Source organism: Vulcanisaeta sp. JCM 14467 (assembly GCF_001316245.1).
Lineage (GTDB): Archaea > Thermoproteota > Thermoprotei > Thermoproteales > Thermocladiaceae > Vulcanisaeta.
Window position 1 is genome coordinate 56553 of record NZ_BBDM01000004.1, and the last position, 112749, is coordinate 169301.

Consider the following 112749-nt stretch of genomic DNA (forward strand, 5'->3'; position numbering starts at 1 on the left):
TATTATGAAATTAAGTGAATCAGTTATTTACCCATTCATCACTTGCTCAAGAGACCGTCGTCTCATCACAAAGGCTTAATAATCATCAAGGCTTAAAAGAGTTTAGGTTCTATGCTTTTATGGCAATATGTAGTAATGATCTTTAACTAATTCCCTTACGACCCTCTCATTGGCATATATTGGTATTACTATTGGTAAGGCGTATGGCGTTGGTACAACCATTAAATGAGACGTGTTCTTAGCATCGTATTGGTCAATAGTGGTATTTGTCTCCGTATTATTCATTGAGTAATCATTACCAACTGCCAATCTCCTTATCCACTTTGGTAATATCCTCATGTTCCTAATTATTGTTTTCATTCCCATCATACATTTTTCAGCATCTATGGAGGGTTTAAATACTTATATGGTGTGAAGGGTATACTTGCTATATAGCAAGTGTAGTGAAAAAAATTACTATATATGCTATATAATTTACGTAAAACTATATGCACGATATTTAAACATTTTTCATGAAACCTTAATCTCAACTATTGCACCTCGCAAACATACTAATTGGCAAATCCCGCAACCAACACATGCATTGGCATTAATAACTGGCTTCTTATCTAATTGAATGGCAGGGCAGTTAATCCTTAGGCAGTCACCGCAATTATCGCAGTACTCATCAACCACCTTAAACACGTACTTACCTAGGGAATCCATTAAAATACGTAATATGATAATACCACGTGAATTAGCAATGCCTAAGAGGTCCCGTAATGAGTTTAGGGGATTACCTGGGTCGTAATTTATAACCTGGTAATGAACACCAAACCGAGATAGGGTATTGATGACCTCATCGCACTCGCTCCCAATTAATGGGATTATGACGAGGTAATTACCATCGGTAATATCACGAAGCAAATCCCCCTGGCTCACTAATGAACATGGGTTAACCACGGCTATTAACCTGCCATAACCATAACCAGCCCTTAGAAATGCCAATAACGCCATTAATGGGTTAGTCACGAAGTCAATTAACTGGTCAAAACTTCTCGGTTCGAAGAATGTCGGTAGCATGTCGTAACTTGGCGTTAATCCTTCAGTACTGATTAAGTGTATATACGATGGGTCAACCACCACTATCGGCGCTTCCCCTAGCTCCTTATGCTTCGAAAGGAGCCACTCAATAATCATCAATGGGTCTCCTGCCCCTCGAAAAAAAGAGTTGCTGAATGGCACTATTGATTAAGTCACCATACCACTTATTAAGATCCTCCATCATAAGCCCATCAGCATTAACCTCCCTAGTCAGGTAATCCCCTGGGTCAACAACGTACTTTACGTTTATGGAATCCCTGGGCAATGGATTTATGTACAACGATAACACTATTGAATAGCCACTAAATTTATCAATATGGCTCTTAATAAATGGCCAGGCGGAACCTGATACTAACACGCCATCACCCTTCCCAATAATGGTTATGTTATCGCGGGACCTAACCCTAACCTCCCCAGGAACCTCCCTACGTATATTACCTAGCAGGCGATTGAGCCCCAACGCATTGGTTCGCCCCAATTCTTATTAAACGTGGGTTCTCTACGCCTAACCTTAATGTCCTGAACATCCTCAATCACATTTAACCAAGGACCTAACCTCACTACGTATGGTAGCTCAAAGGACTCACTATAATCACGGCTTTCCCCAACAGCCCTAATTAGGCTCTCCTGATCCCAAGGCTCTAGGCATGGTAAACCCACCAAGTTACAGAAGGGCCTTACGTCGTGGATGTCGTAGACGAACACTGCGAGTGAGCCCCTAATTCTAGTGGTGCTTAGGGATCCTAGGGAGTTTAGGAAGCCGACGTCATCGATTAATACTGCGACATCCCTAAACATGCTTGAGAGGACTTCGGCTTCGTTAATCGTACCCTCAGGATTCACCTTTACATTGAATACCCTATTCATTAGGTAGGAGCCCGTTATGAGTACCTCATTAAACGAGTTCCTCAGTATATCTGCAATTCTCATAATACTGCCCTTTACGTTAAACACCAACTTCGTTAGCGCTTCGCGATTTAAAAAAGTGTTATTTTTGTTATTGAATTGAAAGTTTTAATAAACCCTAAAAATACTAACTTTTTATCAATAAATATGGGTAGTATAGTGGGTGTGAGTTTCTGGAGTAAATTCACACGCTCACTATTAAGGAGGTATATAATCATAGCCTTAATAATTATGATTATCATACCACTAGCCGTTAAGGCTCAGGCTCCTGCCGTAAATAGTACACACTTTGTGATTTATGACCTGGCAAATGCCGGTCAAGCCTACGACCAAGAACTAGACAACTACCTAGAGCAGGGATACTCCACATATACGGGTCTTGGCATGAAGATGGCACCGCCATGCAGTGGAAATCAGTACACAGTATATGTGGTTTCTCAGGCTGAGCAGGCCAGTGAGGCTGGCGTGACTGAGTGGTATTATGAGTATAACCCAAGCACGGGCCAAATAATTAACGCCTGCATTGTTGAGATAAACATAAGCGCTGGCCTAAATCAAGAATGGCTAGAGCACACGGCATACCATGAGTTAGTTCATGTATCGCAATTAGCGTATTTGCAATACACAACGATGCCGCAGAATTATCCCTGGTACATCGAGGCTGATGCTGAGGGCACGGCAAGCTATTACACGAATCAATGCCCAATAGCCCAGGACTACTTTCAATACAACCAGTATGAGTATGACCCATACGACTACTCAGGAAAACCTATAATAAACATGTACTACTACTCAGCCTTTATTTACTGGCTGGTCGCTAACGGGATTGAACCAGCCACAATAGAGCAGAACGTATTCGCGGGAAGCGCCATCGTTAATTCATGGCTCGATAATTACTACATCCAATACTTACTCTCCATAGTCCATGGCCAGGACCTATGCGGTACAACATACTACCCAAGTTTCCAAACAATAAGCGTGAGCGGTAACACCTACTCATTTAGCATTAGTCTACAGGGACTAAGCGCGGAGTACTACGAAGTTCAGCTACCCGCCACGGGCACCATAGAGATTACCGCGAGTGGTGGTTCGGTCATTAGTAATATAGAGCTTAATTCAGCATTCTCGGTAACAAACACCACCCTATACATGGCTGTGGTCAACCCAACGACCAATAGCGAAACCGTTACATTGACAATAAGCTATACCCCAGGTATGATGGTTAAAATAGTTAGTGGAACCTACAACGTCATGAGGGGGTCACTGACCCTAGAACTCTACGTTACATATGGGACAGCCCCAGTTACGGGTACAATATACGTCAATGGCACAGCGATCAGCGCAAGTAATGGTTATGCGAGTATCACGTTGACGGGAATTACCTGGGGTACCTACACGGTCAATGTGACGTACGATAACTCAGCCGCACTTGCTCAGGTAACCCTTACGCAACCAACAATATCACTAATAACATCATCCACACTATACCTAACGAGTGATAGCTTCGGTTATTTAGTGTTTTCAATAAATAATCCCAACAATGTGATTCTCATAACCGATGTAATTGTCTCATCACCACCAAGTCCAACGAACCCCTTCAAACCAATGATCTATTTCCAACCAGGTAATGAAACCGTGACATTAAACCCAGGCACAAACACGGTCAAGGTTTATTTCTTCACCAATAGCACTGTGACGAGCGGGCAGGGCGATATTTACCTATACAATAGCCCAAGCACGGCAATAACACTCGGCTATAACGTGGTGCCAGCCCAAGTGGATATCTCTGATGCTACGTATTACATAAATGGTAATTACACGGTAATCAATGCATACGTTAGTGGGATAAGCTCAATTCAGTCTGTGGTAGCTGGCCTAAGCGGTGCGGTTTACGTTAATTACAGCACGTACACTATAACAGTACTCATAATAAACATAACACCGCCAACCATAGACTTGATTCCGAGCATCATAACCATCGCACCACACTGGGTCTTAGTCAACGCAACGATAGGGATCTACAGCCCAACAACCTGCCCAGGATATCCCGTAACCTATAGCGGTGAGTTCTACGTGAATAACAATTACGTGGGCAGCGCCACGGTGCAATGCGGTAAGGCCAAATTCATCTGGGGCGTGTTGAACTTAACGTACACGGGCAATAAACTAACGCTTACAATAAGCAATTCATCAATCACCACGAGCCTAGGTATTGTACCACCGAGAATTACCGTAATTGATTATCTATGGAATGTGACGGGCACCACTGAGTATGTGACGGTAGATCTAAGCGTAACTGGTCCTTATCAATACGTGGTTTTCAACCACGTACTGAGCAATTCAACGATAGAGGTCAATTATACCCTACCCATAAGTGAGGGCGTTCTGGTTATAAACACTGGGTTCAATAATATAACGATTTCAAGACCAACACCATCAATAAGCCTTGAATCACCTGCAATAACGGCGTACCCACACGTAATAAGCGTCACCATTAATATCACGATGCCACCAACACTCGCTTACGAAGGCCCATTAAACGTGTACATAAACGGGTCATTATACTCATCAATGATCATCAACTTACCACCAGGCAGGTCAAGCCTAGTTAACGTACTCGTTAAACCAATGATGCCAAGCATTTATGTAATCGATGTAGAACTTGGCACATGGTCATCTAGCAACATCACGGCAGCCAGCGTGGAGTTGCTCGGATTAAGCATACAGGCTGAGCCGCTGGTGCTTATTGGTCGTTATGAGACAATAAACATAACACTCAATGATTACCCACCAATAAGCCTCCCCATAAATGTCACACTCAATGGTTGCATTAATGAGACGATGGTGGTTACGGCAAATGCATCATTAAGCATGGCATTCAATGAGGAATGTAAGTTAAGCATTAATGCATCATCATATATACTGACAAGTGAGGCGGTTAGTTATTGGGATGACCTAAACCTATGGATAAACAACACAATTGGTTACTACGATGGCTACCCGTTACTGCTTAACGAGACAATAACCGCATACGCAACATTCAATAACGGCTCAAGGGTTCCAGCAACGGTTCTCATTAATGGTTCAAACACATTCACACCGCAGGCCTTAGGGCCGATTACAATCATGCTGAGCATCGAGTACCTAGGCATTACTAATGAGTCTGAAATTAATGCGTATGTTATACCGCCAACATACTTCGAAGCCGAGGAGATACTTAATGAATTGGGAAACCCACCATTCCTAAACACCACAATAGCCAACGCCATAAAAAGTGGTAATTGGGGATTGGTAAACGAAGTAGTCAGTGATTACCAATCATCATCAAGGTCCTACGACCCACTTGCCCAATTATCAAGGTACTTATTAACGCAGGCCATAGTGAATGGCGACATCAATAGGATAGGCTTGGTAAGCACCATACTAAGGTATGAAATCCTCATCTACGTAGTATTTACCGCGGTAATTACACTAATGATAATTGCGATATACAGAATAGTCAGGGCCAAGCGGTATAAATCATCCATGTAATAATTAATTATACCATCCATCATTTATTATGAAATGCCAAATTAATTCATCCTTTTGATTTTTTTATGGCGTCATGGTTTCAATTAAGGATTGTTTCATCAGTCCTTTTTAGGTATACGTTTTATTTCCATTATGTTGATTTATCGCTGGCGAATAATTTAACATTCTTAGTCCAAATACTGGTTAAGTCTAGAACAGGAATGCTATTGAATAGGAGTACTATGTTGTGCCGCTCAGCCTTTTAGGGATTTCGTACGGCCTCGTACCCTTCCAGAATTCCTCCTCGACTTCGCTTGGTAGGTCGTACTCCACGGGGTCCCTGACACCGTTTATCCTAAATGCCCACCTCCTCATATAGCAGGGCCCACACCTACCGCAGTGCTTCTCACCATTGTCGTAGCAACTCCAGGTTAGGTGAAGTGGTGCTCCAACTTCGAGACCGAGCTTCACAATCTCATGCTTAACCAGGTGCCCCACAGGCATTATCAACTCCACATGCTTATTAGGACCAACGGCGTAGGGCATAACCCTGTTAAGGAGCCTAATGAACTCCATCTCATTATCGGGGTAAGCGCCAGCCTCCTCCAGGTTAATCCCGGTGGCTATGTAATCAAAGCCGTAAGCCTCAGCGATGGCCGTGGCAAGGGCTATGAATACGAAGTTCCTAGCTGGAACCCACTCATGGGCAAACTCGGCACCCTCCCTACCCTCATCAACACGGTTAATCTCCCCATCACCCAGAAGTGGCGAGTGCCTAACGATCTTGAAGAAGTCCATGTTGACCTCAAGTAGTGGGACGCCGAGGAACTCGGCAATCCTCTTAATAGCCCTATCCTCCTGGGTCTCGGCCCTATGTCCGTAGTTAAAGTGAAGGAGCGTTACCTCATAGCCCTGCCTAAGCAGGTACGTGGCTGCCGTGGTTGAGTCAAGACCGCCGCTGGCTATTACGAGGACCCTCTTCCTCCTACCCTGCTCCTCATTCCTCAACGATACTGTGGACCAGGTACCGTCAATCCCAATTTCCACTACGGTGTAGGGCTCGACGCGCCTAATCACTGGCGTGTCCCAAATGGGTTTGTTAGAGTCGTCAATTAAGTAGTCATCTAGGCTTGCGAAGAATAGGGCCTTTAAGTCGCTATACCAGGCCATGTACAGTGGCTTAAAGTTCGTGGCGAGCCAAACCCTGCCAGGCCTGTGCGTATCCATTATTGCCAATGCATAGCTACCGACAACGTGGTTAACCAACACGTCCCTAAGCCCATTCAGTGATCCGTCCCATAGTCTTTCGAGTAGTGGCGGTAGTATTGCGGTGTCAATCCTGGACTTACGGGTCAGATTGAACTTAGTCTCTAACTCCTTGTCATTGGCTATTGTGCCGTTATGCGCCACAACCACGTGCTCACCAATCATTGGCTGTATATCGTCCTCAATCTTAACCCTCACATACTCCGTGGTCGGCTCAGCCTATTGTTGAATATCACAGCCACGGTATCCTCACCAATGATACTGGGTATCCTATTCACGGCGATGCTCGGCCTCTCCCTGCTCTTGAATACATTCAATTCACCATCTCTACTCAGGGCAACAATGCCAAAGCTGTCACGACCCCTCTCCTCACCCTTAACAATGACCATCCTCAAAACCTCCTCAATCCTCCTGGCCCTATCTACGTCCAACCTATCACCAAATATTAATACTCCACCAATCGTGCACATCCTGACCCAGGCGTTACCTGAATATTTAAGTCTTTATTTAAACCCCATAAGGATATGAAGCCTCGGTGTGTAATTAACACCGAGTTTTACAGCCATCGGCTTCGTAATGGTCTCATCCTTAGCAACGCACTCTTCACGTGTTGTGCACTGGCTCATTAAGTATACCCTATCGTGTGGTATATTGAATTTGTTCATGAACCAAAGAACCTCATTAGCATCCTCAGGTTTATCAATTACGAACTTAAATACGGCCTTACCACTAGTCACGAAGTCCCTAATAACCAATTCATTAATCCTAAGCCTAGCAGGAATCCTTGAATTAGATAGTTTAGGGGATACGTTGAACTCATCGACATATTTAATGAGCTCACCGGGCCTCAATGTGCCATTTGTTTCCACCTCAATGAAGAAGCCCTGAGAATGCAAGAGACTCAATAATGGGATTAACTCACGAAGCCACAGGAGTGGCTCACCACCAGTCACAACCAGGTGCCTCACGTCACCGCCAACCCTCATTATCGCGCTATAAACCTCATTAATGCTCATATTTATCCCACCAAACCATGAGTACTTCGTGTCGCACCACGAGCACCTTAAATTGCAATAAGCAGTCCTTAGGAAGACGGCTTCCTTACCCGCGTTTGGTCCCTCACCCTGCTTGGACCTAAATATTTCAATAATCCTCACGATTGACCGTAATGTCTAATTCCCATTTAAAAGGGTTTATTATTACTTTAAAACGGTAAAATAAATCGAATCCAATGATCATAAATTTACAATCCTTCGCTATCAGGGTTCCTGTGTAATTACTATTAAACGTTTAACTAAACATATTAACTGGTCCAGGGTAAGGCTTGTCAATGTTTGTGACGGATACGTTAATAGCTACGCCGGGGCCTACGGAAATACCCCACAGGATATTACTAGCATGGTGAGGCGAACTACAAACCCGGACCTGGACCCAGAGTTCTTTAGGCGTTATGATGAGGTTAGGTCAATGATTGCGGAGATGCTCGGTGCCAGGAAGGGTAATGTTATTGTGTGGGTTGGCGAGGCAATGAGTGGTCTCGAGGCTGCAGTGGCCAATCTGGTCAGGAATGGCGATAAGGTTGCAGTTTTAAGTAATGGCGTCTTTGGTGACGCTTCGCAGACTTAGTGAGGGCTTACGGTGGTGTCCCCATTATTCATAGGGTTGAGTATACGAAGATACTCGATCCTGACAAGGTGGTTCAATTCCTTAAGAGTGAGGCTAGGGATGCTAGGGTCGTTACCATGGTTCATTGCGAGACGCCTAGTGGAACGCTGAATAACCTCAGGGAGTTGGCCAGGGTGGTTAAGTCTGAGGGTAAGCTCCTCATTGTTGATGCCGTATCATCAATAGGCGGTGTGGAGATTGACGTTAAATGGGGCGTGGACATACTCATTGGCGGTAGTCAGAAAGTACTCAACCTACCATCTGGCTTGACAATACTCGCCGTGAGTGACGAGGCCTGGGAGGCCATGGAGAGGGTCGATTACAGGGGCTTCTACCTAAACATTAGGTTGTGGAGGGACGTGGTTGAGAAGATGGAGTTCCCATACACCCACAGCGAGCCATTAATCAATGGCTTGCTTGAATCTCTGAGGATGATTCATGAGGAGGGACTCGACAACGTCTATAGGAGACATAAGGCAGTGGCCAGGGGGTGTCATTAGGGCTGTGGAGGCCATGAACTTGAGGTTAGTCCCTGAGTCAGAGAGCTTCTCAAGCCCGACAGTCACTGCGTTCTACGTACAATGGGTTAAGTGACGTTAAGGTTATTGAGACGGCAAGGGGTTACGGCGCTTCATAGCGGGTTCATGGGGTCCATTGAGGGGTAAGGTGCTTAGGATTGGGCACATGGGCTATACCGCATCCATAAACGCAATGACTAACGCCATAGTTGCCCTGGCCAAGGCCCTAAATGACCTTGGATACCACGTCAAAATTGGTGACGCCATAGAGGCCTTCCTAGGCGGTGTTGGGGCATGAGGATCTTCGTTAGGGAGAGCACAGGCCTTGTGAGGGAGGTTGGCCCATTCAGGCTATTACTAATGAGCATGGGATATAACGGTTTTCTCATAATACCATTTGTTTACCTAGCTGGGCTTTACCTATATGGTGCAGGATCCATAGTATACGCGGCTTTGTTCATTTCATGGTTAGTATTCATACCAGGGGCGCTAATATGGTACTACATAACTAGGCAGTACCCAAGGACTGCTGGTGACTACGTATACTTTTCACGACTTAACCCACCCATTGGCTTCGCGGCTTGGTTCAATTTTACTATAGGTGAGATGCTCTATGACGCCGTTCTCGTGTACTTCGCAATAGCCCAACTGGGCACGGTAATGCAGGCGTTGAATAACCCCTTGGCGAGTGTCGTGCTTAACCCAAGGAATGAGTTCATATTAGCCGTAGTACTAATAACCGTGTTAATCCTGATTAACATAGTCTCCGCCAGGGCCGGGCTTACCATGTTCGCCGTAGTGTCTCTAGCGGCCTTAGCCACCTTCATCGCCTCGGCCATCTATGTACTAGCGCTACCGCACGGCATCATTGAGACTTCGCTCGGTACTGAGTACTTGAGGGCTGTGAATGAGGCTGGCAGGGTCTCGGTGACTGGTGGGCTGTATGGGTTGTTTGGCATGGTTGCCTTCACCACGGCGGTTTGGGCGTATGTGAATTACCCGGTGACTATAGGTGGTGAGATTAGGAGGGATAGGTTAACGGCAATACTCGGTGTCCTCGGTATGTTTGTCCTCGGTGGCTTATTCTTCGCAATATTCGTTATCGCATTTCTCAGGGGTTTTGGGTTAAGGTTCTTCATAGGGGCTAGTTACATGAATGCTAATGGGATTGATAATGGTTACATGCTTGTTAACCCCGGCGCTGACCTTGCCCTAATACACACGCCGATAGCCATCGCCTTAGCATACTCATCAGTCCTCTGGTACATAGCGCCCGTGACCGGAGTCATTATTCAAGTATCTAGATACTTACTCGCCTTCTCCATGGATAGGGCACTTCCGAGGGCCATATCTACGTGAGCCTGAGGACCCACTCTCCGGTAGCGGCTCACCTGGTTGATTTAGTCATCACCATAGTCCTAGTATACGTATTAATCCTAACGCCGCTAAGCTCCACACTACTCTATGCAATAGACCTAGACGCGCTGGTACTCCTAGTCTTCACGTTCATCGCATCGATGTTGTTGGCGTTGGTAATGCATGTTAGGGGCGTTACAAAGCTCGAAGTAAGTAGGAAAATCCTAGTCACGCTGGACCTTATATACTTAGTAGTCCTATTAATCTTCGCCTATTACTGGTTAACCCAACCGCAGTATTACTTATCGATTACAGGCAACCCACTACAGTTGTTAGCTGAGTCATCAATAATATTCGTAGTGGGCCTGGTCGTATTCGCAATCGCATCATATATTAGGAGTAAGGAGGGGATACCGTTAGCCTTGACGTATACTGAAATACCGCCTGAGTAATAGGTTTCATGGAATTGAAAATAACGAATATCAAGAATTAAACCTTAATTTCTTCCTCCCCTAGTTACGATATCTCTTACATGCATTGATTATTGAATTAATACTCAGTGCGGTGCAATAGAAAGTTATTGTGCCCATTGCAAATTCTAGTATTGATGCAACGAGGTAAGCCGTTGTTGAGATTCTTAATTATCCTATTAATCCCTGACGATGTGGTTATGTTTTGGTAAATAATTATTTAGGTAAGGCCCAGCTTTCCCTCCCTTCTTAGTCGTTTGTCGAATATCCTTACTAGTATTGCCGTGGCAATGAGTAAGGACACAACGGTGATTACTGAGTAAAGTACCTGGTAAGTAATTGGTATGGGGAGTTCTGGGTAACCCAGGGCTGCCTCACGCATTATTATGAATGGGTAGGCTATTGGTGAGTGCTCGTTAATTATCATTACGTACCTACTCGCCTCACTGGGTATTAACCCACCCAGGCTGGCATTAGGAATTGCATTATGTCTGTGATAACCCAGTTAGACCTGAGTCTAATCACGAGCATTGCGTATATAGTCGATATAAGCAATAACTGCAGCGAAGCAAGTATTATGGATAGTATGAGGAGTAGGGGATCCCTAACCTCAATGGTTATGCCGAAAACCACGTAGAAACTTAGCGCAAGTGCTGCAAGGTCGAGTAAGGTGTATATTGAGTATGCAATGCCCCACCCAATTATGTGAATGAATACGTTGTTTACCGCGGACATTACATTCTCGAGAATGTCCTCATAACCCTCCTCAATAATTCCACCACCAAAACCCCACAACCAACTTGAGTATAGTGCGAAGGCATATGCCGCCCAGAGGAATAGCTGAAGTATAAGTTTCCCCAGGGTGAGCACGCCGAAGCCCCTAAGTGTTAGTATGAAGAATGCGAGCCATAGTGGTGCGGTTATTATATTTATCATTATCGCCGATGGTTTAGAGAATAGTACGCGTAAACCCCTCCATACCTCAGTACTCAATTCCCTAAATACCTCGGCTCCTAAACCCTCTCTCGAGCCTGGCATATGAGGTCATGCCAAGTAGTAAGTAGATGACTGCCGAGGTTATTAAGTAAATAATGATGGTTGGTTCCTCATGACCTGTACTCTCCAAGTACATGGAGTAGAAGGTTATGTACATGGGCAGTGCATAGATTAATTCCTTAATCCACCAGGGCAGTACGTACACCGGGTATGTGGTGCCGGATAGTATTGTCAGTATTGGCGTTAATACATTGGTCACGGAATCGGCATCATTAAGTCTCATAACAAGACCAGCTATCAGTAATCCGATGCCGTAGAGGGGGAGAAGCCCTATGAATAGTAATAGGAGTGCCAACGCCAGTCTGAGGGCTCCGATTAATCCATACTCCACGTAGAATAGTGGTAGGGAGGCTATCGTGAAGGCGCCCACGTTGACCAGTATCATAACCAGTGACGTGCCAAGCAATATTACGTACATGCTTATCGGTGAAGCGAGTAAAAACTCGAGCCTACCACCCCTCTTCTCCTCCCATAGAAACCTAGCCCCAGTCTGCATCATGATCATGGATAGCATGAGGACCTCAAATCCAATGAACTGCCTAATGAATACCCCACTCGTCACCTTAACGAAGAATGATGCTATGAAGGCCATACCACCGGCGATGAAGTATGGAAGAATAATTAGCAATGCCAAACCACCCGGCTCCCTACTTATTATCTTCAACTCATTAACCATAACGGCAAATAATGCGTCTAAACTGCTTGACCTATTTACCTTCATTACCGACCACCCTGATGAACGCTTCCTCCAGGGAAGGCTCATTAATCCTAATCCTACTTATCCTAAAACCCCTTGTCTCAAAATCACTTATCACCCTACGAAGAGTCTCCACGGGGTTCGTGGTCTCCTCGCGTATGGTCTCCGCCAGACCATTAAGTTGAACCTCAACCTCAATAACGTACTTCAGTCCAAGCATGTCCTTAATATCCCTGGGCGACCCCTCGATAATCATCCTACCATTACTTATTATACCAACCCTATCACAAACCTCCTCAACCTCCCAAAGGTTATGACTCGTGAACAGGATCGCCTTACCCTCCCTCCTTAGTCTCCTTACCAAGTCCCTTACCTCCCTAGCCGATATTGGGTCGAGGCCTATTGTTGGCTCGTCAAGGAATATTACTGGTGGGTCGTGAATCAACGCCCTGGCTATTGCAAGCCTAGCCCTCATACCAAGTGAGTACTCCTCATACGGCCTATTCATGGCGTCCTCAAGACCAACGAGTCTCATTAACTCCCTAGCCTTACCTCAGCCACTGACTTGCTCAATCCGTAAAGCCTGCCGAAGTAGACGAGGTTTTCATACCCACTAAGCCTTGAGTAAAACCCCTTATCTGTATAGGACTAAGCCTATGATCCTCCTAACCATGCTCGCCTCCTTAACGACATCATGCCCATCAATCGCGGCATAACCATCATCAGGTATTAATAGGGTTGCGAGTATCTTAACCGTTGTTGTCTTACCAGCACCATTCGGGCCCAGTAATCCATACACCTCACTCCACCTAACCCTGAAGGATACTCCTCTTAGCGCTTCGACTATGATCTTCCTCCTCCTTATGAAGCCAATACGTTCATAACTAATGAACCTCTTCCTAAGGTTCGAAGCCACTATTGCGTCGTTCACACAGCCCCCAATACAGTAGCCTAGGTAATAAGGTTTTGCCGAGTATTGCCTTGATGAGGACTTAACAATTTCCGTTATTCAAAGGCATAAGGTTTATTAAGCCTAGTACTTTTATGGCCGTCGAATGAAGATTCCATTTTGCACGTTCTGCGTTAAGACAAGGGTGTTCTGCAATAAGTGCCAGTCGCTGCTTGATAGTGGGGAGTATTCAATGCTTGATGTTGATGTTAGTGATGCCCTGCTCAACATAGCCACTGGCAAGATGGAGGAGGTACTAAAGAATGTGGAGTATGTTAAGTCTTACGAGGTTGGTGACTTGGTCATAGTGGTGCTTAGGGGTATAAAGGCCATTCCACGGGTGATAGTTCAGCAGATTGAGCATGACCTGGAGAGGGCGTTGGGTAAGAGGGTTAGGGTTGTTGAGAAGGGCGTTAATGTTAATGAACTTGCCACTCAATTAGCGTCACCCGCCAGGATACTCACTGTATCCACGTCATGGTTGCCGGATGGCACGACGGAGACTGTTGTCAGGATAACAAGGAGTGAGCTTAAGAGGTTGCCATTTAGGCCGAGTGAGTTGGCTAAGGTTCTTAGTCAAATTAGTGGTACAAACATTAGGGTTGAGGTTACTAAGTAATTACTATTTTTAAATCCCCAAAATACCAAGTGGTCGTGAGTTTTCCAAGGAAGACCCACTGGACGAGGAACGTAACACCTGACTTGGATGGTAAGGAGGTTGTCCTGACAGGTTGGGTTTGGGATGTCAGGGACCTGGGCAATATAAAGTTCGTACTGCTTAGGGATAGGGAGGGCATTATACAATTAACGATAAAGAAAGACGTAGCCCCAGAGAGTGTTTGGTCATTAACCCAGTCGTTGGGTAAGGAGGATGCGATTGTGGTCAAGGGAATTGTTAAGGCGAGTAAAATAGCCAGGGCCGGCGTTGAGGTTTTTCCGAGCGAGATTCACGTCGTGGCCAAGTCAAAAGCATTGCCAATAGACATATGGGGCTCGGTGGAGACTGACCTAGATACTAGATTGAAGTATAGGTCCATCGACCTTAAGAGACCCATCAACTCACTGATCTTTAGGGTAGAGAGTGAGACTGTCCGTGCAATCCGCGAGGTGCTTTATAGCCGAGGATTCATTGAGGTATTTACGCCGAAGATCATTGTTACGAGTACGGAGGGTGGTGCCGAATTATTCGCAGTTCAGTACTTCGAGAGGGTTGCCTACCTGGCGCAGAGCCACAGTTGTATAAGGAGGAGTTAACGGCTAGTCTCGAGAGGATCTTTGAGATAGCACCCGCCTATAGGGCCGAGAAGCATAACACGAACTACCACTTGAATGAGTTCATATCCGTGGATATTGAGGAGGCCTTCGCTAACTATATAGATGTCATGGACGTGCTTGAGGACGTGATAATCAACGTCTATGACAAAATTAACAGGGCATTTAGTAGTGAATTGGCTAAGTACGGTATAGAGGTTAAGGTTCCGAAGAAGCCGTTTAGGAGAATTACGTATGATGAGGCATTGGATATACTGGGTAAGAGGGGTTTGAAGATTAATTGGGGTGATGACGTACCGAAGAATGGCTTAGAGGTACTAAGCGAGGAGTTTGGTGAGCCATTCTTCATAATACACTTCCCAACGGACCTAAGGGCATTCTACACAAAGCCGCTTGACTCAGATCCAAGGATCAGTGAGTCCTTCGACCTAGTGATTGGTGGTTTAGAAATAGCATCTGGCAGCAGTAGAATTCACGTTAAGGAGCAGTTAATAGAGGCTTTGAGGAAGAGGGGACTTAACCCTGAGAACTTCGAGAGCCACCTAATGGTTTATGACTATGGAATGCCGCCACACGCGGGTTGGGGCATGGGCCTGTACAGACTGCTTATGGTGATCATGAGGAGGGATAATATTCGTGAGGTCGTTCTATACCCAAGGGATAGGTTTAGGCTTGAACCATAGCCATATCACATTTCCTCACTAATAATAAGTACTTTATTAATTATAATTAATTATAATACGCGGGTCAATAAATTCCACCTGAGGTTCTGCATTTAACGATGAATCTACGGTAGTTACTACAATACGTTTTTATTTTCCTTACCACGTTTGTCGCGGGTGTAAAGTAGTATACCGTATTTTTACCCCTTAATGCATCAGTGAGTTTTTAGCTATATCCTCAGTTGTCAAGAATTAGAATTAATTAGAATATTAAGTAGAAGATTTCTCATGAACAAAGCTTAAATATGCCAAATATTACGTAATTGCGATATGAGACTTGCCCTATCAGTAATCGTGTTCATTATTGTTATTGCGACGATTGCGATTACGGTCATTGCGTTAAAATCGTTAATGGGCGTCACACCGATGATTTATGTCGATAAGCTGAGAGGTTTGTTGATTAATGGGTCATTCACGGCGGTCTATAATGAGAGCTCTACGGGCTTTTCCAGCGAGAACGGGTCTAGCCATGGATTTGTATGTAGCGAGACGTATTGGTACAGTGTTGGTTTTGTTAATGGCACTAGGGCTATAATTACCATGAATAATGGCTCATGCGTACCAACTACATGACTCCGCCATCGCAGGAGATGATTAGGTGGGTGAATGGCACGAGTTTCTGCTTCGCTATTCACGTAATGCTTAATAAACGCAGTGCTAAGACCGCCGAGTGCCTACCGCCCGGTACAGGTAAGTTAATTAACTTGGCTGTGCCGTTTAGTGAGTTGCTGGGTAACGTCACGATCAACTTAACGGCCGAGGATTACAGCATTAATTACTCCATGATAACCCACATACACTACGTAAACACCACTAAGTGGCGTGGGCAAACCACATACTGCTTCCAGGTAACTAGCGAGTTAAACAGCAACACTTTCTACGGTATGGAGCCTAATGCAGCCCTACGTAGGGTGATTGATGAGTATAACGTGACGGAGTTCCTATGCCTATTACCCAATGGGTTACCAGCTATCATAATCTTTAACGAGACGATAACCACGAAGATACCACTGGCGCACATAACATCACACACGAGCGAGCATGGCGTACAGGAGCTCGTGAGTTATGAATTGAATTACTTCAACGTAACGGCATTCAACGAAGCTGTATCATAAACGGAAAACCAGCATGGTGGCTAAAGTCCCTGAGACTGTGAGTTAAGTACGCCGTCTAGTTCAATCATAAAATAGTCGTAATTACCAATCATGAAGTTAGGAAAAGTAAGCTGCACTGAACATTATTCTCCTAACGTGAATTTGAGCTCTTAGCCCATAACGTAGTTAACGGTTATGCAATAAGCACTATGGCGACTTGAAGGTACCACTTGATTAGTGTTGAACCGTAGCTATATTACCTTCCTCCTACCGAAGAACCTAACCGTGAATACCGCAACAAATGGATTAATGAATCCCAGGTCCTGGAATTCCGCATTTAATGATTGGGCCATTCCGCGGATAAGCACGCCCTCACGATGATCCATCACCCATGGCGCATCCCTCGCTGGGATGTTCCTACTGATTTGGGCGTTAAGTGATAATATTGATACCGCCAGCAGGGCCCAGGCCACCGGGTTCGTTGGCAGGGGCTGTATTGGTATTGAAGCTATCAATGAGCTTATTGTCTCTATGGAGGACGTTAATGAAGTCTCCACGGGGCCTATCCGCTTAATAGCCTCTGCATATAGTAAGTAGGGCACCACATTACCAATTATTGCCAATGCCAATGGATAATAGTAGGCATTAAGGATTAGGATTGGCACTGTGAGATTCCGCATCACTATGTATGAAATTAGGAGTGTACCAAGTGATTGGCCAAATATGAAATTGATAATATCAGCATCAGTAACCCTCACAAGGGCCATCGTGTACACTAGGTTCATTACCATAAGTATTAACGCAATGTACATGGAATCACCATAACCCTGGAACAACAGGTATAGAGCTCCAAGTAAGGTTACTGCCGATATTACATACCTCGCGTTAACACACTTATTATTGACATACTCAATGATTATTAACGGCACTATATAGCTCGAGCTTAATAACGCTGTTAATCCACCAACACCGCCGGATAACTTGGTGTATAAGTAAACAAGTACGTAATTAACCGGTGATATTAAGAGACCCTTAATTATTGACTTCTCATCATAACCACGTAGTAGCAACACTATGAGGAGTAATGATACTGAGAATAGGTAGCTTGAGGCAATGAGTTCATTGATACTAAATAGCCTAAGGGCTAGGTAGGTGAGTGGGTACGAGACTCCCCACAGGGCCGAGGCGAGCATCGCCAGTACTAGGTACCGCTTGGCCATAGGACTCACCGGAGGTTTACGAAACTAAGAAGATAGGCAAAACTTTTGCTGTTCTTGATTATTAAAAATCTTTCTAAATCAATTTTTTTAGAAATTAGGTAAGAGTAACGATAAATCACTCACGGGTATCATCAGTAATATTTAACATTGAGTAATGAGAAATAAGTTTGAGTTTTTAGACAATCACTTACTCGCTGCTTGGTCAAGCGCATGTACAGGCAACCCCCTGGTTTCAACACCAAATATGAACCACGCGAGTGCCGCAGAGAAGCCGATTACATAGAGTACCAGGTTAGCAAGTAAGTACGTTAGGGTGCTGGCTGAGGCGAGTAGGTAATAAATGAGCACTACGTACATCACCCATGCGGCGAGTCTGACAATGCCAACCCAGGTGGCCCTAACCCTCGTTGGGTATAATTCGGGCTCTAGGAGCACTCTAACGGCCCACCCGAACTCACTGAATACCATGTTTAGGAATAGTAGTACATAGAATATTACTAGTGATGAGGCCAAGGCACTATGACTCATTAGGCCGTATATTACGAATATAGGTATCATTGTGAGTAAACCGCCTAGGAAGGAAATTAGGGTGAAGGTCTTCCTACTCAACCTATCAATTACTAATCCAATTAATCCAGCCACTGAGGCACCAACATTAGCCCACAGCAGTACCTGCGTGGCCAGTACCTCATTGTTTGAGAAGGGTAGTGAGGTAGGTAGATGATGTAGTATGCCATTAATCCATACGTGGCTAATTGGGATATGCCGAGTAAGGTCAGAACCAAGGTCCTGAACCACAGTGGTGGGAACCTAATACCCTGGATATCTTGTGGCTGACTTCCCGTTAAGGCGTAGGATAGTCCATACTCATTGGCGACCCTTTCAGCTTCACCAATCCTACCTCTAACGAGGAGCCACCTGACGGACTCAGGCGTTATTAACCTAATGATTATCGCCACTATTAGGACTATTATGGCCGAACTAATCATGGTCCAAGTAGCAGATAACTGAGTACTATTCATTAACGCTATCAGTAATATTGCAGCTGCTATGGCTGCGCCAATATTATCGAAGTTCGTTATTAAGACGAGCATAGCACCCCTATAATTATACGGCATTAACTCCGTGGTAGCCGCAAGCGCCGGTGGCTCCTCACCGCCAACACCAATCTCAGCCAATATGTAGGATACCATGAATGGTATAAACGCCTCCGATGCTGGGATGATTTTTGATAAAAGTATTGATATGCCCATGCCTACTAAGCCGATGGTGTAGAGGGTCATTGTGTAGGCGTATATGCCTCTCCTACCGACAATGTCAGCTAGCCTACCCATAACCACATTACCAATCATTAAGGAGATAGGTCCAAGAGCCGCGGCAATGGGCACTAGGAACTTAGGTATATACTTAGAAAAGTACTGAATTGACATTACACCACTCGTAGTTATGAATCCCCATATTAAAAACGTAAGTGAATAACTCGTAAACATGGCATAATGAATCCCTGACAACTTTATGTCTCTGGCTGTCTCCATATCAATCACTCTGTTATTATTAATCAATAACATAGTTATTTTTAAAGATTACTCGAAAATACTAACTATTTACCTAAACGTAGAACGATTATTAATCAGCGGTACATCGTTAAGGAAGAGAATGCTTATTAAATGGGAATGAATGATTAAGTGATTACCTTACTCTTCCTCAGCCTCCTGAGGTATTTCTATGTTCATTTTCTTGAACCAACCCATGTAGTAACTCTTGATCTTGTCCCTAACCTCATCAAAGTGCTTCGGCAACTCAACAGGGTCCAGACCCTTGGCTAAATACTGCGAGAAGCGGGCCTTATACAATGTCTCATTCTCACCCTTAAGCTTCTCCGCATACTCCGCTATGTGCTTACCGCCTATCCTATCCTCATCAGGGAGTATCTCCTCACCATGCGGAACCTCCAAGCCTGCATCAAGGGCTCCCTTAAGGACTGCAAATATGCGGGCACCCTTGATTGGCCTGTGCAGGCCAATATCGAGTATCGCCTTCTTAACGCCCTTAAGCAATGCCTTATAACCAATTATTAAACCCACGAGATACGCACTTGAGGTATTCTTCAAACCACCCTTCCAGCCAAAGTCGACTAACTCCTTAGACGTGGCACTTACGACAACCTCATCACCCATGACCTTGGGCACAACGACCTGGGCAATTATGTACCTATTAGTCCTCCTAACCACCAGTCTAGGCAAGCCACTCTTAATCATCTCCCTACGCCTGTAATAATTCGTCTTACCCTCCCTCCTTCGTCTGAACTTGACTTTATATCTCATTAAAATCCACGTAGGCAATATGATGTTTTTAAATTTTGTGCAGTGCTTGCCGTGGCCACCCTCTCTGTGAGTGTTAATCGCTTGAGGTGCTTGTTTATGATTTGTCTCTTCTTTTCATCTTTCGTTCTCTCGTATTTTCGGCAGAGTACTTCCACAACCTGCGCCCTAATGTCTTCGTATTTTCAAACACGTACATGGGTATTGTGACAGCTAGGTATTTACCACTCTTATTAACGTAGCTATAAAACTCATTGCTGTATTTAGCATTTAAAGCATCAATAACTTTGTCGGCCTCAACCTCATCTCTTCGCCACCTAATCTCCATATTAGCAATCCTCTTTAGCCCTGCCCATTTCTCGAAGCCCAACGCATCAAGTACATCCCTTAGTATGGGCGGTAAGATGGTAATCATCGCCCTGGCAAGGTCAATGGCATAGCCGCTTAAAAAAATTGTCATGTAAATAACATTAGCATTAGGATCATTGGGGGTATTTATGCCACCTAAACCTGTCCTGCAGCTTTTCAAGAATGGGCTCCCACTTATCGAGTTCCTCACCCGACATCACTATACTAATTATAGCTTCATTATAGGCATGGCCATTAACCGTGGTCTTCGTAACACCCGCATCCTCATTGCCAAGAACCGCGGTGAACACGAATGTCAAAAGCCCCTCCTCACTAAGTTTGCCAATATCACTGAGGATTTTTACCCTTAATTGATTTATGACTGGACTTTAGGTGCCACTTGATCGTTACATCATTCTCATTAACATTAACGACGTTTACATGTATGTAATTTACACCTGGATAAAGAAGTGCCCAAACAATGACCTGCCAAGCCTGCGTTGTGCCATAGCGGCCTTACCCTTCTCAGCAAACCCATCAGCTTCCTAATCTCGTTGCCGGCCTCGTACCAGTAGTTTATGAACTTCTCAACAATCCTTAGCAGGTCATTTATGACCTCATCGCTGTACCTGCCCCTCAGCCGTTGCTCCAGCCTGTCACGCTTCACCAGTCTCTCATCCATTGTCTCATCAACCCACCACGTTTCCAAACCATCCTAATGGCTTCGCTCAACAACTTAATGGCCTTATTTACGGCGTTTTTAAGAGGGCTGTTGAGATTGTTAGGGAGGTTAGAAGGATTGGTGTTGATGTATTGACGATATCACAGCCATACCCACAACCATTCGATGAGAGAGGTGTTCTGGACTACGTATGCGCATTGTCAAGGGAGTTTGGCGGTGATGTCATGCTTTATAATGAGTCTGCCGTTGGTAATCCCCTGAGCCCATCAATGGTCATTAAGATCCTGGACAAATGCCCAAACATTAAGTACCTTAAGGATAGCCCCCACGATATGATCGGCCTACATAATATTGTCGGTATACCCAGAGTTGAGGGTTATGGCCGGTAGCGATGGCTTGATATACGGCATAATGCTTGCCGGCAGCGTGGACATTGTGCCCCTGCGATAACCCCATTCCCCGAGTTGATCATTAAGATCGTTAATGAGTTAAGGAGTGGTAATTATGTGGAGACGAGGAGACTCCAGGATTTCATAATTAGGGTCAGGAGTGTGTTAAAGGCGGGCAGCCTGAGTGGTGATTATGGGTATGCCATGTCCCTTGTTGGGGTTGACATTGATAAGCCAAGACCACCCTATGAGGATCCTGATGAAAGACGAAGGAATTCATAAGGAATTCGTTAATTTCACTTGGTCTCATTAAGCAATGATTAGTGAGTTAGCCCAAGACCTGAGTTAATGGTCTCCTTAAACCTCCTCCACCAATTAATATAGTCCTCGTAATCCTCGAACCTCCACTCCTTAGAGCCTACCTCCCTTGCTATCGTCGAGACCACGTCCCTAGTCCTCTCGCCCTCCCAAGGTCTTGGCTCCGCACCAGCCTTTATCGAGTACTTAGCAACCTCCTTATAGACATCCTTATTAGGCGCCATCCCGGTTATCTCAAGGTATAACTTATCGAGAACGGGTTCAGCCAGCCCCTATGGAACCTACAAAGCCCTGCGTCATCGATTAAGGCCTCAGTAATGGCCCTACTGAGTGATGACTTTGCGAAGTCCTCGGGGCCCATGAACGTTGGTGTGTAATTAGTCCAGTACCTGCCAGTACGTACATTGGCGCAACCATTCCGGGCGCCAGTAGAGGTTTGGCGTCATGTAACCATCATTCCCATAGGCCACATAAACTACCAAGTCCCTGAAGGACTTACCAACTCAGGCTCTATCATGGAATATCTCATCAAGCTTTCTCGCAGCAACCCTAATCCCATTCTCGGCAATTAACCTAAGTACCTCGCTGGACTTCTCAATGAAGCCACTAATTACCTCCTTAGCCAACCTGGCGTTCTTGTGGGAATCAACCTCCGGGTTGAATTTCATTGGGTCGAAAATGGGCTTATCACTTATCCCAACCTCCTCAGGCCTCAACAAGCCGTGCTCAATAGTGTCAAAGACCCAGGCAACCACATGCCCCATCTCAATTGCATCCAGCCCATACTGATCAATTAAGTCCACGAGTGGTACCGCCTCCTCGAATATGTAGTTACCAATGAATGGACCCATAGCATGGAATGGCTCGTAATCCACCTTCTTACCGCGCCAAACCTTCTTACAAACAACCGAACAACCAAAATCTCCACAATTATACCAGCTCTTGCTCTTTACGAAGACCTCGTCATTAAAGGGCTTCCAGAAGAGCCTGAGTATGGCTTCAACATGCTGTATCCTAACCTCCCTGGGCAGGTATATGGATTTATAGCCAAAAAGCGGTAATAACTCGCGGTAATGAGGATAGTTAACGCCGAAGGTTCCTCCAGTGCCCATGCTTGGGTCAAACCTATACTTAACGGTTTTCTCATCCATAACCTGCCTAAAGGGCTTCTTGAAGGACTCAATCATGACCTTATTGATGAAGTCCATGTCAGTGACTTTGGCATACCTAGCCCTGTACGTGCCGCCGGCCACAATACCAACCACGTTATGGCCCATGGCAAGGGCAGTGCCAGGACCACCCCTCGCCGCGAAATCCTCAGCCCCAGGCCTAAACTCACCCTTAGCTGGGTTAACGTCTATGGACACCAACGCACCGTTGTACGTGCTGAGCGCCTGGGCCCACAACCACGGCCCTTGCATTATACTTAACGAAGAAGTCCCTGTACGTGTCGAGGAGGTACTTCGTGAAGGCATAGGCGCGTGGTAACCACCATACTCAAAGACAGGGTCTGTGTCCTTCAGCTCGATCCCGTCGCTTGACATGAAGACTACCACGGGCTTCCTAGCCCTACCCGTTATCACCACCGCATCAATGCCAGCCCCCATGAATTTATATGCGGCACCGCCCAGGGCAGCCACATGGAGCGTCCTCGTCATTGGGCTCTTGAAAACAGCTATTAACCTGTGGAAGCCTGGCATTTTGCCGCCGATGAAGGGCCCCATGCCGAGTATAAACGGTGCGCTTGGGTCGAGTGGGTCTAGGTTCCAGGTCTTTGCCTCATTATGTATCCTGACACCCAACGTCACTGGTCCCTGGGCTGCCGTATCCTCAATTTTCCAGGAATTGGAGTTAAGGTCAAGTCTCAGTACCCTCACAAGCGTTGCCTAGCCAAACCCAATAATAGGCTTTCTTGAGTAATCTGTGAATAGGTAATACCTACTTAGTATGGGTGTTTAGAGAAATACTTATTAACCCATTACACCCAGTTATACTCAGTAGACCCAGCATGAGGATCAAGGAATTAATTAGGGATGGTGTCATATCCTGTAAATCCGCCGACCCAATAACCTGTGCCGTTGCTAAAATGTACATGAATAATGTCGGTAGTGTTCTCATTATTGATGAGGATGAGAAACCCGTTGGAATATTCACCGAGAGGGACCTGGTCAGGGTTGTGGCTGAGGGTATTAGCCTTGACACGCCACTGATGAAGGTTATGAGTAGGAAATTAATAACCGCGAACACCGCAGAGTCCGTGATCTCAGCCGCGATGAAGATGATTGAGAATAACATAAGGCACTTACCAGTTGTTGAGGAGGGTAAGGCAGTCGGCATGGTCAGCATTAGGGACTTGGTAAGGGCGTTAATGGCACAGGAACTTGCTTATCCATAGGGCAATTGTAAAATAATCGCCCAGGTCAATAATAATCACTTTTTAATTGGAGGGTCATTAAGGGAAAGGCAATTTTAAGTTTTAATAATGGAGGTAAAAATTTAACAAATGCACTGTATCACGCAGCCTTATACTTACCATCAGTCTTTACTACCTTCCCATCCTTTATCAATCTCGTAAGCTGCGCCTTAACAACATTAACCCTCTCCTCACCAACAGCCTTCGCAATCTCCTCAGCCGTGAATTCCTTACCCTTATTGCTCGTTAGATAGTCAAGTATCTTCTTCTTGATCCCCTCAACCATACAAAGTAAAAAAATTATTCCTTTAGGTTATAAAGGTATTGCCTTTATATTTGTGAAGTATCAACCGTAATTTGCCGGGTTAATCAATGATATAAATAAATACACGGACATACCCAATACTTGTCCCATCCCCTGAGAAAATTTCTTAGCTTATCATAATTAAGGCAATTAATTTATTGATAATTTTAAGGTGAATATACCATTATTCACGCGTAGAAAGAGATTTCAAAGTCATACTACCGTAGGCAACAACCTATTATACTGGTTTTTTATGGCTCATTAATTAGTAATGAGTAGATTTAGGGCGTATTACGATTACGGAATTGTTATTGAGTATGGGAATAAACGTTTCATAATTGACCCATTGAGGAAACCCGGTGTCTCCTTTAACGCCGTATTAATAACCCATGGGCACAGGGATCACGTTAATCCGAGAGCCCTTCACAGGGCTTCGCCAATAATAATGAGTAAGGAGACCGCAGCCATAATTAGGGCGCGTGACGGTGATTACCTCAGGCATATTGCGGTTGGCCCAGGGTCTAGGCTCTTCATTAATGATGTATTGATTGAATCCTTCAATGCCGGTCACGTCATTGGTAGTTTATCCTACGTACTAGACTTTGGGGATTTAAGGGTGGGTGTTACCGGCGATTTTAATGTGGAGCCATCAATAATACTTGATGGCGCCAAGGGCCTTGATGTTGACGTGCTAATAATGGAGGCCACTTATGGTGACCCAGACTACGTATTTCCGAGGAGGCATGAACTATATAATGAGTTGAGGGCTGTTGTCGAGGATGGGGTTAAAGACGGCATTGCCGTATTCATGGGTCAACCACTTGGTCGCGGTCAGGAACTCACCGTGTTGCTTAGGGATTACCCAATTTACGTTGAGCCTAGCATTAAGGCGATTAATAATATCCTGGGCTTGAGATACGGCATGGTGGCTGACAAGCCACCGCCAGCGGGCTCCGTACTGATTACCGGCATTCCCAAGGACATTACGTGGTTCGTTAAAGTCCTGAGGAGTAGGTATGGTAAGGTTAGGATTACCGCATTGAGCGGCATGTATGCAAAGCAGTCTAGGGTTACCCGATTAAGGCAATTCGGCGTGGATGCAATACCCCTCAGTAGTCATTCCGACTTCCCAGGGCTTGTGGACTTCGTCCTGAGTAGTGGGGCTAAGCTCGTGTACACTGTTTATGCAACGCCACAAAATTCGCGAGGTACTTAAGGAATGAGCTTAATATCATGCTAGGCCATTACCTGGCGTGGCCAATTAACCATGGACTACTTCCTGTGATGGATAGAATGCTTAAATTAGGGGATGGCATAAACGCACCGATGAGACCAATAATAACATTACTTACGGATTTTGGCTATGACTCATACTTCGTACCATCAATGAAGGGCGTGATACTAAGCCTAAACCCAGACGCGGTTATAATTGACATAACGCATGCCATACCCCCATTCAACATCTACAAGGCAGCATTCACACTATGGGCATCGTACAAGTACTTCCCCAGGGGCACAGTGCACGTGGTTGTTATCGATCCAGGCGTTGGGACATCGAGAAGGGCCATAGCTATTAAGACGAGGAATTACTACTTCGTTGGCCCCGACAATGGCGTGTTAATGATGGCTGCCGAGGATGACGGCATAATTGAGGTTAGGGCTATTGAGAGTAGGGAATTCATGAGGCCGGTTATTTCGAGTACATTCCATGGCCGTGACATATTCGCTCCAGTTGCGGCGTACCTAAGCCTTGGGCTGGACATATCAATGCTTGGGCCTAGGGTTACGGACCCTGTTAAGTTACCTGGTATTTCAAGTAAGGTCTCAAGGGGTGTTGCTGATTCGAGGATAATATACATTGATCACTTCGGTAATGCCTACACGGGTGTTAGGGAGGGTGACCTTGGGACTAGGCCTTGAGTATGGTGATGAGTTGAGGGTTGTTATACCGAGGAGGGGTGCGGACATTAGGGTCAGGTTCCTGAGGAGTTATGGCTATGCCAATGAGGGTGAGACTTTGGCGTTGATTAATAGTGAGGGTTTCCTGGAGCTTTCCGTGAATAGGGGTAGTTTTGCCCAGAGGTTTGGTGTTGAGGAGGGTGATGAGGTTACTATTTCAATCCTTAAATAATCATGTTGTGGGTTGCGTAGCCTAGGAGTTCTCTGAAGTTTCTCGTTAGTGTCACATCATCAACCAGGTAGTGCTTGGGTACCTTACCATTAACAATCCTCACGCCCTCCATCTCCAGTAATCTCATTTTAACCTCAACATCACCCGAGGAGTAGCCGCCTAGGGAGCCGTCACTCTTAATGACTCTGTGGCACGGTACAACAACCGGCAGCCTATTGGCGCTTGCCAGCTTACCGACTGCTCTGGGGCTCGTGTTCAACAGTCTAGCCAATTGCGCATAGGTCGCCACCCTGCCCCTTGGTATTGCAAGCATGGCCAACTGGGCAAGCCCAAGCAAACCCGGGCTGAGTTCGAGGTGGTCAATTATCTCTTGAGGCCCTATTAAGCCCATTATGTACTTCATTAATGCGTCGCCAATTGGGTTTATGGCATTATCTCTAACACCATCAACACCAACTCTAATCCTGATCTCCCGAATCCTATTGCCGTGAATACACGTCTCCAGGGCGCCAATGCCCTTAAGTATCAATGTTATGCAATGCATTTAATTCAATCACTTAGGAGGACTTAAAAACCTGTTCCGAGCGCACACTGTGGTTGTTAGGGTTAGGCTTGTGGGCGTGTTGAAGGCGCTTACCCTGGGTAGGGATTACGTGGAGCTTAACGAGGTCTCAACCGTGAGAGATGTTATCAACGGCCTTAAGTCAATAAATGAGAAGTTGTTCAAGAGAGTCTTCGACCATGCGAGGGGTGAATTAGCCCCTGACATATACGTCGCGGTTAATGACATCGACATTAGGCTTCTCAAGGGTCTTGACACGCCCATTAGGGATGGTGATGAAGTTTTAATACTTGCCTACATCCACGGTGGTTAACAGCAATGAGCTACCTGATAAGGTTGGGCAGCGACATTGGTGAATTGAAAATTTGGTTTGCGACAGTGGTATTAACGAAGCCCATCAATGATGAAGTAATAATTAGGGTTAAGTCCATAGTGGGTGAGTGCCCAAACTCACTAATAACCATTGTACCTGCCAGGAAGGTTCTGAACCCATGGCACATGATATATCCCGCGTACCTAAGCCTTAGGGACTACCTAAGGGGTTTATCGAGGTTTAAGGATCCGGGGCTTGGCGCACTGACCTATATGGCAGGCACGTCGCAGTTAAAGAAGGGATTAAGTATTATGAGCCCCATTGGTGATTATCAACTATCAATCATCATAATGAGCATAAGTGACTGTGTACGTGATGTAGTGGGTAGGGTTATTGACGTATTTAGGAGTATGATGGAGGATTTAGTGATTGGTGTTGGTTGTCATAGGGCTTATGATGGCTTGTTTAAATCCATTGATGATTTTATGAACGCATTAATCAGTAGTTATATTAGTGAGTTCACGTGAGCTGCGGCAATTCTTGCAGTTAATAATTTATAATTCCAGTGTGGTTTCGGGAAGCCAATGGATAGGCTATTTTACACGGCTAGAGATGAGGAGATAATTAATGGTGAGGCAACGGACATATACTTCCTAAGAACGGTCGACGTGCTTAAGGCCGCCGGTCTCGATAAGGTTAGGGTTAGGGCTGAGTTCCACGTGGTTAATTTACCGAGGAATTACAAGTGGGCGGTATTTGCTGGGTTGAAGGAGGTAATAAACCTCACGGTAGCCAAGGAGTTGCCAATAACGATATATGCAATGCCCGAGGGCACGTTATTTAAGGCTAATGAGCCATAATGGTCATTGAGGGTAATTACACCGACTTCGCCGTTTACGAAACAACATTCCTGGGCATACTTAGACACTACAGTTCAGTGGCTAGTAAGGCTGCAAGGATTAAGAAGCTAACCGGTGATAAGTCTTGCATATTCTTTGGGGCCAGGGTTGTTCACCCAGCCATACAGCCCATGGTTGATAGGGCAGCCTACATAGGTGGTTGTGAGGGCGTTGCCGGCGTGATTGGGGCTAGATTACTGGGCATTAAGCCAAGCGGTACGATGCCTCATGCATTAATGATAGTGTTTAGGCACGCCACTGGCAATCACACGCTTGCCTGGGCCTGGTTTGACAAGGTGATGCCCAGCGACGTGCCGAGGATCGTACTCGTCGATACGTTCTTTGACGAGCGTGAGGAGGCAATGATGGCGGCTAAATTACTTAATGAGAAGCTCTACGGCGTTAGGCTTGACACACCAAGCAGTAGGCGCGGTAACATGGAGGCCATTGCACGTGAAGTTAGGTGGACCCTTGACCTTGCTGGCTATAAGAATGTGAAGATACTGATCAGTGGTGGTGTTGATGAGGATGACGTGGTTAAGCTCAAAGACGTGGCTGACATGTTCGGTGTCGGCACATCAATAGCCTTCCCACCGAGTGTTGATATTAGTATGGACATTGTGGAGGCTTATGACGAGAAGAGTGGGCGTTGGGTACCAATAACGAAGCGCGGCAAGTTACCTGGCTTCAAGCAGGTATATAGGTGCGCAGGGACCCTTAATGACCAAGTGATTCCGTGGGGTACAGAGCCGGCGCCGTGCCCTGACGGTTCTAAGCCAGTGCCACTGCTTAGGAAGTTTGTTGATAATGGTAGGGCTGTTGAGCCGATACCTAGTGATCAGGAGATTAGGGGTTATGTGCTTGAGCAGTTGAAGTATGCCGAAATGTGATTGTTCATAGGTGTTTGGTGATTGAAAAATAGGTCAATATCAAGTTTTTCTCCAGGTGGGTTTTGGGTTAAAGAAGATGTTATTTTCTATTTTTAAGGAAAATAACTATTAAGCTCACAGCTCCTCTTCCCACTCCTCCTCGAACTCTTCCCACTCCTCTTCCTCCTCACCTTCCCATTCCTCCTCTTCCATAACTAGGTTGTTCATGCTCGATCAATGGTGACTTAAAAGAATTATTAAAAAGCATTACCTACCTGACTTGATTATATACACTATGGTCCTAACCACATCCTAATTAACCGGGCTTAACGAGCACTGGCGCGGTCATGAGGTAGGTGTGGTTTATAAAAGGTTGAGGTAGAATATAGTGGGGGTTGATGTGGATTTCAACCTAGTCGTGTCCACAGGGAGGAGATTAGAGGGTAGGTGTGCGGATGAGCTTAGGTACATCGGTGATTTAATCGGCATGAGGATTGCCCAGACATCCTTCACGGGCTTTGACGGGTTGATAACGGGCTACGTTGATGGGGATCCTGTGGAGTTCACCAGGAGGTTGAGGGAACTGGTTAGTAGTGGTCGTTATGTGCCGCGTTTTGTGCTTAAGGTTGTGCCGGTAATGAGGACTGTTAAGACGGATATTGAGGAGATTAGTAAGGCTGCCGTTGAGTTGGCGGGTAGGTACTTGGGCCCTAATGAGACTTATAAGGTTGAGGTTAGGAAGAGGGGTGTTGATTTGGGTAGGATGGATATTATTAATTCCATTGCCTCGAAGATAGGTAATAAGGTTAGGCTTGAGAATCCGGATAAGGTTATTCAGGTTGAGATTTTCCCGTCAAGGACTGGGGTAAGCGTCATTAGGGAGGACGACATCTTCTCCCTGATGAAGGTAAGCGTTAATACTCAACAGGACAGTGGGTAATTCATTAATCAATTAACCATAATCTTTTAATTACTTCATTAAACCCTACCTCAATGGAGGTCACAGTCATTGGAACGGGTAGGATGGGTAGCGCATTAGTTAGGAGGTTAGCTAAGCAGGGCTTTGACGTGTATGCATGGAATAGGACTAAGGAGAGACTAAGGGATTTACCCGCCAAGGCTATTGATGACATCTCACAGGCCAGGGGAGTTACCATCATATTCGTCTCTGACGATGAGGCATTAAATGCGGTTAAGGGTGTTGGTGGTGACATAATCGTGTTATCCGGAACCTACAGTGTGAGCGCCGTTACGGCATTTAATGCTAGGTTTACGAGCATGGGTAGGGGATTACTCGCGGCACCCGTGGTTGGCGGGCCTGCTGATGTGGAGAATGGGACGGCCATATACCTGGTCGGTGGTCCCGAAGCCACCTATCAAAGGGTTAGGGAGGTGTTTGATAGGTTAGGTTTCGTGATTAGGCTTCCAACGGCTGAGTCCGCAATGGCGCTTAAGCTTGCCTATAACGCATTTTTGATAGGGTCTATGGCATTGCTTGGTGAGTACGTAGTGCTCGGTAGGACCTACGGGGTTGATGATGATACGCTAAAGTCATTATTGAGTAGGACCGTGTTTAAGGACGTGGCTGAGAAGTACCTTGATAGGATGCTCAAGCCCAAGTCACCACCATCATTCACGCTAGCCCTGGCAGCCAAGGACGTGCACTACGCGGTTAAGTCGGCCGGTGATGCTAAGACGCCTCTCGTAGTTTCATCGGCGGTTAAGTCCCTGTACGAGTTGCTAGCTGTTTTGGGCTTTGGTAATGAGGATTATGTTAGGGCAGGCCTACTCGAGCTTATTGGCGGTTTGAGGGAAAAATAATGCTTATTAAGTCCGCAGTTTAACCGTGCATGATGAGCGAGGGCGCCAAGGTTGAGGTTGAGAGGGTTTACGTGATTAACCTAAGGAGGACCAGGGAGGTTTCAAGGACTAAGAGGTCTCCATACGCTGTTAGGTTGATTAGGAGGTTCGTGGCAAGGCACATGAGGGTTGAGCCTGAGAAGGTTAGGATTGACAATAGTGTCAATGAGTATGTTTGGTCCAGGGGCATTGAGAAGCCTCCGAGGAGGATTGAGGTAAAGGTTACTAAGTACGGTGATGGAACCGTTAAGGTCACTTTGAACGTGCCAGAGAAGACCGAGGAGAGGGCTGAGACTAAGGCGGAGTCAAAGTGATCATCTGGTTTATGATTTTGAATTATCCAATCTTTTTATAAGGGCTCTTTATCTTTCAATAACGTGGTTAGTAATAGGACGTTGCAATTAATGTCTAGGTTGTTCACGGCAGTTCTTTACTTTGCAATTTCCCTAATAGCATTCATGCTCGATTTCCCATTCTACCCAGCCCCAGTTGCACTACTCATTGTTGTAGTGACTACGGCGCTGGCATACTCAGGGCATGTTAAGCTTGGCTTTGCAATAATGACGATACTCCTAATACCAGCGCTACTCTATGTCTATAAATACGCAGCACTTGGCGCCTTACTACTCATACTAATCCTCTTAATCCTGATCAGGGTCTTTGACTGGCTGGGTGTTGGTGTTGGAATGCTTGCCTGGGAGTTCTCAATAATGCCGAACCAGCTCTACGTCCTTTCAGTGCCCCTAATACTGACCTCGCCAAGCCTCACGATAGGGGTTACCAGGAGGGTGACGCCGCTTAAGTCCCTAATAACATTCCTAATACTTTACATACCAACACTATTACTGCTCAATGCCAATAACGCCATTATTCCCTGGTTTGGCTATGTGAGTATGAATCTAGCGCCGTTGCAATCACTTACCGTTAATTCAATAACGAGTGCGTTAGGAGGCATGGACGTGGGGTTATACGGCCTTTCCCAGGCGATTGGTAGGGTCTTTACCTGGACCAGCACCTATGTGCTACCGCCAATAATGGCATTGACGGCGTACATTGCGTACGCCGTATCAAGTAGGTTGAGGTCACATGATAATAGGGTGGTTAGATTCCTCGCACCTGCCATTGGCACGATGACCGCCTACGCATTAATGACATACCTATTATTTTACATGAATCCATACTTCGGGCTTTACCAGGGTATTGACGTTAACACGTTGATGCGTGGGTTATTACCTGCCTCATCATTAGCCTCGCCATACTACCACTAATAATGCACTTCAGGCTTGTCGAGATTAGGTTTGAACAGGAGGAGAAGCAATCAATGGTTGCGCTTGAGCGTGGATACCAACTAATCCTGAATAAGGATGAGCTAAAGTCCCTCGCAAATGAGTGGGATAATGTGGTTGGACTTGACGATATTAAAAATGAGATAGAGACCTCGGTCATAACGCCGCTTAGGGACGTTAAGTTATCCCAGAAATACGGCTTAATGCCAATACATGGAGTTCTCCTATTCGGTCCCCCCGGCGTGGGTAAGACAATGCTCGCGAGGGCAATTGCAGGTAGGTTGGGTTGGACCACAATAATCATGAACCTAGGCGAACTGCTCAGTAAGTACTACGGCGAGAGCGAGAATAGGTTAACCGAGCTCTTCAAGGTTGCTAGGAACTATGCGCCGTCAGTAATAATAATTGATGAGTTCGACGCCATTGGTAAGGCAAGGACCAGGTATGTAAGCGATGATGTAACACCAAGGCTACTAAACATACTGCTCAGTGAGATGGATGGAATAACCAAGAGTAATGAGAATATCCTAGTAATCGGGACAACAAACCAGCCAGACCTCCTAGACCCGGCCCTGCTCAGGCCTGGCAGGTTCGACAAGGTAATCTACGTACCACCACCCAATGAGGAGACCAGGGCCAGAATGTTTGAGACAATGCTGAGGGGTAAACCTGTCCAGGGGCCAATTGATTACGTGAAACTTGCCAAGATGACTGATAGGTTCACCGGCGCTGACATAATGAATGTGATTAGGACGGCAGTTCTCGAGTCATTGAGGGATGGCGAGCCAATAACCCAGGGCAAGCTTGAGGAGATAATCAATAGGTATAAACCCAGCCTAACCTATGACCTCCTTGAGAGGTACGAGGCCTTCAGGCTTCAGTATAGTAGGTTGAGGACCTACGGCAAGGCGCAGGTGGGTATTCCGGAGGTTACCTGGAATGATGTTGGTGATCTTGAGGAGGTTAAGGAGGTCATTAATAAGTACGTAATAGCCACAATGCAGAGGAGGGATATACTCGAGAAGTTGGGTATTGAGCCAATACACGGCATACTACTCTTCGGTCCACCGGGTGTTGGTAAGACACTTGTTGCCAAGGCAACGGCAAATATGCTCAAGGCAAACTTCATAGAACTCAATGGAGCAGAGCTCGCCAGGGTTGGTCCTGAGAGGGCGGCCGCCGTTGTTAAGGACGTGTTCAACATGGCTCGTGATAATGCTCCAGCCATAATATTCATTGACGAAATAGACTCAGTAGCGCCGCCTAGGGATTCACCGATAGGTGGTGTTTGGTCCAACGTAATTGCCCAGCTATTGACTGAGATGGATGGGTTAAGGGGGCTCAATAACGTAATAGTTATAGCGGCTACGAATAGGCCCTGGTTCATTGATCCAGCCCTGCTTAGGCCTGGTAGATTTGACAAGGTTATCTACATACCACCACCGAATAAGGATGCTAGGCGTGAAATCATTAAGATACACATGAGGAATGCGGAGGTTGAGGAGGGCGTAATTGACTGGGTTGCTGAGGTCACCGAGGCTATAGCGGCGCTGACCTGGCTGCCTGGTTAGGGAAGCTAAGATGAGGGCCCTTGACAGGGTTTTGAGTGGTGATAATAAGGTTAGGATTACCAGGGAGGACTTCGAGTACGCACTTAATAAGGTTCGCCCATCATTGAATAGGGAGTTGCTTAGTCAGTATGAGGACTTCGTAAGGAGGATTAATTTGATTGTTTGATCATGGTGCTTTTATCCAGTGGTATGGTATAGCTTCAGGAGTTATCGTAGGCTTAGTAATTTAAAGGGTTCCTTTCACAGTTTCGTCATGAGTCAAAAACCTGAAGCATTGAAGAATGTAATTGAGGAAGTGACGAAATTGGTAAAGGAGGGGTATTCCCTAACGAGTATTGTTAAGGAGGTTACCGAGGCGATTAATAGGGATATTGGTTTGAGCAAGGTGATATTTAATGAGATAAAGGAGTCTATGGTTAAGATAAGCCCGGGCAATGTACCTGTCGGCCTATTCACACAATGCGCATTAATACCCAGTTACTACCTGACGGGTAAGACACCAAGCATTGATTGGGGTGACGTAACAATGCACCTACTGGGTAAGATGATACATAGTCTGGCGATCGTGGAGATCAAGAATAGGCTTGGGAATAGGTGTGTTGAGGGTGTTGAGGTCATGTACACGTATAACGCCTGGACTATGAGGGGTAAGCCAGACCTTGACTGCGGTAATTACTACCTGGAGTTTAAGACCATAATGGGTAGGGTCACTAAGGCGAGGTTGTTCCATGACATGATACAGGCAGGCTTCTACTCAGCTGCTGGTAATAAGAATACGTACATACTCTACCTAATACTCAGCGACGGCGTATTGCGCAATATAGTGCCTGTCGAGATCATACCCGAGGTTGGCTATCCAGTCATATACGCCTTCAAGCTATGGGTCAAGGCTGTGGAGGGCGGCGACATTGGGGCCCTAGTCGCTAAGACGACTTCATGCAAGGTTTGTAGGTTTAGGAATATATGCATAATGAGGACTAAGAACCCGCACGAGGTCTTCCTACCAGGTAAGGAGTTGCTCGATAATTACCTCGACTATATAAAGAGTGAAGTCTCTAAGGCTGGGGTTAAGGTGGTCGGCTGATGAGTCTCGAGGAAATAACAGACCTGGCAAATTACCTACTAAATAGGTTGCAGGTTAGGGATACCCACTTCATAACATCAATTGCCAAGTGCTCATTACTGTCCCAGAGGAGGGATGTGAGTATAATGGATGAGGCATACGGTGAGTACTTACCGAGGGTTTTAACGGTGTGCGCCACAGAGAAGCACGTGGTTAGGGTTGAGGATTTAGTGATTGAATTACCAAGGCTTCTCAGGTGCGGTGACTCATTAATACTGCCAAAGCTCATGCTACTCAAGGATAATGCTAAGTCCCACATTGTCGAGGCACTACTCGTAGCCGCACTACTCAATACCGAGGTTCAACTTCATTACCTATCTAAAAATATAAGTGGTGATATTGAGGAGGGCTTATCAATAACGATAAAGCCCGAGTGGGGTAGGGAATTACTCAATGAGGTAATTAAGTCCTTAAAGAGTAGGGAGGTTGGCGTTAAGACAATAAGTTGTGCCATATGCCCATTGAAGGATGTATGCCCATTTAGTAAGCTAGGCGATAAGACGGTATTACCTAGCGAGACCGAGAAAATAATTGATGAGCTTTATAGTAAGTTGATTACCGAGCTCACGAGTACGAGGGAGGAGCGTGGCACGGAGGTTTTAACACCACCTAGTACGCTGGATAAGGAGGGCGTTAGGAATTACCTGAGACAAGTGGCTGATTGGGCGCGTTCCCACGGTAGGACGTGGGTCAGTGTTGCGGTTGGTAGGTGTCCGGTATGTGGTAGGGAGGGTACGTTGGTTATTAGGATCACCAGCGGCGGTGAGAGGGTCCTCTATAGGCATGGTTCCTCAACATGCACGATAGGCACCATAGACGAGTCCATTGATAAAATAAGCATTGATAGGTTCCTAGAGATCGAGAGTACCGAGACGGGGACTAAGTGATTAATTACCGTATACATTAATTGTTATAAGGCTGCTATTTAGGTCTAAATTAATGACGTTGAGGATCGGCATCATCGATACCACCTTCGCCAGGGTTGACATGGCTAAATATGCGATTGAGGAACTTAGGAATAATGAGCCGTCTGTAGTAATAGAAAGAATGACAGTGCCTGGCTTTAAGAACACTCCCTGGGCAGCCAAGCAATTAATCAATAGGGGTGTTGATGCGGTCATGGTGTTTGGCTGGATTGGGCCAAGCCTGACGGATAAAATAACCTACGCCGTGGCCTCCATGGGCCTCATAATGCTTCAGATCGAGTATGATAAGCCGATAATAGATGTGACGGTTCATGAAGACGAGGCGCGCGATGAGAAGGAATTATTCGACATAGCCGTTGATAGGTCTAGGAAGCATGCACGTAACCTCATATTAATGCTCAGGGGTGAATTAACCAAGTGGGCCGGCATGGGGCTTAGGCAGGGTCGACCAGACGTGGGCCCAATTATCAAGTAAAAACCTTTATTAGTATCATGTAGTTTGTCCTCGCTGTGAGTACATCTGTTGAGCATACGAGGAAGATCCTTAATGAGTTAATAATGAACAATTTACTAATTAGTGTTAAGGAGAGACAGAACCCACTGGTTTCTGAGTACGTCATTAGGTATGGAGATAAATGCCCTAGTATTATTAGTATTGATGAGGATGTGGGTATGGATAGGGAATTGACTTGGTACCAAGTATTGACCATGGGCATTGGTTTAAAACTTAGCATAAATAGGATTGGACTAAGTCTTGGTCTTGAGGATAATTCCATAAGGGTTCTACTCAGGTTGATGAATGGTGATAGGTTAAAATCATCTGAGGAATTCATAATGGCTTGTGGCGAGGTTAAGGACTCAATCTATGGTAAGTCAGTGATTGACCTTCTCATTAACCTTGACGTTATCTCCAGGGTTTTCAATACCGTGAAGGAGAGGAGGAAGTTGGGTGATGGCTACATTGATGAGATTATGAAGTTCCTAAGTAATGCCAAGTCGAGGGTTGAGCAGGACGTGAGGAGGTTAGTCAGTGCCTATCAATGGTTTGAGGAGTGATGGCTCATGGTTAGGAAGTTAATACTATTTCTCGAGATGCATCAACCAAGGAGGTTGAGGTATGGCGTTCTTGATAAGCTATGTGATTTAAGGGGTAATGAGATTAATGAGTCGGTAATAAACTCGATAATATTTAATGATGAGGTGAATAGGGAAATACTAAATAGGGTTGCTGATAAGTCATACATACCGACTCTCGAGTTAATGAGGGACCTGGGCAATGAGGGTTTCAAGGCATCGATCTCGATATCCGGCTCATTAATTGATCAATTACTAATGTGGAGGCCTGAGGTCATTGACTTGTTAAAGGAATTGGTGAGGAAGGGAGTCATTGAGCTAGTGACTGAGCCATATCATCACTCCCTGGCTTCACTCATTAGTGGGGATTTATTTCTTGAGGAGTTGAGGGATCATGTTGAGGCGTATAAGTCATTATTTGGGCAGGTACCCATTGTCTTTGAGAATACGGAATTCCTCTATAGGAATGATTGGGGCATTTTGATGGAGAGGCTGGTGCGTCGTTGGTTCTCACTGAGGGTGTTGATTGGGTGCTTGGTTGGAGAAGCCCGACATACCTATACGGAGCGCCTAATTCGAGAGTTAAGCTATTATTGAGGCATTACAGGTTATCCGATGACATAGGCTTCAGGTTTAGTAATAAGTCCTGGGATCAATGGCCGTTAACGGCTGATAAGTACATGGCCTGGGTCAGGGCGACACCTGGTGATTTCGTGCTGATTGGCTTAGACTTCGAGACATTTGGCGAGCATCATTGGCGTGAGAGTGGGATCTTTGACTTCCTCGCGTGGCTTCCTAAGGAAGCTAGGAGGGCTGATGTTGGGTTCATACATCCATCATCACTGGCAAGTGAGGAGCCCATTGACTACCTAGACATACCATCAGTAATTTCCTGGGCTGATGTTGAGAAGGATGACAGTGCATGGCAGGGCAATGACCTTCAAAGGATTGCGCTCAATCACGTAGCTTCCATAGGCGATTTAATGAGGTTCCACGGCCTTGAGAAGACCTGGAGGTACCTATTAACGAGTGATCATTATTATTACATGTCCATGAAGCATGGATCGAGTGGTGAGGTTCATAGTTATTTCAACCCCTATAACTCAGCATTTACGGCATTTAAAACTGTCGAGGACGTCGTTTTAGGTATTACATGCGCCCTCGCTAGCACAGGATTAAATAGGATTAGGTCTCGTATTGCTAGGTAAGTTATTGTATGATTAGTATGGTTCATAAGGTATTAATTACCGTTAAGTCATCCTTCGAGCACAGCGTAAGGCGGGATATTAAGGACTACCTATTCTTTTTTTGATAGAGATGTGGATGTTAAAGCCACGGAATTTAGGGGAGTCCTCATCGTGGAAACCAATAGAGATCCCAAGTACATGGCCCAACAACTCATTAACGCACCAATACCCGAAGGCGTACTTACCTCCATAGTACCAATCATTTACGAGGGAAGTTATAACTCAATTAATGATTTCATAGGCATTATTCGTAAGCATGTTGGTAGTGATTGTAGGGACTACATTGTTAGGTGTAGGTTACGTGGATCATCAATCGGCGATAATGATTGTGAGAATGCGATAATCAATTTATTAAGGAGTCTTGGATTCCGTGCATTACATAGGGGAGACACTGGCTGTGCCGTTATCATTGAGGGCTTGGGTAATTGGTTCGGGATTTATGTTGGGCCCCGGTCATTTACGAGGGTTTAGTGAAAGTTTCAATTAACCCTAGGTTAAGGCTTATATAGTAACCAAAAACTATTTTTTTACCTCTCCACTAAAGAAATAGTAAATGCCTAGGATTTTTAAAAACGAGGCTGCATTAACGCCGGAGTACGTACCGGGTAAGTTACCGCATAGGGAGGAGCAATTGAAGCAGCTTGAGACGTACTTCAGAGGTTTCCTGGAGAATCCGGGCTCCATGTATCCAAAGGTAATTCTTATTGGCAGACCTGGCAGTGGTAAGACAGTCACAAGTAGGAAGTTTGGGAACTATGTAGTCAGGTCAAGCGAGAGGGTTAAGTATGTCCATGTGTCTTGCTTTCTCAATAGAACACTTAGTTCGGTGCTAAAGGACATTGGCGTTCAACTAAACATTGCAATACCCAAGAGGGGATTCTCAACGGAGGAGTTGCTTAAGATGCTCCTGGACATGGTTAGGGAGAAGGACATATACGCAATAGTGGTTCTGGACGACGTATTCCACCTCGTTAATAATAGTGGTCCACATGCCCTGGGCACGCTGATTAGGCTTGGTGAGGAGTACGTTAGTAGGGGTGATAAGTATAGGTTTGGTTTAATCCTAATTAGTCAAGACCTCACCTTTAAGGACCAGCTCGATAGGAGTTCTCAGAGCGCCCTTGGTAATGCCGTGATTAAGTTTGAGCCTTACACGAAGGACCAGATATTCGAGATACTCCTGGCAAGGGCTCAGGAGGCGCTGGTTGATGGTGTGTATGATGAGGAAATACTCGAGATGATAGCCGATGTTGCCGGCGTTGACGAGAGGTCGATGGATGAGCATAGGGGTGATGCTAGGTACGCCATTGACATACTATGGAGGGCGTCGAAACTGGCTGAGATGAGGAGTTCTGATAGAATATTGCCTGAACATGTTAGGGAGGCGATTAAGAATACACTCAGGGGTATTAGGAGTGATGAATTGAGGATGCTCCCACTGCACGAGAAGATATTCCTTCTAGCCATCGTTAGGAGTTTGATGAAGAATCCAAACTCGCCATACATACCCTTTGGGACTGCCGAGGATGAATATCAAATGCTATGTGAGCAGTATGGTGAGGAGCCGAGGAAGCACACGCAGTTGTGGGAGTACCTTAAGGACTTGAACATGAAGGGCTTTGTTGAGACTAGGACGTCCAGCAAGGGTATGAGGGGTAGGACAACACTAATCTCAATACCATCGGAGCCCCTAGCCACGTTGGAGGAGGAGTTGGAAAAAAATAGTTAAGGGTGAGTTGGGTACGTGAGCACCGACTTCATAGAGAATCTATTCTCATCGAGGATTAGGGTTAGAGTGCTTAGGGCCCTGATTAAGTATAGGGAGGTTAACATAACGAAGCTCTCCAGGGACTTGGGCGTTAATTACAAGGTCATAGAGTACCACATAGAGGCACTTAAGAGGCTTGGTATTGCTGAGGAGAAGAGGTTTGGTAGGATAAGGATTATCAGGCTTAGTGAGAATGATCCCCGTGTTTTAGCAATTGAACGCTTCTTCACAGAACTCGAACAGGCAATCACTGACCAGTCTGATTCGCAAAATCGAGAATCCTCTTAGCCAGCTTATAATGCACGTAATCCACTAATTGACCCTCAAGGCTTATGGCACCCCGACCCTCCCTAACAGCCTTCTCATAGGCATCAACGACCTTCCTAGCCCAATTAATCTCCTCCTCACTTGGTGAAAAGATCTCATTAGCCACGGGTATCTGGCTTGGGTGAATGACCTGCTTACCGATGAATCCCATGGACTTAGCCTCAAGGCACTCCCTCCTAAAGCCCTCGACATCCTTAATATCAAAGAACACCTTATCAATTGGGTCAACGCCATAAGCCCTGGCAGCAGAGACTACGATGGTCTTAAGGACTTGGTTCTGTTCGTAAGTCCTCACCACACCACCGACCGATAGCGCAAAATCCGCTGCACCATAGGACATCGCTGTAACGCCCTCACTCCTCACCACATCTTCAATCCTAAGTAACCCCCTGGCCGTCTCAATTAATGGCTCAATTTCCCTACCGTGGCCTTATAAACGAAGCTAAGGTCCATCTCTGCCTTTGGAATAACTATACACTTAACAACATCGATCCTACTCACGGTGTCGATGTCGGCATAGAAGAAGGGTGTCTTTGGGTCATTAACTCTAACACAAACCTCCTTACCTCTCCAATCAAGTTGTGGGAGTAATTCCCTTATCAATTTACGTGCGGATTCCTTGTCGTCTATGGGCACGGCATCCTCAAGGTCAATAATCACGGAGTCAGGCCTTAATTCAAGGGCGGCCTTCCTAATCATGTGCTCATTATTACCTGGAACAAATAACTGAGACCTCCTCAGAACCACGAATATGCACTAAGTCGAATTAATTAATTAGTTTTACTCATTTAGAACACAAGTACTGCCCTACCCAAAACCCTCTGATTTATCAGATCATTATACGCTTGATTAACATCCTTAAAATGATACGTCCTATGGACCGGCTTAATAACGCCCCTATGGAGGAGATTCACTGCTTCAAGAACCTCCTTCCTAGTATATGCGGCAGACCCAATTATCCTGTGCTCCCTCATTACCGTTAATGCAGGCCTCATCAACCTAATTTCCTCACCCTCAGTATTCCCTATAAGGACCAGAATTCCCTCACGCTTCAACGCCCTAAGGCTCTCGTTAATCGATGCAGCACCCACAATCTCCAGGACAACATCCACATCCCTAACCTTCCTTGAAAACTCCCTATCGGTAATAACCTCGTCTGAATACCTCGCCACGAAGTCTGCCTTACCAGGTGACGTTATTGATATTACATAGGCATCAAGGCTCTTCAGGTACTGTATCGTATGCACGCCAACACCACCACCAGCCCCAGTGACGAGAACCCTAGTGCCTGGACCAACATTGCCTAATTTACTCGCGTGTATTGCTGTCGCTAATGGGCACACTGCCGCGGCATACTTAACATAGTCACTATCTGGTAATTCAAATACGTTATTGCTCGGTGCAATAACGGCCTCGGCATAACCACCAGGCCTATTTTCGCCAAAGAATTGAAGGTTTAAGCATAGATTATCCTTACCAGCCCTACAGTACGGGCATGTACCATCGGTAATAGCCCCAAATACGCCGACAGCTTCCCATTAACCTCCCCAAATATTTCATGACCAAGGATTAATGGCGGCTTTAGATTCTTAAACCCACCCCTCCAAATGACCAGGTCACGACCGCATATACCTGCTGCCTTAACCCTCACAACAACGTCATTAGGCCCAGGATCGCCTATGTCGTACTCCTCAATACTGAAGGGTTTATTGAACTCCCTTAATACTGCCGCCAATACCCGCATTGACGCTTAGGAGGTAGATTCAATTATTAAATTAACCTATACATATTTTATTTAGGACAATACTAACACAAAACAACTCCCACCAAGGTAATACTTATTTTCCTTAAGATTTATTGAATTACGTGGATACATGCATTGTATTGCCTACCATAAACGAGGCCGATAACCTAAGGATATTGCTACCCATGTTGAGGGACTACCTGGCTGGTTATGATTGGTTCATTGTGGTTGTTGATGATGGTAGTACGGATGGGACTCCCGACGTTGTTTTGGGATTCGCCAAGGCGACCGGGAGGGCTGAACTGATCGAGAGAGGCGCCAGGCTTGGCCTGGGTAGCGCGATTAAGACTGGCATGAGGGCTTGCCTTGAGAGGGGTGCTAAGTCCATAGTTGTTATGGATGCAGACCTCCAGCATCCACCTGATGTTGTTCCTAATCTTGTTAATGCCGTACTTAAGGGCGGCGTGGATTTAGTAATAGCCAGTAGGTATGTTAGGGGTGGTGGTGTTACCGGTTGGTCACTTAGGAGGTACTTAGTTAGTAAAGGGGCTACGTATATGGCAAGGTTATTAATGCCCTGGACACGCAGCATCAAGGACCCAATAAGCGGTTTCTTCGCAGCGAATGCGGATAGGTTGAGGGGTATAATTGACATGCTCAGTGATTCATCAGGCTATAAATTAATCCTTGAATTACTAACATTAATGCATGCCAAATATGGTGGCTCATTTAGGGTTGTCGAGGTGCCGTATGTATTTAGGAATAGGATGTATGGCATAAGTAAGTTGAGTACTCGTGAATTGATCAACTACGTACAACTCGTGTTAAGGCTGAGCAATTACTCAGTGCCTAAGTACCTGGTATCCCTAGTCATTGGTTCCATCATTAGTTACCTGTTTTTCAATGCATTATCAGGTATGAACCCAATAGCCAGTAACCTAGTATCCATAGAATTCTCGCTAATCACCGTAATTACCATGTACCAAGTCTTGATGGGAATGAAGCCGCAACTGCAGTACTACGTTAAGTACCACTTGATTAAGTATGTGGCAGTTGCAATAAAACTGGTCCTGTATATGGTATCGGTACCCACGGTAATCGCGCTTATGATTTCGGGCATGATCCAGCTATTAATGACCCTCCGAATAATAACGATTAACCCGGCGATAATGCACGTACTTTAATCACGAAAGATCTTTAACTCCATCATGCAGTCAGCATTGATGAATGAGGATCTTACTAACAACAGTGCCGGGTATTGAGGACATCGTAATTGATGAAGTTAGGGAATTATTTGGGAATAGGGTAATTACGGCTGAAGTATTTGGCTCATCGAATGTCACGGGTAAGGTGCTAGTGAATATCGATGGTGTGGATATTAAGAAATTCAGGGCGTTAAGTACTGTTGAGCACGTAATCGATGTCCTCGACATAAAGGGTGTTGGTAAGAGTATGGAAAGTCTGAGGAGCTGCATTTGGCAGTTAAACCTAGAAGGACTTCTCAATTACTACACTCCAAATACCACAATTGGCGTATTAGCTGATAGGTCAGGAGATCATGAGTTCCGAAGCCTGATGCAGCAGCCCTACTTGGCGAGAGGATCATTGAGTACCTATCGTCCAGGGGCATTAAACCACTCTTTAACTTAGATAACCCTGATCTCACGCTGAGGCTCATTATTGATCAGGACAAGTGCGTGTTGGGTTTATCGATAACGCGTAAGCCGCTTAGGAATAGGCCGTATAGGAGGTTTAATCACCCAGCGGCGATAAATCCCATACTGGCTAATGCCATGTTCAGGATATTGGGACCAAAACCATTATCGAGGGTTTGCGACATTACCTGCGGTAGTGGCACAATAGTCATTGAGGGTGCATTGATGAGGAGGGATCTTACCTTCCTATGTGCGGATATTGATTATGGATACGTTAAGGGGGCATTAATGAATGCTAGGGAGGCCCGTGTGGATTATTTAGTGGATTTCGTTGTTATGGACTCAACAAGACCCGCAATTAGGAGTGGCGCATGTTGGCATTGCATATTCAATCCACCATTTGGAATACGCATAGAACCACTTAGTGGGATATCCACGTTCTACGACTCATTATTTAGAGCGCTTGGGGAAATTCTTAGGAGTGGTTCAAGTGCGGTATTTATAACGGTTAGGAAGTCCCTGGCAAGGAAAATGCTTGCTAAGTATGGCTTTAGGGTGGTGGGTGAGAGGGTTGTTGAGCAGGGTGGTATTTGGAGTACGATTTTTAAGGTTGTTAAGGAATAGTTTGTTCTATTTTAAATGCTTACTGAGCCTTTGGTATAAATGACCTCTGGTCTTCGTTTGGGAACAACCTATCAAGTACCTTTCTAGGCACCTTATACACCCTGAGGGCTATCTCCCTAATCAACTTATCGTGGGGTGCGCACTTGGTCAGGTTAAGCCTTAGGCAGTGCGTGTACTTCATTATCTTCTTCTCCTCAACCTTCTTTATATTGCCCAGCGCTATGTCCTCAGCAACCCTGAACGCCACGTAAAACCTCACATACCTCATGAACCTACCAGCCAAGTCTGGATATGCCGCGCTCAACGCCCTATAGGTGCCTATGAAGTCCTCCTCAGGGAAGAACCTCATTATCGTGCCAGTGAACACATACCTCAACAGCCTAAACCCTCTCTCCTCGGTCCTTGGTCCTAACACCTCGTTATCAACCATCTTCCTGAGCTGCTCGGTATCGTTATTATCATTTAATTGGAAGTTCCTCGCCTTTAGGAAGTTGTATATCTCATCGCATGTTATCTCCACGTTGAATATGTTCTTGAACGCGTTCGTTAACTCCCCATCGAGTAGTCCAAGTCCGTACTTACCAACTATGAATATGGTGGCTATCTCCTTATCATAAATCCTAACCTTACTCAAGCCCCTGAAGTTCAATACCCTTTTGTTTATAGACAATGTAGACTAACTCCTCAAGCTGGTTCCTAGTGCTTACTTCATTCCTCATTATCTTGCTCCATATCTCCGTCGCAGCCTCAATACGGCCTTTATACAACTGCCTAGCGTCTAAGCCACTACTCATACTAGCGATTCACCACTCCACTCAACCGAAAAACTAGCGCCTTATAATCCTTGTGCTCCAGGGCCTATGACTAGGCAGTCTTAACCTGCTGCGCCTGCCTTGGGTAAATGACGATCCTCATTGGCAATGGTAACTTAGACGCAGCCCTCCTAAGAGCCTCCTTCGCATGGGCCAGGTTCTTACCCTCGATCTCCAGGTGCATGATTACAGTGCCAGGTCTTAGAATCCTCGCAGCCCTGCCCGAAGGAACTCCAAAGGCTAGCCTCATACCCTGCTGTAGACGGTCAGCACCAGCCATGGCGAGCATCTTATTCTCCCTAATCACGTGGAATGGGTAGACATTAATCTTTAGGTAGAAGTTAGGGTCACCAACGTACTTGGACAGGTACTTATACGCCATCTGCCTAGCGGCCTCAAGGGCGTTAGCCCTAATCTGCCCAGTCTCCTCAGCCACAAGCTCAGCCACGTAATCAAACCTAGCCCTTTCCCTGGGCTTGGTATTACCAAGCTCAAACCTTGGTATCTGCACATATGGAGCACCCGCAATATACTCAGTCCTAGTATACGGCCTCTTCAACCTCCTATAGCAACGACCAGGCCTGAGTGGCATAGTAACGTCGAGTTATGGGGTAGGCATGGGTATTTAAACACTACGCCCATTAAATCCTGTTAATCCTCAACGAACCAACATACCTCTTAATCCATGAAACTAACTCCTCATAAGTCCTCTCACCATCCCTAGTCAACCTGACAAGGCCATCACCATCAACCACAACCAAGCTCCTACTAACCATCCAGTCAAGGTACCTCTCAAACTTATCATAGGACAAGCCGCAGGCGGTTGCCAACCTAGTCCTCCTCATGGGTCCATTATTGACAAGGGCCTCTATGATTCGAGCTAACACGTAAAGGTCAGGCCTGAATTCCCTGGAGCTCATGGTAAAGCCACCTAAGCTCTATGACTAGCCCATTTAATGTCCATAATTTTCTAACATCACCGGTGATGCTATCCCACTCAAGCGCAAGCGTGATCGTCATGTCCAGGATTACGGCCATGACTATCACGTACCAATTCAACTGGGTATAGCCTAGGAAACTGAGTAATAGTAGGGTTAGTCCGTAGATTAGTATGGCAAGGAGTATTGATAGAGCCAGCAACTTGACAATGATCAACAAGGCATAACCAACCCTAGCCCTATTGATCTTATACTCAATACTATCAAAATCCAGCGTTGACAGTATCTCGAGAATTCCAGAAATACCTGACTGAAGTTTCTCGGTCCAGTAATTATACGTACTTACTTCCTTCATCAACTTATCAATACGCGTATATACATAGTATGGTACTACAATTAATAATGCGATTGCGATGATTACACCCCAGCCCTGTAGTTGTGTTACCAATGAGTATGGGGTCACCACGTATATAATAATGTATACGATACACCCACCCAACACCGCAGCTATTATACCCAACACGGTAATGAGCAACCTCGGCAATTCATCTAGGGCCTATTAATGCCTTCAATGCGGTTTAATACATCCTTAAGAGCCATGAGTTTAGTCCTGGCCTCCTCAATACTCATATCACTATCACCAACTTACTCACTATAACCATGACTGTTACATCTCCAGCGTTACTGCTGGCGGTCGTTATCAGTAAGTAGGTACCTGATGCAGCACAGTTTTGCTTAATCTGCATGAGTAACGCAGGTGTTATCTGGCGTAATAGTTCAAGGCTAGTTACGTTTTCATAAATCACGATAGGATTAACCATACTATTCAATAAGAAAGATACCAATATCGTTGAGGCATTCGGTGCGCCAAGCCCAAACCCCTCGGCACATACTGGGTATGCATAGTAACTGCTTGGTGTGAATAAGTATATCAACTTAATGGTACTGCTCGGCCCCAGTGTAATGATCGTTCCATTGCTTAGATGAATTAGTAGTACCTCGTTAGATGGGTTTTCTATGGTGATTACCACCTTAGCATACGCATTATGGGTAACCAGCGTTAACAGCAGGAAGCCTGTAGTTGAGTTTATCGTGAAGGACCCAACTGTGTATACATTGATCATGTTATGCCAATTGATCAGCAGGAAGGCTACCTCAGCAAGTACAACGATCAGTAGTAATATAATGAGTACCCTCCTTATTGCCTTAGGAACCTTCATCAATAGTCGTGGATTCTATTAACTAATAAACTGAACTCCCTCAGGGAGAGTAGTCATTGCTTAGCGCCCCTTTTGGCTCTGTATCCTGACTATCGCCTCTGCGATATCCCCATTTGTCTCCCTCAACGCCTTAATCGCCTCCTCCCTCGTGCACCCAGTCTCCTCCATGACGAGTTTAATATCATCCTCACTAGGCTCATACCGCTTAGCTGTTTCTATAACGGGTGTTGACGTGGCTTGTTGCTGTGGTTGCTGTATTATTAGTGATGGCCTTGGTTGTGGCAGTGTTGGTTGCGGCTTCACAACCCTAATGTCAGAATCACTGGCCTGTACCTGGTATATCGACAGCCCCTGAATCCTCATCCTAGCAACCACGGGCTTATTAATCTCTATGGTTGACCCATCGCCTAGGTAAATAATAACCTTTGTTACGTTGCTCACTTCCTCAAGGTTTAAGTCCTGAATACCAAGTCGCTTAAGCAGTTTCCTGACCTCCCTTGGGTTTATACCCACGAAACCTTAGTACAATGGGTGTATTTAAGCAATTTTTGCAGCGCTCCTCATCAGCCTTGGCATATTGGTCCTAGCATTGGTGCTATTGTTGGTGATGAACATCCGTAGCCAAGTACGTGGGTTGGGAAGTACTGAATCACGTAATAAACATAACCACTGCCTATCATTGCCTCAAGCGACTTGCCATACATTACCTGGAATACGGCGCAGTACGGGCATTCAGGGTCGAGGAACTCAATAACCGTTATATTGGCGCTCGGATTACCAATTCCTAAACCGGAGGTAATGAGTTCATGTATGAAGGATACCTGAGTTGAGTTCGCCCTGAACCCATAACCAAGTTCCTGACCCTGGTAGGTAAGCATCGTTATATTACCCCTCAATGTGTAATTAATGGCGTTAAAAACGTACGGCGATGCACCGGCTAGTACATAGGTCACGTTATTCACCTTATCATAGACTATGAATAATGGCGTACCAAGTAGGTTACCTGGTATATTGAGTGTATAGGCCATGGTGTTTACGCCATTTAATGCGCCCATGACGGTATTGACCAAGTCCTGGTCACTCTTACTTACCGTGCAACCTGGGTAATGACTCGTCAAGTACTGGTACTGGGCTATCGGATACATTATTAGGTATGTTGTGTTGTCTGTCTCCTCATAGTTATATAAATAATCATACGCTATTGTGTATATGCTATTCACGGCACTTAATGCGGCATTTCCACCATACTTATTATAAATGCATTCAATACCAAGCCAATTCTCAACGCCTCTCTCAAACGCTAGTGTGATTGGGGATACCTTAGCCGAATTCGCCGGTGGTTTGAGCACGAGGAAGTAAACTAACACGCCAGCAAGTGCTGCCGCAAGTACTATGACGGCTATTAAGAGTATCCTATTTATGTTTGTATTGCTCGACATAATCCTCAATTCATGATTGAATTAGGTTAAAAACCTTACTAACATTCCATAGACTCCGTAAGAAAGGCATTAATAATAATTAAAAGTACTATACTGCAATGGCTATTCGATTACGGGTTAAGTTATCATCAATAATGGGTAGGACAACGGTGACAAAGGCTTTGGTGACAACGGGTTATGAAACCCAGGAGCCCGAGATCCTCATCCCAAGGAGTATTGCCGAGGACCTAAACCTACTACCTAACTACCCAGTGGTTCTGAAGTTAAGAATTACATATTGGCTGACGGGACTGTCACAAGGCTGATACTAATCCCCAATGCGGTTCAGGTGTGGGTTCTCGAGAATGATAGGGAGGTTGGTGGAGTCACGGCTCACGTTGCTGTGAGTGAGCGTGCGGATGAGACATTACTTAGTGATAAATTGGTTAGTAGGTTGGGGATTGTCCTGCTAGATATTGGTGAGGGTATTTGGTGCTTCAGGGATGAGATTGGGAAAACAGTCAGGAGGAGCCTATAGATCCTAAAAATGCTTTGATGATGTTTATAAACGTGTCAATCGGCGGTCTTCCTTGGGTAAATCCCTGCCCATAGGTTGTTGATCCGCCACCCTTACCATTAACGCTAGTATTGAGCTTAGTCATTAAGTCCCTAATACTAATGCGCTTAGCCATTTCGGGACTTATGTAGACCATGTACTCAGTCCCATTGCCAACCCTATTAACTATCAGTAATACCGTATTGGGTCTAGTGCTTAAATACTCCTTGGCGAATTCCTGCATGTAGCCCCTATCCTCACCCTCGTACTCCATGTACGTGAAGCCCACGCCATTTATAGTAACCTCCCTACATGGCCTCGGCAATGTCACCCTTAACAGCCTTTTTCGTTAATGCCTTAATCCTACCCTCCATCTTACTCACATCATTGAGCAGTTCCTTAACGCCCTTAACCATGTCCTCCCTACCCTTACCAATTAGTTCCGAAACCTCACCAATAGAGTCCTCAAGCGACTCGGCATAGTTAAGTGCGTGCCTACCCGTGGTGAATATGAACCTAACAACACCCTCCTGAATCTTCTCAACCCTAACAATCTTAATCATACCAATCTCACCGGTACTACTCACATGCATGCCTCCGCATGCCTCTACATCGTATGGATTTTCGTCCGGGCCCACCTGGACAATCCTCAACTTAGCCCCTGGTACTGCGCCTCCCTGGTATATGTATACACCGAATTTCGACTCCGCCTCAGTCCTGCCCAGCCACCTAATGATCACTGGGTAATTGGCCAGGACCATTTGATTTGCGAGCTCCTCAATCTTCCTAATCTCGTCTCTACTCGGTAATTTATAATGCGTCACATCGAGTCTACTGAAGGGCACGTTCTTCTCAGCGCCTGCCTGCCAAACGTGCCTACCGAGGACGCGCCTAATACTCTGGAGTAGTATGTGCGTTGCGGTGTGCATTCTCATTAGGTCAAGTCTACGGATTGCATCCACGATACCCTCCACGGTCTCACCCTCCATTGGTGGTTCACCCTCAATAACATGTACGATAACCGGCCCAACCCTCTGGACATCCACAACCCTCGCCTCACCCCTACTGTGCTTGATCACGCCATGGTCAGCCACCTGCCCACCACCCTCTGGGTAAAACGCTGTTTGGTCAAGGACCACGTACTTATTCTTAATGACCCTAAGCACCTTGGCATTGAATTGGAACAGCCTCATGTTTTCATAGAATAGTTCTCTCGTCTGCGGTAGGTCCTGAACCTCCACAGGATTTATATCGACCTTGGGCTTCTCCTCACCAACCTGTCTCTGGTACCTAGCCGCTAGCCTTGAATAGAAGTCATCAGGCACCGTAATACTTAATCCAAGCCTTGTTGACGCAACCTCACGCACTACCTCAGGCGGTAATCCCTGTGAGTCGTAGAGCATCATCAAGTCATCAACGGTGAGCTCCCTCTTACCGGTCCTCCTCTCCCTATCCCTAACGACCCTATCAATAATGCTTGGCGCTTGCCTGAGCAATTCCTTAAACTTCTTCTCTTCTAGATCAACCAGCTCAAGTATTGTCTGTCTCTCTTCATAAACCTCTGGGTAGTCATCCCTTAGGAACTCAAGCTCTATGTTCATTATCTCCGTAAGCGGCATCTCAATACCGGCTACATACATACTCCTGAGCATCCTCCTAAGCAGAAGTCTACCCAGGTAACCAACGCCTGAGTTGCTCGGTATGACACCATCAGCCATCATCCAGGATAGCGTCCTACCGTGGTCGCTAAGTATGTACAGGGTCTCCTGAGCCTTTAGTATATTCCTAACCTCATTAACGTCCATGCCAACCTTGCCCGCTATGTACTCATAGGCCTTCTCAATACTCGTAACTTCAGGGTCAAGCTGCCCGAAGTAAGTCGCCATATGCATTAGCATTTCGTTGCTTGGCTTAGGAAGACCTAACCTGCTCCTTAACTTCTCGATGAATGGCCCAAAGACAGCATCATAAACGGTGGGCTTACCCGTGAGTAGCCAATAAATCCTTTCAAGGCCGTAACCCGTGTCCACGATCTTCATGGGCATCTCGACATACTTACCATTAACCGTCCTATAATGCATGAAGACAAGTGTTGCTATTTCCAAGCCGCCCACGAGAACCTCAAGGCACTCACCAGCATTACCACCACCCTCCCAGATATTCTCCTTATACGTAATCTCATCATCCCTGAGGCCCAACTCCTTCGTGAAGATTCGTGGGCGTACTCCACAGTCTCATCAATCCAATAAACATGCTTATCAGGGTAATTGAATGCATGGTGGGCCATCATCTCAAAGCCCGTTAAGTGCCTACCGCTGCGACCAACCTTATCAATATCAGTAAACCTAATGCTTGGTTGTGAGAGGGTTAACGGATTTGCAGGTGGTGGTACAATGCCCTCCGTAACCCATGGCTGGAAGTCATATATCGATGCGCCGACCAGGTAAACATCACTCCTCCAACGCGCAACCACTGGGTATCTCTTAATCCTAACGTGCCCATGCCTCTCAAAGAAGCTCAGGAACCTCTCCCTAACATCCCTAATCGACTCGGGCCTGAACTTACCAGGTGGATTGCCTATGAACAGGTATGGCGTGCACGGTTGGTCACCGCAAGTTTCTTGATCCTTATTCAAGGTCCAGAAGTAATGCTTACAATATGGACATTGCCTCCTGTAGAATTTCATCCCCTCAAATAACCTCGTCCTTAATTCCTCCATAACTTAACGATAAATAAAAACGGGATTCTTTTTATATTTTGTTCCTGTTTAGAACAAAAATTCACTATTTACGCTTTGTCTCAAGATCACGGAAATACTTATACAAGCCATCGACAGCCATTCCAAATAAGTGGTAATGCGCCTCATGTTCCTAAGCCTGCCATAAACCCTCCTAAGGTCCTGATCCCTCTCCACAAGTATCCTCTCAAGGTCACTAACGTTCAATCCCTCCCTAACAGCCTCCTCGGCAGTCCTGCCCCAAATATCCAACTGCCTAAGGTGTCTATTCAGCAAATCGGTGGCGTTGGGAACGAGTAAGTGATGTGTATAGGCTATGTACTTTGGATTCTTGGCAATTAACTTCTTGACACTATCAACATACATATCAAATCTAAGGGGTTCCATCGTCGTCGGTATTATGTAGTCGAGATCCTTAACGTAGATACCAGCCGCATCGCCAACAATAAGTATATTCCAGGGCTCAACGATGAAGGACTGATGATGACTTGCGTGACCCGGCGTGTGTATTACCTCCACGGTGACGTCGCCGATAGTCACTCTATCACCATCCCCAGTCTCCCTCGCATTTTTACTAGGCACCTCCAGTGGTCTACCGTATAATTCACCAAGCCAACCCATGGCATCCCTAGCCGGTACCCAAATAATGTCTGGGTTGGGTAGAACCTTTGAACCCCTTGGATGAACATAAACCTCAATGTTGGGATTAAGCTCAGTTAATGCGCCAGTGCCTCCATAATGATCAATGTGTACATGCGTAATAAATGCATGGGTAACATTACCCGCTAAACTCCTTAATGAGTTCTTTAAGTCATTACTTGATACTGCAGGTCCACCCTCAAACACTATTATGCCCTTACCCGTATTTATTGCGTATACCGAGACTAGATTACTAAACCCACCTGGTTCTAAGTCTATTTGGTACACGTTTTTCATTACCTCAATTAACCGCACCATAATTAAACATGGGTATTCCACTTAATAAGTTATATCATGATAATTATACTATATAGTTTTTACGACCCAAATAAACTAGAAAGTCCGGCTGCGATCTCCTCCTCGCTCGGGCCCTCCTTCTTCTCCTCACCGGTCTCTTCCTTCTTTTCCTCAGCCTTCTTCTCCTCCGCCTTAGTCTCCTCGGTCTTTACCTGCTGTGGCTGCTGGGTAACCTGTAGCCCGAGTTCAGGGGCCTTTGGCGCTATCACCGCGGCTAATGCATTAGCCTCGGCAACCGCCTTAGCCAATATGTATTGAGCAGTCTCTGGAGTCATGTACCTGGCATTGACGGCTAGGTTGATGGCCTCCATGTGCGCCTTGGCAAGAGATACCCTGAGGACCTCAGGTGTTGGGTATGCCGTGTTAACCGCTAGGTTAAATGCATACTTCACGGCGTCTTCAATCATCGACCTATACGCACCTATGTCAAGTCTCAGATTATCAACTGGTATTACATACTTACCCCTCAGTATCGCCGCCTTTATTTTCAAGGTCTCGAATATAGGCTTTATATTTAGTTTCTTCAGGATTTCAGCCGCATCCTCATTAATCTTATCGCCCTTCTTAACAACTACGGTATCCTTAACGATCCAGATCTTACCATCCTGAACCTTAATTGGTATCTTCAACTTACCGAACTTGCTCATTATTGGACCTGGCTCATGTTAGTATTACCGGCAGGCGCCACTAAGTCAAATGGCGCTATATCGCCGGGCATTGCCTCCCTCCTAACGCCAGTACCCCAAATCCACTTAGCCAGTTCGAATGGGTTCTCGTTAGAGAATATGAGTAGGTTTTCTCCTGCGAATAACTTCTCGATGTCCTCACCGACACTACCCATTAATTGCCTAAGCGCTATTAATGTGAGGGTGTTCTTAGCCTTAATCATCCTGGCACCCCTCCTCCTAAGCCAGAACCTATACTCCTGAAGGACCCTATTTGATGTTCCATGAATGTCTATGACGAATACGGTGTCGTACTTACTGAATAACTCCTTCAACTCATTAACGATCCTAACCTTCTTCTCTGGATAGGGCTTCGTCCTAACGTATGTACGCTTAAACACTGGTTGTGAAGCCATATCAGCAAGAACCGCTCAAGTAATGACTTAATTAATTTTTCTTCCGACGAAATAATGCATTATGCAGAATTAAGAACAAAATGATTCCCTAGTGTTCCTGCTTAGTTATTTAGATGTTAATGGTGAAAACGTGACGGGAGGACCCATGGTGAGCTTTACACTAACATCGCCCAGTTGCTCGGGCCTAACTTTCTTCAGTATTTCTTCAAGTACGGTCATTATGTTCTCTGCGACCTGCTTTGGATCCATATCCTCAGTGCCTACCCTGCACATGACCTGTGGCTGGTCCTTAACCCTGATCCTAACACTCCTCTTAAGCCTATCAATCACGGCCTTAATATCGGCATTGGGCTGGACAACCTCAGGTATTTTATTCCTAGGACCTAGTATTTGGCCCATGACCCTACCAATGAGTACCATCAGGTCTGGCGTCGCCACGAAGTAGTCATACGAATTAGCTAGCTTCCTAATTTCCTTCTTATTACCGGCAAGCTTCTCAATATCCTCCCTAGTGAGTATGGCATCTGCCCTCGCCTCCTTAGCCGCAAGTACCATGGCTCCCGTGGCCATTACACAGACCTTCGGCTCCTTACCCTGCAGTGGGTGCGGTAGCGCAACGGTTATATTAAACCTATTGTTCTGGTTCTTAACGTCGAAGTCTCTAAACCTAACTATTAACTCATACGTTTGCTTAAACCTCCTCTTCTTAGCCCTTGCCTTGGCCTCCGTGACTGCCTTAATTATTGCGTCGAGGTTTAGGCTCATAATCGTGTATTGTGGGAGAAACCCCTTATTAAAGCATTTTTCCTACTAAAGTGCGTATTTTAAGCCAATCGAACCTACAACCTACCCTCCTGCTTTAATAACTCCTCATACTTAGATATTACGTTATCGTAAGAGCCAGCATCAATCTCCTTAAGCACTTGCTTCGGGTCCTTACCGCCGATGGTTACGCCAATACTCCTGCAAGCGCTCACTACCTGCTTTAGGGCGTTCCTGAAGTTCCTACTCCTTAATTCCTCCCACTTTATGTAGGCTATCTCGGCAAGTCTCTCAATGCTTATATCCCCAATCAACTCCTTAACCGCCTGGTGACTACCCGTGTCCTTACCAATGGCCTTCATTATTAAGTCAGCAATTGGTGGCAGCTCGGGCTTCACGTCGAAGCTCTTTGTATCCTCGTCAATCTCTATCTCAACAAACACGTTATTAATGCCGTAATTAGCCAGTATCTTAGTCTTTTTATTAATCTCCTCAGTGACCTTACCCACGTCAATGCCGTACTGACTTAATTGCTGGACTGCCGGTCCACCTGCCTTACCCGGCGCAACCGCTATCTTTACTACCCTCTTTGCCATATCGTGGGTTTCGCCTAATGTAGGTATTTAACGTTTTTGCTATTATTGCTTGCCCTCTATTTTCCTAACACCCCTAATATTCACGATTATAGGCATCGTACTCGATGAATCAAGCAATTCCAGGTAAACCTGCCCCCTCTGCTTGTCAATATCCACAACCCTACCCTTATAGCCCTTAAACGGTTCAACTATTATCTCAACCACATCACCCACATTAATCTCCACAGGCTTCGCCAGGCTATTAACAATCTCATCAACACTCATTACACCCCTAACCATGCCCCTGTAATGCTTAATGTTTGTGGCTAAATCCTGGATCTCGTAGGGCATCGAACCTTCGACAAACACAAACCCCTTGAGTGCCGGTAATACTACGATGGCCGTAATTTTAACTTTGTCAAGGCCCTTATGCTCAGCCTGGCCTTGAGCATGAACGCAACGTTGTATTCCTGATTACCCACAGCCCTAAGTGCATAGACCTACAACTCAATGCCTGGTCAGTACCACTCATCGCCTCTCCACTAACTTAATGAGTTAATAAAACTTGCCCAACTGGGATTAGGTCCTTACCTACGTCCGAGACTCCTAGTGCTGAGTAAAACTAGTATGAGTATAATGGCCAGTATTATCACTACTGTAAGCACGACAATGAGGTTTAGTGGGTATGGTAGGCTGAAGTTGGCACTACTCGTGAGGTATTGTTGGGCTACGCTGAATAGGAATGAGTAAACACCGAGTATAGCCACTATTAATGCGCCGAGCTTAAGTATTATCATGTAATTACTCCTGGTGGGCTTTTTGGCAACCTTAAATATCCAGGCGAGTGTGCTGAACCAATTCGCTATCTTCTTACCCAAACCCTCACTACTCATTGCATGTGATGGGTTGATTTAGTGATTATAAAATTTTCTAACCATCTCGTTACTCACTAAAGGATCAACTGCCTAAAAAATTCAAGCTTATTAAATGGTCTCAAGTCATCATAGCCCTGCCCAACACCGAGGAAGTAAATGGGCTTCTTCAACTCATATAGGAAGGTCAGTATGGCACCACCCTTCGGGTATGCATCGACCTTCGTAACTACTAAGCCATCAATCCTCACGTACTTACTGTAATACTTGGCGATGTCCAGCGCCTCATTACCGAGTAATGCATCGGCTATGAATATGGAGAGGTCAGGCTTACTAACCCTCTGTATCTTACTCAGTTCATTCATTAGGTTGGCATCTGTGTGCATCCTACCCGCCGTATCAATCATTACATAATCAATGCTCCTAACCCTGGCGTGGTTCACCGCGTCGTAGGCGACGGCGGCTGGGTCGGAGCCATAGCTATGCTTAATAACTCTAACGCCAAGCTTCGCCGCATGACCCTCCAACTGCTCAATAGCCCCAGCCCTGTACGTGTCCGCAGCCGCCCAAACCGTGGTGTAGCCCCTCTTCATTAGCTGGTGAGTTATCTTTGCTATTGTCGTTGTCTTACCATAACCATTGGGGCCCAGGAATAGGAGAACCACCGGCTTCTTTGTCTGGAGGATCCTAGTGACCTCGCCCATGAAGTCGACATCAGGTACGTCGCTGAACAACTTATTCATCACATCGATAATCCCATTCTTAATCACGGACTCCTTATCACCAAACCTGGGCACCTTAATACCCCTCAGGTAATTAACCATGGCGTTGCATATTGCGTCAGCCACGTCGACGGCCACGTCGGACTCCACCAACTGCATGAACAATTCGTCGCGGATCTCATTGAGCTTATCCTCGCTTAGCTCAGTCGTTGTTATTGAGTTGACTATCGTATTCGTGAATGACTTAAAGGCGTTCTTTAACCTATCAAACATTAAGTAACACCTTACTGCCCAGCCTGCTGTTGCTGCCTAATGGCGGCGCTTATGTATAGAAGGAAATTATCAATATCTGTTATCCTCTTCGCTATGTCCGCGGATTGGGCATCGAGTTTTGACCTTAAATCCTCAAACTCCTTAATTCTCTCATCAATGTAGTTTATGGCGTATGAAACATCCATCTCGACCACGAAATTGGCGCCAACACTCACCAGAACCTTCTCGCCCTGGGCTGGCGAAGCTTAATGAATACGCCACCACCAACCCCTGCGTACGTGTCCTGGGCCGCGCCCTTGCTCAATAGCGTTAGCATGTCCTTGGCGTTCCTAAGTTCATTTATTGATTGCGTCACCAATGCGAGGTTCTGCCTGACGACATCGAGTAGTGCGGCTAGGGAGTTCCTCTCCTCAATTAATCTCTCGATGTCCTCTCTCGTTATTACTATTCTCTGTGGTTGCTGGGACATCCTCACCACTTAACCAGTGATTCCATGGATAGTAATTGCAGCACCTCTGTGCGTTTAACCTCATCCCTGCTTATCTCCCTAACCTCCTCAATCCTGATCATACTCCTCTTCAACTTATGCCTGCTGCCTAACCTACTATATGCCATTTCAACAGCCTCGCTAGGCTTCGTAGCCAATAGCTCCAGGGAGAACCTCTGCCACTGCATCCCAATCCTCATGCGCCCTGTGACTCTGTAAATCTTAACCGACACGTGAGGCACTTAGGCATGGATTATTTAATCTTTTCCCAATATGTTTTTAAAGGAGCATTGACAGTACTAGTCAGGTGATTGGCATGGTCCTCACATGCGACGTTTGCGGCGCACCAATCGAGGGTGAGCCAGTCATTGTAGAAATTGACGGTGCAGTACTGACACTATGCCAGAGGTGCGCCCGTAAGTACACTAGCGTCAAGGGTGTTAGGGTGATTAAGGGTCCATCGCAGGTTCAGGCTGTGCAGCAGCCAATGACTGTAATTAGGCATGAATCTAGGAGGGGGGTTACGTATAGGGTTAGTAGGCCGAGGGTCAATGTTGATAGGTACGAGGTTGTTGAGAACTATGCCGAGTTGATTAAGGAGGCTAGGGAGAGCCTTGGCATGAGTAGGGACGTGCTGGCTAAGGTTATTGGTGTTAAGGAAAGCGTTCTGAGGAGGATTGAGGATGGTCAATTAATACCCGACGTCGAGCTTGCCAGGAAGCTCGAGAAAGCACTTGGTATTAGCCTGCTGAGGGAGTCTGAGGAGGTTGGTACTGAGGTTCAGAGACCCGTCAGCAAGTCATTGACGTTGGGCGACGTGGTGACCCTCCGTGAGAAGAATAAGAGTAAGTGATGTATTGCTTAATACATTACGGCATTAGCTTTAAATAACGAGTGGATTGCAGTATGTGTTAGTGAGTAATAGCAAGGCTAAGGCCCTATTACTTATTGCGGATGATGTTGGTGAGAATAGGATTAAGGAATTTCAATTACTAAGTGAGGCTGGTGGTTATGAGGTCCTGGACACGATAATACAGAGGAGGAGACCCGACACCAGGTATTACCTGGGCATTGGTAAACTTGGTGAGGTTGAGTCCCTCGTTAAATCCCTTAGGCCTGATGCCGTGATTACCTATCATCAACTAAACCCAATACAGTACGTGAACCTCGAGCGTAGGTTGAGGGTTAGGGTCATGGATAGGATACTCCTTATCCTGGAGATATTCGAGAAGAGGGCAGGTAGTAAGGAGGCTAAGCTCCAGATCGAGTTGACCAGGCTTAGGCTTGAGATACCAAGGGTTAGGGAGTTCATCAGACTCGCCAAGATGGGCGAGCAAATAGGCTTCTACGGTGGTGGTGAGTACGCAATAGAGGCCTACTATAGGTACATGATGAGGAGGATTGCCCACATCAGGAGGGAGTTAAACGCAATCAGGAGGAGAAGGGAGATGCTCGTGGTTAGGAGGAGGGATTATGGACTACCACAGGTGGCATTGACAGGCTACACATCGGCTGGTAAAACAACCCTCTTCAATAGGTTGGCTAAGGAGAGTAAGTACGTTGATGGCAAGCCATTCGCGACACTGGACACCTACTCAAGGCTCGTTAATTTTAATGGGTTGAACGCCATATTGACGGATACGATAGGGTTCATCGACGACTTACCACCACTTCTCATTGAGTCGTTCTACGCAACCATAGCGGAGGTTCTTAATGCGGACCTCATACTCTTTATGGTAGACGTGAGTGATGATTATCAGGAATTCTCTAGGAAGTTCATGAGTTCCATAAAAATATTCGATGATCTGGGAATACCCAGGACGAGGGTTTTACCGGTCTTAAATAAGGTTGATTTAATGGATAGCGTTAGTATTAATGATAAGATTAGCCTCGTGAAGAGTGAATTTGGTGATTACGTGCTGATATCGGCAAAGACTGGGGTTGGCATTGATGACTTAAGGGATACTGTGAGGAGTAGATTGGAACCATTAATGGTTGGTAGGAGGTACGGTAATAGTAAGAATTTTTTTAACCCAGTAGGCTGGTCATTCATTGATGGTCGAGGACCTGGAGACATCCTTATTCCTTGAGTATGCAAGGAGGAGGATAGCCTTTGAGTATGATAATGAGGAGATGGGTGAATTAGCCGTTAAGATCCTGAGGACGTTGAGTGAGAGGAATGAGGCCGTATCCGATGAGACCCTAGCCCTAGTCCTCGGCATAAGCGCGACTGAGATTAGGAGGATATTGCATGTAATGCATAAGGCAGGCCTTGTTGGACTTGCCCGTGAGTCTACGGACCAGTATAGGTATGAGTATAAGTGGTTCGTTAATAAGGACTTTATCAGGAGGTTTCTAGTACAGCATGTCAATAAAGTAACATCCAAGCTCATGCATAGGATAAATGCATTAAGCACAACTACACTTTACATATGCCCAACATGCTTCAGGAGCTACACGCTCGATGAGACTTATGAGTACGACTTTAGGTGCCCAAGGGATGATACTGAGTTGGTTCAGGCCGATGTATCCTCAGAAATAACCTTCCTAACTAACGTGATTAAGAATCTACGTAGGGAGGAGAAGGAATAATGTTTTTTTAGCACTCATGCATTATTCAACGAGGTCCAACTAATACTTGCCCTTAGACAATACCCTAGCCGCCGTGATTAATGGGTGCCAGACGGGCGATGTTGGTGGTGAGTATGATAGGTCAGCGAAGAAGAAGTCGTCAATAGTCGCACCCTTACCTATCAATGCCGCCGCAACGTCTATGTAACCCGCGACAATCCTGTCAGGCCCAATTATCTGAACGCCAAGAATCCTACCGCTTGGTTCATCCATCATCATCTTGATATTAATCTGAACACCACCTGGGTAGTAGTGGGCCGTAGTCCTGGTCTTAACCACCGCAGACACTGGCTTGAATCCCTCCTCCCTGGCCTGCTTTTCTGTGAGCCCGGTCCTAGCTACGTACAGGTTGAATACCTTGGTCACTGCCGTACCCAACACGCCCGGGAATTTCAGGAACCTACCCCTAACGGCGTTGGCGCCGGCGACCTGCCCCATCTTATTGGCTGGTGGTGCTAGGGCTACGTACATCCTCTTCCCAGTGATTAGGCTCCAGGTCTCAGCCACATCACCTGCTGCGTATACGTTGGGCACGGTGGTCTCCATGTACTCATTAACCCACACGGCGCCCGTCTCACCAAGCTTCGCACCAGCCTTAACGGCAAGATCCACATCTGGCTTAACGCCGACGCCCATGATCACCTTATCAACGTTGTACTCGCCCTTCTCAGTAATCACCTTATTCACATGCCCATTAACGCCCCTGAAGCCTATAACCTTCTCGCCAAGGTGAAGCTCAATGCCGTTCCTAATGAGTTCATCGTGTATCAACTTAGCCATGTCCTCATCAAACGTTGTCGGTAGCACGTGTGGCATCATTTCGAAGAGTAAAACCTTCTTACCAAGGTTCCTAAGTGCCTCGGCAACCTCAAGGCCTATGTAGCCACCGCCAACCACGGCAACCGTACTCGCCCTCTCAACCTCCTCCCTTAGTCTTGGCGCCTCGTGAGGAAGCCTGAGCGTTAATATGCCGTTTAGGTCATGACCCTCCACGGGGAGCGTTATTGGTTTTGCCCCAGTGGCTATTATGAGTGTGTCCCACTGATACTTAACAACGTCATTACCCTCCCTGGCATACACAACCTGGTTCTTGGTATCCACGTCGAAGACCTCAGCGTTGATCTTGACCGTGATCCTCCTCTCCTTGGCAAACTCCTCAGGTGTGTATATTGCGAGTTCCTGCGCCTCCTTAACAACACCACCCAGGTAATACGGTATTCCACAGGTGCGTGGCTTATGAATAAGCCCTTATCAAGCATTACAATCTCAGCCTCCGGATCAAGTCTCCTAGCCCTGGCGGCAGCCGAAGCGCCAGCAGCTCCGCCACCAACTATTACAATACGCTTGCCCATATAACTCCCAGAGCTATTACGACTTAATTAGTTTTTCCATGCATAATTATCAGCAATAACCGTTAAGTCCCGCTAATAACTCGTTGATTATTTTCCTGGCGGTTAATGCATGCCTTCTTCTGACTGGGTATTGAATCATTAATTCCGCATTATCAATCCTGCCTGCGCTGCCGTATTTAATGCACTCAGCCACGTACCTACTCACGTGGTGGGTTAATGTCCATGCTATTAACTCGTGAATAACCCCATCATCGACAACGCTGGGTATCCTCTTCGTCATTTGCATAAACGTTGATGCAACCAGGTACTTCCTATCCAGTGTGTAGTGGAGGAATTCGTGAACTACCGTATCAATGACATTGCTTATATCGCTTATTGTGAGGTCCTCCTTAGAGATTACATCCACTAATCTGAGTATGTCCCAGATTGATAATGCGATTACCTCATTCCCGTTAATGGGTAGGATTTTACCATAGACAGTTGGGTTATGAGTAAGTAGTATCTTCGGTAAGTCAATACTGAATATCCTACCATTATGGTTAGTGCACTCATTACTAATTGAAAGTAAGTACTCGCACCACTCCTGGCACTACTCACCCGATTATCAATGTAGTATTCACAATAATCATCACATATTATCATCAACCCAATAGTTAATGATGGGCTCGCACCTATGGTTATTACGTATGAGCGACCATGCCGTCTCCTAATACTTTCTATGGTTACGTACCTGTCAAGGTAATAATCCCTCAGGAGCGATTCCATGGTATCCTTAGTAATTGCATCGTACTCCTCACCACTGGGCATGAAGCTGGGATTAATAGAACCTAGTAGGTTTAGTATTAAGTCAAGGGTTGATAACGCAATCCTTAACTTAACTCGTTGCCTATTAAATAATAGTGTTAATGAATTTACATACTTTAAATTGCTTAGGAAATCATTGTGAAGCTTTCCAGCATAACTCCATGAGAAATTAGTCAGCATATCAAATTACCACTGATGCAGCATTAATTTTAGTTACCCATAATTTAAATGATTCCTTTCAGTGCACTAGCTTATCCCCCGCGCAATGTTATTAAAAATCCCTAACAATGACTAATGAATGCCCCTACCAATAACAGGCGGTGTTAAGCCTCCCTGGATCACGGAGTTGGGTGGCGTCGCCTCGGAACACCCCGTGGCGAGTAGGTTGGGCGTTGATGTACTTAACCTCGGTGGTAACGCCATTGATGCGGCAGTAACAATATCACTTGCACTAGCCTTACACAGCCACACCTTGGTGGTCTCGGTGGTGACTTCTTTGCTATGGTTTACATAGCCAGGGAGGGCAGGGTTTACTTCCTAAATGCAAGTGGGTGGGCACCACGAAGACTGAGTAAGGAGTTGCTCCTACAGAGGGGGTTGAACGCAGTACCAATTAGGGGTTCATTATCGCCTGTGGTTCCAGGACTATTGGCGGGACTCCACGCACTTTGGAGGCGGTTTGGGACTAATGAGTGGAAATCCCTTGTGAAACCGGTTGTCGAGGTTGCAAGGAAGGGCTTCCCAGCCAGTCCGAGTTTCGTCAAGGCCATAGAATTACTTAAGAACGAGGTCGCTAATAACAATGATTTCAAGTCAGTATACCCAATAAATGCCAGGCCCTGGGATATGATAAGGATAGAGCCGTTAACAAGGACATTCGAGTTAATAATGGAGCACGGGCCCGACATCCTCTATCGAGGGGAGGTTGGTGAGGCCCTTGTGAATTATCTTCAGTCCATTGGTGGCGTTATGGAGATGAGTGATCTAATGGAGTATGAGCCTGAGTGGCGTGATCCATTGAGCGTTGATTATAAGGGGTTGACTATTTACGAATCACCGCCCAACACCCAGGGAATAACCACGTTAATGATATTGAGACTTCTTGAGGAGTTGAAGGTTAAGGTCGACGCATGGTCACGAAGTAGGATTGAGACATACCTAAGCATTTATAGGATTGCCTACGAGCTTAGGGACTCGTACGTTGGCGATCCAAGGTTCGTTGAGGTACCGATCAATAAGCTCCTCGACCCAGAATTCCTATTGTCAGCATATAAATCAGGGATTAGTAAGCAATTAAATGGCTCCGGCGATACCACGTACTTCGTGGTCGTTGATAGGGAGGGGAATATCGTAAGCGCCATCCAAAGTCTATACCAACACTTTGGCTCATTAGTCACCGAGCCCAGGTATGGAATCACGCTCAATGATAGGGCCTCAGACTTCTCAATGGATGGGCCAAACATGCTAATGCCCAGGAAGAGACCGCTCCACACGTTGAGTACCGTAATAATAACTAAGGATGGAGAACCAAAATACGCCCTCGGGACCTCTGGAGCCCACTTCAGACCGCAGCAACATACTCTATTCATAACCAACATTGTCGATTACGGCCTAAGCCCCGTGGAGTCCATTGATGCACCCAGGTTCCTTTGGGACAGGAAATCACTAATCATTGAGGAGGGTTACGAAGTAAACGGCCTAACAGAGCCCCACCAGGTAATTAGGTACCCAGGCCGAACAGGTGTGGCAAGTATAGCAGCATTCCTTGACAACGGCAGGAAGCTACTCTACGCCGACATACGCGGGGATGGGTTAGCCCTCGGTCAATAATCCAGCGTTATGAGTATGCCTGGTTGTGTGTAGGGAAGTGTTTATAAATAGGATATGCATCCTATCTCCGTATGTCGAGGGGCATTTCGAAGGCGTTAATCGTGGGAGTAGCCGTGGTAATCGCCGTAGTAATAATCGCAACCTACTACGCCACACAAGCCCTTGTGCCTAAGCATGCCGTTAAGTACCCAATCACCGTGGTTGATTACCTAGCCGTAATGTCACGATTACCTCCCACCAACCACCATAGGCACCATAAGCCCAGACTGCACGCAAATAATCTACGCCCTAGGCTTCGGCAATAGGGTTGTCCTGATAGACGTATACTCCGAGCAACTACTCAATTACCTAAACATCACCGTACCTAACAACGTCACCACGATAAGCCAAATATTCGAATCACCACCAATAGAGCCAATAATAACCGCCCACCCATCACTACTCTGCGTAGACGCGGGCTTCCAATCGCAGTTAGCTCAAAGCCAGAGCCTTAGTACATTGAGTGCGGCTAATATTACGGTGGTGTTCATAGGTGGTACGAATAACACAAACGTGATGGGCATTGAGAGTGATGTAATGCTAATGGCTAAGGCGCTTGGGGTTCCAGGTAGGGGTGAGGAGGTGATAAGCCATATGAACAATATCATTAATTACATAGAGAGCAGGGTCTCGGGTGAGCCTAGGGTAGTTGTAGCCTACATATCGTGGTACAACCCAATCTATGTTGCGGGTAATTCATCATTCGTTGGCTACTACATTAACATAGCCGGTGGTTATGACCCATTCAGTGGCATGTACTACGGTTAGCCCAAGCCAATTACTCACCGTTAACCCCGACTATATAATTGCCGATGACTTCATGGGCAACTACACAGCGACACTGCAGGCAATTCTCTCAATACCCGGGATAAACAGCACAAATGCCGCTAAGGAGAATCACATATACATACTTGGCAATTTCGCGGAGAGTCTTGTCGAGGAGCCAGGACCATTATCCGTTTATGGAGCTTTACTACTCGCCATGATACTACACCCAGACGCCTTCGGCCTTAACTCAACGGCAATACCACACTACATAAGCGCTCAGTGGGTTGGTCAGTACGTAAAGCCTAATCTAAACCTCACGTTGGGTAATGGGTGATGGTAACGGCCACGAATACCGTCATTAAATTCGCTTGGGTCTTCATCCCATTATTACTGATTGGTATAGTCCTAAACCTAGTCATTGGTGAAGTTCCAATACCAATAAGGGCCCTATTTGACCCAACCAATACGTATAAGATCATAATAATGGACATAAGACTACCCGAGGTAATCGCCTGCATAGTAGTTGGGGCGAACCTAGCCGTCGCCGGCGCCGTCATGCAGGCTGTTTTCAGGAACCCACTCGCTGAGCCATACGTAACCGGTACCGCGTCCGGTGCATTATTCGGTGCCCTGCTGGGTCTGCTTGTTTACGCTAGGTTCAGGACAGCGTTACTGCCCTCTATCGTGCTTATGCCACTACTCTCATTCCTAGGCGCCTTATTAGCCACAGTCATAGTGGTTGCCTTCGGTAGGGGTTATTGGCTGTCTCTGATCCTTGCGGGTATTGCAGTTTCTATACTATTTTCATCAATTGTCATGATACTGGACACGTACTTACTAACCATAATCCCAACACTGCCAGCCGTTATTTACCTACTATTCGGCACTGTGAGCGGCATTACTTGGGGCGAGGACGTGATAATGCTCGGCGTGAGCATCCCAATCCTAGCGTACGTGGTCATGAGTGGTCACGAGATTAACCTATTAATGATGAGCGATGAGGTTGCCCAGGCAGGTGGTGTTAATCCTAGGTTATTCAGGAACCTATTAATAGTATTGGTTGGGCTATTGACTGCCGTGACCGTGTCATTCACGGGAATAATAGGCTTCGTAGGCTCATGACACCTCACATAACCAGGTTGTTAATATCGAGTTCGGATAATTCGAGGGTTATACCGCTATCAATGATCTCGGGCCCCACGATAATGCTATACGCAAACGTGGTTAGTAAGGTCCTCATGCCTGGCGTAATCATGCCAATAACGGCAATAACCAGTCTCATAGGCGTACCAGTACTATTAATCCTGCTCAGGGGTGGTCGTAGTGAGTGATTACGTGGTTAGGTTTGTGAACGCCAGGATTGGCTATGACGAGCCAGTAATTAGGGATATCGTACTGGGCATACCCAGGTCAAGCCTAACAACAATACTCGGCCCCAATGGGTCTGGGAAGACAACACTTCTCAGGGCCATAATAAGGTATGCGAGGATCTTCGGTGGTTACGTGTACATCGATGGTAAGAGTATTGACGAGGTACCCATTAGGGATTTGCCAAGGTACATATCTTACTCACCCGCAGAGATCTACTCCCAAATGGCCCTGACTGTCCTTGACGTGGTCATGAGCTCGCGGAATGGCAATGGTTGGGTAAGTAAGGATGACGCCATTAAGGCCCTTAGGTACCTGGGCATAGATAATATTGTAAATAGGAGGTTTGATGAATTGAGCACTGGCCAGAAGAGACTCGTCCTAATTGCTAGGGCATTGGCATCAGGGGCACCGTTACTACTGATGGACGAACCAACGTCAAACCTCGACCTGGGTAATAAGTATAGGGTTATCCATGCGTTGAGGAGGATCGTTAATGATAAAGGGGTTACGGTGATTGCCGCAAGCCATGACATAGACCTTGCCTTAGCCAGTGATTGGGTTGTGGCGTTAAGGAATGGTGAGGTAATGGCCATGGGCCATCCAAGTGATGTAATTAGTGAGGGAGTCCTGAGTGAGTTGTATGGTGTTAATGTTAAGGTTATTAGCGTTGATGGGCATAGGCTTATCTACGTTCCTGAGACTCTCCAAGGCGGTTCTCCTTAGTTCTATTTACCTTTATTTGGACTACTGAGAAAAATTTATTTAATTCATGTTCTAGATAGTCGACGCCATGTTTGGATGGGGTGGACGTATATTAAGGATTGATCTTTCAAAGAAAAAAATTCGCCATCCAATCGCTAGACCCATCACTGGCACAGAATTACATTGGTGGTAGGGGCTTCGCCATAAAGACTCTGTGGGATGAATTACCGCCTGGCATTGACCCACTAAGCCCAATGAATAAGTTAATACTCGCCGTGGGGCCGCTCACCGCATTACCAATACCGAATAGTGGTAAATTACTCGTGGCTGCTAAGAGCCCATTAACTGGTGGCTATGGCGATGGGAACGTCGGCTCCTGGCTCGCCATTCACATGAGGAGGGCTGGCGTGGACATGATAATAATTGAGGGTAAGGCGGAGAAGCCAACCTACCTCTACATTGAGAACAGGGGCGATGAATTCAGGGTAGACTTCAACAGTGCAGAGGACCTGTGGGGCCTTGATTCCTTCACCACTGAGGATAGGTTGAAGAAGATCCACGGTAGCGACATAGGCATGGTCCTTATTGGGCCTGCCGGTGAGAATCTGGTCAGGTTCGCAACGGTAGTGGCCCAGAAGGGTCGTAGCGGCGGTAGGCCTGGCATGGGGGCTGTCATGGGTAGTAAGAACCTCAAGGCAGTGGTCATGAGGGGTCACGGCGAGATCAAGGTCGCGGATCCAATGCTTAGGAAGATTGGCCTAGACGCCATAGTTGCCACGAAGTCAAAGCCAGGCTACCCATTCTGGATGAGGCAGGGAACAACATCAACCGTGGAGTGGGCCCAGGAGGCCAGTGTCCTGCCTACGTATAACTACACCGAGGTCAATTCGATGAATATGAGAAGATAGGCGGTTTCTCCGTGGAGAGGAATAAGATAATGACCAGATCATGCCCACAGTGCATCATGGCCTGCGGCCACGTGGTTAAGGATGTGGAGGGTGAGCCCGCGGAGCTTGATTACGAGAATATCGCAATGCTCGGTAGTAACCTGGGCATTGGCGACTTAGCTAAGGTGCGCACCTAAATAGGATTGCCGACATGATGGGCATGGACACCATAAGCCTAGGCTCAACACTGGGCTTCGCAATGGAGGCAACGGAGAAGGGGATCCTTAAGGAGGGGATTGAGTGGGGCGATTACAAGAGGGCCGCCGAGGTTGCGATGGACATGGCACTGCAGAGGACGGAGTTGGGTAGGCTACTTAGTAAGGGTGTTAGGTTTGCATCAACCGAGTTGGGGCATGGATCCGAGGAGTTTGCAATGCATGTTAAGGGTCTTGAGACGAGCGCCTACGACTGCCACGCCGCGCCCGGCATGGCCCTAGCCTTCGGTACAAGCCCGATTGGCGCCCACCACAAGGACGCCTGGCTAATCAGTTGGGAGGTCCAGCACGGCAGGTTTGACTACACGAGGGAGAAGGTTGAGAAGCTAGTTGAGATGCAGGACATTAGGGGCGGCCTATTCGAGGCAATAGTCACGTGCAGATTCCCATGGGTTGAGGTGGGCCTAGAGCTCGATTGGTACTTCCGCCTATTTAAGGCCGCCACGGGCATGGACATGAACATGGAGGTACTAAGCACCATAAACAATAGGATCTACACACTAATCAGGTCATTCTGGGTCAGGGAGTACGGCCACTGGGACAGGGCTTACGACACACCGCCAGCCAAGTGGTTCAAGAGACCATTGAGTAGGGGTCCATTAAAGGGCGCCAAGCTCGATTATGATGGATACCAGAGAATGCTCAGTTGGTACTACGAGCTCCGCGGATGGGATGAGAGGGGTATACCGAGGAAGAACACGTTAAGGCGTTTAGGGCTTGACTTCGTAATTCCACAACTTGGGTCTATCGTCAACCTCAACTGAATGAATCAAAAATTATATAATAATTATTGAATTATATAGCATGCAATGAGTAGTGAATGCCGCTTACCATTATTTGTGGATTGTAAGGAGGTAGACGACAGTATTAAATGCCCCGGCGACAGTGGTTACAGCATCATACCATTATTCGGTAAGAGGGTTAGGGTGCGTAAGGACTCAGCACCCATTAGACTCATGGGCTGCCTAGATGAATTATCAAACATAACAAACAATGTCAGGTTGGATCTCAGTAATAACAATGCAGGTAAGATAGCGGCTATAGTCATGGCATTATCCATGCAACTAAACGCCTACCTAGTCCAGGGGACTGACGAGAGGTTAGCTAAGGTGAGAGATGTGGAGGAATTACTAATGGCTAAGGTAGCCGAGTTATGCCGCGGCTTCAAGGGACCACTGGCTGGATAATAGCTTCAACACCCGAACTCCAGGCCCTCGACACAATCAGGGTCAAACTGAGGGAGTGCGGTAGGGTGGCGTCGTCAATGCTCAGTGAGTATGAACCATCCACGAACATAATCAGCATCCTAAACCACGCAGATAAACTCGTAGCCCAAGCCATGTACTGCATGGGCGGCAAGGTATTCAGGTCCGTCGACGACGCCGTAAACTACCTACTAAGCGACACCACAAAGTAAGACACCCAACACAACCAAACACAACAAACCCTACCATGAAACACCAACACAGCAGTAAAGTACGTTAGTGAGCCAGGAGGCGCTAACCCGAGGAGTGTTGGTAGGAAGTAAGCCAGTACTAGGCTGCCCCGACCGGCTATGAACCTCCTCACTTCTATGCCGCCTTTAATTACGCCGTAGGTTATTGCAGCAGTTGCCTCAATGGCTATGGCGTACTCAAGTAGGTTCATTATTAAGACCTCATTATTAATTAGTTAATTTAGTTAATAAGGGGATACCCGAGAACCATCAATGGAATTAATAATGAGAACAAAGTTAATAAAGACTGCACATACTACAAAGTTAAATGGGCGTTACCCATAAGATATTAAATCAGTTCCTGCGGCAACTCAAAGAAGAGTTTCCCTACATAATATTCTTATTCTTTCAACTTTTTTAATTACATTCATAGTCGTGATTCCGATTAATGTATTTAAGCTGTCAAGCTCATTAGTCGATATTTCTATTTATTGGATTATTAGTATTATTATTCCTTCTTTTACTGTTAAATCTCTAACTTCTTCATGGTTTAATAAGCTACTAAAGTCTATGGTACACTTAGATTTCGTGATTCTTACTTTGATAATTTTATCTATTTTTGCAGGTGTATCTATGGCTTATTCCATAATTGAAACAATCGTTAATTTTTCATACGTTATATCATTCATACCTACGGCCGTTCAGATAATCCTTGTTGTGGAGTTTTCTGAGAGAAAGGCTGCTGATGTGATTGGTGGCAGACTTACCATAACAGCTATTGGCGTCTTAGCAATGTCCGCAGGAATTGCGCTTCCAGTGATACCGTCAGTAACGCATTTATCGAATATTACCGTTAATTTCTCAAAAATTGCTGGGCCAATAGCTGGCTCAGGCTTAACGCTAATCGCAGTAGGGCTGCAGAGGTATTATGAGGAGAAGGAGAGACAGATTCATGGCTAGGCATGTAAGGGCCCGCATAGTCAAGGCTTTGTTGAGTCAAGCCTTCACGGCTGTCTCGAGTTTTACGTAGCTTGGTCTCTTTATTGGTCTCGTGATTATTAGTACCTTAATAGCCATGCCCTGCATGTGAGGTAACAGCACCGTTGTCAACTACCTAATGATGCCACGTAGGCGTCGTTGTTGCTGTGCACCATTATCAAGGGTATGTTCTGTGGGATATCGTTACTCATTCCAGTGAGTGTCTGTGTTATGAGTACTGTGCCCAATCTAAGCTTCCCAACACTCCCTTGTTAATAACCTGGCTAAGGAACTATTCTGCACGTAAAAGTTTCATTCATCATGAGAAGCTGCCGTAACTTCTCATTAATGCTTTTGGGACATTATGTGCGTGCAGGCAGTTGGTAATAACACCAACACCTAATAGGAAGGACAATGTTAGAGCCCTTGCTTAACCGTGCCGAAGAGCATCGCCTTATCGTTCAATGGCTCACTCATTGGTGCGGTCTCAACATTGCCTAAGTAACTCATGAGCCTACTCTTTGCGTAGCTCTAGGCTTAATGTTATTTTATGTTCTAGTCTTGAATAATTTAATTATAAAATTGCATTTGGTCTCGAGTAATCATCGGTCAACAGCTGACTAGACATTAATTAAAGGGTCCCTGTGTTCTGGGTTTTGTGGTTGGTTTGGTGCTGGTCAGATTTATTAGTTGATAATTATTTGTAAATTATTAATGGGGGATACGGATAGGATTAGGGAGAGGTATGAGGAGTGGGTTCGCGAATTCCTAATTCCAACACTTAAGAAAGTACCTGAATGGAAGAAGTTCGTAACGTCATTCGGGATTGACGTGAAGCCATTATACACGCCGCTGGATGTTAGGGGTGATTACCTGGAGAAACTGGGTTTCCCTGGTGAGTACCCGTTTACCAGGTATATACCCGAGCATGTATAGGTCGAGACTCTGGACCTTTAGGGAGTACTCTGGCTTTGGGTCGCCCGAGGATACGAATAGGAGGTATAAGTTCCTCATATCGCAGGGTCAGACGGGCCTTAGTGTGGCCTTTGACTTGCGACCCAGTTAGGTCTTGATCCTGACCATGAGCTTGCATTTCCTGAGGTTGGTAAGGTGGGCGTGTCTGTGCCTGAGGTTGTTTCCATGTCCATACTATTTGACGGTATTGACATTAGTAGGATCACGACATCGTTCACCATAAACGCTACGGCAGCTGAGATACTGTCCATGTACATAGCCGTAGCCGAGAGTAGGGGCATTGATAAGTCCGTCCTCGATGGTACGATACAGAATGACATACTTAAGGAGTTTATAGCCAGGAACCTATACATATACCCACCACTACACTCGATGAGGTACGCAACTGACATAATAGCCTACACGTCGAAGAATCTTCCCAAGTGGCACCCAATTAGTATAAGTGGTTATCACTTTAGGGAGGCTGGTGCCACGGCTGTTCAGGAACTAGCCTTCACACTGCTGATGCGATTGAGTATACGAATTGGGTCATAAATAGGTGGAAGATGGATGTTGACGAGTTTGCGCCCGGCCTATCCTTCTTCTTCGCGGCAACCACGAACCTGTTTGAGGAGGTTGCCAAGTTCAGGGCTGCCCGTAGGTTGTATGCGAGGATAATGAGGGAGAGGTTTAATGCGAAGAAGCCCGAGTCAATGAAGCTTAAGTTCCACGTACAAACCTCAGGCGCTGCATTAACGGCGCAGCAGCCTGAGGTTAACATCATCAGGACCACGATACAAGCGTTGGCTGCCGTGCTCGGTGGCGCCCAGTCACTCCATGTCAATGCCTATGATGAGGCATTGGCACTACCCACCGAGAGGTCCGTGAAGTTGGCGCTACGTGTTCAGCAAGTCATTGCGTACGAAAGCGGTGTTATTGATTCAATTGACCCGTTGGGTGGTTCATACTACATTGAGTGGCTCACGGATACCATCGAGGAGGAGGTCATGAAGATAATTGACTACGTTGATAAGCTCGGTGGCATGACTAAGGCGGTTGAGATTGGTTATCCGCAGAGGGCTATTGCCGAGTCTGCGTATCAGTATCAGAAGATGGTTGAGGAGGGTAGGATAGCTGTGATTGGTGTTAACATGTTTAGGGAAGAGGAGGGGCTGCACATCGAGCTTCATAAGGTCGATCCCGTATCCAGGGAGAGGAGCATTAGGCGTGCCAGGGAGGTTAGGGAGAGCCGTGACAGGGAGGCTTGGGAGAGGGCGATTAATGGGCTTAGGAGGGCGGCTGATAAGGAGGATGAGAACATATTCCCATACATATTGAGTGCCGTTAAGGCGAAGGCAACTATTGGCGAGATATCGGGTGTGTTACGCGACGTTTGGGGTGAGTATAAGCCTCCATCAATTTATTAAGGAAAAGATTTTTAGGTCATGATATATGTTTAGTGATGAAGTATGCCTAAGCCCAAGGTAATAATTGCCAAACTCGGCCTTGACGGTCATGACAGGGGCGCCAAGGTAATTGCCAGGGCATTGGCCGAGGCCGGTTTCGAGGTTGTATACACGGGTATTCGACAGACGCCTAGCCAAGTAGTTGAGACGGCTATTCAGGAGGATGCCAAGTTGATTGGCATTAGTATTTTATCTGGCTCGCACATGGAGCTTGTGGGTGAGTTAATGAGAATTATGAGGGAGAGGGGATTAAACATACCAGTCCTGGTTGGTGGCATCATACCGCCAGAGGACAGGGAGGCATTGCTCAAGATGGGTGTTGCAGGCGTCTACGGTCCTGGCACGCCACTTAGGGAAATCATAGAGATAGTTAAGAAGCTTGTGGGTGTGCAGCAATGAGCGTGGATATTAATGGCCTGATCGAGAGGACGCGCAATTGGGATAAGGCTGCCATAGCCAGGCTAATCACGCTTGCTGAGGAGGGTGTTGAAATACCGCTTAATATTCAGCGTAGGAGCCACGTAATTGGTATAACTGGACCACCAGGCTCAGGTAAGAGCACGCTGATTTACGCAATGGCCAGGAAGATACCACAGGACAGGAGGGTCGCCATTTTAACGATAGATCCCTCAAGCCCATTCACAGGAGGCTCCTTCATGGGTAATAGGATTAGGATGCAGGAGCTCACATCAAAGCCAAATATATACATTAGGAGCATGGCGACCAGAGGCATTCGTGGTGGGCTTAATTACGCTACGATAGCGGCTGTGAACATACTTGAGTACGCTGGTGCGGACTACATATTCATCGAGACCGTGGGTGCGGGGCAATCGGACACAGATGTTAAGTACGTGGCCGACACAATACTCGTCCTTGTGCCACCACTTTCTGGCGATGAGATTCAAGCGCTTAAGAGTGGTCTTATGGAGATTGGGGACATATACGTTGTTTCGAAGTCCGATAACCAAGCATCCGAGTCGACATACAGGGATTTGCTTGCCATGGTCGACATGGTGAGGGAGGTTAAGGGCGATTCCTGGAAACCAATCGTGATTAAGGTATCGGGGCTCTATGGCTATGGTGTTGACGAGTTACTCAAACTCATTGATGATAGGTTTAGGGAATTGGTTAATAATGGTAAGTTGAATGAGTCACTAACCAACAGGAGACTGCTCGAAATGAGGCTCTACGCCTATGACCTACTTGAGAAGAGATTTGCTAAGGATAAGGAGCTTGAGAATGATGTTGCTAACGGTAAATTATCACCACAGGAGGCGGCGAGGAGGTTATTGGGTATGGAGTTGCCGAGGCTTGACCACGTGGCTGTCGCGGTTAGGGACATTAACAATGCTGCTGAGAAGTTTAGGAGGTTAGGGCTTAAGGTCGGTGATCCCATTATCGTTGAGGAGCAGGGGGTTAAGGTCGTCATGGTCTGGCTCGGTAACACGAGGATTGAACTCCTCGAGCCACTCAATCAAAGTTCCACGGTGGCTAAATTCCTCGAGAATAGGGGTGAGGGCATCCACCACATAGCGCTTGAGGTTAATGACCTGGATGAATTCATCAAGAGGGTGCAGGGGGCTGGCCTTACACTTACTGGTAAACCGAGTAAGGGTGCTGAGGGTATTGTCACGTTCATACACCCAAAGAGCCTTAACGGTGTCCTACTTGAGTTGGTCCAGCGTAGGATTTCCAATGAGTGATCTTTAAATAATCTAGAGGTGCGGTTTTCGCTTGCGTGAAAAGAAGTAGGTCGTTTGAGCACGGCTATACCATCGTGTTTAGGGGAGGGGATTCAGTAAAGTATTCATTAGTGCTGCTCGTTGTCATAATCCCTTACCTAATGAGCCTGTACGTACGTGGGTCGTTAACCCTATACCTCAAGTCATTAATTATTTACGGTGTAATGTTCCTATCAGTGCTCATAACACTTAGGGTCATGGTCTTCATACAGTCATATAGGGGCTTCGGTACCACACTATCATTATTCAGCACGGCACTCGCGGTTTTTGTCGACCTTCTAATAACGCTGATCACCCATAGGTTTGTGGTTGGGTTTGGTGCATTATCATTTGTCTTACCACTGAGTGCCATGATAATGGTGTTAAGGGGTCTTGACCATAATGGAGACTCCATGAAGAAGTACATACTATACCCTCTCTACACCCTGCCAAGTATATTGATAATTCAATTAATTTCATACTTCCTCATTGGGACGATAAATCCCGTTAGATACGCTATACTGGATTTAACGTTTTACGTATTCTCATTCCTATTCATTTACTATGTAATTTTTAAGTTCGAGGCATCATACGGCGGTGTTGATATACTTAGGCTATTCAGTTCATACCTATACGCAGCCCTCTTCGAGTACTCAGAACCTTTTGAGAGGGAGTTGAGTAAGAGATCTGTGGTTAGGGATGTTAAGGTTCACCTATTCATGCTTAACCGTGACAATAATACCTACGCGGTTACCATACCCGAGCTGCACGCGGGTCCAATAGCCAAGGTTGGCGGTGGCTACTTAATTAGTGATCTTGTCACTGAGTTGGGTCGTTACGTAAACCCCGTTGTTTACATGCACGGTGTTGGCAGCCATGAGCTAGACCCGGCGACCAGGTTGATGTACGTAAAGTAATTAGGGCAGTTGCTAATAAGGTGAGGGAGTATTTTGCCGACAGGAAATTCATGAGTAATGAATGCATTGGTAAAATGCCCATTCAGATACGGAGTCGTAACTTCAGGGTTACCCACGTACCACTGTGCGGGAAGTCGCTCATAATTATTAGCCGACTTATTAAGTCCAGTGATGATATTCCCCTCAGTGTTTATGAGGAATTGAAAAGGAGGGTAAAGCTCGATTGGGATAACGTAATACTCATTGACGCCCAGAACTACTACTCAGATGATAATACGTGGGATGAGAACGACATTAACGAACTAGCCTCATTACTGAGCAAGATTGGAGAGTTGGAGAACCAAAGACTTGAGATAAGGTCATGCGTCAACCACGTGCCTAAGTACGCCTTTGGCCCAATACAATTTGAGATTGGCGATAATGGGTTAATAACGTGGGGCCTAGAAATAAATGGTAAGAGGGTTTTACTCGTTATATTTGACGGGAATAACCTGAGGAGGGAGCTGGCTGATGCCATTGTTAATGAGTTTAGGAGCGCCTTTGATATCGTTGAGGTCCTGACTACGGATAACCATCAATACACAGGGATTGCCAGGTTCACGAGGAGTAGGGGGTATAAGATTGTTGGTGATTCTGTGAGTCACGAGTTGATAATGAGGAATGTTAGGAGGAGTGTCAAGCGTTGTCTTAATGACCTTGGGATTACGCATATCAGTTATTACCCAGTTATTGTTGAGGGGATTAGGTTGATCGGTGATTCGTTTAATAGCATGGTTAGGGCTGCGGAGAGGGGTGTCATGGATTGGAAGAAGCACTTCACGGTGTTGATAATCCTACCAATACTAACCATGATAATCCTCGGCGCAATACTCGGTATTCTTTAACATTTAATAAATACAAAAGGTTTAATAGAGAGGTCTACGTAACTAACCAGGAAGGGGTATGGGTTCCGAGGACCTAAAGAGACAGGCAATTAGGGCCCACATAGCTGGGCTAATAACTAGGCTTGAGAATTGGGTTAGGGATCAGAAGAAGTTCATGGATGAGCTACAGAAGTACGGTGATTACATAGTCAGTCAGGACAGGCTATCACTGCTATTATCCGCCCAGGCAATGCTTTACTACATAGAGAGGACGCTGAAGGACTTCGAGTCCTGGCTTAACAACCCAATGATAACCTCGATAATGCCGGTAGACATGCTCAAGGAGTTGGAGGAGAGGCTTAGGGATATTGCCATTGAGTTCGTTAGGCTTGATATAGACCACACGAGTAAGTACGTGGATATACTAAAGAAGATGGAGAATGAGAATGAAATACCCGACATACTAAGGCTTTATATCGAGCAGAGGGGTATTGTGCCGCAGAGGGGTCAGCAGGGAGAGCAGGGTGAGGTACCAAGGTTCATGTAACTCTAAAATTAACCTTCAATCTATTATTTCTCACTAACCTCATTTAAATAATCCTTAATTATTTGGATAGCATCCTTACCAAACATCTTAATTATCAAGCCAAGATGCTCCCTAATAATCTCACTCTTAACCTCGTAAGGTATTGATAGCTCATACACAAACTGCCTAACATTATTAATCACCTTCTCACGCTTATTAATGAAGCCCCTGGTGTAAAGCCTACTCAGTACCGTTAGTACTGTTGTGTATGCTGTCCTCCTACCCCTCTTGGTTAATTCCTCAAATGGTCATTGCAGTTGCCTCCTTAAGCTCATTAAGTATGCCAATAACCTCAGCCTCAAGCGGTCCAATCATTAGCAAGAGCCTTCTTCTGCGTTCGCCCTGCTCCATCATATAGATTTACACGTGTAGTTTTATAAACCTAACACACAGGTCTAAAACTTACCAACTTTAATATCCAGCCTAACCTTATACACATATGGAGCATAATCCCTAACAACCCTCCTACTAATAACCTGACACTCAAACCCCAATTCACTGCAGTAATTCCTGACCAAGCCCTCAGCCTCACCATAGAGGTTCTCCTCAGTGCCCAGGTGGTAAAAGTGGACGATACCCCCATCCCTAACGCACATCAATGCCTGCTTAAGGAACCTATGGGCACCAAGGGGTAAGGTTAGTATAACCCTATCAACACCGCAGAATAAACCCATTAATTTTGCAGCGTCACCAAGTAGTGGTAATACCTTACCTTCGAGCCTATTCAACTTAATATTATCGAGCATGTAGTAATATGCATATTCATTAAGCTCGATAGCGATCACCAACCTAACTAATGGTTGTCTCTTCAATACCGCTACGGCGTAGGGACCAACACCAGCGAATGGGTATAGGATGACCTCGTTGGGCATTACCTGCCTAGCAATGTCCTCCCTATCACCCTGATCCCTAGGCGAGAAGTAGGTCTTGGTAGGGTCTACCTTAATTAGGTAATTACTCTCCTTGTGAATTACCTCCGTTGGTCCTGGAACCAGGACCTCGTACTTATAAAGCCTAAACTCACCCTCCCTAGCACCGACTCTCCTGAGCACGGCCCTAACATGCCTATTCAACTTGATTATTGCATCGCCAATCACGAACTTATAATTCTCAAGCTCTGGCGGTATTTCGATGATAGCGACGGCGCCTGACCTGGAGCCGATTATGTCGAAGCTCCTGGGTATCTTATCCCAAAGCTCCCTGGGTATCAATGGCTTAACGACCTCCTTAAGCGTTGGCACTACCTAGCAATGAAGTGCAAGGGTCCTTAAATTTGATTGCCCAGTGGTGTTCGTGTAGAATAAAAAATAATAAGGGCTGTAAGCCTCTGTAAATCGATGAGCAAGGTCATAGAGTCAGTGCCAGGCATTGTGTCTTACAGCACGGTCAGGGAAGTCAGGGGTCCGCTAATCGTTATTGAGAAGACCAGGGGTGTTGCCTATAACGAGATTGGCGAGGTTATAGGCCCTGATGGCGAGCCCAGGATGGTCCAAGTCGTCGAGGTCGGCGATAATTACGCCGTGGCCCAGGTACTCACTGGCACGCTTGGTTTACCTGCAAAGGGCAGTACCGTGAGGTTTTATGGAAGAACCCTCAGAATGCCGGTTAGTGAGGATTTACTGGGCAGGGTCCTTGATGGTAAGGGGCAGCCCAGGGATGGACTGCCACTACCACCTGCTGAGGACTACCTGGACATAAATGGTGAGCCGCTTAACCCATACGCCAGGGAGTACCCTGAAGAGCCAATTGAGACTGGCGTCAGCGTCATTGATGGTTTAAATACGATGGTTAGGGGTCAGAAGCTCCCAATATTCAGTGGCACGGGCTTACCGCACAACATGCTTGCTGCCCAAGTCGCTAGGCAGGCAACGGTTAGGGGGCATGAGGAGGAGTTTGCAATAATCTTCGCAGCAATGGGCCTGAAGTCTGAGGAGGCTTTATTCTTCCTGAATGAGTTCAGGAGGACGGGTGCGTTGAGGAGGTTAGTCATGGTTCTAAACCTAGCCAGCGATCCAATTGCCGAGAGGATATTAACGCCGAGGACTGCGTTAACGATTGCCGAGTACCTAGCGTGGTATAGGGATTACCACGTACTCGTGATTTTGACAGACATGACGAACTACGCAGAGGCGCTCAGGGAGTTATCATCATCAAAGGGTGAATTACCAGGTAGGCGTGGTTACCCAGGTTACATGTATACGGACTTCGCCACGATATACGAGAGAACAGGGAGGGCTAAGGGTAAGAAGGGAAGCATTACGCAATTCCCAATACTCACGATGCCTCACGATGACATAACGCACCCAATACCAGACCTGACCGGTTACATAACCGAGGGCCAGCTAGTGCTTAGTAGGTCACTGTGGGGTAAGGGTATTTACCCACCATTTGACGTGATAATGAGCCTGTCGAGGCTCATGAAGGACGCAGTTGGTGAGGGCAAGACTAGGGATGACCATAAGTACGTGGCTAACCAATTGATTGCTGCATACTCAAGGGCACTCGATGTAAGGAACCTAGCCCTACTCGTTGGTGAGACTAACCTGAGTTGGCGTGAGAGGAGGTACCTCAGGTTCGCCGAGCAGTTTGAGCGTAAGTTCATTAACCAGGGCTATTACGAGAGGAGGACCTTTGAGCAGACGCTTGATATTGCTTGGGATGTTATTAGTATATTACCTGAGGATGAGCTCACGAATGTGCCGCCAGACATATCCAAGAGGTATTATAGGCGCTCGATATTTGAGTCCGTAAAGGACGTGGGTGCGTAAAATTAGTATTTTGTAAATAATGTTAATCCTCTCGATCGAAGATACTTACAGAGTTCATGGCAGAGAATCTTAATAAATCCTGTAATTATCTAATTCTCCATGCCTAAGACCAAAGCGAAGGAGAAGATGGTGTTGATTAGCGTGCACATACCGAAGCAAATGCTTGAGGAGTTGGATGAATTCGTGAAGCAGGGGATATTCCCAAGTAGGAGTGAGGCAATTAGGATTGCAATAAGGGACCTACTCTATAGGGAGAACTCGAGGAGTAAGACGCAGAATGTGGAGGATTTAATACTACTGCCTGGTAGGTAATGATAGGTATGTACATGATGATATCAATAAAAACATGGGAATATAGTTATCAATTATTTCTTTTAAAATAATTTTATGCAAATTCTATTTCACATAATTAATGCACTCGGCATTAACGTTATTTATAGGCTTTCCCTATTAATTGTGTGAGGAGGATAATCGTTGGCATAACGGGGGCAAGCGGCGTTATTTATGGTGTGAGGTTTCTCGAAATGGTTAAGAGGTATGCTGGTGACTCGGAGGTGCACCTCGTCGTAAGTAATACGGCAATTGATATATTAAGGTATGAGACTGAGCTTGATAAGGGGTCATTACTGAAATTGGCTGATAAGGTCTATACTGAGGATGAGTTAGGCGCGCCAATAGCCAGTGGTTCGTTTAAGCATGATGGCATGGTGGTCATACCGTGCTCTATGAAGACCTTGGCCTCCATAGCCCATGGGATAACGGATAACCTGATCACCAGGGCTGCCGATGTCACGCTTAAGGAGAGGAGGAGGTTGATACTCGTCATTAGGGAGACACCGCTTAACCTAATACACATTAAGAATATGGAGTTGGTTACGTTGGCTGGCGCCATCGTGATGCCCGCAGCCCCAGCCTTCTATAATAGGCCTAGGACGATTGATGATATGGTGAACTTCATAGTTGGTAGGGTACTTGACCTGCTGGGTATTGAGAATGATCTCTATAGGAGGTGGAGCGGCTATACTGAGGAGTAGCATAGTAATTTAAGAGTGTGTTTGTTAAAACGGTGCCAATAGGGTTATGGACGTGCCAATATGTACGAGGTGTGGCAGGAGACCAGCGAATTACTACAGGGTATCCAGTGGCGAGAGACTATGCCTTAACTGCCTATTTAGGTCCATTGAGGATACAGTGCTCTGGGCCATCAGGAGGTACCGATTGATAAGTGAGGGTGATAGGGTTGGCATTGCGATCAGTGGCGGTAAGGATAGCCTAACCCTAATGTACTTACTGGGTAAGTTTAGGAAGCAGGGCAAGATACCCAGGAACGTGGAGCTAATAGCCTTCAGCATTAATGAGGGTCATCCGTACAGCTGCTTCTACAGGATGGCTAGGGTTGACTATGTGCAGAAGTTTAGTGAGGAGTTCGGCATACCATATAAGGTATACACGTTCAAGGATTTGTTCGGGGTTACCGCTACGGATATAGCCCACGGACTCTGGTCGAGGGGAATCAACGTGCATATGTGTACGATTGATGGGGTGCTTAGGCGTAGGGCTATGAACATAATCGGTAGGCAGTTGGGTCTGACGAAGATAGCCACTGGGCATAACCTAGATGATGAGGCTCAGACGGTGCTGTTAAATGTGCTTAGTAATGACCTTGATAGGTTTGCGTGGTTTGGACCTAGGCCTGAAATTGATAGGGAGGGTTTTATACCGAGGATTAAGCCGCTTCGCTTTGTTAGGGAGGAGGAGATTGCATTATACGCCTATTACCACGGAATACCACTCATGGAGCTTGAGTGCCCATTTGTGTATAATAATCCTAGGTATGAACTTAAGTTCACACTGGCTCGTTGGGAGAGGGATAACCCAAACATTAAGTTTTCCCTGGTATCCTTCGGTGACTCCCTGGCCAACTTAATGAGTGAGAGGGCTGTGAAGGTGCCATTAAAGAGGTGTAGGTATTGTGGTGAGCCAACATCTGGTAACGTGTGTAGGGTTTGTGAGTTAATGAGCAGGGCTGGCTTACTCGAGAGGTACCTGGCTCACTTAAGGACTTTGAAACTTACTGATACACAATCGCCCTCATAATTCTTACCCACAGTCTCAACATTACTCCTTAGGATCTGGGTTAGGAATCCCGTGTAATACTCAATCATTAATTCCTCCATCACATGCTTATCATTCAACTCGGAGCAGGACCTAATCGTAATAGTCCCATCCCTCTCAATAAGCCCGATCTTCCCTAATCCCCTGAATTGCCCGATCTTGATGAGTTCACTGAGGTTACTATTGCGTAGGAGTGATGCATCATAAGCGCCCAGGTCCCTAATAATCCTCCTAACTCCGGGTTCGTTAATAATTCCTTAACCCTCTCGACCTCTACTACCAGCACCTGCTTATCTCTAAATGTCGGCATTATCATTGATGGAACCATGAAGGCCTCCTTCTCAACAATCCTATACTTAACCCACTCAACGAATGAGAACCTCTTCAACTCCTTCTCTAAATCATTCAGGGAGGTATCAGTATTGGTTAGGTCAACTACGAAGTGCAGGAGTAATTGCGCCCTATTAACGGATATATTCAGTATGTTTATCCCATGATCCGCAAACACGTTAGACAATGCCGCAAGTATGCCGGGCTTATCCGCCGTGAACTTAATCAGGAACTCCCCAAGTACCTTATCCCTACCCTCAAATGACATTGCAAAGTCTCTATACAATACCTCCACAAGCAAGCCCCAAGAAGTCATGGTTTAAAAACTTATTTGCTATGTAACTACGAACATTTAGAGACGAGTACTTAAAAAGTAATGGTGTTAATAGTCGAGGCAGGTTTATTTAGGGATTGATCACCTTAGGCGAGCAGGGTGTAGGTGAGGTTATTCCTACAGCTGCTCTCCAGGTCTAGAACAATCAATTTTTTATTCACGTATTATTGCATAGCATAGGTAAGTTATCTTTTAAAGGGCGCTACCTAAGTTATGCATCGGGACCTTTATTGGTATGGAGTTTAAGCCAAGGATACAGGAGAAGAGGTGGGATTTCTCAAAGGAAGTTGAGCTGATAAGGAAGTGGGAGGAGGAGGGGCTATTCAATATTAAGATTGACGATAAGAAGCCAACACTCGTCATTGATACACCACCACCATACCCATCAGGGAGACCCCACATTGGTGGTATCGCCCACTACGCCCAAATTGATATGATTGCCAGGTTCTTCAGAATGAGGGGTTACAACGTGATATTCCCATTCTACGCCGATAGGAATGGCTTACCCGTGGAGGTTCAGGTGGAGAGGACCTATGGCATAAACATGTATGAGGTTCCCAGAGAGAAGTTCCTCGAGTTGTGTAGGAGGTTTCTTGATGAGTATGAGGGTGAGTTCGTGAGCATATTCAGGCGTTGGGGTGGTTCCTTCACCTACTGGAGGAATGGAACGGATAGTGAGGAGTATAGGAGGGTTACCCAGGAAACATTCATCAACCTATGGAATAGGGGCCTGATCTACGAGACCAGTAGGCCGACCCTGTGGTGCCCGAGGTGTAGGACAGCATTGGCTGAGGCCGAGGTTGAGTATAAGGAGGAGGACTCATACCTAAACTACATTAAGTTTAGGGTTAAGGAAACGGGTGAGGACATAATAATAGCCACAACAAGGCCTGAGTTACTGCCGGCCACCGTAGCCGTGGCCTTCAATCCAAATGACGATAGGTACAAGAGGCTGGAGGGCCTGCATGCCATTGTTCCGCCGTTAAATCAGGAGGTGCCCATTGTATCGCACCCGTCGGTTAAGCCCGACTTTGGAACTGGGCTTGAGATGATAAGTACCTTCGGCGATACCAGGGACTTGATGGTCGTCAATGAGTTGAAGCTCCCCATGAAAATCATCGTTAATCCTGACGGCACATTGAATGAGTTAGCCGGTAAGTACAGGGGGTTGAGTGTTAGGGAGGCTAGGGAGGCGATAATTAAGGACTTACAGGCGGCAGGCTTACTCATTAAGAGGGAGCCGCTTAGGCACACTGTACCAATATGCTGGAGGTGTAAGACGCCGATAGAGATAATCGTTACCAAGGAGTACTTCCTAAAGCAGCTCCAGTTCAAGGATGAGTTGGTAAAGCTCGTTCAAAACGAGATGGTGATTAAGCCACCTGAGTATGCCCAAACACTAATTGACTGGATAAAGTCCCTCGAGTTTGACTGGCCAATATCGAGGCGTAGGTACTACGGCACTGAAATACCGATTTGGTACTGCATCGATGAGGAGGGCAATGCGAAGCCAATCGTTCCAAAGCCGGGTAAGTACTATAGGCCATGGAGGGATGAACCACCGCCTGAGGTTAAGGAGCAGTGCCCAAGTGGTAAGTTGGTTGGTGAGGATAGGGTGTTGGATACCTGGTTTGATTCGTCAATATCCTGGATCTACGCCACTGGCTACACGAAGCCTGAGATAAGGGTATTCGAGAAGGTCTACCCGCACAGCATGCTCAGGCCCCAGGGCTATGACATTATCAGGACCTGGCTCTACTACTCCGTGGTTAGGGCGTACCTACTCTATGGCAAGCCACCCTTCAAGTACGTCAGGATAAGCGGGATGGGGCTTGACGAGAAGGGCGAGGCAATGCATAAGTCCAAGGGCAACATAATAGACCCAATACCGCCCGTTGAGAAGTACGGGGCAGATGCAGCCAGGTTCTGGGCTGCGGCATCGGCTAAGTTGGGCAGTGATTATAGGTATAGTGAGCAGTTGATTAGGACTGGTCATGACTTCGCCATTAAGCTTTGGAACATTGCCAGGTTCGTATCCTCATTCCCAGAGGTCAATGATGATTATGAGTTAACGCCCCTGGACCTAATGATACTGGCTAAGTTGAATGAGGTGGTCAGGACCTCGCTAAGCGCCTACCAGGACTTTGACGTTTACGTACCGGCCAATGCCCTCTATGACTTCACCTGGCACATATTCGCTGATCACTACCTGGAGGCTGTTAAGTCGAGGGCTTACAATAGGGATGGGTTATTCACGGAGAGGCAGCAGAGGGGTGCCTGGTTCACGCTTTACAGGGTGTTGAAGACCGTGCTTAAGCTACTGGCGCCAATAATGCCCTTCGTGACGGATCAAATATGGAGGAGCCTGTATGGTGAGTCAATACATGGGCAGTTGATTGAGGATCCAGACCCAAGGTTCGATAATGAGGAGTACCTAGAGTTACTTGAGCCATTCATGGAGTTTAACAGGACCATATGGACCTACAAGAACAGGGCTGGCCTGAGCCTAAACGAACCAATTGACGGAATAATATATGCGCCAGAAATACTCAAGCCCCTAGAACCTGAGTTGAGGGTCATGCATAGGATTAGGGAGATTAGGTTCGGAAAACCTGAGGGAAGGTACGAAGTGCTTAATGAATCCCTATCGATATACCTCGTTAAGTGATTCTACCATGAAGTAACAACGCCGCCCCAATAATCACAAATATCACCGACGTTACGCCTATGATTAATAATGTGCTTGAGAAGTTGTAATACTGAAGCAAAAACCCTATTAAATATGGCGATAATGAACCACCCAATTGGCTCATGAAATTGAGAAACCCACTTGCAGCTCCAATATTCGTTGTAAGTCTTGAGATTGCGATTGATGGTGCTGCGTAAAAGCCGTAGAAGAAGCCCAATAGCAGCATTAGGGATGCTACTAAGTACGTAATTGATAACCTAGGCATTATCGACACGATAATTGCTAGTAATAGTGAGGATGAGATGCTCGGTAATACGTACCCAACCCTATCACCTAGATACCCACCGATTACGGCACCGACAGACCCCATGATAGATGCCAGGAAGGCATAAAAACCGCTGAGCGATGGCGCAACCTTAAGTACATGAACAACGTAGTATGTCGACCAACTGAGGAAACCAAGGTATGAGAAGCCTGAGGACAGCCTAATGAAGCCCATACCCAGTATTCTTAGGTCACCGGGGCCTATGTAAATAGTGCTACTGGTCTTGCCGTGTCCTGGTACCCTGGCCACTGGTATTATTGATGAAGCAACAATGATTGAGAATATAATGAAGGGTATGAATTTATTTATTGAAAATAGCAATGGTGATATCATTATTGATGTTGATGATGCCAGGAAAAACATGCTCTGGTAAATACCTGCGCCAAGTCCTCCCCTACTATAGTTTGATAGGACCATGCTTATTAAGGCTACGTAGGTTATTGCGAGTAGTGAACCCATAATAAACTGGGTAATTAGTAATAGGTAGTATTGGTTGATGATTATGGGGTAGAGGGCGTTTATTATTGCGATTAGTATTAATACATAAACCACGACGTTATACCCATACCTATCAACTATTAATCCACCTATGACTTGAAATACCGTGTAACCTATCCAGAGGGCCGAAATTATTAAGCCACCTATCACAGTATTAACCCCACTCGACCCGATTAGGTATGGTAGTAGTGATGGTATGGAGAACCTCACGAGCACTACTGAGAAGAAGGCTAGCGATGCCACTAATACTATTGCCGATCCCCTCTCCATTACATGTCACCATCTATAGAAGGGTTAATAAATGCTTAATTTTACCACGCCAGTACTATGGCGGAGGTATACCTTGTTTACAGGATAACGCCGAGTAAATCGGACGTTAACTATGAGGAGTTGAAGAACGAAATAAGGAAGGCTCTCGAGCTAAGTACAAGGTTGATAAGGTTGAGGAGGAGGACATAGGCTTCGGAATAAAGGCCCTCAGGGTCTACATAAGGATGCCCGAGGAGTCTGAGGAGCACTCTAGCGATGAGGTTGAGAATATATTAAGCGGTATTGAGGGCATTGGTAGCATTGAGCTTGAGTACTTCACAAGGCTTGGCTTCTAATGGCGTTGAATTAAAAGCCAGTGAAAACTAATAACGCAATAAGTTTTTTAATTCCACGGAGTAATAGGGGTTAGGAGTATGATGGAGGGTAGTCATGCTGATGAGTGGATTGAATTGATAGTTAAGGAGGCTAAGCAGAGGGATGCCCAGAGACCCATTGTTAGGGTTGACCCTGAGGTAATGAGGAATTACGGCATCGAGCCAGGCATGATACTACTCATTGAGGGTAGGAGGAGGACGGCAGCCAAGGTCTGGTATGGACTCCCTGAGGATGAGGGTAAGGGCATAATTAGAATGAACGCCATAATCAGGAAGAACGCTAACGTGGAGATCGACCAAAAGGTCAGGGTTAAGAAGGTTGAAGCGAAGAGGGCAAGCACCGTTAAGTTAGCTCCCGTTAACATGACAATAAGCGTTGACCAAAACTTCGTACAATACACCAAGCAGAAGCTTAGGGACTACGTACTCATGGAGGGCGACTTAGTGCAGATCCAAGTGCTAGGTCAACCACTAACGTTCCAGGTGGTGCAGGCGAAGCCCAATGACTCGCCGGTGATTATTGATGAGGATACGAACCTAATGATTTACGAGAAGCCAGTGGAGAACGTGAACATACCAAGGGTTACGTGGGAGGACATTGGCGACCTTAAGGAGGCTAAGGAGAAGATTAGGGAGCTCGTTGAGCTACCGCTAAAGCACCCGGAGATCTTCGAGTACCTTGGTATTGAGCCTCCTAAGGGCGTGCTCCTGATCGGTCCTCCAGGCACTGGTAAGACACTGCTAGCTAAAGCCGTGGCTACCGAGACGAATGCATACTTCATAGCCATTAATGGTCCTGAGATTGTCTCGAAGTATTATGGTGAGTCTGAGGCTAAGTTGAGGGAGATTTTTGAGGAGGCTAAGAAGAATGCACCGGCAATAATATTCATTGACGAGATCGACGCAATAGCACCAAAGAGGGAAGAAGTCACAGGCGAGGTGGAGAAGAGGATAGTGGCGCAGTTACTAACGCTCATGGATGGATTGCAAGAAAGAGGTCAGGTCATCGTAATCGGAGCAACAAACAGACCAGAAGCCGTAGACCCAGCACTAAGGAGGCCCGGAAGATTCGACAGAGAGATCTGGATCAACCCACCGGACACTGAGGGTAGGTATGAGATTCTTCAAGTCCACACGAGGAACATGCCCCTTGCCAAGGATGTCGACTTGAGGAAGCTTGCCGAGATAACATACGGCTACACCGGCGCTGACATAGCCGCACTGGCCAGGGAGGCTGCAATGAGGGCTTTGAGGAAGGCTCTCCAGTCAGGCATCCTGGATGTTAATAAGGAAGATGAGGAGATTAGGAAGGATCTCGAGAAGATAAAGGTCACCATGAACGACTTCCTAGAGGCAATGAGGGAGATAGTGCCCAGCGCCCTCAGGGAGATACACATTGAGATTCCGAAGGTTAGGTGGAGCGACATTGGTGGGCTTGATGAGGTTAAGCAGGAGCTTAGGGAGCCATTGAGTGGCCCTTGAAGTACCCTGAGAGGTTTAGGAAGATGGGCATTAGACCACCTAAGGGTATTTTGTTGTTTGGTCCTCCTGGTACTGGTAAGACTCTTCTTGCTAAGGCTGTGGCTACTGAGAGTAATGCGAATTTCATTGCCGTGCGTGGACCCGAGATCCTGAGTAAGTGGTTTGGAGAGAGCGAGAGGGCAATCAGGGAAATATTCAAAAAAAGCAAGAATGGCAGCACCATGCGTAATATTCTTCGACGAAATAGACGCAATAGCACCAGCAAGGGGATACGCGGAGGATTCACCAGCCATGGATAGGATAGTCGCCCAGTTACTGGCTGAGATGGATGGTGTTTCGAGGCTTGATAATGTGGTTGTGATAGCCGCCACGAATAGGCCCGACATTGTTGACCCAGCATTACTAAGGCCTGGAAGGTTTGACAGGATTATCTACGTACCACCACCAGACTTAAGGGCTAGGTTCGAGATACTGAAGATACACACCAAGAACATGCCACTCGCCAAGGACGTGGACTTGGTGGAGTTGGCTAAGATGACTGAGGGATACACGGGCGCCGATATTGAGCTCCTGGCTAGGGAAGCCGGGTTGTTAGCGATGAGGGAGGCGAACGGCGCCGGTGAGGTCTCGATGAAGCACTTCATTGAGCTATGAAGAAGATTAAGCCATCGATAACGCCAGAGATGATTAAGTTCTATGAGGCTTGGTACGAGAGGATGAAGCAGACGCTGGCTCGTGAGAGGCAGAGGGCGCCAACGCTCTATGTGTAGGATTAAAAATAAAACATTTCTTCTTAAGTAATCCTGGATTGAGAGGTATGAGGAGACCTGTACCTGTTGAGGCTTTGATAATGGATTTAATAAGGGATAAGGGTGATATGTGGTTTAATGACTTAATGCAGGCATTGAGGGCTTGGTACCCAGACGTGATGGAGAAGGAGGTCTTAATGGCGCTAATGAAGCTTGAGCTTGGTCGATTAATTATTGTCCAGAAGGTTGTTAGGAAGGATGGTGCTACGTACCACATAAGGATTGTCAAGGATTAATTAGGGAAAGAGATAAATGGCTTCCCTCATAAATTAACTGGGTTACCTAAATGGGTGTTACTGAGCTTGGTAAGTTAATACCAGACAATGTTAGAAAGACCGTAGAATTCACCCAATTATCAAATAGAATAATAGCGCTGGACGCATACAACGCGCTTTACCAATTCCTGGCATCAATTAGGCAGCCGGACGGCACACCACTCATGGACTCCAAGGGAAGAATAACAAGCCACCTAAGTGGTTTACTTTACAGGACAATAAACCTACTCGAGAATAGGATATGGCCCATCTACGTGTTTGACGGCAAGCCACCTGAGGAAAAGACCCTGGAGATTGCCAGGAGGAGGAAGGTTAGGGAGGAGGCCATGGATAAGTGGGTTAAACTGCTTGAGGAGGGCAGGAAGGAGGAGGCGAGGAAGTACGCACAAAGGGCATTATTCCTCACAGACGACATGGTTGAGGACGCGAAGAAATTATTGAGGTTAATGGGCATACCCGTAGTACAAGCCATGGCCGATGGCGAGGCGCAGGCAGCGGTTATAGCCAGGGAAGGCAAGGCCTGGGCTGCTGGTAGCCAGGACTATGACTCATTACTATTCGGGGCACCCAGGCTCGTGAGGAACCTGGCCATAACAGGGCGTAGGAAATTACCGAATAGGGATGAGTATATTGAAATTAAGCCTGAGATAATCGAGCTTAATGAGGTTCTTAAGGCATTGAAGCTCAGGGATAGAACGCAGTTAATAGACCTGGCAATACTCCTTGGTACCGACTTAAACCCAGATGGCGTGCCAGGCATTGGGCCGCAGAGAGCCTTAGGCTAATTCAGGAGTTTGGTAGCCTCGAGAAGTTACTTCAGGGCCCATTGAAGAATGCGCAGTTCCCAACTGACCCACTAAAGATACGTGATTACTTCCTAAACCCACCGCACAATCCAAATTATAGGATAGAGTTTGGGCAACCTGACGAGAGGGGTATAATTGAGTTCCTGGTTCATGAGCATGATTTTAATGAGGAAAGGGTTAGGAACGCGATTGAAAGGCTTAAGAAGGCCATGAGCAGGAGGAGGGAGTCGACTCTGGACTCATTCTTTGGGTAAATCATTGGTGGGTTAAGCTTAAAATAATCAAGGACCTAACCATGCTGGGTACTACATGAAGCCCATATTATCAATAATTAACTGGGCGCTTAATTGGGTATCCAGCATCATATCATCGGCAATGCAATTACTATATTCAATAATCAATTACATATTGTCAAGGCCTGATAATTACATACCATTCCTATGGCCAATAATAAACTTCCTAAACCACGTACCCATAATAAACATAATAGTCCACTTCATCTTCTGGAGACCAATATTCGACCTACTCTTCGTACCTGGACTAGTCTCAGTCCTAATAGCCCTAATCTTCATAATATGGTTTGAGAGAAAATTAACGGCTAAGGTTCAATGGAGGATTGGACCACTCGAGGTTTCGAGACCCATAGGTGGTCTTCTACAGCCCTTCGCTGACCTATTTAGGTATACGTTCCAGGAATTCGTGGTACCCGTCCACGCAGATAGGAATTACTTCATACATGCACCCGCCATAGTATTTATACTATCCACATTACCCGTATTCTTCATACCAATCGGACCAAGGCAATTCACGCTACCCAATGGCACAACTATCGAGGGCATATACGGAATATACACAGGCTATGACGTATTAATCGCCCTAGCCCTAATAACACTATTCAATATAGGAGTGATTCTGATTGGTTGGGCTAGCAATGATAGATTTACGTACATAGGCACCGTAAGGGAGGCACTGCTATATACAGGTTATGAGGTTATACTAATACTGTCTGTCGTCGCAATACTCATCATTTATGGAACCGCCGACCCATTCAAGATAGTTAATTGGCAGGTAACGCACCTGCCAGGTATAATAGCGAATCCACTGGCCTTTCTGGCCTTCCTAATAGCCACGCTCATGGCAACCTCGAGATTCCCCTTCGAAATCCCAGAGGCCGATACCGAGATAGTCCTTGGCCCATACACCGAGTATAGCGGCATTGTGTATGGCTTGGTAATGACAATGAGCTACGAAAAACTATACGTACTTAGCCTACTAATGGTTCTATTGTTCCTAGATGGTTGGGCAGGACCATACATACCATATTTCGGGGCTTTATCACCTGCAATATGGTTTGGTATAAAAACATACATTGTAATGATGGTAATGGTCTTCACGAGAGCAGTATACGGCAGGTACAGGCCTGATCAGGCTTTGAAAATGAGCTGGGCATCACTACTCGGTTAGTGATCGCGGCTTTGATCATCTCCCTCGTAATTAAGGTTTTCTAATTATTTTAAATTTAAATAATATTTAGTTAAAAATTAATTATCATAGGAATATTTTAGGGAAATATTCATTAAGCCATTAAAATTATCTTCATCAATAGTTCAATACATTAATAATTAGGCTAACCACTAAATTAATAAGGAGGCTTTCCAGGACCCAAGTCAATGGTCGTTTGTCCAGTATGCGGTAAGGAATACGCAAACTCAAGTTCGTTACTAAAGCATGTTAAATTGAAGAGTAAGTATGATCCAATGCACATGGCCTTCTGGATGGAGTTCCAGAAATACATGAGCACGCCAAGGGAGGACTGGGCAATGCTGACAAAGACGGACCTATTCAGGGAATTCCTGAGGGAGAGAGGTCTTCTTTAAACTATTAATCAACATTGATTGAGTAATCAAAGTCATAATCACCGACCAACATAAACTCATCGAGGTAATAAGCCCAGATTGGCATTACGGTTTATCGGCTTGGAGGTTTTATAGCTCCGCAGCCGAGCTCTTCAACAGCCAACCCCTTAAATTTAGTGTCACCATTGATCTTCACGGATCCTAAATTAAGGAAGGTTTATTCGAGGTACATTATCGGGATCGCCCGTGGCTTACTTCCTGACCTTGTGAATGGCTTTTATAATTACCTCATGATTGACTTGGCAGTATTACGTATGGTCTCAAGGACTCAAGGGCTTTTCTCGTGAATGTTAGGCTCGTCATTGACTATGATTACCTAAGACCGAGTGTGGTCTTCGTGGTTGATTACTCGAAACCAGGGCACAAAGCCGTTGCTGAGTCCAGGATTAAGTGCTCGGGGTTTTAGGCCTGGGTCACGTGTGTAGTGCCTTATTAGTTCAGTTGAGATTTTTCGCATTGGTATGTCTGGTGCTCTGGGTGAGACCATGGAATTCAGCGTGGATTCATTGAGGAGGAACCGCTTCTGCATTGGCGTTAAGCGTGGTGGAGAGTACGTCTGCGGTGGCGATGCTAGTGAGGAGAAGAGAGACAAGACCGTTGGTTTGCTGGCTGAGGCGATTAATCGAATGCTACGCTGGCATGTTTGGGAAACATGGTGGGTCGAGGAGGTAATGGATGAGTGGTTAGAGAAGCGAGATAGGTTAGAACTTCAATTACGAGGAAAGTACAACGATGATGTTGTTAATGACCTACTAAGGCTTGTTGACAAGTTCATAGGCTACAACGAGCAGTTCTTGAATTACTGGCGCGAGGTCGGCAATGAGGTTGAGAAGCTGATTGAGGACCTAATTAACGGTAGGGCTGAGGTAGTCATTAGGAGCGAGGGCGTATCAGGAATAAGCGTGCATGGAGAGCACATAACGCTGAAGGTTAATAGGACAAATACTAGCATAACGGTTCACATAACGCCAAAGGGCCTTGAGGGTATGACGATTAGGGTGCCTGACGTATTCAGGAAGACGATGAGCAGGAAGGAGTATAGGAAGTTCGTTAAGAGGGTGCTTAGGGCGTTGAGGGGTGGCTTTGAGGAGACTGATGGAACTATTAAGGAGGGTAAGGCTGCATGGGCACAGCACAAATATGGCAGGTGATTGTTTGGTCGCTTCTTTACCCAAGTGAGTTGTATGTTCTTGTGGATGTGATCAATGTTAATGAGGGTAGTGTGACGATTGCGTGGCGTTTAAGGACTAGCAATGAGGCGCTTAAGGGCAAAATGCTTAACAACGTCGATAAGCTAAGCGAGGAAGGATTACTGGCGTTTATGTTGGGTGCAGTGCTTGGTGATGGCTATGCGGATGTTGAGAAGCTTAAAATCAATGGCCGCGTCTATGATGAGGCCGTGGTTAAGATTACGATGTCAGATGAGGAGTTTAAGAAGTGGGAGCCGCTGTTAGAGAGGTTGAAGGGCATGGGCCTTAACTGGAGACCTGACCCAGCCGGTGATGGCGTAGTGACGTGAGGTTCTACGGAAGCAACGCCATCAATTTAGCAGGGGCTATGATTAACGTTCTACCGCCAATTCTACGTGACATCCTCGATGCTTTAGGCTTCGAGAAGTGGGAGAGGATTAAGCGAATAGCCGAGATGGAGGTGAAGTACAGAAGGGGTGAGTCCCAAGTCATCGTGGCCGGTTACAAGTTCACAGTGAATGCTCGAGATGCTGTGTTGGTGCATAAGGCTAAGGATAGGGTCGAGGCCGAGGAGATCATTGATGCGTTGAGGGCCGTGTATGGTGATGAGTTTTATACTTATGTTAATAAGAGCGGTAAATACCTAGCCGTCATAATACCCATGTACGTGTTTGAAAGGTATGACGAAATTAAGAAACAAGTCATTGAGGTACTATGCAGAAAACTTGAGAGGACTAAGGACGAGAGAAAGAAACAAACTATACTCAAGCACTTAATAAGATTAGCGACACTGAGGACTTCTCTGAAACTATTAATCAACACTACATCACTTACTTAATTAAAAGCCTAATTAATAGCGCAAGAACAACAATCACGTGGTAAGGAAGAGGGCCAGGGAAGCCATGCAGGAGCTTAATCATCAATTGAATTGGCCTATTAGGTTAAGGGAGTTATCGATAAGGCTTCAGGATAAATCGTATAAAATGGCTCAGGAGGCAATTAAGCTATATGTTGATGGATCATTAAGTCGGGATGCTGTTATGGAGATAATAAGGCTCAGCGGTGTTTCATTAAGCAGGTACGTAAATCCTAGGAAGTACCTGCTCTATGATGGCGATACTGAGGTGATCAATGAGACTGAGGATGTGATAATCGATGATGAGGAGGTTGTTGATGATTACGTTAGGGAGGTTGAGGAGGAGTACGTTGGTCAAGGCGTGATTAGGAGGTTGATGGGTCATGATTGATGAGTTAATAAGGAGGTACGGCAGGTACATGGGGGGAATAGATTATGAGAAGGTGCTAAATGACTTGGCGAGTGAGGAGGATAGGCTTAGAGAAATAGAAAGAAAGCTAATAGGCATGGAGACAGGACCACAAATAAACTACGGAAAACTAAGAGAACTTGAGAGGAGACAACTAATCCTCAAGTACATAGAATTGAAAAACCAGGAAAGAAGAATGCTCGAGCTAATTAAGGAACTAAAGTTAAGAGGATACACAAAGAATGAGGTGACCAAGGCAATAAAGATACTAAGAAAAATAAGAAGGCAGTTACGCATAATTAGGCAGGAACTAAAAATAATTAATGAGGACCCACAAACCAACAAAAGACTTAAAAACTGACGTATTTAATGTGCAATGAGCCCCGGTCGTATAGCCCGGTCAAGTATGCGGGCCTCTCGAGCCCGTGACCCGGGTTCAAATCCCGGCCGGGGCACCAGGTCTTCAATTCTAAATTCCACTGCTGGGTAAATAAACACCGTATGGTATGAGCTTCTCAAACCAGATGATAAAATGACCCATTATTCCTAACTTGCATGAATCATTATTCTATATTTTATATTTTTAACTATTGTTAATTATATATTAGTACGTAGTAAAAGAGCTTCATGAATAACCAAGGCTCTTGCATATTTTATAAGAGAGATAATACTTTAAAAAAAGGAATTACTAAAAACAATTTTATGGCGAACCCACCTGAGACAGGGCCCGAGGTTAGTGAAAAGAGGGCAGTCCAAAGCGATAAACAGTTGAGAAGAGCTCTGAGCCAATGGGACATATCGTTCTTGGTTATAGGTGCAATGATTGGTAGTGGTTGGTTATTTGGTTCCCTTGGTGCAGCGGCTAAGGCGGGCCCTGCTGCTGTATTGTCCTGGATAATCGCTGGCATCCTAATGATCTTCATAGCACTCGCATACGCAGAGATCGGCGGCATGTTACCAAAGAGTGGCGGTATCGTTAGGTACCCACAGTACACGCATGGCGGCTTCGCCTCATACATACTGGGCTGGGCATACTTCCTAAGCGCTGTATCTGTCGCGCCTTCCGAGGCCATAGCCGCAGTGCAATACATGTCTAGTTACTTACCGCAATTAATGTCTAATGGATTACTGACGCCACTTGGCACATTAGTCGCAGCAGTCCTGGTAGTGTTCTTCTTCCTCCTTAATTGGTATGGTGTTCATGTTATGGGTAAGACGAATACGGGTGTTGGTTGGTGGAAGCTACTAATACCATCACTAACATTCATCCTGCTAATGGTCCTCGCAATGCACACGGTCAACTTCTCAGGACTGCCAGGTGGCTTCGTACCTTACGGTTGGTCCGCGGTATTCCTGGCAATACCAACTCAGGGTATAGCCTACGCTTACCTGGGCTTTAGGCAGGGAATTGATTACAGTGGTGAGGCTAGGAGGGCTACTGACGTGGTTTGGGGTACAATACTTGGTTATGCAATTGTTATGTTCATCTACGTGATGCTTCAGGTCGCGTTCGTGGGAGCGGTTAATTGGAGTGCCATTAAGGTTAGTCCAGGTAATTGGCAGGCATTATCCACCTCAGTAATAAGTAGTGGGCCATTCTATGAGATAATGGCTAAAAGTGGTATTGCGATACTTGCGGTCTTTGCCGTGATATTACTCATAGATGCAATAGTCTCACCATCAGGTACGGGTTGGATCTACATAGGCACCACGGCTAGGACGATATATGGCATGGCCGCTGATGGTCACTTACCACAAGCGTTCCTTAAGCTTAATAGGTTCAGGGTACCTCTATGGCCGACAATAGCGGCTCTGGTGCTTGGCCTACTATTTCTATTGCCATTCCCAACATGGTATTCCATATCAACATTTATAACAACTACGACAGTATTTACATACATAATTGGCGGGCCATCATTAATGACGCTAAGGAGGACAGCGCCAAATGCTAATAGGCCGATTAAGTTGCCCGCGGCCTCGGTAATTGGTGCGATAGCCACAATAGCTGCTTACTTAATAGTCTACTGGTCTACCTTCTACTCCCTATGGTTTGCAGTGGCCCTAATATTCGCTGGTTTGCCACTATTTTATATGTACACCATGGTTAATAGGTATGGTGCAAGTAGGACTGCGGGCATAATCTCCGGAATAGTATACTGGGCAATACTTATTGTCGCTACGTACTTCTTGATATACTTACCGATAATAGCCCCAACTGGTTGGCCTGTCAATGACAATCTGATTAAACTCAAGCCAATATATATCATTGATTTTATTAGTTACGTGGTGATCATGGCGGCTACAACGGTTGGATTCACGCTGTTTGTCGCATCAACGGCTAGGGATCGCGATACTGCGATGAAGCATGTGAGGGCTGGTTGGTGGATTGTTGCTACGATATTCTCAGCATATGTGCTATCATTCTTAGGTTACTTCAATTATGTTTTTCAGACGTCAATAATACCGTTCCCATGGGACACCATAATTGCTGCCCTGGTAGCCCTTGGGCTTTACCTATATGGTTCCTATAGCGGCATTCTCACTGAGGACTTGGTTGTTGCGTTGAGGGAGCTTGGTGGTGTTTAAGCGTTCAATTTCTTAAAAACTCCCTTCAAAATAAGTCAATTTTTTTGACTTAAAAACAAATAAATTTAATACATATTTGTCCTATCCGTGCTTGGTAAATACCCAGTATTCCCACCCACGGACTCCGAATTTGAGGATCCGCCAAAGTTGGATAAGTATGACGTTGTTGTGATAGGTGGTGGTGGGGGTGGTTATCACGGAGCCTTTGAGTTGAGTAAGGGTGGTCTTAGGGTTTTGATGGTTGATGATAAGGGTAATCTGGGCGGTAACTGCTTTATGAGGGCTGTATACCGTCTAAGGCTGTCTATATGACGATTTACCTAATGGAGAAGATGAGGGGCATACTTAATAGTGTTGGTAATAAGGACATAAACGCGGTTAGGGTTCTTTGGGAGAATGCCATTGACCATAAGGACAACATACAATACATTAGGTATCTACAGCACATTAGGGAGGTTAAGGAGCATGAGAATGTGGACTTTGTTAAGGGGATTGCCGAGGTTATTGATGAGCATAGGGTTAGGGTTAGGGCCGTTGATGGTTCCTGGACTAAGGATATCGAGGCAGGCAGTTATTAATTGCCACAGGCTCGGTGCCCATCAAAATACCCGTACCGGGCGCGGACTTAACCATTGGTAGTCAGGAATTGTTTGGTTATAGGACTGGTTATAGGAAGATGCCGAGTGATGTCGTAATAATTGGTGGTGGGTACATAGGTGTTGAGGTTGCGTCCGTTCTCGGTTCCATAGGGATTAAGGCAACCATTGTGGAGATGCTGCCCAGGATACTGGCGGGTTGGGATAGTAGCATTGTTTCTAAGATTGAGGAGAAACTCAGGTCTAAGGGTGTTGAGATACTCACGAACTCGAAGGTAGTAGGCATTAAGGTTGAGGGCGGTCAGAAGGTTGTTGAGTTCGAGAGACCAGATGGTAGTAAGGGCTATGTGACTGGTTCTGAGGTCATAATGGCCGTTGGTAGGAAGCCATACGTTGAGGGCCTTGACAGGCTCGGCATTGTTGAGAAGGGTCACGTTGAGGTTGACTCATCAATGAAGACAAAGGCGCCAAACATATACGCGGCTGGTGATGTCCTGGGCAAGTACATGCTATACCATGCGGCGGTTAAGGAGTCAGTGGTGGCTGCGTGGAACATGCTCCACGGTAAGCCAATTTATGAGGTTAATTTCAACTCGATACCAATGACAATATTCACAGAGCCTGAGGCGGCAATGGTTGGGTTAAGCGAGGATGCGGCCAAGGCTAGGGGTATTAATTACGTGACCGTCTCTTACCCACTCGAGGATGATGCGTATGCGCAGATAATGGGTGTTAGGGAGGGGTGGGTTAAGCTGATTATTGAGAGGGAGAGCCAGAGGATCATTGGTGGTGTTGTCTATGGTGAGGCGGCTTCGATGATCATTAACGAGATAGCGCTTGCAGTTGCCGTGAATGCAAGGGTTAAGGACATAGCCTTACTGGCTCATCAGCACCCAACGATATTTGAGTCCATTGATAGGGCTGCTATTAGGTTCTCCCTATGATTATATATTCATAACTATTTATAATTATTTAAAAGAACAATTATATATTCATTTAAATTAAAAGCCAATTAAGGGAAATTAAATCCGCGGGAAGGAGGCTAAGTCAATATGAGCAGGAGAATTTGGAAATGCTATAGGTGCGGTGAGGAGATCGTTGAGGGCATGAAGTTCACGTTTACAAGGATGGGTCCAATTCATTGGGAGTGCTTTAGGGCTGAGGTGCGTGATAAGTTTAGTGGTAATGTCCCTGAGGATGTCAATGTAGTGCTTGACCTACTTGATTATTACGCTGATGGTATTGTCAAGATTAAGGAGCTTGAGACGAGGGCTTCATCGGATGGTTTGAGGCAGGAGCTTATGGTTAGGAGGAAGGTCATTGAGGGTGAGATGGCTAAGTTGATGGGTGAGTTAAATAGGATGCTTTATGGTAATGCCTAATCATATCTTAGTATTTATGAGGAACGTTTAAATTCTAGTATTTAACGTATTATGTCGTGAGTGAGAGCTACTTTGAGAGGATTAGGAATGTTTATAATAAATTGAATAGCCTATTCTTTAAGTATGAGAATGAGGTCCTTGGCGCATTAATGGCTACACTATCGAGGGAGAATTACCTACTGGTTGGCCCGCCGGGCACGGCGAAGACGACCCTAGTCTATGCACTATCCAAGCTACTGAATGCCAAGTGGTTTTATAGGCAGTTGACAAAGTTCACGGATCTTGAGGAGATCCTGGGTCCAATAAACATTGCCAAGCTACTTGATGGTAAGGTGGAGAGGATCTACGCGAACTCAATAGTTGAGAGTGAGTTTGCGCTGCTTGATGAGATTTTCAACGCCTCAAGCGCAATACTGAATACCCTACTCTCAATACTCAATGAGAGGGTTGTCTATGATGGTGAGAAGGTTGTGCCAGTGAAGACCTGGACCGTGTTCGGCGCGAGTAATAGGATCCCTGACGAGGAGGAGTTGCAAGCTCTCTACGATAGGTTCCCGCTCAGAGTCTTCACGGAGTGGGTTAGCCCTGACGATACTGAGCCCTGATAATCAAGGTTGGGAGTTGAGGATGGACCTGGAGAGGATGGAGCCCCTGGCAACCATGGATGACGTGCAAGCCGTTAATAAGATAATTACTCAATACGTGTATGACCACATAAAGGACATATCGAAGGTCATAAGCCCATTAATAGCCAACTACGTGGAGCATATACCAATTAGTAATAGGACTAGGGTTAAGGTTCCCATGTACGTGGCACGTACTTAATGCTCCATGGGATAAATATTGGCCGTGTTGAGTTAACGCCATCGCTGTTGAGTTGGTACGATAAAGGTGTTGAGGTACCTGGTTAGTAATAAGGATCAGTTAAGCGAGTATAATTCATTTGCGACCGTGCACATGCCCGAGGACCTGCTAAGGTTAAGTGAGTTGCTCAGTGAGGCTAAGGCGTTAATAAATAATGAGGTTTATGATGAGGCTAGGCAGAGGATTAGGGATGCCAGGGAATTACTGGGTCAAATAAGGAGTAGGTGGGATGCGGTAATGACTAAGTTGTACGCGGATGAGATAAGTGAATTAGAGGATTTACTAAAGAGATTAGAGGATGCGTTAAGTAAGTGAGGGTAAGCGTTAATGCCCTAACCCTGCCTACGCAACCGCAATATTTCACGTATAATCGACGCCACGGCATTCATGAGATTAGGTGGTGCGCCGTACAGTCTCATATCCGTTAGTACGTCGCTTAACAGCTCATTCAATCCCTCAATAACGACGCCAGAACCCTCCAACTCCCTCAACTCCTGACTCAACACCTTAAGGTATATGTATGAGACTACGAAAAACCTAGTCCTAAAGTCATCAGCATTACCTGGTGGGCAATTAAACGTGTTGATGGGTTCCTCCCTACAAACCTCGTTAATATCAACGCCGAGCCCCCTCAGGTAATTAATCAATAACTGCGGCTCCCTGACCATTACCCAAAAGGACTCCCTAACATTAACCACAGGAATCACCCAAGGGGCTTCTCATGCATCAGCCTTATGGCGTCCATCACAGTGAATGCCCGACCCCTCCAATTAATTGACTTGGTAAGCATTGTCTTAATTATTACAAGCCAGGAAAAGTATACGTTAAGTATCGAAGCCAGTGCCAGCAGCATTGAGTACCTCCCTGTTATGTTCATGCTGTAAAACCCATCAAGACCCCTTATACTGCTTATCCTCACGTAATCCTTAACAACGCCGAGAATAAACGGTAAAAGCCCAGGTATAATAAACCAAGCATTAGTAAGCGAAAGGGCTACGGCAATTGGAGGAGTCACCACGTACAGTGTGTATGAAGCCGCATAGAGCAGGAAACCCCTAAACCCATAAACCCTGACATACCACAACTGCCTAACAGCCCAGTTAAAGGCATCCCTGACACCCACATCCTCAAGCGTCAGAACCAGGGACTCTGGAACGAACTCAATGCCGAGACCCTCCCTATGCACGAAGTGGGTTATCACGTAATCATCACTTAGGTAATACGGTAAGTAATCACGGACTCCCCATTTATCTAGCACCCATTTCCAAACAGCCGTAGAACCACCCCAGGTAAACCTAGCCACTGGATTCTGCATCGCCGTTATACCAATCATATTAAAGCTAGCCCTCAATAACGAACCAAGACCAAGCCTCCTAAGCGGAACGTAGAACCTATACGTCGTGGCAGCACCCGAGCCATTAATTAGGGAAGATACCAAATTCCTAAGCCAATGCCTATGAACGAGGGCATCACTATCAACAAAAACAACCACATCACTATTCACGTGCTTAAGGGCATGGGCCAACGCCTCGCCCTTACTATGCCCACCCCTATTAATCAGTATTGAGGCATCGACATTAAGTCCCCTAATTGCGTCCTTAATAATGCCGTATGCGGGGTCTCTCTCATCATCGAGTACGAAGATGTAATCCCTACGGCCTGGATAGTCCTGATTAAGAACGCTGATTATGTTATTCCTAATATTTTGATCCAAACCCCTGACAGGCATTATCACAGTGACGTGGGGATAACGGGCATTACCATTAATCGACCTATTAATCCTCTTTCTACTCCTCCAATACTTAACCTCAAAATAGAGGGAGAGCAGTGATGATAGTGCTGACGCAATAACAATCATCGCGCCAATAATAACCAGGGCTAATAATACCATCACCTAAGGATTACGGTAATGATTTTTAAGCTATTACAACTGAAAGTCTCGCCCTTTAGGGTGGGGAGGAGGTCAGCGTTACCGCCTAATTAATACCTTCAGGACAGCCGCGAAATCCTCCTCGGAAAGCCCCATCTTCTCAGCCATCCTATAGAACTGGAGGGCCAGGGACGCTATTGGTATTGGGACACCGCGCATGGAAGCCTCCCTATTAACTATGTCCAGGTCCTTGCGCATGTGCTTCAGTGCGAATTGAACTGAGTAATCACCACTGAGCATCTTCGGCACCTTCAACTCAGACGTGGGTGACCTAGCACTCGATAACTTAGTCAGTACATCGAGGATTACGGAATCACTGAGACCAAAGGCCCTACCTAACTGCACAACCTCGGCGAGGGCTACAACGTAAGAGCCAAGCAACGCGTTGTTTATGAGCTTCGCGTAAAGCCCATAACCATTGGGACCAACGTGGATTATTGTCTTAGCCGTATGCTGAAGGATGTCCCTAGCCCTATTGAAGGCATCCTCAGAACCGCCAACAAGCACCACCAATTCCTTACGCTCAACAGCCACTGATGTACCAATCACTGGCGCATCAACCATGTCACCACCCCTAGACCTAACCATGCTCGCCAACTCGATAGAGACGCTCGGCGATATAGTCGACATATCAATAACCAACGAACCAGGTCTCAAACCACTTAATACGCTATCACCACCCGCAATGACGCTCCTAACAGCCTCATCATCACTAAGCATGGTAATCACCACATCAGAAGCCCTCGCCAACTCACCCGGCGTCCTAAAGGCCTCGACACCATAATCCCTACTAAACTTTAAGGCCTTATCAAACGTCCTATTATAAACACCAACCAACAAACCAGCATCCCTAAGATTCCTAGCAATTCTCCAACCCATAACACCAAGCCCAGCCAGTCCAACCCTAACGCCCGCCATACAGCCAAGGCGTTATCTCTCGGCTTTAAATACCAATCGGCTTTAACTAAGGTTTTAATCAATGCCTTATGCCCTTTCCTATTTGAAGAGTTTCGGACCTTAATGGGTAATATTTTACGAGCTCCCACCCTTCTCGCCAGATGATAAGTCTAACTTTACTTTCCTAATATTTACTTTCGAAACTTCTTCCTAACACAATCCTGACCTCATCCTTACTACTGGCAATCATAGCGTCCTCGGTATATATGACTTAAGTCATTAATAAGATAAATTTATAGTTTTTAACTAAGGTTTTACTTACTTATTCACGAATTGCCCAGCGGTGGGAGACAATCCGATGAACGTTGGTGCCCAGCCCCGTGGGCGAGTGAACAATGATACCCTAAGGATGATTAGGATCGCCGGGATGCGGGGAACGGGGCAATACGAGGAAGAGGTACAGCATATAAGTAGGTGAAGGTCTATGCACCACATCAGTGATGAACAAAAAAACTTAAATTCTTCACGAAGCTAATCATTCCTGGGCCCGTAGTCTAGCCTGGTTAGGATGTCCGCCTTACGAGCGGGAGGTCCCGGGTTCAAATCCCGGCGGGCCCACCAGACATCATTATAAAGAACAATAATTACGGTAGGAAATGTATGCCTTTACAGAAATGCCGTTTAAGGAGTTGTTGTTTAAAAATGAGGTTTCATGACTAAGTATGTGGAATCTTTATTTAATGGGTCATTACTCATAGAATTTGCTAATGGGACTAAGTGCATGTCTGAAGTCCTCGAAGGCTCCTTCAAGCTGTGTAACTCCGAACTTTCTCTTAATGTATTGAGGTATGACTATGGAAGCGTAATTGAATTATCCGTAAAATCCAGTGGGACTAACTTAAGCAGGTACCCAGTCTCAATAGGCCTTAGTATTAATGGGCAAATCCAAGGCCTATTAGCCCTAACCCTCTTAAACCCTGCAGCTCAATTCATGGATAAAGCATTCAATTACTATAACTATACAGCCCAGGGTAAGGCACCGAGGTCTGAACCACCGCCTGAAAGACCCAGTTACCCAGGTAATGTTAATTACATTGGTAGGTGGGAGCATGACCAAGTTAGTCCCTGGGCATACCCAATGTTTCCAAGGAACCTTAATGAAATACCACCTTACACGGTTTTTCTATTAATTAAGCAGAATAATTCGTATAGGGCTTATCTAGCGTTATCCTCAGGCCAATTAACGGGCTTCATAGGGCCTGGACCTAGGCTAACGACATTCACCGGCAAACCGAGCCAAGGCGTAAGGGGTTGGCCCTTAGTGATAGGTATTGGCGGGGATCCGTATGAGGCTGTTGAGAATGCCGTTAAGTTAGCCTCAATAGTTGCTCCCGTTAAGCATAGGAGAGTTAAGGCTAAGCCTGTGTTCATGGATGGATTAGGTTGGTGTAGTTGGAATGCCCTGTCAACAGAGGACTTAAGCCATGAGAATGTGGTGAGGATTGTTAGGGGTCTTAGGGATAGGGGAGTACCCATTAGGTGGGTTTTAATTGATGATGGGTGGCAGGAATTAAGAAATGGACTCCTTAGTGATATTAAGCCGAACTCCTTTAAATTTCCCAGGGGCTTTAAAGCCCTTGTAGATGAATTGAAGGTTCTTGGTATTGATCATGTTGGGTTATGGTTTACAATAAATATGTACTGGAGAGGCGTTGCTAAGGATTTCCTGAACTCACTTGGCGTAGAGGGTTATAAGGTAGGTGAGGGTTATGTTCCGTGCCCAGCCTTGATGGTGCATTTAGGCTTTATGATGCTTGGTTTAAGGTGCTTAGGAGGGATGGTTTTAGCTTTGTGAAGGTTGATAATCAATGGATTGTCCATAGACTTTACTGGGACTCCGTAAACGATGCCGAGACGTCTAGATTCATTGAATTGGCTCTTCAATTGGCCGCGGCATCAAATGGTTTAGATATATTAAATTGCATGGATATGGCCCCTGGAAATTACAGTAATTACGCCCTGAGTAATGCCATGAGGATTTCCCAGGACTACATCCCGATGTGGCGTGCAGACGCTAAATTACACACATTATGGAGCGCCTACAATAGTATACTCTACAGCCATTTCGCATACCCCGACTATGACATGTGGATGAGTTATGACCCATACGCCAGGTTGATATCCGTAACAAGGGTATTCAGCGGAGGGCCTGTCTACATTACTGATCGTGAGCCAGAAAGGACTAACACTGAGTTGATTAGGTGGATTACGCTTAGTAATGGTGAGGCTATTAGGGTTGATGAACCTGCACTACCCACGAGAGACGTCTTGTTTAGGGATCCGTATAATGAGGCTGTTCTTCTTAAGCTTGCATCAACGGTTAATGGGTATCCGGTGATCGCCTTTATGAACATTAATAAAGATGGCTTAAGGATTAGTGAGGAGTTTAGGCTTAGTGACATGCCGATGAGGTTAAGTGGTCAATACGCATATTATAAGGTTGTTAGTGGTGAATGGGGTATTGTTGAGGCTAATGGTTCAATTAGGGTTGAATTGAATGAGCTTGAGGTGGAGGTGGTGGTATTGGCGCCGTTAATTAATGGTAGCAAGGCATGATAGGCATGGCTGAGAAGGTATTACCACCATACCCATTGGAGTTCATTAGGATGGATAGTAGGATTATAGTAAGGGCTAGGGATGGAGGCACGTTGTTGTACGTTAAGGACACTACATTGGGTAAAGCTAATGTTAAAGCTGGTGATATTCTTGAAGTTTGATGAACGTATTGCATGGTCAGGTAATATTAATATGCGTAATTAATGATGGAAATGACGAACCTTAACCGTATTGCGAGCTTAATCATGTGCATGGCAATAATTGAGACAACCCACTGTGGACATGTTTCATATTTTAAGGGGTTACGTATTTCAGGAATGCCAACAATATTAACGATGCTGTCTGGTAAATGCCTATGCCCTATAATGTTCAAGTTAATGAATTGGTGGGCCCGCGGGATTTGAACCCGGGACCTCCCGGTTATCAGCCATACGCGGGGCTTCCTGCCCCAGGGCGCTCCAACCTGGCTGAGCTACGGGCCTCGTAGTAATGCCTTATCCGTGTTTTTAAATTTTGCCTTGATGCCGGGTTGACGGGTTATTAATGTGCCCATGTGCTTGCGCATGAATTTTCGCGCAGTTGTGCCTAGGCCATGCCTTATGATGATTTGTTAAACAGGCCCTATTGTGAATAACCTTTATTACCCATTAGCCTATTGTCATTATTAAGGTATGGGTAGCAGCAACGTTGGTGTTGGTAGGCTTATTGTTAGGATATTACTTGAGTGGATTTTACTTGCCATAATCGGTGTCTTAATTTACGTCTTATACATAAACATCGTCTTCTATATAATACCGGTCAATTGGAAGAGTGTTCTCATGGCTTATGATAGTGCTGTTAGGTCTGTAATAATAGTTACAATCGGTGCAATCCTCGTCTGGGATACTGGGAGGAGGATTAGTGATTACATTAGTAAGTATGATAGGGTTAGGGGTACGGTACTCAAGTTCGTACTTGACACAATACTTATCGTGGCAATACTAATTGCGTTGGCCGTAACCTTCGAGAAGTTCGGCCTATCGGTTGCTGCCTTCTCGGGCACTGCGGTCGGTATTATTGTGGGTCTTGCGGCTCAGCAGACGCTATCCAATGTTATTGCGGGTATCGTCATAATAATGACTGGTAGGTATAAGCCTGGTGATAGGGTTACAATTGTTAATTGGAGGTATGGCATAATAAGGGCCATGTACCACACGAGGGGTTACCAAATGGCTTCACTGGGGTTATTAGGAATATAACGCTCATGTTTACTGAGGTCGTTGGTGACAATGGCTGGGTTTATACAGTACCTAATTACGTGATGCTTGATGCATTAATAATACACAGAGATGTCGCACCATTCAAGCGTGTCAGGGCTAGGATAGACCTACCGTCAAGCATCGATCCCTGGGTCTTCGAGGAGAGGATTAAGGATGCCCTAAAGGACGGTAGGATTAAGAGCGTCAGGGTTAAGGTTGGTGAGACTTGGCAGAGTACAAGCCTTTATCAGGCAGTGATTGAGGTTTTAGCCGATGGTAAGGCGGATGGTGAGGAGATAAAGGACTTAGTTCTTAGGGAGGCGGTGAGGATTAGGAATGAATTAAGCAAACAGCAGTAGTTTTTAAATGGAATAAAATTGAGTAATATACAGCTTACAGTAGGTACTCAAATTCCTCAAGCCCTAGCTTCTTCAGGGTATCCCTGGTGGGCTTTCCGTCAACCCAACCCCTCAGCTTGTAGTACACCTTTATGCCCTCATCAAACATCTTGGACGCCGTGTGCCCCTTGGCAGGTCCATCGGGTATTGGCTCCCTCATCCTAGGCGGCAACTCATCCTTAACCCACTTACCCTCTCTAACCCAGTGTAGTCTCTCTACATTGAAGATCCTCTCACCAATCGTTAGCACATCCTCAGGTGTTAAGTCCCAGCCGAAGGCCGCGTTGTATAGGTCTGCGAAGTCCTTCTCCGTATCTATGTTGGGCATTAGGTTCTCGAACTTGCAGAATATCGTTGAGTCAACAACGGCAAATAGGTCCTGATTCCACTTAACTATCCTGGCCTGCTTCTCAATGCACTCCTGGGTCTCGCAGAATGGATCAACCTTCTCAGGAACACCAAATACCTCCCAAGTCGGTGTATAGGCCTCCAGGTGGTCACCGCCCCTATTAGCCGTGTAGTAGGCTATTGCGAAGCCCTTAAGCGCCCTTGCGTCGTAGGCAGGTAGTCCCTGTCCTCTCGATCCGACGAATAACTGAGGCATTCCATACTTAACGGCAAGCCTATAATCACCCTCGGCTAAGTCATCGCCAATGCCATCCCTGTAGGCAATCTTATATACTAAGTACTCAAGGGAGCCCGCATCTCCCCAGTCAATGTCCAGGCTTAACTTGCCGTTCTTGGCTAGTTCAATTGCCATTGACAGTGTATTGCCTAAGCTTATTGTATCTAGGCCTAATTCATTGGCTAATTTCTGGAGCTTAAGGTTAGCCTCTGGGTCTGTTAAGCCGACGTTTGGTCCAAGGGCCCAGGTATTCTCATACTCCTGCTTAACGTACTTCTCAGTGACCGAGAACTTAAACGGGCCTGACTTAACGATTGGCATCTGTGTGCAGCCTATTGGGCAGTTGTAGCATCCGTGGGTCTCCGTTGGGTAGTGATCCTTGATGTACTCCTCACTGACTGGTGTTACATCCTTAAGCTTTCCAGTACCTCCGAAGTTGTAGTGCGGTAGTGCGCCTATTGACTGTGTTATATTCATTAATACGTTTGTGCCGTACCTATGGAGGACCTTCGTCGTATCGTGCGTGGCGATTCTCTTTACGATGTCGGTGTTCACCTTCATGAACTTAGCCCTATCAACGAGCTCCTTACTCAGGTCCCTCGTACCCCAAACAAGTATTCCCTTAAGCAACTTACTACCCATGACAGCGCCAACGCCACCTCTGCCAGCGAACCTCTCGTAATCGCTCATCCTAATTCCAGCGAACTTAACTAGGTTCTCGCCGGCAGGTCCGATCACAGCAACGCCGGCCTTAGTCTCGTCGGGTGGGAATCCGTTCTCCTCAAGTATGATCTTTGTGGACGCACCCGTCCATTTACCCCAGATGTGCTTTGCCGGCTTTAGCTTTGGTTCACTATCCTTAATGACCAGGTAAACTGGTTCATCGGCCTTACCCTCAATTATCAAACCGTCATAACCTGACTTCCTAAGCCAATACGAGAAGTTGCCTCCGGCGTTTGAATGCGTATATACTCCGGTTAGCGGTGACCTGGTAGTTACGTTAACCCTGCTTGAAGATATTGTGGCAATACCGCTCAATGGTCCTGAAAAGATGTATAACTTATTACTTGGGTCGAGTGGGTCGATACCCCTTGGTATCTCCTTAAGTGCCAGGTACGCTGCTAATCCCCTGCCGCCAAGGAATTTCTTTAGAAGGTCCTCCTTAATGATCTCCTCAGTGAAGTGCTCTCTCGATAGGTCAACCCTCAGTATTCTAAAAACGGTCATGAATTTTTTAACCAAGCAGTACTATTTAAGTGCGTTGTTATCGATAATTCAATAATAGTCAGTTAAATATATTCATGTAAATTAATTCTGTTTTAATAAGCAAAATTGATTATACTTTGAGGATAAGTATTTAAAAATGGTAGGTCATCTATGAAGGCTGAGGGTGATGGTGAAATTTCCGTATTGGGTTATTGAGGGTGCTTTGGCTGGTTCGTCAATGCCCCTTGATGAGGATACTGTGGCCATGTGGCATAGGATGGGTATTAGGTCCGTGGTGATACTTGTCGAGGAGTGGGAGTTCTCCATGGAGGGTTGGGACTTCCATGAGTACATAAATACGTTGAGGAAGTTCGGCATGGATTACTTACATGTGCCAATTAGGGATGGCTATGCACCACCTGAGGATGTGCTTTACAACATTGTTACCTGGATTGACAGGAGTATAATGAGTGGTAAGCCAGTCCTTGTTCATTGCCACGCTGGTCTTGGCCGTTCACCAACCGTGATAGCGGCATACCTAATGTATAGGAGGGGACTCAGCGCTGATGATGCCATCGAGGTTGTTAGTAGGTATAATGATGAGGTATCAATAACAAATGAGCAATACCTAACCCTTGTAGCATTTGAGCATTACCTACGAAACGTTAAGGGCGTTAGTACTCCCTAGTCCTTATTAATGAGCCTAATATCACGAGCAGCGCCCCAGCAATCATGACTATTGAGCCGTATACTGCTAGCATCATTGGACTACTTGGCGCAGTCTCTAGGAGTAGTATTACGAGGATTGTGGTCAACGGGCCTATTGACGCATTTATGTTCCACCCAAAGGCCACCGCACTCCACCTGACCTCCGTTGGGAATATTGACGTGAAGTAAAGCGTCTGAGGCGCGGCGGCTAGGCCGAAGAGTATTCCCATTAGTAGGCTTGTGTATATGGATAATGGGTTTAGCGTGAAGGCTAGGTAAACAATGAATGGGCTTAGCAATATTAAGAGTATTGAAGGTGCAATGAAGGACCCCCTAAGACCCAACGCCCTTATTAAGAATCCACTAAGTAATTCACCAACCACGGCCCCTATACCACCGTACATACCAAGCACCAGGGCCCAGGTATACGCCTTATCAGCGGATAATCGTAGCTTTGGTGCGATTAATTTTGGCATTATATAATACCAATAGCCCGAACCACCATAGTAGTAAATAGTCAATCCTAGGTTAATCAGTATTAATGCTATGAATGGCACCCAGTAGCGAGATAGAACAATGCCCAATGGCACCTTGACGGTACCCCTAGACCTAACCTGCTCAATCCATTCTAGGGACTCTGAGCCCCAAAGCCTGATGACCAACGCTATTAGAGCCGGTATGGCGCCAGTTATGAATAGGATCCTCCAGCCATACAGGGAAAAGGCCTGGTGCATCGCTTTCTTTGCGATCAGTGTTACGAATGATGTTAGGAAAACAGCCCAGGAAAGCCCCGAGTACATGACACCGTTTATGTATGGCCTAACATTCCTGGGCGTTAACTCGAGGGCCCAAGTGGCGCCACCACCAGCCTCACCGCCAAGTCCAATGCCTTGTAAAATCCTCATTAGGTATAGAAGGATTGGCGCCAGGATACCGGCGGTATAGTACGTGGGTAATAAGCCTATCGCTAGTGTCGCTAATCCCACCAGTGCTGCATCGGCTATTGTTGCCAACCTCCTTCCGCGAACATCGCCAACCCACCCAAATATTACTGCGCCAATAGGCCTGACGAAGTAGGTTGATGCGAAGGCGCCCCAGGTCTCTATTGCGCTTAGTATGGCGGTCTTTGATGGGAAGAAGTAGGTCTCCAATATTGATGCTAATGATGCGAAGAGTATAATGTCGTAGTACTCAAGGCCCCAGACAAGCATTGTGCTGATGGCGGCGAGTAGCTTTGCCTAAGTGTTAGTTGCTTGGGTGCGTATCTGAACACGTAATTGATTCCTGACGCTAATTAATATACTTTTCCCTGGACTCATGTGGTAGATTGATTTAAATTGGGCGTATTAATTAATAGGGTGTGGTGATTAATTGAGTATTAAGAGTCTTGTTGATGCGTATGATCAATTGGATCCATTTGACCTTAGGGTACTTAGGGTTATTGAGATTGGGCATAGGAAGTTTGAGTATGTTCCGCTTGAGATTATCGCTGATTGGGGTAAGAAGCCTGAGGAATTGATTGAGAAATCCCTTAAGAAGCTCAATGCCCTTGGCATGGTGATTAGGTACAGGGGTAACTACACCGGTTATAGGCTAACATTCATGGGCTACGACGCACTGGCACTACATACATTAGCCAAGAGGGGCATAATCGAGAAGGTGAGCCCAACACCAATTGGCGTTGGTAAGGAGTCCGACGTATACGCCGGTGATGCCCTCGGTGATGGCAAGGTCGTGCTAAAGTTCCATAGGCTTGGGAGAACGAGCTTTAGGCAGATCAGGAGGTTTAGGGCTTGGATTGGGGATAGGAGGCACATAACCTGGCTCTATGAGTCGAGGCTCTCAGCCCACGCTGAGTATAAGGCCCTAGTCCTTGCATACAACGCCGGCATTAACGTGCCAAGACCAATAACCGTCAATAGGCACACCGTGGTCATGGCATACATAAACGGCGCCCAACTATCCGAGGTGGGTGATGTTGATGACCCAGAGGAATTGTTCTGGGACATTATTGAGGGCGTTAAGAAGTTGTTCACCGACGTGGGTATTGTTCACGGAGACCTGAGTGAATTCAATATAATGATTGACTTGGAAAGCGGTGAGCCATACATCATTGACTGGCCCCAGTGGGTCCCGAGGAATGCCCCTGGCGCCCTGGACATACTTCGTAGGGATGTCACTAACGTGGTTAGGTATTTCATGAAGAGGTTTGGGCTTGATTTTGATGCTAATGAGGTCTATAATTACGTGGTCGGTAATGTGGAGGTCAAGGAGGAGAGCCTTGAGGAGGCCCTTGAGGAGTTGCTTGGTAGTGAGGGATTGAGCGAGCTCATGGGCTCAGAGAAGGAGGAGGAGTTTGAGGACGTGTAAGGGGCTGTGTAAGCAAATTTAATAAGGGAAGGTTAGTAATGATACTAGCCCAAGGTAATGCTCATTGAGGAGCTAAGCTCCGGGCCAATAATTGGGATTGACATTAACGGTAGGAGGTTTTCATACGCCATATTAAGTAATGGCGAAATAATCGAGAAAGGGATTATCGATCCACAGGATTTGGTGAAGCTCGTTAAGAAGGTTAGGCCTAAAGCCATAGCCATTGACAATATTGGCGAGCTAATGGAGTTAAGCCCCTCAATCATTAAGAGACTAGGTAGCTACCATTCAATGTCTACCTAGTCCAGGTCACGAAGGTTA

Annotated in this window: 128 protein-coding genes, 3 tRNA genes and 17 pseudogenes; 91 read left to right on the forward strand and 57 right to left on the reverse strand. The window is 46.1% G+C overall.

Annotation, left to right across the window (positions count from 1 at the left end):
• Positions 1-117 precede the first annotated feature (117 nt).
• The 4 genes from JCM14467_RS05245 to JCM14467_RS16175 all read right to left on the reverse strand — a co-directional run bounded on the left by JCM14467_RS05245 (position 118) and on the right by JCM14467_RS16175 (position 2037).
• Positions 118-369, reverse strand: a complete 252-nt coding sequence (locus JCM14467_RS05245; RefSeq protein WP_054849395.1) for a hypothetical protein — start codon at positions 367-369, stop codon at positions 118-120.
• Positions 370-510: 141 nt separating this feature from the next.
• Positions 511-1179 (reverse strand): indolepyruvate ferredoxin oxidoreductase subunit alpha, encoded by a 669-nt coding sequence (locus JCM14467_RS16165; RefSeq protein WP_252900802.1) that lies wholly within the window; start codon positions 1177-1179, stop codon positions 511-513.
• Complete coding sequence (locus JCM14467_RS16170) at positions 1169-1543, reverse strand: hypothetical protein (protein WP_252900803.1); 375 nt, start codon at positions 1541-1543, stop codon at positions 1169-1171. The genes JCM14467_RS16165 and JCM14467_RS16170 overlap by 11 nt, the downstream gene beginning before the upstream one ends.
• Positions 1522-2037, reverse strand: a complete 516-nt coding sequence (locus JCM14467_RS16175; protein WP_252900804.1) for a hypothetical protein — start codon at positions 2035-2037, stop codon at positions 1522-1524. Before JCM14467_RS16175 ends, JCM14467_RS16170 begins: the two co-directional genes overlap by 22 nt.
• Before the next feature lie 99 nt (positions 2038-2136).
• Between JCM14467_RS16175 and JCM14467_RS05255 the strand changes: the two genes are divergently transcribed.
• Positions 2137-5520, forward strand: coding sequence for a hypothetical protein (locus JCM14467_RS05255; protein ID WP_054849396.1), 3384 nt, complete (start codon positions 2137-2139; stop codon positions 5518-5520).
• Between the two features lie 219 nt (positions 5521-5739).
• Here the strand turns inward: JCM14467_RS05255 and queC are convergent.
• A pseudogene (gene queC / locus JCM14467_RS05260) lies at positions 5740-7235 on the reverse strand (7-cyano-7-deazaguanine synthase QueC).
• A gap of 33 nt (positions 7236-7268) precedes the next feature.
• Complete coding sequence (locus JCM14467_RS05265; RefSeq protein ID WP_054849397.1) at positions 7269-7922, reverse strand: 7-carboxy-7-deazaguanine synthase QueE; 654 nt, start codon at positions 7920-7922, stop codon at positions 7269-7271.
• Positions 7923-8163: 241 nt separating this feature from the next.
• Here JCM14467_RS05265 and JCM14467_RS05270 point away from each other — a divergent pair, with 241 nt between their 5' ends.
• The 5 genes from JCM14467_RS05270 to JCM14467_RS05285 all read left to right on the forward strand — a co-directional run bounded on the left by JCM14467_RS05270 (position 8164) and on the right by JCM14467_RS05285 (position 10756).
• A complete protein-coding gene (locus tag JCM14467_RS05270; RefSeq protein WP_054849398.1) occupies positions 8164-8391 on the forward strand; it encodes a hypothetical protein in 228 nt (75 codons plus the stop codon).
• Positions 8391-8930: a pyridoxal-phosphate-dependent aminotransferase family protein gene (locus tag JCM14467_RS05275; protein ID WP_054849399.1), complete on the forward strand. Its 540-nt coding sequence runs from the start codon at positions 8391-8393 to the stop codon at positions 8928-8930. Before JCM14467_RS05270 ends, JCM14467_RS05275 begins: the two co-directional genes overlap by 1 nt.
• 154 nt (positions 8931-9084) lie before the next feature.
• Positions 9085-9246 carry a hypothetical protein gene (locus tag JCM14467_RS16185; protein ID WP_252900807.1) on the forward strand — a complete coding sequence of 54 codons (162 nt, stop codon included), beginning with the start codon at positions 9085-9087 and terminating at the stop codon, positions 9244-9246.
• Positions 9243-10307 carry an APC family permease gene (locus JCM14467_RS05280; protein ID WP_054849400.1) on the forward strand — a complete coding sequence of 355 codons (1065 nt, stop codon included), beginning with the start codon at positions 9243-9245 and terminating at the stop codon, positions 10305-10307. Before JCM14467_RS16185 ends, JCM14467_RS05280 begins: the two co-directional genes overlap by 4 nt.
• Entirely contained in the window at positions 10304-10756 is a 453-nt protein-coding gene (locus tag JCM14467_RS05285; RefSeq protein WP_054849401.1) for a hypothetical protein, read from the forward strand. Before JCM14467_RS05280 ends, JCM14467_RS05285 begins: the two co-directional genes overlap by 4 nt.
• 238 nt (positions 10757-10994) lie before the next feature.
• On the opposite strand, the gene JCM14467_RS16190 is transcribed toward JCM14467_RS05285, so the two are convergent.
• The 4 genes and pseudogenes from JCM14467_RS16190 to JCM14467_RS19400 form a co-directional block, all read right to left on the reverse strand.
• Complete coding sequence (locus JCM14467_RS16190; RefSeq protein ID WP_252900808.1) at positions 10995-11201, reverse strand: hypothetical protein; 207 nt, start codon at positions 11199-11201, stop codon at positions 10995-10997.
• Positions 11202-11227: 26 nt separating this feature from the next.
• Entirely contained in the window at positions 11228-11812 is a 585-nt protein-coding gene (locus JCM14467_RS05290) for a hypothetical protein (RefSeq protein WP_252900871.1), read from the reverse strand.
• Positions 11772-12551, reverse strand: coding sequence for an ABC transporter permease (locus tag JCM14467_RS05295; RefSeq protein WP_054849402.1), 780 nt, complete (start codon positions 12549-12551; stop codon positions 11772-11774). The genes JCM14467_RS05290 and JCM14467_RS05295 overlap by 41 nt, the downstream gene beginning before the upstream one ends.
• A pseudogene (locus JCM14467_RS19400) lies at positions 12538-13458 on the reverse strand (ABC transporter ATP-binding protein). The gene JCM14467_RS05295 and the pseudogene JCM14467_RS19400 overlap by 14 nt, the downstream one beginning before the upstream one ends.
• A 124-nt stretch (positions 13459-13582) precedes the next feature.
• On the opposite strand from JCM14467_RS19400, the gene JCM14467_RS05305 reads away from it, so the two are divergent.
• From JCM14467_RS05305 to JCM14467_RS05320, 4 genes and pseudogenes are all read left to right on the forward strand, one after another.
• Entirely contained in the window at positions 13583-14095 is a 513-nt protein-coding gene (locus tag JCM14467_RS05305; protein WP_054849403.1) for a transcription elongation factor NusA, read from the forward strand.
• 35 nt (positions 14096-14130) lie between these two features.
• A pseudogene (aspS, locus tag JCM14467_RS05310) lies at positions 14131-15431 on the forward strand (aspartate--tRNA(Asn) ligase).
• 309 nt (positions 15432-15740) lie between these two features.
• Positions 15741-16043: a hypothetical protein gene (locus tag JCM14467_RS05315; protein ID WP_054849404.1), complete on the forward strand. Its 303-nt coding sequence runs from the start codon at positions 15741-15743 to the stop codon at positions 16041-16043.
• A complete protein-coding gene (locus JCM14467_RS05320; RefSeq protein WP_252900809.1) occupies positions 16025-16585 on the forward strand; it encodes a hypothetical protein in 561 nt (186 codons plus the stop codon). The genes JCM14467_RS05315 and JCM14467_RS05320 overlap by 19 nt, the downstream gene beginning before the upstream one ends.
• A gap of 230 nt (positions 16586-16815) precedes the next feature.
• Here the strand turns inward: JCM14467_RS05320 and JCM14467_RS05325 are convergent, their stop codons facing one another.
• The 7 genes from JCM14467_RS05325 to JCM14467_RS05345 all read right to left on the reverse strand — a co-directional run bounded on the left by JCM14467_RS05325 (position 16816) and on the right by JCM14467_RS05345 (position 21135).
• Positions 16816-17784 carry a hypothetical protein gene (locus JCM14467_RS05325; RefSeq protein WP_054849406.1) on the reverse strand — a complete coding sequence of 323 codons (969 nt, stop codon included), beginning with the start codon at positions 17782-17784 and terminating at the stop codon, positions 16816-16818.
• 183 nt (positions 17785-17967) lie between these two features.
• Positions 17968-18426, reverse strand: a complete 459-nt coding sequence (locus JCM14467_RS16205; RefSeq protein WP_252900810.1) for an MFS transporter — start codon at positions 18424-18426, stop codon at positions 17968-17970.
• On the reverse strand, positions 18414-19214 hold the full coding sequence (locus JCM14467_RS16210) for an MFS transporter (RefSeq protein ID WP_252900811.1): 801 nt from the start codon (positions 19212-19214) through the stop codon (positions 18414-18416). The genes JCM14467_RS16205 and JCM14467_RS16210 overlap by 13 nt, the downstream gene beginning before the upstream one ends.
• A 264-nt stretch (positions 19215-19478) precedes the next feature.
• Entirely contained in the window at positions 19479-20108 is a 630-nt protein-coding gene (locus JCM14467_RS05335) for a 50S ribosomal protein L18 (RefSeq protein WP_054849407.1), read from the reverse strand.
• A gap of 94 nt (positions 20109-20202) precedes the next feature.
• Positions 20203-20565 (reverse strand): hypothetical protein, encoded by a 363-nt coding sequence (locus JCM14467_RS05340; RefSeq protein WP_054849408.1) that lies wholly within the window; start codon positions 20563-20565, stop codon positions 20203-20205.
• Positions 20566-20587: 22 nt separating this feature from the next.
• Complete coding sequence (locus JCM14467_RS16215) at positions 20588-20773, reverse strand: hypothetical protein (protein ID WP_252900812.1); 186 nt, start codon at positions 20771-20773, stop codon at positions 20588-20590.
• A 107-nt stretch (positions 20774-20880) separates the two neighbouring features.
• Complete coding sequence (locus JCM14467_RS05345; protein WP_054849409.1) at positions 20881-21135, reverse strand: hypothetical protein; 255 nt, start codon at positions 21133-21135, stop codon at positions 20881-20883.
• Between JCM14467_RS05345 and JCM14467_RS05350 the strand changes: the two genes are divergently transcribed.
• On the forward strand, positions 21135-21524 hold the full coding sequence (locus JCM14467_RS05350; protein ID WP_054849410.1) for a dihydrodipicolinate synthase family protein: 390 nt from the start codon (positions 21135-21137) through the stop codon (positions 21522-21524). The genes JCM14467_RS05345 and JCM14467_RS05350 overlap by 1 nt on opposite strands.
• A gap of 75 nt (positions 21525-21599) precedes the next feature.
• The gene (locus tag JCM14467_RS05355) at positions 21600-21806 is read left to right on the forward strand and encodes a hypothetical protein (RefSeq protein WP_054849411.1); all 207 of its coding nucleotides are present in this window, start codon (positions 21600-21602) and stop codon (positions 21804-21806) included.
• A gap of 38 nt (positions 21807-21844) precedes the next feature.
• Here the strand turns inward: JCM14467_RS05355 and JCM14467_RS16220 are convergent, their stop codons facing one another.
• From JCM14467_RS16220 to JCM14467_RS05360, 3 genes are all read right to left on the reverse strand, one after another.
• The gene (locus JCM14467_RS16220) at positions 21845-22066 is read right to left on the reverse strand and encodes a hypothetical protein (protein ID WP_252900813.1); all 222 of its coding nucleotides are present in this window, start codon (positions 22064-22066) and stop codon (positions 21845-21847) included.
• Positions 22067-22071: 5 nt separating this feature from the next.
• Positions 22072-22203, reverse strand: coding sequence for a hypothetical protein (locus JCM14467_RS19405; RefSeq protein WP_256359214.1), 132 nt, complete (start codon positions 22201-22203; stop codon positions 22072-22074).
• A gap of 142 nt (positions 22204-22345) precedes the next feature.
• A complete protein-coding gene (locus tag JCM14467_RS05360; RefSeq protein WP_252900814.1) occupies positions 22346-23719 on the reverse strand; it encodes an aldehyde ferredoxin oxidoreductase N-terminal domain-containing protein in 1374 nt (457 codons plus the stop codon).
• 131 nt (positions 23720-23850) lie between these two features.
• Between JCM14467_RS05360 and JCM14467_RS05365 the strand changes: the two genes are divergently transcribed.
• Positions 23851-24237: a CBS domain-containing protein gene (locus tag JCM14467_RS05365; protein ID WP_054849474.1), complete on the forward strand. Its 387-nt coding sequence runs from the start codon at positions 23851-23853 to the stop codon at positions 24235-24237.
• Between the two features lie 118 nt (positions 24238-24355).
• Here the strand turns inward: JCM14467_RS05365 and JCM14467_RS05370 are convergent, their stop codons facing one another.
• Entirely contained in the window at positions 24356-24541 is a 186-nt protein-coding gene (locus JCM14467_RS05370; protein ID WP_054841934.1) for a hypothetical protein, read from the reverse strand.
• 289 nt (positions 24542-24830) lie between these two features.
• On the opposite strand from JCM14467_RS05370, the gene JCM14467_RS05375 reads away from it, so the two are divergent.
• From JCM14467_RS05375 to JCM14467_RS19890, 3 genes are all read left to right on the forward strand, one after another.
• Positions 24831-25775, forward strand: a complete 945-nt coding sequence (locus tag JCM14467_RS05375) for an MBL fold metallo-hydrolase (protein WP_054849412.1) — start codon at positions 24831-24833, stop codon at positions 25773-25775.
• A 110-nt stretch (positions 25776-25885) separates the two neighbouring features.
• Entirely contained in the window at positions 25886-26479 is a 594-nt protein-coding gene (locus JCM14467_RS05380) for an SAM hydrolase/SAM-dependent halogenase family protein (RefSeq protein ID WP_342765472.1), read from the forward strand.
• Positions 26457-26690, forward strand: coding sequence for an SAM hydroxide adenosyltransferase (locus JCM14467_RS19890; protein WP_342765473.1), 234 nt, complete (start codon positions 26457-26459; stop codon positions 26688-26690). Before JCM14467_RS05380 ends, JCM14467_RS19890 begins: the two co-directional genes overlap by 23 nt.
• On the opposite strand, the gene JCM14467_RS05385 is transcribed toward JCM14467_RS19890, so the two are convergent.
• Positions 26683-27234: a methylated-DNA--[protein]-cysteine S-methyltransferase gene (locus JCM14467_RS05385; RefSeq protein ID WP_054849413.1), complete on the reverse strand. Its 552-nt coding sequence runs from the start codon at positions 27232-27234 to the stop codon at positions 26683-26685. The genes JCM14467_RS19890 and JCM14467_RS05385 overlap by 8 nt on opposite strands.
• A gap of 49 nt (positions 27235-27283) precedes the next feature.
• On the opposite strand from JCM14467_RS05385, the gene JCM14467_RS05390 reads away from it, so the two are divergent.
• From JCM14467_RS05390 to JCM14467_RS05465, 18 genes and pseudogenes are all read left to right on the forward strand, one after another.
• On the forward strand, positions 27284-27565 hold the full coding sequence (locus JCM14467_RS05390) for a MoaD/ThiS family protein (protein ID WP_054849414.1): 282 nt from the start codon (positions 27284-27286) through the stop codon (positions 27563-27565).
• A gap of 5 nt (positions 27566-27570) precedes the next feature.
• Positions 27571-28092, forward strand: a complete 522-nt coding sequence (locus tag JCM14467_RS05395) for a hypothetical protein (protein WP_054849415.1) — start codon at positions 27571-27573, stop codon at positions 28090-28092.
• A 57-nt stretch (positions 28093-28149) separates the two neighbouring features.
• Positions 28150-29354, forward strand: a pseudogene (locus JCM14467_RS05400) (nicotinate phosphoribosyltransferase).
• 367 nt (positions 29355-29721) lie between these two features.
• Positions 29722-30273: a THUMP domain-containing protein gene (locus JCM14467_RS05405; RefSeq protein WP_252900815.1), complete on the forward strand. Its 552-nt coding sequence runs from the start codon at positions 29722-29724 to the stop codon at positions 30271-30273.
• Between the two features lie 53 nt (positions 30274-30326).
• Entirely contained in the window at positions 30327-31154 is an 828-nt protein-coding gene (locus tag JCM14467_RS05410) for an NAD(P)-dependent oxidoreductase (protein ID WP_054849416.1), read from the forward strand.
• A gap of 32 nt (positions 31155-31186) precedes the next feature.
• Positions 31187-31507 carry a 50S ribosomal protein L31e gene (locus JCM14467_RS05415; protein ID WP_054849417.1) on the forward strand — a complete coding sequence of 107 codons (321 nt, stop codon included), beginning with the start codon at positions 31187-31189 and terminating at the stop codon, positions 31505-31507.
• 63 nt (positions 31508-31570) lie between these two features.
• Positions 31571-32461 (forward strand): hypothetical protein, encoded by an 891-nt coding sequence (locus tag JCM14467_RS16225; RefSeq protein WP_252900816.1) that lies wholly within the window; start codon positions 31571-31573, stop codon positions 32459-32461.
• Between the two features lie 2 nt (positions 32462-32463).
• Positions 32464-34050, forward strand: coding sequence for an AAA family ATPase (locus JCM14467_RS16230; RefSeq protein ID WP_252900817.1), 1587 nt, complete (start codon positions 32464-32466; stop codon positions 34048-34050).
• A 10-nt stretch (positions 34051-34060) separates the two neighbouring features.
• A complete protein-coding gene (locus JCM14467_RS16235; protein WP_252900818.1) occupies positions 34061-34216 on the forward strand; it encodes a hypothetical protein in 156 nt (51 codons plus the stop codon).
• An 87-nt stretch (positions 34217-34303) separates the two neighbouring features.
• Positions 34304-35134, forward strand: a complete 831-nt coding sequence (locus JCM14467_RS05425) for a hypothetical protein (protein WP_054849476.1) — start codon at positions 34304-34306, stop codon at positions 35132-35134.
• Entirely contained in the window at positions 35134-36060 is a 927-nt protein-coding gene (locus JCM14467_RS05430; protein ID WP_054849418.1) for a hypothetical protein, read from the forward strand. The genes JCM14467_RS05425 and JCM14467_RS05430 overlap by 1 nt, the downstream gene beginning before the upstream one ends.
• A gap of 52 nt (positions 36061-36112) precedes the next feature.
• The gene (gene ribC / locus JCM14467_RS05435; RefSeq protein WP_054849419.1) at positions 36113-36574 is read left to right on the forward strand and encodes a riboflavin synthase; all 462 of its coding nucleotides are present in this window, start codon (positions 36113-36115) and stop codon (positions 36572-36574) included.
• Between the two features lie 35 nt (positions 36575-36609).
• Positions 36610-37155: a hypothetical protein gene (locus JCM14467_RS05440; RefSeq protein WP_054849420.1), complete on the forward strand. Its 546-nt coding sequence runs from the start codon at positions 36610-36612 to the stop codon at positions 37153-37155.
• Positions 37156-37161: 6 nt separating this feature from the next.
• Entirely contained in the window at positions 37162-37770 is a 609-nt protein-coding gene (locus JCM14467_RS05445; RefSeq protein WP_054849421.1) for a hypothetical protein, read from the forward strand.
• Positions 37677-38381 carry a hypothetical protein gene (locus JCM14467_RS05450; RefSeq protein WP_252900819.1) on the forward strand — a complete coding sequence of 235 codons (705 nt, stop codon included), beginning with the start codon at positions 37677-37679 and terminating at the stop codon, positions 38379-38381. Before JCM14467_RS05445 ends, JCM14467_RS05450 begins: the two co-directional genes overlap by 94 nt.
• 111 nt (positions 38382-38492) lie before the next feature.
• Entirely contained in the window at positions 38493-38891 is a 399-nt protein-coding gene (locus JCM14467_RS05455; protein ID WP_252900820.1) for a hypothetical protein, read from the forward strand.
• Positions 38892-38973: 82 nt separating this feature from the next.
• Positions 38974-40149: an ORC1-type DNA replication protein gene (locus JCM14467_RS05460; protein WP_054849423.1), complete on the forward strand. Its 1176-nt coding sequence runs from the start codon at positions 38974-38976 to the stop codon at positions 40147-40149.
• Positions 40150-40164: 15 nt separating this feature from the next.
• Positions 40165-40476, forward strand: coding sequence for a winged helix-turn-helix domain-containing protein (locus JCM14467_RS05465; protein WP_054849424.1), 312 nt, complete (start codon positions 40165-40167; stop codon positions 40474-40476).
• On the opposite strand, the pseudogene JCM14467_RS19895 reads toward JCM14467_RS05465, so the two are convergent.
• Both JCM14467_RS19895 and JCM14467_RS05475 read right to left on the reverse strand, forming a co-directional pair.
• A pseudogene (locus JCM14467_RS19895) lies at positions 40436-41214 on the reverse strand (HpcH/HpaI aldolase/citrate lyase family protein). The gene JCM14467_RS05465 and the pseudogene JCM14467_RS19895 overlap by 41 nt on opposite strands.
• An 89-nt stretch (positions 41215-41303) precedes the next feature.
• A pseudogene (locus JCM14467_RS05475) lies at positions 41304-42259 on the reverse strand (alcohol dehydrogenase catalytic domain-containing protein).
• A gap of 140 nt (positions 42260-42399) precedes the next feature.
• Between JCM14467_RS05475 and JCM14467_RS05480 the strand changes: the two are divergent.
• The 3 genes from JCM14467_RS05480 to JCM14467_RS16260 are packed head-to-tail and all read left to right on the forward strand — an operon-like array spanning position 42400 to position 44538.
• Positions 42400-43443: a polyprenol monophosphomannose synthase gene (locus JCM14467_RS05480; protein WP_252900824.1), complete on the forward strand. Its 1044-nt coding sequence runs from the start codon at positions 42400-42402 to the stop codon at positions 43441-43443.
• A 43-nt stretch (positions 43444-43486) separates the two neighbouring features.
• Entirely contained in the window at positions 43487-43909 is a 423-nt protein-coding gene (locus JCM14467_RS16255) for a hypothetical protein (RefSeq protein ID WP_252900825.1), read from the forward strand.
• Between the two features lie 47 nt (positions 43910-43956).
• On the forward strand, positions 43957-44538 hold the full coding sequence (locus JCM14467_RS16260) for a methyltransferase (protein ID WP_252900826.1): 582 nt from the start codon (positions 43957-43959) through the stop codon (positions 44536-44538).
• Positions 44539-44557: 19 nt separating this feature from the next.
• Here the strand turns inward: JCM14467_RS16260 and JCM14467_RS05490 are convergent.
• The 7 genes and pseudogenes from JCM14467_RS05490 to JCM14467_RS05520 all read right to left on the reverse strand — a co-directional run bounded on the left by JCM14467_RS05490 (position 44558) and on the right by JCM14467_RS05520 (position 48947).
• A pseudogene (locus JCM14467_RS05490) lies at positions 44558-45332 on the reverse strand (DUF2192 domain-containing protein).
• A gap of 70 nt (positions 45333-45402) precedes the next feature.
• Entirely contained in the window at positions 45403-45942 is a 540-nt protein-coding gene (locus JCM14467_RS05495) for a 50S ribosomal protein L16 (protein ID WP_054849426.1), read from the reverse strand.
• Between the two features lie 49 nt (positions 45943-45991).
• The gene (locus tag JCM14467_RS05500) at positions 45992-46270 is read right to left on the reverse strand and encodes a winged helix-turn-helix domain-containing protein (protein WP_054849427.1); all 279 of its coding nucleotides are present in this window, start codon (positions 46268-46270) and stop codon (positions 45992-45994) included.
• Entirely contained in the window at positions 46245-46823 is a 579-nt protein-coding gene (locus JCM14467_RS05505; protein WP_252900829.1) for a hypothetical protein, read from the reverse strand. Before JCM14467_RS05505 ends, JCM14467_RS05500 begins: the two co-directional genes overlap by 26 nt.
• Positions 46824-46914: 91 nt before the next feature.
• Positions 46915-47508 (reverse strand): hypothetical protein, encoded by a 594-nt coding sequence (locus JCM14467_RS05510; protein ID WP_054849428.1) that lies wholly within the window; start codon positions 47506-47508, stop codon positions 46915-46917.
• 60 nt (positions 47509-47568) lie between these two features.
• On the reverse strand, positions 47569-48021 hold the full coding sequence (locus tag JCM14467_RS05515; RefSeq protein ID WP_054849429.1) for a nascent polypeptide-associated complex protein: 453 nt from the start codon (positions 48019-48021) through the stop codon (positions 47569-47571).
• 50 nt (positions 48022-48071) lie between these two features.
• A complete protein-coding gene (locus JCM14467_RS05520; RefSeq protein ID WP_054849430.1) occupies positions 48072-48947 on the reverse strand; it encodes a thioredoxin domain-containing protein in 876 nt (291 codons plus the stop codon).
• 98 nt (positions 48948-49045) lie between these two features.
• Between JCM14467_RS05520 and JCM14467_RS16270 the strand changes: the two genes are divergently transcribed.
• Complete coding sequence (locus tag JCM14467_RS16270; protein ID WP_252900830.1) at positions 49046-49252, forward strand: hypothetical protein; 207 nt, start codon at positions 49046-49048, stop codon at positions 49250-49252.
• Positions 49225-49464, forward strand: coding sequence for a hypothetical protein (locus tag JCM14467_RS16275; RefSeq protein WP_252900831.1), 240 nt, complete (start codon positions 49225-49227; stop codon positions 49462-49464). The genes JCM14467_RS16270 and JCM14467_RS16275 overlap by 28 nt, the downstream gene beginning before the upstream one ends.
• Here the strand turns inward: JCM14467_RS16275 and alaS are convergent.
• The 12 genes and pseudogenes from alaS to rpl18a all read right to left on the reverse strand — a co-directional run bounded on the left by alaS (position 49448) and on the right by rpl18a (position 58220).
• Positions 49448-52201 (reverse strand): annotated as a pseudogene (gene alaS, locus JCM14467_RS05530) (alanine--tRNA ligase). The gene JCM14467_RS16275 and the pseudogene alaS overlap by 17 nt on opposite strands.
• A gap of 48 nt (positions 52202-52249) precedes the next feature.
• Positions 52250-53155 (reverse strand): MBL fold metallo-hydrolase, encoded by a 906-nt coding sequence (locus tag JCM14467_RS05535; RefSeq protein ID WP_252900833.1) that lies wholly within the window; start codon positions 53153-53155, stop codon positions 52250-52252.
• 80 nt (positions 53156-53235) lie between these two features.
• Positions 53236-53862 (reverse strand): hypothetical protein, encoded by a 627-nt coding sequence (locus JCM14467_RS19900; RefSeq protein ID WP_342765474.1) that lies wholly within the window; start codon positions 53860-53862, stop codon positions 53236-53238.
• Entirely contained in the window at positions 53862-54296 is a 435-nt protein-coding gene (gene rplJ / locus JCM14467_RS19905) for a 50S ribosomal protein L10 (protein ID WP_342765475.1), read from the reverse strand. Before rplJ ends, JCM14467_RS19900 begins: the two co-directional genes overlap by 1 nt.
• A 105-nt stretch (positions 54297-54401) precedes the next feature.
• Positions 54402-55061 (reverse strand): 50S ribosomal protein L1, encoded by a 660-nt coding sequence (locus tag JCM14467_RS05545; protein ID WP_054849431.1) that lies wholly within the window; start codon positions 55059-55061, stop codon positions 54402-54404.
• A gap of 74 nt (positions 55062-55135) precedes the next feature.
• Positions 55136-55654 (reverse strand): 50S ribosomal protein L11, encoded by a 519-nt coding sequence (locus tag JCM14467_RS05550; RefSeq protein WP_054849432.1) that lies wholly within the window; start codon positions 55652-55654, stop codon positions 55136-55138.
• A 42-nt stretch (positions 55655-55696) separates the two neighbouring features.
• On the reverse strand, positions 55697-56002 hold the full coding sequence (locus JCM14467_RS05555; protein ID WP_342765476.1) for a KOW motif-containing protein: 306 nt from the start codon (positions 56000-56002) through the stop codon (positions 55697-55699).
• A gap of 218 nt (positions 56003-56220) precedes the next feature.
• The gene (locus JCM14467_RS05560; RefSeq protein ID WP_054849433.1) at positions 56221-56526 is read right to left on the reverse strand and encodes a hypothetical protein; all 306 of its coding nucleotides are present in this window, start codon (positions 56524-56526) and stop codon (positions 56221-56223) included.
• Between the two features lie 56 nt (positions 56527-56582).
• Positions 56583-57500: a signal recognition particle-docking protein FtsY gene (gene ftsY, locus JCM14467_RS05565; RefSeq protein WP_054849434.1), complete on the reverse strand. Its 918-nt coding sequence runs from the start codon at positions 57498-57500 to the stop codon at positions 56583-56585.
• A gap of 11 nt (positions 57501-57511) precedes the next feature.
• A complete protein-coding gene (locus tag JCM14467_RS05570) occupies positions 57512-57715 on the reverse strand; it encodes a hypothetical protein (RefSeq protein ID WP_054849435.1) in 204 nt (67 codons plus the stop codon).
• Positions 57712-57975, reverse strand: coding sequence for a hypothetical protein (locus tag JCM14467_RS05575; protein ID WP_054849436.1), 264 nt, complete (start codon positions 57973-57975; stop codon positions 57712-57714). Before JCM14467_RS05575 ends, JCM14467_RS05570 begins: the two co-directional genes overlap by 4 nt.
• Positions 57972-58220, reverse strand: coding sequence for a 50S ribosomal protein L18Ae (gene rpl18a, locus JCM14467_RS05580; RefSeq protein ID WP_054849437.1), 249 nt, complete (start codon positions 58218-58220; stop codon positions 57972-57974). Before rpl18a ends, JCM14467_RS05575 begins: the two co-directional genes overlap by 4 nt.
• An 83-nt stretch (positions 58221-58303) precedes the next feature.
• Between rpl18a and JCM14467_RS05585 the strand changes: the two genes are divergently transcribed.
• The 3 genes from JCM14467_RS05585 (at position 58304) to JCM14467_RS05595 (ending at position 60579) form a co-directional block, all read left to right on the forward strand.
• Positions 58304-58840, forward strand: a complete 537-nt coding sequence (locus JCM14467_RS05585; protein ID WP_054849477.1) for a multiprotein bridging factor aMBF1 — start codon at positions 58304-58306, stop codon at positions 58838-58840.
• A 61-nt stretch (positions 58841-58901) separates the two neighbouring features.
• Complete coding sequence (gene hflX / locus JCM14467_RS05590; RefSeq protein WP_054849438.1) at positions 58902-60077, forward strand: GTPase HflX; 1176 nt, start codon at positions 58902-58904, stop codon at positions 60075-60077.
• On the forward strand, positions 60043-60579 hold the full coding sequence (locus tag JCM14467_RS05595; RefSeq protein ID WP_054849439.1) for a transcription factor TFIIE: 537 nt from the start codon (positions 60043-60045) through the stop codon (positions 60577-60579). The genes hflX and JCM14467_RS05595 overlap by 35 nt, the downstream gene beginning before the upstream one ends.
• Before the next feature lie 39 nt (positions 60580-60618).
• Here the strand turns inward: JCM14467_RS05595 and JCM14467_RS05600 are convergent.
• From JCM14467_RS05600 to JCM14467_RS16290, 3 genes and pseudogenes are all read right to left on the reverse strand, one after another.
• Positions 60619-61970: pseudogene (locus JCM14467_RS05600) on the reverse strand (FAD-dependent oxidoreductase).
• 49 nt (positions 61971-62019) lie between these two features.
• The gene (locus JCM14467_RS16285) at positions 62020-62376 is read right to left on the reverse strand and encodes a hypothetical protein (protein WP_252900834.1); all 357 of its coding nucleotides are present in this window, start codon (positions 62374-62376) and stop codon (positions 62020-62022) included.
• A 32-nt stretch (positions 62377-62408) separates the two neighbouring features.
• Complete coding sequence (locus tag JCM14467_RS16290; RefSeq protein ID WP_252900835.1) at positions 62409-62954, reverse strand: hypothetical protein; 546 nt, start codon at positions 62952-62954, stop codon at positions 62409-62411.
• A 118-nt stretch (positions 62955-63072) separates the two neighbouring features.
• Between JCM14467_RS16290 and JCM14467_RS16295 the strand changes: the two genes are divergently transcribed.
• The 10 genes and pseudogenes from JCM14467_RS16295 (at position 63073) to JCM14467_RS16320 (ending at position 70063) form a co-directional block, all read left to right on the forward strand.
• Positions 63073-63288, forward strand: coding sequence for a hypothetical protein (locus JCM14467_RS16295; protein ID WP_252900836.1), 216 nt, complete (start codon positions 63073-63075; stop codon positions 63286-63288).
• Complete coding sequence (locus JCM14467_RS05610; RefSeq protein WP_252900837.1) at positions 63276-64604, forward strand: gamma-glutamyltransferase family protein; 1329 nt, start codon at positions 63276-63278, stop codon at positions 64602-64604. Before JCM14467_RS16295 ends, JCM14467_RS05610 begins: the two co-directional genes overlap by 13 nt.
• Before the next feature lie 71 nt (positions 64605-64675).
• A complete protein-coding gene (locus tag JCM14467_RS16300; RefSeq protein ID WP_252900838.1) occupies positions 64676-64909 on the forward strand; it encodes a hypothetical protein in 234 nt (77 codons plus the stop codon).
• A 10-nt stretch (positions 64910-64919) separates the two neighbouring features.
• Positions 64920-65411, forward strand: coding sequence for an ABC transporter substrate-binding protein (locus JCM14467_RS16305; RefSeq protein ID WP_342765478.1), 492 nt, complete (start codon positions 64920-64922; stop codon positions 65409-65411).
• Complete coding sequence (locus JCM14467_RS16310) at positions 65392-65745, forward strand: hypothetical protein (RefSeq protein WP_252900839.1); 354 nt, start codon at positions 65392-65394, stop codon at positions 65743-65745. Before JCM14467_RS16305 ends, JCM14467_RS16310 begins: the two co-directional genes overlap by 20 nt.
• Positions 65745-66742: pseudogene (locus tag JCM14467_RS05620) on the forward strand (FecCD family ABC transporter permease). The gene JCM14467_RS16310 and the pseudogene JCM14467_RS05620 overlap by 1 nt, the downstream one beginning before the upstream one ends.
• A complete protein-coding gene (locus JCM14467_RS05625; protein WP_252900840.1) occupies positions 66735-67505 on the forward strand; it encodes an ABC transporter ATP-binding protein in 771 nt (256 codons plus the stop codon). The pseudogene JCM14467_RS05620 and the gene JCM14467_RS05625 overlap by 8 nt, the downstream one beginning before the upstream one ends.
• Before the next feature lie 67 nt (positions 67506-67572).
• Positions 67573-69410 (forward strand): annotated as a pseudogene (locus tag JCM14467_RS05630) (aldehyde ferredoxin oxidoreductase family protein).
• A gap of 45 nt (positions 69411-69455) precedes the next feature.
• Positions 69456-69833, forward strand: coding sequence for a hypothetical protein (locus JCM14467_RS16315; protein ID WP_252900841.1), 378 nt, complete (start codon positions 69456-69458; stop codon positions 69831-69833).
• Positions 69800-70063: a hypothetical protein gene (locus tag JCM14467_RS16320; protein WP_252900842.1), complete on the forward strand. Its 264-nt coding sequence runs from the start codon at positions 69800-69802 to the stop codon at positions 70061-70063. Before JCM14467_RS16315 ends, JCM14467_RS16320 begins: the two co-directional genes overlap by 34 nt.
• Here the strand turns inward: JCM14467_RS16320 and JCM14467_RS05640 are convergent.
• Positions 70036-70293 carry a hypothetical protein gene (locus JCM14467_RS05640; protein ID WP_054849441.1) on the reverse strand — a complete coding sequence of 86 codons (258 nt, stop codon included), beginning with the start codon at positions 70291-70293 and terminating at the stop codon, positions 70036-70038. The genes JCM14467_RS16320 and JCM14467_RS05640 overlap by 28 nt on opposite strands.
• Positions 70294-70714: 421 nt before the next feature.
• On the opposite strand from JCM14467_RS05640, the gene JCM14467_RS05645 reads away from it, so the two are divergent.
• From JCM14467_RS05645 to JCM14467_RS05670, 6 genes and pseudogenes are all read left to right on the forward strand, one after another.
• A complete protein-coding gene (locus tag JCM14467_RS05645) occupies positions 70715-71041 on the forward strand; it encodes a hypothetical protein (RefSeq protein WP_054849442.1) in 327 nt (108 codons plus the stop codon).
• Between the two features lie 732 nt (positions 71042-71773).
• Positions 71774-73440, forward strand: a pseudogene (locus JCM14467_RS05650) (acyl-CoA mutase large subunit family protein).
• Positions 73441-73482: 42 nt separating this feature from the next.
• Positions 73483-73878 carry a cobalamin B12-binding domain-containing protein gene (locus tag JCM14467_RS05655; RefSeq protein ID WP_054849443.1) on the forward strand — a complete coding sequence of 132 codons (396 nt, stop codon included), beginning with the start codon at positions 73483-73485 and terminating at the stop codon, positions 73876-73878.
• Complete coding sequence (meaB, locus tag JCM14467_RS05660) at positions 73875-75182, forward strand: methylmalonyl Co-A mutase-associated GTPase MeaB (protein WP_054849444.1); 1308 nt, start codon at positions 73875-73877, stop codon at positions 75180-75182. The genes JCM14467_RS05655 and meaB overlap by 4 nt, the downstream gene beginning before the upstream one ends.
• Before the next feature lie 110 nt (positions 75183-75292).
• Positions 75293-77001 (forward strand): annotated as a pseudogene (locus tag JCM14467_RS05665) (DUF2070 family protein).
• 58 nt (positions 77002-77059) lie between these two features.
• Positions 77060-77527: a DUF2153 family protein gene (locus JCM14467_RS05670; protein ID WP_054849445.1), complete on the forward strand. Its 468-nt coding sequence runs from the start codon at positions 77060-77062 to the stop codon at positions 77525-77527.
• A gap of 23 nt (positions 77528-77550) precedes the next feature.
• Here the strand turns inward: JCM14467_RS05670 and JCM14467_RS16330 are convergent, their stop codons facing one another.
• Complete coding sequence (locus JCM14467_RS16330; RefSeq protein WP_252900844.1) at positions 77551-77709, reverse strand: hypothetical protein; 159 nt, start codon at positions 77707-77709, stop codon at positions 77551-77553.
• A 252-nt stretch (positions 77710-77961) separates the two neighbouring features.
• Complete coding sequence (locus JCM14467_RS05680) at positions 77962-78807, reverse strand: class I SAM-dependent methyltransferase (protein WP_054849446.1); 846 nt, start codon at positions 78805-78807, stop codon at positions 77962-77964.
• Between the two features lie 96 nt (positions 78808-78903).
• Here JCM14467_RS05680 and JCM14467_RS05685 point away from each other — a divergent pair, with 96 nt between their 5' ends.
• From JCM14467_RS05685 to JCM14467_RS05700, 4 genes are all read left to right on the forward strand, one after another.
• The gene (locus JCM14467_RS05685) at positions 78904-80334 is read left to right on the forward strand and encodes a V-type ATP synthase subunit B (protein WP_054849447.1); all 1431 of its coding nucleotides are present in this window, start codon (positions 78904-78906) and stop codon (positions 80332-80334) included.
• A gap of 99 nt (positions 80335-80433) precedes the next feature.
• A complete protein-coding gene (locus tag JCM14467_RS05690; protein ID WP_013335185.1) occupies positions 80434-80646 on the forward strand; it encodes a ribbon-helix-helix domain-containing protein in 213 nt (70 codons plus the stop codon).
• A 146-nt stretch (positions 80647-80792) separates the two neighbouring features.
• The gene (locus JCM14467_RS05695; RefSeq protein ID WP_054849448.1) at positions 80793-81368 is read left to right on the forward strand and encodes a UbiX family flavin prenyltransferase; all 576 of its coding nucleotides are present in this window, start codon (positions 80793-80795) and stop codon (positions 81366-81368) included.
• A gap of 46 nt (positions 81369-81414) precedes the next feature.
• Entirely contained in the window at positions 81415-82431 is a 1017-nt protein-coding gene (locus tag JCM14467_RS05700) for a TIGR00269 family protein (protein ID WP_054849449.1), read from the forward strand.
• A gap of 154 nt (positions 82432-82585) precedes the next feature.
• On the opposite strand, the gene JCM14467_RS05705 is transcribed toward JCM14467_RS05700, so the two are convergent.
• A complete protein-coding gene (locus JCM14467_RS05705; RefSeq protein ID WP_252900845.1) occupies positions 82586-83095 on the reverse strand; it encodes an ACT domain-containing protein in 510 nt (169 codons plus the stop codon).
• A gap of 253 nt (positions 83096-83348) precedes the next feature.
• On the opposite strand from JCM14467_RS05705, the gene JCM14467_RS05710 reads away from it, so the two are divergent.
• A complete protein-coding gene (locus JCM14467_RS05710) occupies positions 83349-85781 on the forward strand; it encodes a valine--tRNA ligase (protein WP_054849451.1) in 2433 nt (810 codons plus the stop codon).
• On the opposite strand, the gene JCM14467_RS05715 is transcribed toward JCM14467_RS05710, so the two are convergent.
• A complete protein-coding gene (locus JCM14467_RS05715; protein WP_054849452.1) occupies positions 85774-86895 on the reverse strand; it encodes an MFS transporter in 1122 nt (373 codons plus the stop codon). The two genes, JCM14467_RS05710 and JCM14467_RS05715, sit on opposite strands and share 8 nt — an antisense overlap.
• A gap of 57 nt (positions 86896-86952) precedes the next feature.
• Between JCM14467_RS05715 and JCM14467_RS05720 the strand changes: the two are divergent.
• The 19 genes and pseudogenes from JCM14467_RS05720 (at position 86953) to JCM14467_RS20415 (ending at position 100755) form a co-directional block, all read left to right on the forward strand.
• Positions 86953-87230: pseudogene (locus JCM14467_RS05720) on the forward strand (elongation factor 1-beta).
• A gap of 78 nt (positions 87231-87308) precedes the next feature.
• A pseudogene (locus JCM14467_RS05725) lies at positions 87309-89521 on the forward strand (CDC48 family AAA ATPase).
• A gap of 47 nt (positions 89522-89568) precedes the next feature.
• The gene (locus tag JCM14467_RS05730) at positions 89569-89796 is read left to right on the forward strand and encodes a hypothetical protein (protein ID WP_054849453.1); all 228 of its coding nucleotides are present in this window, start codon (positions 89569-89571) and stop codon (positions 89794-89796) included.
• 50 nt (positions 89797-89846) lie between these two features.
• Positions 89847-90895, forward strand: a pseudogene (fen, locus tag JCM14467_RS05735) (flap endonuclease-1).
• 55 nt (positions 90896-90950) lie between these two features.
• The gene (gene nuoH / locus JCM14467_RS05740) at positions 90951-92105 is read left to right on the forward strand and encodes an NADH-quinone oxidoreductase subunit NuoH (RefSeq protein ID WP_252900846.1); all 1155 of its coding nucleotides are present in this window, start codon (positions 90951-90953) and stop codon (positions 92103-92105) included.
• Positions 92106-92311: 206 nt separating this feature from the next.
• On the forward strand, positions 92312-92518 hold the full coding sequence (locus JCM14467_RS05745; RefSeq protein WP_054849454.1) for a hypothetical protein: 207 nt from the start codon (positions 92312-92314) through the stop codon (positions 92516-92518).
• 322 nt (positions 92519-92840) lie between these two features.
• Positions 92841-92963 (forward strand): hypothetical protein, encoded by a 123-nt coding sequence (locus tag JCM14467_RS19410; protein WP_256359215.1) that lies wholly within the window; start codon positions 92841-92843, stop codon positions 92961-92963.
• A gap of 55 nt (positions 92964-93018) precedes the next feature.
• On the forward strand, positions 93019-93708 hold the full coding sequence (locus tag JCM14467_RS05750; RefSeq protein ID WP_054849455.1) for a hypothetical protein: 690 nt from the start codon (positions 93019-93021) through the stop codon (positions 93706-93708).
• Positions 93681-94076: a hypothetical protein gene (locus JCM14467_RS05755; protein ID WP_054849456.1), complete on the forward strand. Its 396-nt coding sequence runs from the start codon at positions 93681-93683 to the stop codon at positions 94074-94076. Before JCM14467_RS05750 ends, JCM14467_RS05755 begins: the two co-directional genes overlap by 28 nt.
• Positions 94073-94585, forward strand: coding sequence for a hypothetical protein (locus JCM14467_RS05760; RefSeq protein ID WP_252900847.1), 513 nt, complete (start codon positions 94073-94075; stop codon positions 94583-94585). The genes JCM14467_RS05755 and JCM14467_RS05760 overlap by 4 nt, the downstream gene beginning before the upstream one ends.
• A 37-nt stretch (positions 94586-94622) precedes the next feature.
• A complete protein-coding gene (locus JCM14467_RS05765) occupies positions 94623-94994 on the forward strand; it encodes a hypothetical protein (protein WP_054849458.1) in 372 nt (123 codons plus the stop codon).
• On the forward strand, positions 94987-95373 hold the full coding sequence (locus JCM14467_RS05770) for a hypothetical protein (protein ID WP_054849459.1): 387 nt from the start codon (positions 94987-94989) through the stop codon (positions 95371-95373). The genes JCM14467_RS05765 and JCM14467_RS05770 overlap by 8 nt, the downstream gene beginning before the upstream one ends.
• Positions 95374-95392: 19 nt before the next feature.
• Positions 95393-95470, forward strand: a tRNA-Glu gene (locus tag JCM14467_RS05775).
• A gap of 244 nt (positions 95471-95714) precedes the next feature.
• Positions 95715-97598 carry an APC family permease gene (locus tag JCM14467_RS05780; RefSeq protein WP_054849460.1) on the forward strand — a complete coding sequence of 628 codons (1884 nt, stop codon included), beginning with the start codon at positions 95715-95717 and terminating at the stop codon, positions 97596-97598.
• A gap of 87 nt (positions 97599-97685) precedes the next feature.
• Positions 97686-97910, forward strand: a complete 225-nt coding sequence (locus JCM14467_RS16335) for an FAD-dependent oxidoreductase (protein WP_252900848.1) — start codon at positions 97686-97688, stop codon at positions 97908-97910.
• Positions 97907-98176 (forward strand): hypothetical protein, encoded by a 270-nt coding sequence (locus JCM14467_RS16340; protein WP_252900849.1) that lies wholly within the window; start codon positions 97907-97909, stop codon positions 98174-98176. Before JCM14467_RS16335 ends, JCM14467_RS16340 begins: the two co-directional genes overlap by 4 nt.
• Positions 98177-98190: 14 nt before the next feature.
• Positions 98191-99138, forward strand: a complete 948-nt coding sequence (locus tag JCM14467_RS05785) for an FAD-dependent oxidoreductase (RefSeq protein WP_252900850.1) — start codon at positions 98191-98193, stop codon at positions 99136-99138.
• 108 nt (positions 99139-99246) lie between these two features.
• Complete coding sequence (locus JCM14467_RS05790) at positions 99247-99576, forward strand: DUF2175 domain-containing protein (RefSeq protein WP_054849461.1); 330 nt, start codon at positions 99247-99249, stop codon at positions 99574-99576.
• Between the two features lie 56 nt (positions 99577-99632).
• Positions 99633-100755: pseudogene (locus JCM14467_RS20415) on the forward strand (AAA family ATPase).
• Positions 100756-100772: 17 nt separating this feature from the next.
• Here the strand turns inward: JCM14467_RS20415 and JCM14467_RS05800 are convergent.
• The 3 genes from JCM14467_RS05800 to JCM14467_RS05810 form a co-directional block, all read right to left on the reverse strand.
• On the reverse strand, positions 100773-101138 hold the full coding sequence (locus tag JCM14467_RS05800) for a hypothetical protein (RefSeq protein ID WP_252900854.1): 366 nt from the start codon (positions 101136-101138) through the stop codon (positions 100773-100775).
• Positions 101139-101143: 5 nt separating this feature from the next.
• Positions 101144-102331 carry a glycosyltransferase gene (locus tag JCM14467_RS05805; protein ID WP_054849463.1) on the reverse strand — a complete coding sequence of 396 codons (1188 nt, stop codon included), beginning with the start codon at positions 102329-102331 and terminating at the stop codon, positions 101144-101146.
• 78 nt (positions 102332-102409) lie between these two features.
• Positions 102410-103288, reverse strand: coding sequence for an NAD(P)-dependent oxidoreductase (locus JCM14467_RS05810; protein ID WP_054849464.1), 879 nt, complete (start codon positions 103286-103288; stop codon positions 102410-102412).
• 522 nt (positions 103289-103810) lie between these two features.
• On the opposite strand from JCM14467_RS05810, the gene JCM14467_RS05815 reads away from it, so the two are divergent.
• From JCM14467_RS05815 to JCM14467_RS16370, 4 genes are all read left to right on the forward strand, one after another.
• Positions 103811-103888: transfer RNA gene (locus JCM14467_RS05815), tRNA-Val, on the forward strand.
• A 160-nt stretch (positions 103889-104048) separates the two neighbouring features.
• Complete coding sequence (locus JCM14467_RS16360) at positions 104049-105122, forward strand: Sip1-related alpha-galactosidase (protein WP_252900855.1); 1074 nt, start codon at positions 104049-104051, stop codon at positions 105120-105122.
• Complete coding sequence (locus JCM14467_RS16365; protein WP_252900856.1) at positions 105044-105883, forward strand: Sip1-related alpha-galactosidase; 840 nt, start codon at positions 105044-105046, stop codon at positions 105881-105883. The genes JCM14467_RS16360 and JCM14467_RS16365 overlap by 79 nt, the downstream gene beginning before the upstream one ends.
• Positions 105884-105888: 5 nt before the next feature.
• Positions 105889-106044 (forward strand): hypothetical protein, encoded by a 156-nt coding sequence (locus JCM14467_RS16370; RefSeq protein ID WP_252900857.1) that lies wholly within the window; start codon positions 105889-105891, stop codon positions 106042-106044.
• A gap of 222 nt (positions 106045-106266) precedes the next feature.
• Here the strand turns inward: JCM14467_RS16370 and JCM14467_RS16375 are convergent.
• A tRNA-Ile gene (locus tag JCM14467_RS16375) sits at positions 106267-106365 on the reverse strand.
• A gap of 189 nt (positions 106366-106554) precedes the next feature.
• Here JCM14467_RS16375 and JCM14467_RS16380 point away from each other — a divergent pair.
• Together JCM14467_RS16380 and JCM14467_RS16385 are read left to right on the forward strand one after the other, a co-directional pair.
• Positions 106555-107121, forward strand: coding sequence for a mechanosensitive ion channel domain-containing protein (locus tag JCM14467_RS16380; protein WP_252900858.1), 567 nt, complete (start codon positions 106555-106557; stop codon positions 107119-107121).
• Positions 107122-107126: 5 nt separating this feature from the next.
• Entirely contained in the window at positions 107127-107480 is a 354-nt protein-coding gene (locus JCM14467_RS16385) for a hypothetical protein (protein WP_252900859.1), read from the forward strand.
• A 34-nt stretch (positions 107481-107514) separates the two neighbouring features.
• Here the strand turns inward: JCM14467_RS16385 and JCM14467_RS05830 are convergent, their stop codons facing one another.
• A complete protein-coding gene (locus JCM14467_RS05830) occupies positions 107515-109371 on the reverse strand; it encodes an aldehyde ferredoxin oxidoreductase family protein (protein WP_054849465.1) in 1857 nt (618 codons plus the stop codon).
• A 166-nt stretch (positions 109372-109537) separates the two neighbouring features.
• Between JCM14467_RS05830 and JCM14467_RS05835 the strand changes: the two genes are divergently transcribed.
• On the forward strand, positions 109538-110038 hold the full coding sequence (locus tag JCM14467_RS05835; RefSeq protein ID WP_054849478.1) for a protein-tyrosine phosphatase family protein: 501 nt from the start codon (positions 109538-109540) through the stop codon (positions 110036-110038).
• Here JCM14467_RS05835 and JCM14467_RS05840 read toward each other — a convergent pair.
• Entirely contained in the window at positions 110025-111269 is a 1245-nt protein-coding gene (locus tag JCM14467_RS05840) for an MFS transporter (RefSeq protein ID WP_252900860.1), read from the reverse strand. The two genes, JCM14467_RS05835 and JCM14467_RS05840, sit on opposite strands and share 14 nt — an antisense overlap.
• A gap of 160 nt (positions 111270-111429) precedes the next feature.
• Between JCM14467_RS05840 and JCM14467_RS05845 the strand changes: the two genes are divergently transcribed.
• On the forward strand, positions 111430-112428 hold the full coding sequence (locus tag JCM14467_RS05845; protein WP_054849466.1) for a serine/threonine-protein kinase RIO2: 999 nt from the start codon (positions 111430-111432) through the stop codon (positions 112426-112428).
• A 57-nt stretch (positions 112429-112485) separates the two neighbouring features.
• Positions 112486-112731, forward strand: a complete 246-nt coding sequence (locus tag JCM14467_RS16390) for a hypothetical protein (RefSeq protein ID WP_252900861.1) — start codon at positions 112486-112488, stop codon at positions 112729-112731.
• Positions 112732-112749: the final 18 nt, after the last annotated feature.

What these genes read in the sequence shown, in the direction of transcription:
- nuoH (WP_252900846.1), top strand. Translation starts at nt 90,951, where the DNA reads ATGAAGCCCATATTATCAATAATTAACTGGGCGCTTAATTGGGTATCC.
- JCM14467_RS05320 (WP_252900809.1), top strand. Translation starts at nt 16,025, where the DNA reads ATGCGTACCAACTACATGACTCCGCCATCGCAGGAGATGATTAGGTGG.
- JCM14467_RS05305 (WP_054849403.1), top strand. Translation starts at nt 13,583, where the DNA reads ATGAAGATTCCATTTTGCACGTTCTGCGTTAAGACAAGGGTGTTCTGC.
- JCM14467_RS05710 (WP_054849451.1), top strand. Translation starts at nt 83,349, where the DNA reads ATGGAGTTTAAGCCAAGGATACAGGAGAAGAGGTGGGATTTCTCAAAG.
- JCM14467_RS16320 (WP_252900842.1), top strand. Translation starts at nt 69,800, where the DNA reads ATGCCGCGGCTTCAAGGGACCACTGGCTGGATAATAGCTTCAACACCC.
- JCM14467_RS05705 (WP_252900845.1), bottom strand. Translation starts at nt 83,095, where the DNA reads ATGACTTCTTGGGGCTTGCTTGTGGAGGTATTGTATAGAGACTTTGCA.
- JCM14467_RS05830 (WP_054849465.1), bottom strand. Translation starts at nt 109,371, where the DNA reads ATGACCGTTTTTAGAATACTGAGGGTTGACCTATCGAGAGAGCACTTC.
- JCM14467_RS05345 (WP_054849409.1), bottom strand. Translation starts at nt 21,135, where the DNA reads ATGGATGAGAGACTGGTGAAGCGTGACAGGCTGGAGCAACGGCTGAGG.
- JCM14467_RS05610 (WP_252900837.1), top strand. Translation starts at nt 63,276, where the DNA reads ATGGTTTACATAGCCAGGGAGGGCAGGGTTTACTTCCTAAATGCAAGT.
- JCM14467_RS05280 (WP_054849400.1), top strand. Translation starts at nt 9,243, where the DNA reads ATGAGGATCTTCGTTAGGGAGAGCACAGGCCTTGTGAGGGAGGTTGGC.
- JCM14467_RS05245 (WP_054849395.1), bottom strand. Translation starts at nt 369, where the DNA reads ATGATGGGAATGAAAACAATAATTAGGAACATGAGGATATTACCAAAG.
- JCM14467_RS05385 (WP_054849413.1), bottom strand. Translation starts at nt 27,234, where the DNA reads ATGCATTGCATAACATTGATACTTAAGGGCATTGGCGCCCTGGAGACG.
- JCM14467_RS16270 (WP_252900830.1), top strand. Translation starts at nt 49,046, where the DNA reads ATGGCTATTCGATTACGGGTTAAGTTATCATCAATAATGGGTAGGACA.
- JCM14467_RS16370 (WP_252900857.1), top strand. Translation starts at nt 105,889, where the DNA reads ATGGCTGAGAAGGTATTACCACCATACCCATTGGAGTTCATTAGGATG.
- meaB (WP_054849444.1), top strand. Translation starts at nt 73,875, where the DNA reads ATGAGCGTGGATATTAATGGCCTGATCGAGAGGACGCGCAATTGGGAT.
- JCM14467_RS16380 (WP_252900858.1), top strand. Translation starts at nt 106,555, where the DNA reads ATGGGTAGCAGCAACGTTGGTGTTGGTAGGCTTATTGTTAGGATATTA.
- JCM14467_RS05840 (WP_252900860.1), bottom strand. Translation starts at nt 111,269, where the DNA reads ATGCTTGTCTGGGGCCTTGAGTACTACGACATTATACTCTTCGCATCA.
- JCM14467_RS05595 (WP_054849439.1), top strand. Translation starts at nt 60,043, where the DNA reads ATGGTCGAGGACCTGGAGACATCCTTATTCCTTGAGTATGCAAGGAGG.
- JCM14467_RS05730 (WP_054849453.1), top strand. Translation starts at nt 89,569, where the DNA reads ATGAGGAGACCTGTACCTGTTGAGGCTTTGATAATGGATTTAATAAGG.
- JCM14467_RS05535 (WP_252900833.1), bottom strand. Translation starts at nt 53,155, where the DNA reads ATGAAAAACGTGTACCAAATAGACTTAGAACCAGGTGGGTTTAGTAAT.
- JCM14467_RS05520 (WP_054849430.1), bottom strand. Translation starts at nt 48,947, where the DNA reads ATGTCGAGCAATACAAACATAAATAGGATACTCTTAATAGCCGTCATA.
- JCM14467_RS16385 (WP_252900859.1), top strand. Translation starts at nt 107,127, where the DNA reads ATGTTTACTGAGGTCGTTGGTGACAATGGCTGGGTTTATACAGTACCT.
- JCM14467_RS05375 (WP_054849412.1), top strand. Translation starts at nt 24,831, where the DNA reads ATGAGTAGATTTAGGGCGTATTACGATTACGGAATTGTTATTGAGTAT.
- JCM14467_RS05315 (WP_054849404.1), top strand. Translation starts at nt 15,741, where the DNA reads ATGAGACTTGCCCTATCAGTAATCGTGTTCATTATTGTTATTGCGACG.
- JCM14467_RS05750 (WP_054849455.1), top strand. Translation starts at nt 93,019, where the DNA reads ATGTCTGGTGCTCTGGGTGAGACCATGGAATTCAGCGTGGATTCATTG.
- JCM14467_RS16220 (WP_252900813.1), bottom strand. Translation starts at nt 22,066, where the DNA reads ATGGCGCCTAATAAGGATGTCTATAAGGAGGTTGCTAAGTACTCGATA.
- JCM14467_RS16290 (WP_252900835.1), bottom strand. Translation starts at nt 62,954, where the DNA reads ATGCTGACTAATTTCTCATGGAGTTATGCTGGAAAGCTTCACAATGAT.
- JCM14467_RS16315 (WP_252900841.1), top strand. Translation starts at nt 69,456, where the DNA reads ATGAGTAGTGAATGCCGCTTACCATTATTTGTGGATTGTAAGGAGGTA.
- JCM14467_RS05790 (WP_054849461.1), top strand. Translation starts at nt 99,247, where the DNA reads ATGAGCAGGAGAATTTGGAAATGCTATAGGTGCGGTGAGGAGATCGTT.
- JCM14467_RS05295 (WP_054849402.1), bottom strand. Translation starts at nt 12,551, where the DNA reads ATGAAGGTAAATAGGTCAAGCAGTTTAGACGCATTATTTGCCGTTATG.
- JCM14467_RS19900 (WP_342765474.1), bottom strand. Translation starts at nt 53,862, where the DNA reads ATGAGCAAGTTCGGTAAGTTGAAGATACCAATTAAGGTTCAGGATGGT.
- JCM14467_RS05685 (WP_054849447.1), top strand. Translation starts at nt 78,904, where the DNA reads ATGAGCAAGGTCATAGAGTCAGTGCCAGGCATTGTGTCTTACAGCACG.
- JCM14467_RS05690 (WP_013335185.1), top strand. Translation starts at nt 80,434, where the DNA reads ATGCCTAAGACCAAAGCGAAGGAGAAGATGGTGTTGATTAGCGTGCAC.
- JCM14467_RS05770 (WP_054849459.1), top strand. Translation starts at nt 94,987, where the DNA reads ATGATTGATGAGTTAATAAGGAGGTACGGCAGGTACATGGGGGGAATA.
- JCM14467_RS05745 (WP_054849454.1), top strand. Translation starts at nt 92,312, where the DNA reads ATGGTCGTTTGTCCAGTATGCGGTAAGGAATACGCAAACTCAAGTTCG.
- JCM14467_RS05290 (WP_252900871.1), bottom strand. Translation starts at nt 11,812, where the DNA reads ATGCCAGGCTCGAGAGAGGGTTTAGGAGCCGAGGTATTTAGGGAATTG.
- JCM14467_RS16210 (WP_252900811.1), bottom strand. Translation starts at nt 19,214, where the DNA reads ATGTCAATTCAGTACTTTTCTAAGTATATACCTAAGTTCCTAGTGCCC.
- JCM14467_RS05655 (WP_054849443.1), top strand. Translation starts at nt 73,483, where the DNA reads ATGCCTAAGCCCAAGGTAATAATTGCCAAACTCGGCCTTGACGGTCAT.
- JCM14467_RS05415 (WP_054849417.1), top strand. Translation starts at nt 31,187, where the DNA reads ATGAGCGAGGGCGCCAAGGTTGAGGTTGAGAGGGTTTACGTGATTAAC.
- JCM14467_RS05645 (WP_054849442.1), top strand. Translation starts at nt 70,715, where the DNA reads ATGGCTTATTCCATAATTGAAACAATCGTTAATTTTTCATACGTTATA.
- JCM14467_RS05395 (WP_054849415.1), top strand. Translation starts at nt 27,571, where the DNA reads ATGAGCTACCTGATAAGGTTGGGCAGCGACATTGGTGAATTGAAAATT.
- JCM14467_RS16255 (WP_252900825.1), top strand. Translation starts at nt 43,487, where the DNA reads ATGAGGATCTTACTAACAACAGTGCCGGGTATTGAGGACATCGTAATT.
- JCM14467_RS16390 (WP_252900861.1), top strand. Translation starts at nt 112,486, where the DNA reads ATGCTCATTGAGGAGCTAAGCTCCGGGCCAATAATTGGGATTGACATT.
- JCM14467_RS05430 (WP_054849418.1), top strand. Translation starts at nt 35,134, where the DNA reads ATGAGTCTCGAGGAAATAACAGACCTGGCAAATTACCTACTAAATAGG.
- JCM14467_RS05715 (WP_054849452.1), bottom strand. Translation starts at nt 86,895, where the DNA reads ATGGAGAGGGGATCGGCAATAGTATTAGTGGCATCGCTAGCCTTCTTC.
- JCM14467_RS05410 (WP_054849416.1), top strand. Translation starts at nt 30,327, where the DNA reads ATGGAGGTCACAGTCATTGGAACGGGTAGGATGGGTAGCGCATTAGTT.
- JCM14467_RS05560 (WP_054849433.1), bottom strand. Translation starts at nt 56,526, where the DNA reads ATGAGTAGTGAGGGTTTGGGTAAGAAGATAGCGAATTGGTTCAGCACA.
- JCM14467_RS16190 (WP_252900808.1), bottom strand. Translation starts at nt 11,201, where the DNA reads ATGATAATTAACGAGCACTCACCAATAGCCTACCCATTCATAATAATG.
- JCM14467_RS05835 (WP_054849478.1), top strand. Translation starts at nt 109,538, where the DNA reads ATGGTGAAATTTCCGTATTGGGTTATTGAGGGTGCTTTGGCTGGTTCG.
- JCM14467_RS05550 (WP_054849432.1), bottom strand. Translation starts at nt 55,654, where the DNA reads ATGGCAAAGAGGGTAGTAAAGATAGCGGTTGCGCCGGGTAAGGCAGGT.
- JCM14467_RS16360 (WP_252900855.1), top strand. Translation starts at nt 104,049, where the DNA reads ATGTCTGAAGTCCTCGAAGGCTCCTTCAAGCTGTGTAACTCCGAACTT.
- JCM14467_RS05500 (WP_054849427.1), bottom strand. Translation starts at nt 46,270, where the DNA reads ATGAGCTCCAGGGAATTCAGGCCTGACCTTTACGTGTTAGCTCGAATC.
- JCM14467_RS05325 (WP_054849406.1), bottom strand. Translation starts at nt 17,784, where the DNA reads ATGGCCAAGCGGTACCTAGTACTGGCGATGCTCGCCTCGGCCCTGTGG.
- JCM14467_RS16165 (WP_252900802.1), bottom strand. Translation starts at nt 1,179, where the DNA reads ATGATTATTGAGTGGCTCCTTTCGAAGCATAAGGAGCTAGGGGAAGCG.
- JCM14467_RS05700 (WP_054849449.1), top strand. Translation starts at nt 81,415, where the DNA reads ATGGACGTGCCAATATGTACGAGGTGTGGCAGGAGACCAGCGAATTAC.
- JCM14467_RS05805 (WP_054849463.1), bottom strand. Translation starts at nt 102,331, where the DNA reads ATGGTATTATTAGCCCTGGTTATTATTGGCGCGATGATTGTTATTGCG.
- JCM14467_RS05335 (WP_054849407.1), bottom strand. Translation starts at nt 20,108, where the DNA reads ATGAGATATAAAGTCAAGTTCAGACGAAGGAGGGAGGGTAAGACGAAT.
- JCM14467_RS05270 (WP_054849398.1), top strand. Translation starts at nt 8,164, where the DNA reads ATGGTGAGGCGAACTACAAACCCGGACCTGGACCCAGAGTTCTTTAGG.
- JCM14467_RS16230 (WP_252900817.1), top strand. Translation starts at nt 32,464, where the DNA reads ATGCACTTCAGGCTTGTCGAGATTAGGTTTGAACAGGAGGAGAAGCAA.
- JCM14467_RS05545 (WP_054849431.1), bottom strand. Translation starts at nt 55,061, where the DNA reads ATGAGCCTAAACCTCGACGCAATAATTAAGGCAGTCACGGAGGCCAAG.
- JCM14467_RS05810 (WP_054849464.1), bottom strand. Translation starts at nt 103,288, where the DNA reads ATGGCGGGCGTTAGGGTTGGACTGGCTGGGCTTGGTGTTATGGGTTGG.
- JCM14467_RS05460 (WP_054849423.1), top strand. Translation starts at nt 38,974, where the DNA reads ATGCCTAGGATTTTTAAAAACGAGGCTGCATTAACGCCGGAGTACGTA.
- JCM14467_RS16235 (WP_252900818.1), top strand. Translation starts at nt 34,061, where the DNA reads ATGAGGGCCCTTGACAGGGTTTTGAGTGGTGATAATAAGGTTAGGATT.
- ftsY (WP_054849434.1), bottom strand. Translation starts at nt 57,500, where the DNA reads ATGTTTGATAGGTTAAAGAACGCCTTTAAGTCATTCACGAATACGATA.
- ribC (WP_054849419.1), top strand. Translation starts at nt 36,113, where the DNA reads ATGACGTTGAGGATCGGCATCATCGATACCACCTTCGCCAGGGTTGAC.
- JCM14467_RS05255 (WP_054849396.1), top strand. Translation starts at nt 2,137, where the DNA reads ATGGGTAGTATAGTGGGTGTGAGTTTCTGGAGTAAATTCACACGCTCA.
- JCM14467_RS19405 (WP_256359214.1), bottom strand. Translation starts at nt 22,203, where the DNA reads ATGGGCCCCGAGGACTTCGCAAAGTCATCACTCAGTAGGGCCATTACT.
- JCM14467_RS05370 (WP_054841934.1), bottom strand. Translation starts at nt 24,541, where the DNA reads ATGGTTGAGGGGATCAAGAAGAAGATACTTGACTATCTAACGAGCAAT.
- JCM14467_RS05640 (WP_054849441.1), bottom strand. Translation starts at nt 70,293, where the DNA reads ATGAACCTACTTGAGTACGCCATAGCCATTGAGGCAACTGCTGCAATA.
- JCM14467_RS05510 (WP_054849428.1), bottom strand. Translation starts at nt 47,508, where the DNA reads ATGAAGGTTCCTAAGGCAATAAGGAGGGTACTCATTATATTACTACTG.
- JCM14467_RS05380 (WP_342765472.1), top strand. Translation starts at nt 25,886, where the DNA reads ATGAGACCAATAATAACATTACTTACGGATTTTGGCTATGACTCATAC.
- JCM14467_RS05670 (WP_054849445.1), top strand. Translation starts at nt 77,060, where the DNA reads ATGGGTTCCGAGGACCTAAAGAGACAGGCAATTAGGGCCCACATAGCT.
- JCM14467_RS05755 (WP_054849456.1), top strand. Translation starts at nt 93,681, where the DNA reads ATGGGCACAGCACAAATATGGCAGGTGATTGTTTGGTCGCTTCTTTAC.
- JCM14467_RS05425 (WP_054849476.1), top strand. Translation starts at nt 34,304, where the DNA reads ATGAGTCAAAAACCTGAAGCATTGAAGAATGTAATTGAGGAAGTGACG.
- JCM14467_RS05365 (WP_054849474.1), top strand. Translation starts at nt 23,851, where the DNA reads ATGAGGATCAAGGAATTAATTAGGGATGGTGTCATATCCTGTAAATCC.
- rplJ (WP_342765475.1), bottom strand. Translation starts at nt 54,296, where the DNA reads ATGGCTTCACAACCAGTGTTTAAGCGTACATACGTTAGGACGAAGCCC.
- JCM14467_RS16300 (WP_252900838.1), top strand. Translation starts at nt 64,676, where the DNA reads ATGTCGAGGGGCATTTCGAAGGCGTTAATCGTGGGAGTAGCCGTGGTA.
- JCM14467_RS05780 (WP_054849460.1), top strand. Translation starts at nt 95,715, where the DNA reads ATGGCGAACCCACCTGAGACAGGGCCCGAGGTTAGTGAAAAGAGGGCA.
- JCM14467_RS05585 (WP_054849477.1), top strand. Translation starts at nt 58,304, where the DNA reads ATGGTCCTCACATGCGACGTTTGCGGCGCACCAATCGAGGGTGAGCCA.
- JCM14467_RS16340 (WP_252900849.1), top strand. Translation starts at nt 97,907, where the DNA reads ATGACGATTTACCTAATGGAGAAGATGAGGGGCATACTTAATAGTGTT.
- JCM14467_RS05495 (WP_054849426.1), bottom strand. Translation starts at nt 45,942, where the DNA reads ATGCCACTCAGGCCTGGTCGTTGCTATAGGAGGTTGAAGAGGCCGTAT.
- JCM14467_RS16295 (WP_252900836.1), top strand. Translation starts at nt 63,073, where the DNA reads ATGCCCCTACCAATAACAGGCGGTGTTAAGCCTCCCTGGATCACGGAG.
- JCM14467_RS05445 (WP_054849421.1), top strand. Translation starts at nt 37,162, where the DNA reads ATGGTTAGGAAGTTAATACTATTTCTCGAGATGCATCAACCAAGGAGG.
- JCM14467_RS05340 (WP_054849408.1), bottom strand. Translation starts at nt 20,565, where the DNA reads ATGACAATTTTTTTAAGCGGCTATGCCATTGACCTTGCCAGGGCGATG.